100 protein-coding genes and 1 pseudogene (1 of these 101 only partly in view) are annotated in these 113,895 nt (G+C 65.7%); 57 read left to right on the top strand and 44 right to left on the bottom strand.

Annotated elements, in window-relative coordinates:
• Positions 1–806, bottom strand: partial view of an MJ0042-type zinc finger domain-containing protein gene (locus ACP69Z_RS03265; RefSeq protein WP_426266118.1) — the 5' portion only. Its footprint begins 196 nt before the window's first position; 806 of the gene's 1,002 nt are visible here — the first part of the coding sequence; its start codon is at positions 804–806; its stop codon lies off the left edge, out of view.
• 114 nt (positions 807–920) lie between these two features.
• Here ACP69Z_RS03265 and ftsE point away from each other — a divergent pair, with 114 nt between their 5' ends.
• The 4 genes from ftsE to ACP69Z_RS03245 are packed head-to-tail and all read left to right on the top strand — an operon-like array spanning position 921 to position 3,719.
• Complete coding sequence (gene ftsE, locus ACP69Z_RS03260) at positions 921–1,640, top strand: cell division ATP-binding protein FtsE (protein ID WP_426268034.1); 720 nt, start codon at positions 921–923, stop codon at positions 1,638–1,640.
• Positions 1,637–2,500: a cell division protein FtsX gene (locus ACP69Z_RS03255; RefSeq protein WP_426266117.1), complete on the top strand. Its 864-nt coding sequence runs from the start codon at positions 1,637–1,639 to the stop codon at positions 2,498–2,500. The genes ftsE and ACP69Z_RS03255 overlap by 4 nt, the downstream gene beginning before the upstream one ends.
• On the top strand, positions 2,497–3,027 hold the full coding sequence (locus tag ACP69Z_RS03250) for a YdcF family protein (protein ID WP_426266116.1): 531 nt from the start codon (positions 2,497–2,499) through the stop codon (positions 3,025–3,027). Before ACP69Z_RS03255 ends, ACP69Z_RS03250 begins: the two co-directional genes overlap by 4 nt.
• Positions 3,028–3,035: 8 nt before the next feature.
• A complete protein-coding gene (locus tag ACP69Z_RS03245; RefSeq protein WP_426266115.1) occupies positions 3,036–3,719 on the top strand; it encodes a lysophospholipid acyltransferase family protein in 684 nt (227 codons plus the stop codon).
• Here ACP69Z_RS03245 and pheT read toward each other — a convergent pair.
• From pheT to ACP69Z_RS03230, 3 genes are read right to left on the bottom strand one after another with little or no spacing between them, the layout of a single operon-like run.
• On the bottom strand, positions 3,716–6,076 hold the full coding sequence (pheT, locus tag ACP69Z_RS03240) for a phenylalanine--tRNA ligase subunit beta (protein ID WP_426266114.1): 2,361 nt from the start codon (positions 6,074–6,076) through the stop codon (positions 3,716–3,718). The two genes, ACP69Z_RS03245 and pheT, sit on opposite strands and share 4 nt — an antisense overlap.
• On the bottom strand, positions 6,073–7,140 hold the full coding sequence (pheS, locus tag ACP69Z_RS03235; RefSeq protein WP_426266113.1) for a phenylalanine--tRNA ligase subunit alpha: 1,068 nt from the start codon (positions 7,138–7,140) through the stop codon (positions 6,073–6,075). The genes pheT and pheS overlap by 4 nt, the downstream gene beginning before the upstream one ends.
• 39 nt (positions 7,141–7,179) lie before the next feature.
• Positions 7,180–8,583 carry a helix-turn-helix domain-containing protein gene (locus ACP69Z_RS03230; protein ID WP_426266112.1) on the bottom strand — a complete coding sequence of 468 codons (1,404 nt, stop codon included), beginning with the start codon at positions 8,581–8,583 and terminating at the stop codon, positions 7,180–7,182.
• A 125-nt stretch (positions 8,584–8,708) separates the two neighbouring features.
• Here ACP69Z_RS03230 and ACP69Z_RS03225 point away from each other — a divergent pair, with 125 nt between their 5' ends.
• The 4 genes and pseudogenes from ACP69Z_RS03225 to ACP69Z_RS03210 all read left to right on the top strand — a co-directional run bounded on the left by ACP69Z_RS03225 (position 8,709) and on the right by ACP69Z_RS03210 (position 13,617).
• Entirely contained in the window at positions 8,709–8,912 is a 204-nt protein-coding gene (locus ACP69Z_RS03225) for a DUF4170 domain-containing protein (RefSeq protein ID WP_426266111.1), read from the top strand.
• 61 nt (positions 8,913–8,973) lie between these two features.
• Positions 8,974–10,569, top strand: coding sequence for an isocitrate lyase (locus tag ACP69Z_RS03220; RefSeq protein ID WP_426266110.1), 1,596 nt, complete (start codon positions 8,974–8,976; stop codon positions 10,567–10,569).
• Positions 10,570–10,653: 84 nt separating this feature from the next.
• The gene (locus ACP69Z_RS03215) at positions 10,654–12,717 is read left to right on the top strand and encodes a malate synthase G (RefSeq protein ID WP_426266109.1); all 2,064 of its coding nucleotides are present in this window, start codon (positions 10,654–10,656) and stop codon (positions 12,715–12,717) included.
• Positions 12,714–13,617 (top strand): annotated as a pseudogene (locus ACP69Z_RS03210) (DUF5996 family protein). The gene ACP69Z_RS03215 and the pseudogene ACP69Z_RS03210 overlap by 4 nt, the downstream one beginning before the upstream one ends.
• 63 nt (positions 13,618–13,680) lie before the next feature.
• Here ACP69Z_RS03210 and rplT read toward each other — a convergent pair.
• The 3 genes from rplT to ACP69Z_RS03195 form a co-directional block, all read right to left on the bottom strand.
• Complete coding sequence (rplT, locus tag ACP69Z_RS03205; RefSeq protein WP_426266108.1) at positions 13,681–14,067, bottom strand: 50S ribosomal protein L20; 387 nt, start codon at positions 14,065–14,067, stop codon at positions 13,681–13,683.
• A gap of 13 nt (positions 14,068–14,080) precedes the next feature.
• Positions 14,081–14,284, bottom strand: a complete 204-nt coding sequence (gene rpmI / locus ACP69Z_RS03200) for a 50S ribosomal protein L35 (RefSeq protein WP_426266107.1) — start codon at positions 14,282–14,284, stop codon at positions 14,081–14,083.
• 140 nt (positions 14,285–14,424) lie between these two features.
• Positions 14,425–15,075 carry an SDR family oxidoreductase gene (locus ACP69Z_RS03195; RefSeq protein WP_426266106.1) on the bottom strand — a complete coding sequence of 217 codons (651 nt, stop codon included), beginning with the start codon at positions 15,073–15,075 and terminating at the stop codon, positions 14,425–14,427.
• Between the two features lie 159 nt (positions 15,076–15,234).
• Here ACP69Z_RS03195 and ACP69Z_RS03190 point away from each other — a divergent pair, with 159 nt between their 5' ends.
• Both ACP69Z_RS03190 and ACP69Z_RS03185 read left to right on the top strand, forming a co-directional pair.
• Complete coding sequence (locus ACP69Z_RS03190; protein ID WP_426266105.1) at positions 15,235–15,381, top strand: hypothetical protein; 147 nt, start codon at positions 15,235–15,237, stop codon at positions 15,379–15,381.
• Entirely contained in the window at positions 15,354–15,788 is a 435-nt protein-coding gene (locus tag ACP69Z_RS03185) for a DUF1810 domain-containing protein (RefSeq protein WP_426266104.1), read from the top strand. Before ACP69Z_RS03190 ends, ACP69Z_RS03185 begins: the two co-directional genes overlap by 28 nt.
• Before the next feature lie 10 nt (positions 15,789–15,798).
• On the opposite strand, the gene ACP69Z_RS03180 is transcribed toward ACP69Z_RS03185, so the two are convergent.
• Positions 15,799–16,092, bottom strand: coding sequence for an SWIB/MDM2 domain-containing protein (locus ACP69Z_RS03180; protein ID WP_426266103.1), 294 nt, complete (start codon positions 16,090–16,092; stop codon positions 15,799–15,801).
• Positions 16,093–16,282: 190 nt separating this feature from the next.
• Here ACP69Z_RS03180 and ACP69Z_RS03175 point away from each other — a divergent pair, with 190 nt between their 5' ends.
• The 5 genes from ACP69Z_RS03175 (at position 16,283) to ACP69Z_RS03155 (ending at position 19,508) form a co-directional block, all read left to right on the top strand.
• Complete coding sequence (locus tag ACP69Z_RS03175; RefSeq protein WP_426266102.1) at positions 16,283–16,810, top strand: 1-acyl-sn-glycerol-3-phosphate acyltransferase; 528 nt, start codon at positions 16,283–16,285, stop codon at positions 16,808–16,810.
• A gap of 41 nt (positions 16,811–16,851) precedes the next feature.
• A complete protein-coding gene (locus tag ACP69Z_RS03170; RefSeq protein WP_426266101.1) occupies positions 16,852–17,379 on the top strand; it encodes a peroxiredoxin in 528 nt (175 codons plus the stop codon).
• Between the two features lie 74 nt (positions 17,380–17,453).
• Positions 17,454–18,896: a S41 family peptidase gene (locus tag ACP69Z_RS03165; RefSeq protein ID WP_426266100.1), complete on the top strand. Its 1,443-nt coding sequence runs from the start codon at positions 17,454–17,456 to the stop codon at positions 18,894–18,896.
• On the top strand, positions 18,896–19,066 hold the full coding sequence (locus ACP69Z_RS03160; RefSeq protein ID WP_426266099.1) for a hypothetical protein: 171 nt from the start codon (positions 18,896–18,898) through the stop codon (positions 19,064–19,066). The genes ACP69Z_RS03165 and ACP69Z_RS03160 overlap by 1 nt, the downstream gene beginning before the upstream one ends.
• A 97-nt stretch (positions 19,067–19,163) precedes the next feature.
• Positions 19,164–19,508: a PilZ domain-containing protein gene (locus ACP69Z_RS03155; protein WP_426266098.1), complete on the top strand. Its 345-nt coding sequence runs from the start codon at positions 19,164–19,166 to the stop codon at positions 19,506–19,508.
• 89 nt (positions 19,509–19,597) lie between these two features.
• Here ACP69Z_RS03155 and ACP69Z_RS03150 read toward each other — a convergent pair whose 3' ends face one another.
• Positions 19,598–19,858 carry a hypothetical protein gene (locus tag ACP69Z_RS03150; RefSeq protein ID WP_426266097.1) on the bottom strand — a complete coding sequence of 87 codons (261 nt, stop codon included), beginning with the start codon at positions 19,856–19,858 and terminating at the stop codon, positions 19,598–19,600.
• 43 nt (positions 19,859–19,901) lie between these two features.
• Between ACP69Z_RS03150 and ACP69Z_RS03145 the strand changes: the two genes are divergently transcribed.
• On the top strand, positions 19,902–20,534 hold the full coding sequence (locus ACP69Z_RS03145) for a YdeI/OmpD-associated family protein (protein ID WP_426266096.1): 633 nt from the start codon (positions 19,902–19,904) through the stop codon (positions 20,532–20,534).
• Between the two features lie 135 nt (positions 20,535–20,669).
• On the opposite strand, the gene ACP69Z_RS03140 is transcribed toward ACP69Z_RS03145, so the two are convergent.
• Both ACP69Z_RS03140 and thiC read right to left on the bottom strand, forming a co-directional pair.
• The gene (locus ACP69Z_RS03140; protein ID WP_426266095.1) at positions 20,670–21,926 is read right to left on the bottom strand and encodes an AAA family ATPase; all 1,257 of its coding nucleotides are present in this window, start codon (positions 21,924–21,926) and stop codon (positions 20,670–20,672) included.
• A 113-nt stretch (positions 21,927–22,039) separates the two neighbouring features.
• Positions 22,040–23,899 (bottom strand): phosphomethylpyrimidine synthase ThiC, encoded by a 1,860-nt coding sequence (gene thiC, locus ACP69Z_RS03135; protein ID WP_426266094.1) that lies wholly within the window; start codon positions 23,897–23,899, stop codon positions 22,040–22,042.
• A gap of 162 nt (positions 23,900–24,061) precedes the next feature.
• Here thiC and cysD point away from each other — a divergent pair, with 162 nt between their 5' ends.
• The 4 genes from cysD (at position 24,062) to ACP69Z_RS03115 (ending at position 28,061) form a co-directional block, all read left to right on the top strand.
• Positions 24,062–24,952 (top strand): sulfate adenylyltransferase subunit CysD, encoded by an 891-nt coding sequence (gene cysD, locus ACP69Z_RS03130; RefSeq protein WP_426266093.1) that lies wholly within the window; start codon positions 24,062–24,064, stop codon positions 24,950–24,952.
• A gap of 4 nt (positions 24,953–24,956) precedes the next feature.
• The gene (cysC, locus tag ACP69Z_RS03125; protein WP_426266092.1) at positions 24,957–26,753 is read left to right on the top strand and encodes an adenylyl-sulfate kinase; all 1,797 of its coding nucleotides are present in this window, start codon (positions 24,957–24,959) and stop codon (positions 26,751–26,753) included.
• Positions 26,754–26,843: 90 nt separating this feature from the next.
• Positions 26,844–27,122, top strand: coding sequence for a hypothetical protein (locus tag ACP69Z_RS03120; protein ID WP_426266091.1), 279 nt, complete (start codon positions 26,844–26,846; stop codon positions 27,120–27,122).
• 153 nt (positions 27,123–27,275) lie between these two features.
• Positions 27,276–28,061 carry a MipA/OmpV family protein gene (locus tag ACP69Z_RS03115; RefSeq protein WP_426266090.1) on the top strand — a complete coding sequence of 262 codons (786 nt, stop codon included), beginning with the start codon at positions 27,276–27,278 and terminating at the stop codon, positions 28,059–28,061.
• Between the two features lie 6 nt (positions 28,062–28,067).
• Here ACP69Z_RS03115 and fdxA read toward each other — a convergent pair whose 3' ends face one another.
• The 3 genes from fdxA to ACP69Z_RS03100 are packed head-to-tail and all read right to left on the bottom strand — an operon-like array spanning position 28,068 to position 31,258.
• The gene (gene fdxA, locus ACP69Z_RS03110) at positions 28,068–28,406 is read right to left on the bottom strand and encodes a ferredoxin FdxA (RefSeq protein WP_426266089.1); all 339 of its coding nucleotides are present in this window, start codon (positions 28,404–28,406) and stop codon (positions 28,068–28,070) included.
• Positions 28,407–28,438: 32 nt separating this feature from the next.
• Entirely contained in the window at positions 28,439–28,711 is a 273-nt protein-coding gene (locus ACP69Z_RS03105) for an RNA-binding S4 domain-containing protein (RefSeq protein WP_426266088.1), read from the bottom strand.
• The gene (locus tag ACP69Z_RS03100) at positions 28,712–31,258 is read right to left on the bottom strand and encodes a helicase-related protein (protein WP_426266087.1); all 2,547 of its coding nucleotides are present in this window, start codon (positions 31,256–31,258) and stop codon (positions 28,712–28,714) included.
• A gap of 95 nt (positions 31,259–31,353) precedes the next feature.
• Here ACP69Z_RS03100 and ACP69Z_RS03095 point away from each other — a divergent pair, with 95 nt between their 5' ends.
• The 3 genes from ACP69Z_RS03095 (at position 31,354) to ACP69Z_RS03085 (ending at position 33,996) form a co-directional block, all read left to right on the top strand.
• Positions 31,354–32,772, top strand: a complete 1,419-nt coding sequence (locus ACP69Z_RS03095) for a M23 family metallopeptidase (RefSeq protein WP_426266086.1) — start codon at positions 31,354–31,356, stop codon at positions 32,770–32,772.
• A gap of 75 nt (positions 32,773–32,847) precedes the next feature.
• Complete coding sequence (locus tag ACP69Z_RS03090; protein ID WP_426266085.1) at positions 32,848–33,546, top strand: LytR/AlgR family response regulator transcription factor; 699 nt, start codon at positions 32,848–32,850, stop codon at positions 33,544–33,546.
• 51 nt (positions 33,547–33,597) lie between these two features.
• Positions 33,598–33,996: a UrcA family protein gene (locus ACP69Z_RS03085; RefSeq protein ID WP_426266084.1), complete on the top strand. Its 399-nt coding sequence runs from the start codon at positions 33,598–33,600 to the stop codon at positions 33,994–33,996.
• Positions 33,997–34,053: 57 nt separating this feature from the next.
• Here the strand turns inward: ACP69Z_RS03085 and ACP69Z_RS03080 are convergent, their stop codons facing one another.
• From ACP69Z_RS03080 to ACP69Z_RS03070, 3 genes are all read right to left on the bottom strand, one after another.
• Entirely contained in the window at positions 34,054–35,739 is a 1,686-nt protein-coding gene (locus ACP69Z_RS03080; RefSeq protein WP_426266083.1) for an ATP-binding protein, read from the bottom strand.
• A gap of 66 nt (positions 35,740–35,805) precedes the next feature.
• Entirely contained in the window at positions 35,806–36,522 is a 717-nt protein-coding gene (locus ACP69Z_RS03075) for a TIGR02186 family protein (protein ID WP_426268033.1), read from the bottom strand.
• A 41-nt stretch (positions 36,523–36,563) separates the two neighbouring features.
• Complete coding sequence (locus tag ACP69Z_RS03070) at positions 36,564–37,475, bottom strand: sulfite exporter TauE/SafE family protein (RefSeq protein ID WP_426266082.1); 912 nt, start codon at positions 37,473–37,475, stop codon at positions 36,564–36,566.
• Between the two features lie 106 nt (positions 37,476–37,581).
• On the opposite strand from ACP69Z_RS03070, the gene ACP69Z_RS03065 reads away from it, so the two are divergent.
• Positions 37,582–39,306 carry a gamma-glutamyltransferase family protein gene (locus ACP69Z_RS03065; RefSeq protein WP_426266081.1) on the top strand — a complete coding sequence of 575 codons (1,725 nt, stop codon included), beginning with the start codon at positions 37,582–37,584 and terminating at the stop codon, positions 39,304–39,306.
• Here ACP69Z_RS03065 and ACP69Z_RS03060 read toward each other — a convergent pair.
• Positions 39,296–40,336 carry a quinone-dependent dihydroorotate dehydrogenase gene (locus ACP69Z_RS03060; RefSeq protein WP_426266080.1) on the bottom strand — a complete coding sequence of 347 codons (1,041 nt, stop codon included), beginning with the start codon at positions 40,334–40,336 and terminating at the stop codon, positions 39,296–39,298. The two genes, ACP69Z_RS03065 and ACP69Z_RS03060, sit on opposite strands and share 11 nt — an antisense overlap.
• A 71-nt stretch (positions 40,337–40,407) precedes the next feature.
• Between ACP69Z_RS03060 and ACP69Z_RS03055 the strand changes: the two genes are divergently transcribed.
• Genes ACP69Z_RS03055 through thrS form a run of 12 tightly spaced genes read left to right on the top strand, consistent with a single transcriptional unit; the run spans position 40,408 to position 50,949 of the window.
• A complete protein-coding gene (locus tag ACP69Z_RS03055) occupies positions 40,408–42,273 on the top strand; it encodes a DUF885 domain-containing protein (protein ID WP_426266079.1) in 1,866 nt (621 codons plus the stop codon).
• A 58-nt stretch (positions 42,274–42,331) separates the two neighbouring features.
• Positions 42,332–42,757: an SUF system Fe-S cluster assembly regulator gene (locus ACP69Z_RS03050; RefSeq protein ID WP_426266078.1), complete on the top strand. Its 426-nt coding sequence runs from the start codon at positions 42,332–42,334 to the stop codon at positions 42,755–42,757.
• Positions 42,754–44,235, top strand: a complete 1,482-nt coding sequence (sufB, locus tag ACP69Z_RS03045; protein WP_426266077.1) for a Fe-S cluster assembly protein SufB — start codon at positions 42,754–42,756, stop codon at positions 44,233–44,235. Before ACP69Z_RS03050 ends, sufB begins: the two co-directional genes overlap by 4 nt.
• On the top strand, positions 44,232–44,627 hold the full coding sequence (locus tag ACP69Z_RS03040; protein ID WP_426266076.1) for a hypothetical protein: 396 nt from the start codon (positions 44,232–44,234) through the stop codon (positions 44,625–44,627). Before sufB ends, ACP69Z_RS03040 begins: the two co-directional genes overlap by 4 nt.
• Entirely contained in the window at positions 44,627–45,367 is a 741-nt protein-coding gene (gene sufC, locus ACP69Z_RS03035; RefSeq protein WP_426266075.1) for a Fe-S cluster assembly ATPase SufC, read from the top strand. Before ACP69Z_RS03040 ends, sufC begins: the two co-directional genes overlap by 1 nt.
• Entirely contained in the window at positions 45,364–46,113 is a 750-nt protein-coding gene (locus ACP69Z_RS03030; protein WP_426266074.1) for a SufD family Fe-S cluster assembly protein, read from the top strand. Before sufC ends, ACP69Z_RS03030 begins: the two co-directional genes overlap by 4 nt.
• Positions 46,110–47,300: an aminotransferase class V-fold PLP-dependent enzyme gene (locus ACP69Z_RS03025; protein ID WP_426266073.1), complete on the top strand. Its 1,191-nt coding sequence runs from the start codon at positions 46,110–46,112 to the stop codon at positions 47,298–47,300. Before ACP69Z_RS03030 ends, ACP69Z_RS03025 begins: the two co-directional genes overlap by 4 nt.
• Positions 47,297–47,767 (top strand): SUF system Fe-S cluster assembly protein, encoded by a 471-nt coding sequence (locus ACP69Z_RS03020; protein ID WP_426266072.1) that lies wholly within the window; start codon positions 47,297–47,299, stop codon positions 47,765–47,767. Before ACP69Z_RS03025 ends, ACP69Z_RS03020 begins: the two co-directional genes overlap by 4 nt.
• The gene (locus ACP69Z_RS03015) at positions 47,767–48,135 is read left to right on the top strand and encodes a HesB/IscA family protein (RefSeq protein ID WP_426266071.1); all 369 of its coding nucleotides are present in this window, start codon (positions 47,767–47,769) and stop codon (positions 48,133–48,135) included. The genes ACP69Z_RS03020 and ACP69Z_RS03015 overlap by 1 nt, the downstream gene beginning before the upstream one ends.
• A 39-nt stretch (positions 48,136–48,174) precedes the next feature.
• Complete coding sequence (locus ACP69Z_RS03010; RefSeq protein WP_426266070.1) at positions 48,175–48,447, top strand: hypothetical protein; 273 nt, start codon at positions 48,175–48,177, stop codon at positions 48,445–48,447.
• A complete protein-coding gene (locus ACP69Z_RS03005) occupies positions 48,444–48,887 on the top strand; it encodes a GNAT family N-acetyltransferase (RefSeq protein WP_426266069.1) in 444 nt (147 codons plus the stop codon). The genes ACP69Z_RS03010 and ACP69Z_RS03005 overlap by 4 nt, the downstream gene beginning before the upstream one ends.
• Positions 48,888–48,930: 43 nt before the next feature.
• A complete protein-coding gene (gene thrS, locus ACP69Z_RS03000) occupies positions 48,931–50,949 on the top strand; it encodes a threonine--tRNA ligase (RefSeq protein WP_426266068.1) in 2,019 nt (672 codons plus the stop codon).
• Here thrS and ACP69Z_RS02995 read toward each other — a convergent pair.
• Positions 50,946–51,461, bottom strand: a complete 516-nt coding sequence (locus ACP69Z_RS02995; RefSeq protein ID WP_426266067.1) for a hypothetical protein — start codon at positions 51,459–51,461, stop codon at positions 50,946–50,948. The genes thrS and ACP69Z_RS02995 overlap by 4 nt on opposite strands.
• Before the next feature lie 190 nt (positions 51,462–51,651).
• On the opposite strand from ACP69Z_RS02995, the gene infC reads away from it, so the two are divergent.
• A complete protein-coding gene (infC, locus tag ACP69Z_RS02990) occupies positions 51,652–52,182 on the top strand; it encodes a translation initiation factor IF-3 (RefSeq protein WP_426266066.1) in 531 nt (176 codons plus the stop codon).
• A gap of 226 nt (positions 52,183–52,408) precedes the next feature.
• Complete coding sequence (locus ACP69Z_RS02985; protein ID WP_426266065.1) at positions 52,409–55,306, top strand: TonB-dependent receptor; 2,898 nt, start codon at positions 52,409–52,411, stop codon at positions 55,304–55,306.
• A gap of 61 nt (positions 55,307–55,367) precedes the next feature.
• On the opposite strand, the gene ACP69Z_RS02980 is transcribed toward ACP69Z_RS02985, so the two are convergent.
• Both ACP69Z_RS02980 and mutS read right to left on the bottom strand, forming a co-directional pair.
• Complete coding sequence (locus tag ACP69Z_RS02980; protein ID WP_426266064.1) at positions 55,368–57,992, bottom strand: [protein-PII] uridylyltransferase; 2,625 nt, start codon at positions 57,990–57,992, stop codon at positions 55,368–55,370.
• On the bottom strand, positions 57,985–60,567 hold the full coding sequence (mutS, locus tag ACP69Z_RS02975) for a DNA mismatch repair protein MutS (protein ID WP_426266063.1): 2,583 nt from the start codon (positions 60,565–60,567) through the stop codon (positions 57,985–57,987). The genes ACP69Z_RS02980 and mutS overlap by 8 nt, the downstream gene beginning before the upstream one ends.
• A 55-nt stretch (positions 60,568–60,622) precedes the next feature.
• Between mutS and ACP69Z_RS02970 the strand changes: the two genes are divergently transcribed.
• Positions 60,623–62,899 carry an NADP-dependent malic enzyme gene (locus tag ACP69Z_RS02970; protein ID WP_426266062.1) on the top strand — a complete coding sequence of 759 codons (2,277 nt, stop codon included), beginning with the start codon at positions 60,623–60,625 and terminating at the stop codon, positions 62,897–62,899.
• Here ACP69Z_RS02970 and ACP69Z_RS02965 read toward each other — a convergent pair.
• Positions 62,896–64,986, bottom strand: a complete 2,091-nt coding sequence (locus ACP69Z_RS02965; protein WP_426266061.1) for a RelA/SpoT family protein — start codon at positions 64,984–64,986, stop codon at positions 62,896–62,898. The genes ACP69Z_RS02970 and ACP69Z_RS02965 overlap by 4 nt on opposite strands.
• A gap of 172 nt (positions 64,987–65,158) precedes the next feature.
• Between ACP69Z_RS02965 and ACP69Z_RS02960 the strand changes: the two genes are divergently transcribed.
• Complete coding sequence (locus ACP69Z_RS02960) at positions 65,159–65,650, top strand: winged helix-turn-helix transcriptional regulator (RefSeq protein WP_426266060.1); 492 nt, start codon at positions 65,159–65,161, stop codon at positions 65,648–65,650.
• Positions 65,651–65,705: 55 nt separating this feature from the next.
• On the opposite strand, the gene rpoZ is transcribed toward ACP69Z_RS02960, so the two are convergent.
• Positions 65,706–66,047 carry a DNA-directed RNA polymerase subunit omega gene (rpoZ, locus tag ACP69Z_RS02955; RefSeq protein WP_426266059.1) on the bottom strand — a complete coding sequence of 114 codons (342 nt, stop codon included), beginning with the start codon at positions 66,045–66,047 and terminating at the stop codon, positions 65,706–65,708.
• Between the two features lie 121 nt (positions 66,048–66,168).
• On the opposite strand from rpoZ, the gene ACP69Z_RS02950 reads away from it, so the two are divergent.
• Positions 66,169–67,386: a phospholipase D-like domain-containing protein gene (locus ACP69Z_RS02950; protein WP_426266058.1), complete on the top strand. Its 1,218-nt coding sequence runs from the start codon at positions 66,169–66,171 to the stop codon at positions 67,384–67,386.
• Positions 67,387–67,389: 3 nt separating this feature from the next.
• Here ACP69Z_RS02950 and ACP69Z_RS02945 read toward each other — a convergent pair whose 3' ends face one another.
• Positions 67,390–68,019 carry a class I SAM-dependent methyltransferase gene (locus ACP69Z_RS02945; RefSeq protein ID WP_426266057.1) on the bottom strand — a complete coding sequence of 210 codons (630 nt, stop codon included), beginning with the start codon at positions 68,017–68,019 and terminating at the stop codon, positions 67,390–67,392.
• A 98-nt stretch (positions 68,020–68,117) separates the two neighbouring features.
• On the opposite strand from ACP69Z_RS02945, the gene ACP69Z_RS02940 reads away from it, so the two are divergent.
• Positions 68,118–69,413, top strand: coding sequence for an MFS transporter (locus ACP69Z_RS02940; protein WP_426266056.1), 1,296 nt, complete (start codon positions 68,118–68,120; stop codon positions 69,411–69,413).
• On the opposite strand, the gene ACP69Z_RS02935 is transcribed toward ACP69Z_RS02940, so the two are convergent.
• Together ACP69Z_RS02935 and ACP69Z_RS02930 are read right to left on the bottom strand one after the other, a co-directional pair.
• Positions 69,410–71,713 (bottom strand): CDC48 family AAA ATPase, encoded by a 2,304-nt coding sequence (locus ACP69Z_RS02935; RefSeq protein ID WP_426266055.1) that lies wholly within the window; start codon positions 71,711–71,713, stop codon positions 69,410–69,412. The genes ACP69Z_RS02940 and ACP69Z_RS02935 overlap by 4 nt on opposite strands.
• An 83-nt stretch (positions 71,714–71,796) precedes the next feature.
• Positions 71,797–72,558, bottom strand: a complete 762-nt coding sequence (locus ACP69Z_RS02930; RefSeq protein WP_426266054.1) for an SDR family NAD(P)-dependent oxidoreductase — start codon at positions 72,556–72,558, stop codon at positions 71,797–71,799.
• 76 nt (positions 72,559–72,634) lie between these two features.
• Between ACP69Z_RS02930 and ACP69Z_RS02925 the strand changes: the two genes are divergently transcribed.
• Positions 72,635–73,885, top strand: a complete 1,251-nt coding sequence (locus ACP69Z_RS02925) for a DUF418 domain-containing protein (protein WP_426266053.1) — start codon at positions 72,635–72,637, stop codon at positions 73,883–73,885.
• Here the strand turns inward: ACP69Z_RS02925 and ACP69Z_RS02920 are convergent.
• On the bottom strand, positions 73,882–74,340 hold the full coding sequence (locus tag ACP69Z_RS02920) for a peptidylprolyl isomerase (protein ID WP_426266052.1): 459 nt from the start codon (positions 74,338–74,340) through the stop codon (positions 73,882–73,884). The genes ACP69Z_RS02925 and ACP69Z_RS02920 overlap by 4 nt on opposite strands.
• A 137-nt stretch (positions 74,341–74,477) precedes the next feature.
• Here ACP69Z_RS02920 and mgtE point away from each other — a divergent pair, with 137 nt between their 5' ends.
• Complete coding sequence (gene mgtE, locus ACP69Z_RS02915; RefSeq protein ID WP_426266051.1) at positions 74,478–75,902, top strand: magnesium transporter; 1,425 nt, start codon at positions 74,478–74,480, stop codon at positions 75,900–75,902.
• 38 nt (positions 75,903–75,940) lie between these two features.
• On the top strand, positions 75,941–76,345 hold the full coding sequence (locus tag ACP69Z_RS02910; protein ID WP_426266050.1) for a DUF1489 family protein: 405 nt from the start codon (positions 75,941–75,943) through the stop codon (positions 76,343–76,345).
• On the opposite strand, the gene ACP69Z_RS02905 is transcribed toward ACP69Z_RS02910, so the two are convergent.
• The 4 genes from ACP69Z_RS02905 to dinB form a co-directional block, all read right to left on the bottom strand.
• On the bottom strand, positions 76,342–77,025 hold the full coding sequence (locus ACP69Z_RS02905) for a GIN domain-containing protein (RefSeq protein ID WP_426266049.1): 684 nt from the start codon (positions 77,023–77,025) through the stop codon (positions 76,342–76,344). The genes ACP69Z_RS02910 and ACP69Z_RS02905 overlap by 4 nt on opposite strands.
• Before the next feature lie 46 nt (positions 77,026–77,071).
• Positions 77,072–77,800, bottom strand: a complete 729-nt coding sequence (locus ACP69Z_RS02900; RefSeq protein ID WP_426266048.1) for a head GIN domain-containing protein — start codon at positions 77,798–77,800, stop codon at positions 77,072–77,074.
• 119 nt (positions 77,801–77,919) lie between these two features.
• Entirely contained in the window at positions 77,920–78,456 is a 537-nt protein-coding gene (locus tag ACP69Z_RS02895) for a CarD family transcriptional regulator (protein WP_426266047.1), read from the bottom strand.
• A 189-nt stretch (positions 78,457–78,645) separates the two neighbouring features.
• Positions 78,646–79,758, bottom strand: coding sequence for a DNA polymerase IV (dinB, locus tag ACP69Z_RS02890; protein ID WP_426266046.1), 1,113 nt, complete (start codon positions 79,756–79,758; stop codon positions 78,646–78,648).
• 38 nt (positions 79,759–79,796) lie between these two features.
• On the opposite strand from dinB, the gene sucC reads away from it, so the two are divergent.
• The 4 genes from sucC to ACP69Z_RS02870 all read left to right on the top strand — a co-directional run bounded on the left by sucC (position 79,797) and on the right by ACP69Z_RS02870 (position 83,711).
• The gene (gene sucC, locus ACP69Z_RS02885; protein WP_426266045.1) at positions 79,797–80,996 is read left to right on the top strand and encodes an ADP-forming succinate--CoA ligase subunit beta; all 1,200 of its coding nucleotides are present in this window, start codon (positions 79,797–79,799) and stop codon (positions 80,994–80,996) included.
• 72 nt (positions 80,997–81,068) lie between these two features.
• Positions 81,069–81,818: an electron transfer flavoprotein subunit beta/FixA family protein gene (locus tag ACP69Z_RS02880; RefSeq protein WP_426266044.1), complete on the top strand. Its 750-nt coding sequence runs from the start codon at positions 81,069–81,071 to the stop codon at positions 81,816–81,818.
• Positions 81,815–82,747 carry an electron transfer flavoprotein subunit alpha/FixB family protein gene (locus tag ACP69Z_RS02875; RefSeq protein ID WP_426266043.1) on the top strand — a complete coding sequence of 311 codons (933 nt, stop codon included), beginning with the start codon at positions 81,815–81,817 and terminating at the stop codon, positions 82,745–82,747. Before ACP69Z_RS02880 ends, ACP69Z_RS02875 begins: the two co-directional genes overlap by 4 nt.
• Before the next feature lie 64 nt (positions 82,748–82,811).
• Entirely contained in the window at positions 82,812–83,711 is a 900-nt protein-coding gene (locus ACP69Z_RS02870; protein WP_426266042.1) for a hypothetical protein, read from the top strand.
• 6 nt (positions 83,712–83,717) lie between these two features.
• On the opposite strand, the gene lysA is transcribed toward ACP69Z_RS02870, so the two are convergent.
• From lysA to ACP69Z_RS02840, 6 genes are all read right to left on the bottom strand, one after another.
• Positions 83,718–84,980, bottom strand: coding sequence for a diaminopimelate decarboxylase (gene lysA, locus ACP69Z_RS02865; RefSeq protein WP_426266041.1), 1,263 nt, complete (start codon positions 84,978–84,980; stop codon positions 83,718–83,720).
• A gap of 10 nt (positions 84,981–84,990) precedes the next feature.
• The gene (locus tag ACP69Z_RS02860; RefSeq protein WP_426266040.1) at positions 84,991–85,974 is read right to left on the bottom strand and encodes a histone deacetylase family protein; all 984 of its coding nucleotides are present in this window, start codon (positions 85,972–85,974) and stop codon (positions 84,991–84,993) included.
• Positions 85,974–87,272 carry a hypothetical protein gene (locus ACP69Z_RS02855; protein WP_426266039.1) on the bottom strand — a complete coding sequence of 433 codons (1,299 nt, stop codon included), beginning with the start codon at positions 87,270–87,272 and terminating at the stop codon, positions 85,974–85,976. The genes ACP69Z_RS02860 and ACP69Z_RS02855 overlap by 1 nt, the downstream gene beginning before the upstream one ends.
• Positions 87,239–88,456, bottom strand: a complete 1,218-nt coding sequence (nhaA, locus tag ACP69Z_RS02850) for a Na+/H+ antiporter NhaA (RefSeq protein WP_426266038.1) — start codon at positions 88,454–88,456, stop codon at positions 87,239–87,241. The genes ACP69Z_RS02855 and nhaA overlap by 34 nt, the downstream gene beginning before the upstream one ends.
• Before the next feature lie 44 nt (positions 88,457–88,500).
• Positions 88,501–88,926: an OsmC family protein gene (locus ACP69Z_RS02845; RefSeq protein WP_426266037.1), complete on the bottom strand. Its 426-nt coding sequence runs from the start codon at positions 88,924–88,926 to the stop codon at positions 88,501–88,503.
• Between the two features lie 68 nt (positions 88,927–88,994).
• Positions 88,995–91,829: a M16 family metallopeptidase gene (locus ACP69Z_RS02840; protein ID WP_426266036.1), complete on the bottom strand. Its 2,835-nt coding sequence runs from the start codon at positions 91,827–91,829 to the stop codon at positions 88,995–88,997.
• Between the two features lie 144 nt (positions 91,830–91,973).
• Between ACP69Z_RS02840 and ACP69Z_RS02835 the strand changes: the two genes are divergently transcribed.
• The 4 genes from ACP69Z_RS02835 to ACP69Z_RS02820 all read left to right on the top strand — a co-directional run bounded on the left by ACP69Z_RS02835 (position 91,974) and on the right by ACP69Z_RS02820 (position 96,966).
• Positions 91,974–92,993, top strand: a complete 1,020-nt coding sequence (locus ACP69Z_RS02835) for a DHH family phosphoesterase (RefSeq protein WP_426266035.1) — start codon at positions 91,974–91,976, stop codon at positions 92,991–92,993.
• Positions 92,990–94,168 (top strand): UV DNA damage repair endonuclease UvsE, encoded by a 1,179-nt coding sequence (gene uvsE, locus ACP69Z_RS02830; RefSeq protein ID WP_426266034.1) that lies wholly within the window; start codon positions 92,990–92,992, stop codon positions 94,166–94,168. Before ACP69Z_RS02835 ends, uvsE begins: the two co-directional genes overlap by 4 nt.
• 150 nt (positions 94,169–94,318) lie before the next feature.
• Positions 94,319–95,626, top strand: a complete 1,308-nt coding sequence (locus tag ACP69Z_RS02825; RefSeq protein ID WP_426266033.1) for a calcium-binding protein — start codon at positions 94,319–94,321, stop codon at positions 95,624–95,626.
• 110 nt (positions 95,627–95,736) lie between these two features.
• On the top strand, positions 95,737–96,966 hold the full coding sequence (locus ACP69Z_RS02820; protein WP_426266032.1) for a calcium-binding protein: 1,230 nt from the start codon (positions 95,737–95,739) through the stop codon (positions 96,964–96,966).
• A 254-nt stretch (positions 96,967–97,220) separates the two neighbouring features.
• On the opposite strand, the gene ACP69Z_RS02815 is transcribed toward ACP69Z_RS02820, so the two are convergent.
• From ACP69Z_RS02815 to ACP69Z_RS02790, 6 genes are all read right to left on the bottom strand, one after another.
• The gene (locus ACP69Z_RS02815) at positions 97,221–97,928 is read right to left on the bottom strand and encodes a hypothetical protein (RefSeq protein WP_426266031.1); all 708 of its coding nucleotides are present in this window, start codon (positions 97,926–97,928) and stop codon (positions 97,221–97,223) included.
• Entirely contained in the window at positions 97,928–100,789 is a 2,862-nt protein-coding gene (locus tag ACP69Z_RS02810; RefSeq protein ID WP_426266030.1) for an HsdM family class I SAM-dependent methyltransferase, read from the bottom strand. Before ACP69Z_RS02810 ends, ACP69Z_RS02815 begins: the two co-directional genes overlap by 1 nt.
• A gap of 507 nt (positions 100,790–101,296) precedes the next feature.
• Positions 101,297–103,168: a hypothetical protein gene (locus tag ACP69Z_RS02805; protein ID WP_426266029.1), complete on the bottom strand. Its 1,872-nt coding sequence runs from the start codon at positions 103,166–103,168 to the stop codon at positions 101,297–101,299.
• Between the two features lie 3 nt (positions 103,169–103,171).
• Positions 103,172–104,131, bottom strand: a complete 960-nt coding sequence (locus tag ACP69Z_RS02800; protein WP_426266028.1) for a TniB family NTP-binding protein — start codon at positions 104,129–104,131, stop codon at positions 103,172–103,174.
• A gap of 11 nt (positions 104,132–104,142) precedes the next feature.
• On the bottom strand, positions 104,143–106,332 hold the full coding sequence (locus ACP69Z_RS02795) for a hypothetical protein (RefSeq protein WP_426266027.1): 2,190 nt from the start codon (positions 106,330–106,332) through the stop codon (positions 104,143–104,145).
• Positions 106,333–106,438: 106 nt separating this feature from the next.
• Positions 106,439–107,269, bottom strand: a complete 831-nt coding sequence (locus tag ACP69Z_RS02790) for a hypothetical protein (protein ID WP_426266026.1) — start codon at positions 107,267–107,269, stop codon at positions 106,439–106,441.
• Positions 107,270–107,541: 272 nt separating this feature from the next.
• On the opposite strand from ACP69Z_RS02790, the gene ACP69Z_RS02785 reads away from it, so the two are divergent.
• On the top strand, positions 107,542–108,843 hold the full coding sequence (locus ACP69Z_RS02785) for a hypothetical protein (protein ID WP_426266025.1): 1,302 nt from the start codon (positions 107,542–107,544) through the stop codon (positions 108,841–108,843).
• Here ACP69Z_RS02785 and ACP69Z_RS02780 read toward each other — a convergent pair.
• Entirely contained in the window at positions 108,763–109,785 is a 1,023-nt protein-coding gene (locus tag ACP69Z_RS02780) for a hypothetical protein (RefSeq protein WP_426266024.1), read from the bottom strand. The genes ACP69Z_RS02785 and ACP69Z_RS02780 overlap by 81 nt on opposite strands.
• A gap of 399 nt (positions 109,786–110,184) precedes the next feature.
• Here ACP69Z_RS02780 and ACP69Z_RS02775 point away from each other — a divergent pair, with 399 nt between their 5' ends.
• From ACP69Z_RS02775 to ACP69Z_RS02765, 3 genes are all read left to right on the top strand, one after another.
• Positions 110,185–112,554, top strand: a complete 2,370-nt coding sequence (locus ACP69Z_RS02775) for a heavy metal translocating P-type ATPase (protein ID WP_426266023.1) — start codon at positions 110,185–110,187, stop codon at positions 112,552–112,554.
• 106 nt (positions 112,555–112,660) lie between these two features.
• Entirely contained in the window at positions 112,661–113,071 is a 411-nt protein-coding gene (gene cueR, locus ACP69Z_RS02770; protein WP_426266022.1) for a Cu(I)-responsive transcriptional regulator, read from the top strand.
• A 495-nt stretch (positions 113,072–113,566) separates the two neighbouring features.
• Positions 113,567–113,836, top strand: a complete 270-nt coding sequence (locus ACP69Z_RS02765) for a hypothetical protein (protein ID WP_426266021.1) — start codon at positions 113,567–113,569, stop codon at positions 113,834–113,836.
• The last annotated feature ends 59 nt before the right edge of the window (positions 113,837–113,895 follow it).

The following is a 113,895-nucleotide window of genomic DNA, read 5'->3' as shown; positions in this document are numbered from 1 at the left end:
CGGGCGTTGAGCGGCGGCACCGGTACGGTGCGATCGGTCTCATTCCGGACGAACCCGCTGACTTCGAACAACTGGTTGCCGCTGGCGAGCTGCGTGCGGCCATTCTGCTGGATCTGGACCAGCAATTCCTCCGAGCTGCTCTGCGCCAGGCCAAGGCGGCCTTTCAGCTCGGCAGGCGCCAGGAAGTAAATACCGGCGGCCAGCGCCGCGATGACGATCATCAGGATGCCGACCACCATCGGCCACTTGCGCTTGGGCTCGTCGATGTCGTCGTCGCCGTGAGCGAACGGGCTGTAGAGATCCTCCGTCTCCATTCGCGCGGCCCGCATCGGGTGTGAGCTGCTAGCATCTTCGACCGTTTGTTCGTGCTCCGGAGCCTGCGGCACCTCGGTGTCGACCGGCACTGCGGCTTCCGGATAGGGCTCGGGAGCTGTTGCAGCTTCGGCGGGCATGGAGGCGGCCGTTTCCTGCTCGGCGAGGAGGCTGGCCGGCGGGGTCACTGAGGCACTAGGCAGCGGATCGTCGACGGCTTCGTCGGCAGGGACGCCGACGGCCGGATGCGCTGCGTCGCCAAGGGCGTTTTCGCGCTGCGTGCCACTCTCTTCACCGAGCGCGTGCCGCGTGTCCTCCGGGCTGGCGCTGTCGCCCGCTTCGAGCTGCTGCTCGAGCTCGCCTTCCGCCAAGGAGTCCGGCTCCTGATGCCAGCTATGCTTGCACTGGGCGCAGCGCACGGTGCGGCCAGCGGGGGGGATCGCACCGTCTTTCACCACGTAGCGCGTCCCGCACGAGGGGCAGGTCAGGATCATGGGCCGGGCGCTTTCTCTCGTGAAACCAGGTATTGAAACGATGCGTAACCTTTTCGTGAATCCATTGGCAAGCTAGACGCGGTTCTTGGGCATAAGAAGAAGGAGGGGGCGGTCCTGGCCGCACTGGTCGAGTTCGACGGCGTGGGCTTGCGATATGGGACCGGCGCAGAGGTGCTGGCCGGCCTCGACCTGCGCCTGGCGCCCGGCGGCTTCTACTTCCTGACCGGCCCATCCGGCGCCGGCAAGACGTCATTATTGAAGCTCCTTTATCTCGCTCAGCGCCCGACCCGCGGCCGCCTGCGGCTGTTTGGCGAGGATGTCGGCGAAGCCCCGCGTGAGGCGCTGCCCGCCTTTCGCCGGCGGATCGGCGTGGTGTTCCAGGACTTCCGGCTGGTGCGGCACCTTTCGGCCTTCGACAATGTCGCCTTGCCATTGCGGATCGCCGGCCACGACGACCGCGAGATCGAAGGCCCGGTGCGCGAGATGCTGGCCTGGGTCGGGCTTGCCGACCGGGCGAGCGCGCGGCCGCCGACGCTGTCCGGTGGGGAGCAGCAGCGCGTCGCCATCGCCCGGGCCGTCATCGCCCGGCCTGAATTGCTGGTCGCGGACGAGCCGACCGGCAACGTCGACGCTGCGATGGCCGACCGCCTGATCCACCTGTTCGAAGCGCTGAACCGGCTCGGCACCACCGTGGTGGTTGCAACCCACGACCTGTCGCTGATCGGAGCGGTAAAAGGCGCACGGATGATGCGGCTGGAGAATGGGCAATTGTCCGATCCCACCGGCGAACTGCGCAATCCGCCGACCCGCCCGCCCGAGGGTGGCCAGCTATGAAGGCCACGCTGTTCCCGCCGGCGTCGATGCGCCGGCTGTTGCCCGAGCAAAAGCGCCGTGCGGCGCCATGGATCGTCGGGCTGATGACCTTTGTCAGCCTGGTGGTGGGGGTGGCTGGCCTTGCCGTACTCGGCGCGGTGTCGGACTTATCGTCCTCCGCGGCGGGACGCTGGTCGCTGCAGGTCACGGGCACGCCGGCCGACGCCGCCCGGGCCGAAGCGATGCTGCGCAGCACGCCGGGCGTGACGGAGGTCAACCGCGTGCCCGACGCGGAGCTCCGCCGTACGCTCCAGGCGTGGCTCGGACCCGCCGCGCAGCAACTCGATCTGCCCTTGCCGGTACTGGCCGAAGTCAGCGTGGTGGGTGGTGGTGATGCGCTTGCGACTGAGCTTGCGCGGCGGGTGCCGACTGCACGACTGACGCCCTATTCGGCTGAGCTTGCACCGCTGCTGCAGACCTTGCGCGGGCTGGCGGTGCTGGTGGCGGGTTTGCTGGTGGTGCTTGCCGCGGCCCTGGCAGGGGCGGTGACACTGGCGGCGCGGGCGATGCTCGACACCAATCGCAGCACCCTCGATGTGCTCCACGGCATTGGCGCCACCGACGCACAGCTCCTGTCGCTAGTGCAGCGGCGGATCGCGTTCGACGTGCTCGCCGGAAGCGCGGCCGGCGCCTTGGCGGCGGTCGCGGTGCTGGTGGCGGCGCTGATCCCCGCGCGTGGCTTGCTCGGCGGAGCGGCGGGCGCGCCCGCACTGGCCGCTGGCGGGCTCGCCTTGCTTGCCCTCCTGCCGCTGGTGCAAGCTGTGCTTGCGACCGTGGTTGCCAGGCGAGCGCTTCAACAGGCATTGGCGCAGGGCTTATGACCCTTCGCCTGACCGCCCTTGTTGGTCTCCTCTACGCGCTCGGCTTCGCACTGTTCAGCGTGTCGCTGGCCCAGCCAGCGGAGGGTGCGCGCACCGAAGCGGTGGTCGTGCTGACCGGCGGCAAGGGCCGGATCGAGCGCGGCATGGCGGTCATGAAGCGCGGAGAGGCGACCCGGATGCTGATCTCCGGCGCGGATCCCAGCGTCACCCGCGCCGACCTTGCGCGGCGGTTGGGACCGGGAACGCTGAAAACCCTGCGCTGCTGTGTCGATCTCGGCTCGGAAGCGGTCGATACCCGCAGCAACGCGGAAGAAGCGCGGCGGTGGATGATCAAGCGCGGCTATACATCGCTGCGGCTGGTCACCAGTGACTATCACATGCGCCGCGCCGCTTACGAGTTCGCGAACGATCTGCCGGACACCAAGATCATCGAGGACGCGGTGCAGACCCGGCCGAGCCTCCTTCTCCTGTTCAAGGAATATAACTTCTATCTGCTGCGCCGGGCGGCGTTCTGGCTGGACATGTAGGTGACCTGATGGCTGCGTTGCGTTCGATCCTTTATTTCCTGATCTTCTACCCGGGTACGATCCTATACTGCGTCGCGACCCTGATCGCCGCACGGTTCGGCAGCGGGCCGGTGCGCCGCGTGATCCGCGGCTGGGCGTCGTTCCACCATTTCCTGGTCACCCGCCTGCTCGGCATCCGGTTCGAGATGGAAGGCGAGATTCCTGATGGTCCCTATCTTGTCGCCTTCAAGCATCAGGCGATGGTGGAGACGATCGAGACGCTGCTGCGGGTGAAGACGCCGGTGGTGGTGATGAAGCAGGAATATGTGAATACGCCGCTGCTCGGGCCGACGATGAAGAGCTTTGGCGTGATCGGCGTTGATCGAGAGGCAGGGGCAAGCGCGCTGCGGGAGATGATGCAGCGCGGCAAGCAGGCGATCGCCGAGGGACGCCCGGTGGTGATCTTCCCCGAAGGCACGCGTGTGCCGGTCGGGCAGAAGCCCGCGCTTCGCCCGGGCTTTGCGGGGCTTTATCGCGCGCTCGGCTTACCGGTGGTGCCGGTGGCGCATGATAGCGGCAAGGTCTGGCCCAAGGGGCTGGTCAAATATCCGGGCGTGATCCGTCTCAAGGTCGGAGAGACCATTCCCGCCGGGCTGAAACGCGGCGAGATCGAGGAGCGGGTCCACCGCGCGATCAACGCGCTGGAAGTCTAGCTCCGGAGGATCGCCCCGACCTTTGCCGCTGCCGCCACCACCTTCTCCGACAGCGCGAGCAGGTCCGCTTCGGTCAGCGTTTTGTCGGTCGGCTGAAGCGCAACTTCGAGCGCGAGGCTGAGATCGCCTTCTGCCGGCTGATAGCGGTCGAACACCCGCACATCGGTGATCAGCGCCTTGTCGGCACCGCGAACGGCGCGGACCAGGTCGCCAGCCGCCAGGCCTTCCGGAACCACGAACGCGAAATCGCGGGTCACTGGCTGCAGGGCAGGCGGGGTGAAGGCGGGACGCGCACGGCCCTTATCCCGAGCGGCGGGTAGGGCATCGAGATAGAGGTCGGCGGCTTGCGTGCCCGGCGGCAGGTCGAGTGCTTTCGCGAGCGCCGGATGCAGCTCGCCGAAGCGCGCCAGTTCCGCCTTGCCGAGCCGCAGCGTTGCCGAGCGGCCAGGGTGGAAGGCGTCGCCTGCGCCTTGCGAGAGCTGGAGATTGGCGACCGGCGCACCTGCCTCAGCCAGCAGCGCAAGCGCTGCCGCCTTGACGTCATAAGCGTCAAATCCACGAGCCTTGCCCGACTGCCAGGAGCGCGGGTCCGCGTCGCCGGCCATCAGAAGCGACAGGGTCGGGCGTTCGGCATCGGCGAGGTAGCGGCGGCCGAGCTCGAACAAGCGGACGCTGGTGGCGCCGCGCGACAGGTTGCGGGCGGCGGCACGGGCCAGACCGGGAAGGAGCGAGGGCCGCATGACCTTCATCTCCTCGCTGATCGGATTGGCGAGGACGTGCGCCCCCCCGCCGAACAACGTCGAATCGGCTTCGGAGATGAAGCTCCAGGTAATCGCCTCATTGAAACCGCGCGCGGCGGCGGCGCGGCGGACCCGGCGCTCGAGCCGCTGGGAGGGCAGGGCCACCGCCTTGGCGACACCAGCCTCACGCGGCAGCGGGGTCGAGGGCAGAAGGTCGAGCCCGGCGACGCGGGCGACTTCCTCGACGAGGTCGGCTTCGCCATCGATATCGGGCCGCCAGCCGGGGACGGTCCAGCCGTTCGCTCCAGCCACGAAGCCGAGCGCCGTCAGGATGCGGTTCTGCTCCTCGGGCGGCAGGCTGAGCCCGGCAAGGGTTTCGACCCTCTCGGGACGCAGCGGAACGCTGCGCGGCGCGGTGACTTCGCTCCAGCGGGCAGTGGTGGCCATGCTGCGCGCGGTAGGTGATCCGCCGCACAGTTCGACGATCATCGCTGCCGCGGCGTCGGTCATCTCCTGCAGCGTCAACGGATCGACCCCGCGTTCGAAGCGGGCACGGGCATCGGTGTGGACCTGATGGCGCTGGCCGGTGCGGGCGATGGCGAGGGGATCGAACCAGGCGCATTCGAGCAGCACGTCGGAGGTGCCTTCGGTGACTCCGGTCGACACGCCGCCAACCACGCCGCCGAGACCCAGCACGCCCTTGTCGTCGGCGATGACGCAATCTTCGGCCGTCGCCTCGTAAGCCTTGTCGTTCAGCGCATCGAAGCGCTCTTGCCTCCCGCGGCGAACGGCAATTCCGCCGTTGAGCAGCGCCGCGTCATAGACATGCAGCGGCCGGGCCTGGTCGATCGAGAAGAAGTTGGTGACGTCGACCAGCGCAGAGATCGGACGCAGGCCGACCGCGCGGAGCCGGGCTTGCAGCCAGTCGGGCGACGGGCCGTTCGTGACGCCGCGGATCAGGCGCGCGGCAAAGGCTTCGCAGCCGCTGCCTTCCTCGACGGTGATCGAGACCGGATTGGCGCCGTCTTCTGCCAGCGGACGAACGGGCTGCGCGCGCAAGGTGCCGAGACCGGCAGCGGCCAGGTCGCGGGCGATGCCGCGGACGCCGAAGCAATCGGGGCGGTTTGGCGTCACGGCAATGTCGAACACCGGGTCTTCAAGCCCGGCATAAGCCGCATAGCTCTGGCCGACCGGGGCGTCGCCCGGCAGCTCGATGATGCCGTCATGCCCGGTGCCGAGCTCCAGCTCACGCTCGGAGCACATCATGCCGTTGCTTTCGACGCCCCGGATGGCGGCGACCTTGAGGGTGAAGTCACTACCCGGAACATAAGCGCCCGGCGGACCGAACACGCCTTTCATGCCGGCGCGTGCGTTGGGCGCGCCGCACACCACCTGCATCGGGCCATTGCCGGCGTCGACCTGCAGCACCTGCAACTTGTCGGCCTGGGGATGACGCTCGGCGCTCAGCACCTCGGCGACCACGAAGGGGGCAAGCTTCTCGGCCGGGTTGTCGATGCCTTCGACCTCGAGGCCGAGGGCGGTCAATTTGTCGGCGATCTCGGCCACCGAGGCGGTGGTTTCGAGGTGATCGCGAAGCCAAGACAGCGTGAACTTCATGCGCCCACTCCCGCGCTGAGGGTGGGTACGGCAAGCGCGCTAAAGCCATAGTGCTTAAGCCAGCGCAGGTCGCCGTCGAAGAACTGGCGGAGGTCGTTCATGCCATACTTCAGCATGGCGAGGCGATCGATGCCGGTGCCGAACGCGAAGCCCTGCCATTCGTCGGGGTCGAGCCCGGCGGCGGCGATCACACGTGGGTGGACCATGCCGCTGCCCAGCACCTCCATCCAGCCTTCGGATCCGCCGACCACGCGGCGGCCGTTCTCCATCGACCAACCGACATCGACCTCGGCCGATGGCTCGGTGAAGGGGAAATAGGATGGACGCAGGCGGATCGCGATGTCGTCACGCTCGAAGAACGCCTTGAGAAAGGTCTCGAGCGTCCACTTGAGGTGGCCCATGGTGATGTCGCGGTCGATGACGAGGCCTTCGACCTGATGGAACATCGGGGTGTGGGTGGCATCGCTGTCTGAACGATAGACCCGGCCCGGCGCAATCACGCGAAGCGGCGCGCCGTGTTTCTGCATCGCGCGGATCTGCACTGGCGAGGTGTGGGTGCGCAGGACAAAGGTGCCTTCGGCGCCCTCGCGCGGCTCGACATAGAAGGTGTCGTGCATGGCCCGCGCCGGGTGCGTCTCGGGCATGTTGAGCGCGGTGAAGTTATACCAGTCGCTCTCGACCTCGGGTCCTTCGGCCACCGCAAAGCCGAGATCGGCGAAGATCTCCGCGAGCTCGTCCATCACCTGACTGACCGGGTGAACGCTGCCCTGCGGCTGCTCGGCGGCGGGGAGGGAGAGGTCGAGCCGTTCGGTCGCGAGCTTGCGGTCGAGCTCGGCGGTTTCGAGCGCCGCCTTGCGCGCCTCGATCGCGGCGGCGATTTCCGCACGCTGGCCCTGGATGGCGGGACCCTGCGTTTGGCGCTCCTCGGGGCTCATCTGCCCCAAGGTCTTGAGGAGGGCCGTGACCCAGCCGCTTTTGCCCAGCGCCGCCACCCGCTCGGCATCGAGCGAAGGGAGGTCAGTGGCGGCGGCGATGCGCTGGAGGGTGGAAGCGAGATCCGACATGGCGGCGGCGTTTAGCGATTGCCGCCGGAGACGCAAAGCTCAGCCGACGAAGGGGTAAGGCGAGATCGTCTTGCGATGTTCGTGGACAGCAAGCTGCGCGCCCGCCGGCGGGGTGGCGCGGAACGCGCAGTCGAGGCGCGGGCAGAGCGAGCAGGCCGGACCGACCGGGGTCACGGGAGCGCGCTCGAGATCGATGCCCTCGGCGCAGTGGAGCCGATGCGCATGTTCGATGCTGCAGCCAAGGCCGATCGCGAGCAGGCCGCCGGATACTTCGCTCCGGATCGGCCGTTCGATGGTGCGGGCGACCGTGAAATAGCGGTGTCCGTCGGGCGTCTCGATCAGCTGCGTCACCGCCTGGCCCGCCGACTGGAAGGCGACGTGGAGGTTCCAGCGCGGGCAGGTGCCGCCGAAGCGGGAAAAAGGAAAGCGCTCGCCCGCATAGCGCTTGGAGACGTTCCCGGCGGGATCGATCCGAAGCATGAAGAAGGGGATGCCCCGCGCGCCCTGCCGGCCAAGCGTGGTGAAACGGTGCGACACTTGTTCGACATTGGCGCCGAATTCCGCGGTCAGGCGGTCGATCGAGTAGCGGTAGCGCTCGGCCGCCGCCAGAAAGGTTCCGTAGGGCATCATGATCGCGCCCGCGGCATAGTTGGCGAAGCTCATGTGCAGCAGGTGACGCGTTCCCGCGTCCGGCGGCCGGGCGACGTCGAGCAGCCTGGCAATGATCGGATGGAATTCGAGCAGCGAAAGCTGGTACGCGATCCCGAACGTCTTGTTCTCGGGCCGCAGCAGCGACGACAGCATCAGCAGCCGGCGTTCGGCATCATAAACCTGGCTGGCGCCCTGCAATTCTTCGGGTCCGACGACGGTGACCGACACGCCATATGCTTCCTTCAGGCGGCGGCGAAGCGGTTCGGCGACCGACAGCGGATCGCCCAAAGCGCCGCCAAGCGTTTCGGCGCCTTCCTCCAGTTCGGGGAAGTGGTTGGCGCGTGACTGGATGTAGTCGCGGACCCACGTCTCGGGCGTGAACAGGGATCGTTCATCGGCTTCGGTGCCGATCGCAGCGGGGGCGAGGCGGCGTTCGCGCAAGGCGGTGTAGAGCCGGGTGACGCCTTCTGCGATCCCCGGGCTGTTGTCGCTCAGCTCGATGATCTCCTGCCGGCCGATCTGAAGGTCGGAAAACATCGGGTCGGCGAACACTTCGGACAATTGTTCGGCCGAGCCCTGCTCTCCGCCATCGCTGGCGAAGCTGCGAATATCGACTTCGAAATGCTGGGCGAGACGGAGCAGGATGGCGGCAGTGACGGGCCGCTGATTACGCTCCAGGTGATTGAGATAGCTTGGGGAAATACCAAGCTGCCCGGCCATGGCGGTTTGCTGAAGACCGCGATCGCGGCGGAGGCGCTTCAGCCGCGCGCCAAGGAAGAGCTTCTTCGCCATGCTTGTACATTGTCGAACCTCGCACAAAGCTACAAGTCACATCGTGACACATGTGCCCTTTTCGCCGCGCCCGACTCGGCCGGCGAATGTTTCATGCCTCCAAGACATTCCAACAGGAGGCCAACATGGGTCAGCGTTTCTGGGTCATCGGCGGCGAGTATCGTGACTGCGCCTTCAGCGAAATCGAGCCCGGTACGGAGCGGGTGAGTGGTCCGTTCGGCGACGAACTCAAGGCCCGCATGGAATGGCAGCGCCTGACCTTCCGCGATCATTGCGGCGCGACCGAGCGCTACGTCATCGCCACCGAACCGGGCGTCACGCGCGCCTGACAATCTTTGACAGATCACCGGCGCCGCATGGTGTGTCGCGCCCATGCAAAGGGGTAAGTGCTTGTCCTATCAGTCCGAAATAACTTCTGCCGCGCAGCTTATCGGCGGCAATGGCGATCCCTGGAAGGGGATCGACGCCGAAGCGGTAGCCCGGATGCGGCTGCAGAACCGCTTTGCGTGCGGATTGGACATTGCTCGCTACACCGCCGGCATCATGCGGCGCGACATGGCGGCCTATGATGCCGACCCCGCCGCCTACACCCAGTCCCTCGGCTGCTGGCACGGCTTCATCGCACAGCAGAAAATGATTGCGGTGAAGAAGCATTTCGGCACGACCAAGGGTCGGTACCTGTATCTTTCCGGCTGGATGATCGCGGCCCTTCGCTCCGAATTCGGGCCGCTGCCCGACCAGTCGATGCATGAGAAGACTTCGGTCCCGGCGCTGATCGAGGAGATCTATACCTTCCTCCGCCAGGCCGATTCACGCGAGCTGAGCCTCCTGTTCCGCGATCTCGACAAGGCGCGCGAGGCGGGCAACGAACTCGAGGAGCAGCGCCTCCTTAACGCCATCGACGCGCACGAGACCCATGTCGTGCCGATCGTCGCCGACATCGACGCTGGCTTCGGCAATGCCGAGGCGACCTATCTCCTCGCCAAGAAGATGATCGAGGCGGGCGCGTGCGCGATCCAGATCGAGAACCAGGTTTCGGACGAAAAACAGTGCGGACACCAGGACGGCAAGGTCACGGTGCCGCACGAGGACTTCATCGCGAAGCTGCGCGCCGTGCGCTACGCCTTCCTCGAACTCGGCGTCGACGATGGAATCATCGTCGCCCGCACCGATTCGCTGGGCGCTGGCCTCACCAAGCAGTTCGCCGTCAGCAAGAAACCGGGCGACATCGGTGACCAGTACAACTCCTTCCTCGATTGCGAGGAGATCGACGACGTTGCGCAGGCGAATGGCGACGTTCTGATCAATCGCGGCGGCAAGCTGATGCGGCCCAGGCGGCTGGCATCGGGACTGTTCCAGTTCAAGTCGGGAACCGGCGAGGATCGCTGCGTCCTCGACTGCATCACCTCGCTGCAGAATGGCGCCGACCTGATCTGGATCGAGACGGAGAAGCCGCACATCGAGCAGATCGCAGGCATGATGGATCGCATCCGCGAGGTCGTCCCGAACGCCAAGCTCGCCTATAACAACTCGCCCTCGTTCAATTGGACGCTGAACTTCCGCCAGCAGGTGTATGACGCGTGGGCTGCCGAAGGGCGCGACGTCTCCGGCTACGACCGCGCCAAGCTGATGAGCGCGGAGTATGACGGCACGGAGCTTGGCGCCGAGGCGGACGAGCGTATTCGCACCTTTCAGCGCGATGCGGCGGCGCGGGCGGGCATCTTCCACCATCTCATCACGCTGCCGACCTATCACACGGCGGCCCTGTCGACCGACAACCTCGCGCGCGAGTACTTCGGCGACGCCGGCATGCTCGGCTACGTCAAGAACGTGCAGCGTGAGGAGATCCGCCAGGGCATCGCCTGCGTGAAGCACCAGAACATGTCGGGCTCCGACATCGGCGACGACCACAAGGAGTATTTCGCCGGTGAGGCTGCATTGAAGGCCGGCGGCGCCAACAATACGATGAACCAGTTCGCCGCTTGAGCGATCCGGTCTGAAGTCTCAGCGCGGCGGTCCGAGGATCTCGGGCCGCCCTTACGCGTCCGCGCAAAAGAAAGTCGTGTGTTCATGAATGCTCCTGCCACCGCCGCCACCATCGCGGTCGATCCGGTCCTCTCCCGCTTCATCGAAGAGGAAGTACTGCCGGATCTAAGCATCGAACCGGGTGAGTTCTGGAGCGGTGTGGAAAGGATCTTCAGTGCCTTTGCACCGCGCAACGCGGCCCTGCTGGCAAAGCGTGACGAGTTGCAGGCGCAGATCGACGGCTGGCACCGCGACCAACGCGGCAAGCCGCACGACCCCGCCGCCTACGAAAACTTTCTCCGCGAAATCGGCTATCTGGTCGACGAGCCGGCGCCGTTCACCATCGGCACTGGCAATCTCGACCCCGAGATCGCCACGTTGGCCGGGCCGCAGCTCGTCGTGCCGATCCTCAATGCGCGCTTCCTCCTCAATGCGGCCAATGCGCGGTGGGGAAGCCTGTATGACGCACTGTATGGCACTGACGCGATGGGAAGCGCTCCGCCATCCGGCTCTTACGAGAAGGCGCGCGGGGCCGAAGTAGTAGCGACCGCTCGTGGCTTCCTCGACGGGGCAATTCCGGGCTGGCAGAAGGCGCTTGTTGGTGGCGACCATCCTGCGATCGTCGCACGCTCTGACAGCGCAGTGTTATTCAGGCACAATGGACTTCACATCGAGGTGTTGATCGATGCCTCACACCTCATCGGACAAGACGATCCGGATCACATCGCAGACATCGTGCTGGAAAGCGCGCTGAGCACCATTTGCGATCTCGAAGACAGCGTCGCGGCGGTCGATGCTGAGGACAAGGTGGCGGCTTACCGCAACTGGCTCGGGCTCATGCGGGGCGATTTGACGGCGAGCTTCGACAAGGGGGGCCGCACGCTTGAGCGGACCATGAACCCTGATCGGCAGGTCGGAGAGATAACGCTTCCCGGGCGCAGCCTGCTCTTGGTCCGCAACGTCGGCCACCTGATGACCAATCCCGCAGTGCGGCTGGCGGACGGCGGCGAGGCGCCCGAAGGCATTCTCGATGCGATCGTCACCAGCCTGATCGCGCTTTACGACCTGCGCGGGCTCGGGCGCCATCGCAACAGCCGCGCTGGGTCGATCTATATCGTCAAACCCAAGATGCACGGTCCGGAGGAAGCGGCCTTTACCAACGACCTGTTCGATACGGTGGAGGATCTGCTCGGACTCGAGCGCAATACGATCAAGGTTGGGGTGATGGACGAGGAGCGGCGCACGTCGGCCAACCTCGCCGCGACGATCCACGCCGTGCGTGATCGGATTTTCTTCATCAACACCGGCTTTCTCGATCGCACCGGGGACGAGATGCATACGTCGATGCAGGGTGGGCCGATGGTCCGCAAGGCGGCGATGAAGGAGAGCGCCTGGATCAAGGCGTACGAGGCGCGCAACGTCGCAATCGGGCTTGCGTGCGGCTTCAGCGGCAAGGCGCAGATCGGCAAGGGCATGTGGGCCGCGCCCGACCGGATGGCCGACATGCTGGAGCAGAAGATCGGTCATCCGAAGACCGGCGCCAATACGGCCTGGGTGCCGAGCCCGACGGCGGCGACGCTGCACGCCATGCACTATCACCAAGTTGATGTGTTCGAGCGGCAGGAGGAGCTCGCCGGTTCGGCCACGCCGCCGCTGCGTGACCTTCTCACCATCCCGCTTGCTGCCGGGACCAACTGGTCGGAGGAAGAAATCGCCGAAGAGCTCGACAACAATTGCCAGGGCATCCTCGGCTATGTCGTGCGGTGGATCGACCAGGGCGTCGGCTGTTCCAAGGTCCCCGACATTCACGACGTCGGCCTGATGGAAGATCGCGCGACGCTTCGGATCAGCTCGCAGCACCTCGCCAACTGGCTGCTGCACGGCGTCAGTACGGCCGAGCAGATCGAGCAATCGCTGCGGCGGATGGCGGCCAAGGTCGATGCGCAGAATGCGGGCGACCCGCTCTACCGGCCGATGGCGCCTGATCCTGAGGCAAGCCTCGCCTTCCAGGCGGCGCGGGCGCTGGTGTTCGAGGGGCTGGAGCAGCCCAACGGCTATACAGAGCCGCTGCTTCACGCTTATCGTCGCCGGGTGAAGGAACGAGGGTGAACTGGCCTGAACTCGATCCCGCCAGCGATGCGGGCACGTGGACAGTGCTGCACCTCGCCAGCCAGATGCTCGGCAAAGTGCGGGTGGCGCACAGCGACTGGGTCAATCATGGCTGGCATGTAGCGTTGCAGCCAGCCGCCAACGGGCTCGCGACCTTGCCGATCGCGGCGGAAGGTGGGCGCTTCACGCTCTCGCTCGACCTCTGCGACCACCGCATCCACCTCCTCGTCAGCGACGGACGGAGTGACTGTGTCGCGCTCGCCCAACCCAGCATCGCTGCGCTTCATGCCGAACTGGTCGCCATGCTCGACCGCAACGGCCTGCCCAGCCGCTTCAACGGCATGCCCAACGAGCTGCCGGATGCCGTGCCCTTCGCCAAGGATGAGCGCCCGACCGACTATCGCGAGGACAGCGCGGTGCGCATGCGCGAGGTGCTGCGGGTCGTCGTGCCGGTGTTCGAGACCTTTCGCGCGCTTCTCCGGCAAGGTCAGCCCCGTACATTTCTGGTGGGGCAGCTTCGATCTTGCGGTGACTCGCTTCTCCGGCCGCCCGGCGCCGGATCATCCGGGCGGCGTGCCTGGCCTTCCCGATCGCATCACCCGCGAAGCCTACAGCCACGAGGTGTCGAGCGCAGGCTTTTGGCCGGGCGGAGCGTTCGGCGCCGACCCGATCTTCTACAGCTACGCATATCCCTCGCCTGACGGCTTCGCGGAGGCTGCCGTCACGCACGGACGCTTCGACGCGACGCTCGGCGAGTTCGTGCTTCCGTACAGCGAGGTGCGTTCGGCGGCCGACCCTGCGGCCACCCTGCTCGGCTTCCTCCAGGAAACCTACACCGCTGCCGCCGATCTCGCGCAGTGGGATCGCTCCGCGCTGGAGCGCGAGCCGGTCGCGCCCTGAGCCAAACGAAAAGGGCGCCCCGGTTACCCGAGGCGCCCTTGTCTGATCACCGAAGCGAAGCGCTTACGCGGCCTGGGCCGAGCGATCGCCGCCGTTCGGGAGCGCATTCTTGGCCTGCGCGATCAGCGCGCTGAACGCGGCGCCTTCGTGCATGGCCATGTCGGCCAGGACCTTGCGGTCGAGGTCGATGCCCGAAAGCTTCAGCGCGTGCATGAACTGACCATAGGTCAGGTTCTCGGCGCGAACCGCAGCGTTGATGCGCTGGATCCACAGGGCGCGGAAGCTCCGCTTCTTCACCTTGCGGTCGCGGTAGGCGTACTGGCCGGCCTTTTCGACCGCCTGACGAGCGATTCGGATCGTGTTCTTGCGACGGCCATAATAGCCCTTCGCTTGTTCCAGGATCCGCTTGTGCTTGGCGCGGGTGGTTACACCCCTTTTGACGCGTGCCATCTGTCAGAACTCCTTAGCGAAGACCGTAGGGGGCCCAGAGCTTCACGCGGGCCGTATCGGCCTCGGCGAGAACTTCGGTGCCGCGGTTCTGGCGGATGTACTTGGCGTTGTGGCTGATCAGGCGGTGGCGCTTGCCAGCGACTCCGTGCTTCACCTTGCCGGTGGCGGTGAGCTTGAAGCGCTTCTTGACGCCGCTCTTGGTCTTGAGCTTGGGCATTTCGTCTCCTGTGCTGCCCGACATGCGGGCGACGTTTCTCACCTGACACGGCAGCCCTCACTGGCCGGCCGGGTGGTTTTTCCAACGATCTGGAAAGCGCGCCCCCTAGCCGGCAAGGGCGCGATTGGCAAGTCCGGCGCTCACCAGGGAACGGTGTTGCCTTCGTAATCGAGGAAGGCACCCGAGTCCTTCGGTGCCAAGCCGTCGATCACCTTGCGCATGCCGGCGATGCTCTGCTCGGGCGTTACCGGCGCGCTCTGCCCGCCCATCCGCGTCTGCACCCAGCCGGGGTGCAGCATGACGCAGACAAGATCGGGATTGGCCAGCGCCAGCGTCTTCCACGCCATGTTGAGCGCGGTCTTGCTGGAGCGATACGCAAGAAAGCCGCCCGAGCTATTGTCTTCGAGCGAGCCCATGCGGGTGCTGACGACAACCAGCTTGCCGCCCGCTGCCCTGACCTCCGGAAGCAAGGCCTTGGCCAGGAGGTAGGGCGCAATCGTGTTGACCGCGAAGGTGTCGAGCCATTCCCCAGCGCTCTCCGCGTCTTCGGCATCGCGGGGCCCGTAGGTGCCGGCGTTGGCGATCAACAGGTCGAGCGGTCGGCCCGCCCGGACCGCGCTCACCGCCGCCGCATCGCTCATGTCGAGCGTGCGCACTTCCGCGCCCAGCGACTCGAGTTCGGGCGAGCTTTCACGCACGGTCGCGATGACGTCCCAGCCGGCCTCGCGATACTGGCGGACGAATTCAAGGCCGAGCCCGCGGTTGGCGCCGGTGACGAGGAGAGTGGGCATGGGAGTTATCGCTTTCTCATCTGTGCTGCTGCTGTGGCAGCGACAACGCACAAGGCGGCCGAAGCTCCTGCCCTTTGTGCCGTGCGGGGCCCGCTGGCTCGGTTCGCGAGTTTAAGGTACACAGGAAGCTTCTTCGTTTTGCCACGGAGGGAGGCCGACATGAGTGCGGACGAGCGTCACTACAGCGCAGAGCAGGTGACCGGGGCACGACAGGAAGGGGTTGTGCGTTGGGTACTCATCATCTCGCTGCTGCTCATCATCCTGGCCATGTCGGCGATGTGGATCGTGCCAGCCCTTACCGGCTGAGCCTCGCCCGCTTCGTCGCCGCCCAGAGCGGCGTCTATGACCTCGCCCTTGCCGAGCTTCGCGCCGGCGCCAAGCGGACCCACTGGATGTGGTTCGTCCTGCCGCAGCTGCGCGGGCTCGGATACAGCATGATGGCCGATCGCTATGGCCTCGAAGAACTCGACGAAGCGCGCGCCTATCTCGGCCATCCGGTTCTAGGAACGCGGCTGCGCGAATGCGTGGCGACCCTGCTCACCCACGCCGGCACACGAAGTGCGGCGGAGGTGATGGGGGTGGTGGACGCGATCAAGCTTCATAGCTCGCTCACCCTGTTCGAAGCGGCGGGCGGCGGTCCGTTGTTCGCCCGGGCGCTCGACGCTTTTTATGGCGGCGAGCGGGACCGGCGAACCCTGGCAATGGTGCGCTGACGCGCGGCTTCTAACGATCGGCTTGTTCCGGCGCGCGAATATGCGCGTTCACCTTGGCGGTCATTTCGAACATCGTCAGCTTGCCCTTGCCGACCACAGCGGCGAGCATCTCGTCCGGTTCGATGTCACGGCCGTCGGCGTCTGACTGAAGGTCGCCCTTCTTGATATGATCCCAGATCTTGCTGGTGACTTCGCCCCGCGCCATCGGCCCTTCGCCGGTGATCTTCGCGAGTTCAGGCGAGACGTCCACCTGCTGGTGCACGGCATCAGGATTGGTGTCGTCGATCTCGACATGCTTGGCCACGTCCATTCTCCTTGGCTGATCCCTGCGACCAACCGGGCGAGGAGGGGCCGGTTCCCCTTGCCTTGAAGCCCGTATCGCGGTTGATACGGGTCCGTGCCGATCGAGCCGCCACTCCTTTCGCCGCTTGCCGCCTGGGTGAAGCGCCGCTTCGTGCGCTGGGTATCGGCGCGGCGGCTGGACCTGCGAGGGCGTGCTTCCACTACCGGCCAAGGCCGTGGTCATGGGCGGACTGCACACCAGCAACTGGGACTTTCTGGTGTTCGTCGGCGCGATGGAGACGCTCGGCGTCGCGGCGAGCTATATCGGCATGGCGAGCCTGTTCCGCAGGGGACCGATGGCCCGCTTCATGAAAGGGCTGGGCGGACACCCGGTCGAGCGCACAACGCGTAACGACCTCGTGTCGCAAGTCTCGCAGCGGCTGCGCGAAGCCGACCGCATGCTCCTGGTCATCGCGCCCGAAGGCACCCGCGAGCCGGCCACCGAATGGCGCATCGGCTTTTACCGAATCGCGCTCGCCACCGGCGTGCCCATCGTGCCGGCCGGGCCCGACTATGGCCGCAAGGTCGCGATCTTCGCCCAGCCGATCATGCCGACCGGTGATCCGGAGGCCGATCTCGCGCCCGCCTTCGACTTCTTCCGGACGCTGGTGCCACGCTTTCCCGACCAGGTCCTTTTCCCGCATGGCAGCGGCATGGACGGGCCGCGCACAGGGTCCTAGGCTCCGTGCCAAGCTTTTCCGCGACCTGAAGGAACCTGCCGATGCGCCGTTTTGTCCTTGCTGCCCTGCTGGCGATCACCACCGCCGCCGCCCCGCTTCATGCCGCGTTGCCGGTGGGGGCCAAGGCGCCCGACTTCACCACCACAGGTGCGCTCAACGGCAAGCCATTCACGCTGCACCTCAAGGATCAGCTCAAGCACGGGCCGGTGGTGCTTTACTTCTACCCCAAGGCCTTCACCGAGGGCTGCACGCTTGAGGCCAAGGCGTTCAGCGATGCCGTGCCGGCGTTCCGAAAGGCCGGTGCCCGCGTGGTTGGGCTCAGCGCCGACGGGCTCGACACGCTGAAGAAGTTCAGTGTCGAAGCCTGCCGCGGCCAGTTCCCGGTCGCCACGGCCAGTCCCGCTCTCATCAAGGCCTATGACGTGAAGCTGCCGGTCGCGCCGATCAGCAATCGCACGTCCTACGTCATCGGCCGCGACGGGCAGGTGGTGTATGTCCATTCCGACCTGAGCTGGAAGGAGCATGTGGCGAAGACGCTTGCGGCGGTGCAGGCGCTGAAGCGGAAATAGGGCCAGCAAGGTTGACGAAAGCTTGGTTGGCAAAATCTATCGACAACCGCGCGTTGTTGAGGCAAGTAACTGAAATGCGACAAAATTCCCGCTTGCGGCAGGTCTCCTCCCTCCTCTGCATCTCCGTCCTGCTGAGCAGCTGTGGCGGCGGTGGCGGGTCAAGCGATTCGGGCACTGCGCCGCCGCCTGTGGTGGTGACCCCGCCGGTCACCACGCCGCCGGTCTCGAGCGCCTGTTCGCTCAGCGCTCGCCTCGACTGGGTAACGCAGCGCTTGCGTGAGGATTACCTCAACCCCGACCTGCTCGCGACGGTGAACCCGGCGGGCTACACCGACATTCAGGAATATATCAACGCGCTGACCGCGCCGGCCCGCGCGGCAGGCAAGGACAAGCTCAACTTCTCTTACGTGACCTCAATCGCGGAAGAGAATGCACTTACCAACAGCGGCTCGTCGGCCGGTCTCGGCATCCGCCTCTACACCGAAAGTACGCGGCTGTTCGTCAGCGAAGCCTTTGAAGGCGCGCCCGGCCTGGCTGCCGGCCTAGACCGCGGCGTAGAGATCCTTGCTGTCGGTACCAGCGCCAACAACCTCCAGAACGTCTCCGATCTCATCACCAATGGCGGGCTCAGCGCCGCGCTGGGTCCGAATGAGCCCGGCGTCGCGCGCACCTTCCGCATTCGCAGCGTCGCGGGCGTCGAAAGCGTGATCACCGCCACCAAGACCGACTATGCGCTCGACCCGGTGTCCGATCGCTATGGCAGCAAGATCCTGAACGACGGCGGCAAGAAGGTCGGCTACGTCAATCTGCGCACCTTTATCGTTGCTGATGCCGACCAGCAGCTCCGCACCGTCTTCGCCGACTTCAAGGCGCAGGGCATCACCGAGGTGATCGTCGACCTGCGCTACAACGGCGGCGGTCTCGTCAGCCTGGCGGAAACGCTGACCAACCTGCTGGGCGCCAACCGCACCAGCAGCGATGTCCAGAGCAAGACGGTGTTCAACGCGCGGTTGTCGTCAAACAACCGCACCACCTTCTTCGCGCCGCAGCCGCAGTCGATCGCACCGAGCAAGATCGCCTTCATCGGCGGCCCGGCGACGGCGTCCGCGAGCGAGCTCGTGATGAACGCGCTTATTCCTTATTACGGTGCCAACGTCGCGCTGATCGGCGCGAACACCTACGGCAAGCCGGTCGGCCAGATTGCGCGTGACCGACCCGAGTGCGACGACCGGCTGCGCGTGATCGCCTTCCAGACCGTCAATCGCGACAACAATGGCGATTACTTCAACGGGCTTGCGAACAGCTTCCAGCGCACCTGCCGCGCCACCGACGACCTGACCAAGCAGCTTGGCGACCCAACCGAGGCGAGCATCAAGACGGCGCTCGACTTTCTCGCCGGACGGTCGTGCACCCCCATCACCGGCGGGGTCAGCGCGCTGTCGTTCGGCACGAGCCGCGGCCTGCTTGAATCGCCGAAACCGTCGTCGGCGCAGCGCGAGGTTCCGGGCCTGTTCTGATGCGGAGCCTGCTGCTCGCTTCGGTGGCCATGATGGCGGGGCCGACGGTCCCGCCCAAGGCGCCGCCGCCAGCAGACAAGCCGCCCTGCGCTGACCAGGGCAAGGCGCCGCAGCCGCTGCGGCCGGACAAGCCGTCGGACGCGCAGCGCTTCAATCCCGGCCTGTTCTAGGCGTCGACATCGCTCCGAAGCGGAGCGGGTGACGGCGCGAGCCTTTACCTGTTGGAAGGAAGGGCAGCGTTACAGCGTTCCTCGCCATGGACCGCCGATGACCGCCTTGAAAGCTCCCGCCGGACCCGATCCGTTCGTCGACCAACGGCAGCATCCGCGCGTCAGCGTCGCCATGCCGGCGTTCCTGATCTTGGGCGGGCGGCGTTATCCGGTGCAGATCGTCGACTTGTCAGCCGGCGGTGCCAAGGTGGATTGCGGCACGGCGCTGGTAGTGGCCGGCGCGGTGGTGACCCTGAATTGGGGCGGCGCGGGTGCGCAGGCGAGCGTGCGCTGGCGCGAAGGGCGTTTGGCCGGGCTCGCGTTTGCGGCCGAACTCGACCCGCGCGATGTCGCCGACCTCGCCCGCCGCGGGCAGGCGCTGGGCGCGCGGTTGCGGAGCTAGGAAGCGGCAACGAAGGCCACCGCCTGACAGGGTCGGCGCGTGATCCTGGCCGAGCTCGTCGCAGGAGAAGAAAAGCGCCTGTCCGCAGGTCACAGCAAAGTTCTCACGCTGTGACCCAGCGCGCGGCGGTGACCCCAGTCGATCCGGAACGGGCGCGCCATGATGTCGTCCCACATCAGCGCGAACAGCCCCTGCGGATCGCGGGCGCGAAGGCGATAAGCGCTTTCCCGGCTGAGCCCGGCCTTGCCCGCCGCTTCGCTCGCCGAGCGGGTGCGTTCCAGCCAGTGGAGGAAGATGCGCTGGCGCTCGGGCGTCCAGCTGGGGCGGGGAGAAGGGGCCGACTCGGGCATCGAACAGGATAGAGCAGGCGAAATCCTATTAGGGAAGCCGCCCTTGCCGGAGCCGGGCGGCAGGCGCACCATCGCCCGCATGGGCCACGAGACGATCCGCGGCGGGCTGCCGATCCTGCACTTCGCCGATGCGGCCGCACTGGAGCGCTGGCTGGAGGCGCAGGCGGCCGGCGAGGCGCCGGATCAAAAGGGCATCTGGCTCAAGATTGCCAAGAAGGACCGTGGGGTTTCGTCGGTCTCCGTGTCGGAGGCGATCGACGTTGGCCTGTGCTTCGGCTGGATCGATGGGCTGATCAACCGTCTCGACGAGGACTTCTACCTCGTCCGCTACACCCCGCGGCGGCCGCGATCGAAGTGGAGCCAGATCAACGTCGAGCGCGCCGAGGCGCTGCTGGCGGCGGGCAAGGTGCGGCCCGGCGGGCTCAGGCAGATCGAAGCGGCCAAGGCGGACGGCCGGTGGGAAGCGGCCTACCCCCCGGCGAGCCGGATGGAGGTGCCGGCGGACCTAGCTGCGGCGCTGGAGGAGAGTGCAGAGGCCAAGGCGGCGTTCGAGGCGCTGAAGGCGAGCGAGCGCTATTCGGTGCTCTACCGGCTGCACCAGGTGCATGGAGCGGAGAAGCGGAAGGTGGCAACTGCCAAGCTCGTCTGTCAATTAGCGGTCACTAGCGCCCATTAGCAGTCACTAGCACCCATTAGCAGTCACTAGCACCCATTAGCGCCCATTAGCAGTCACTAGCACCCATTAGCGCCCATTGACGGTCACTGGCACCCATTAGCAGTCACTAGCACCCACAAGTGCCCACTCACTTCACTAGAGGCCTCTAATGCGCGGCTCAGCACTCACCGCTTCATTAGGGTCAACCGATCTTAAAGCATTGATCCATGCTGCGAACGATTTCGTGGGCAAGCGATAAAATCCCTGGCGGCTCTCATCCACCAGAATGATGTTCTTTTGCTTTAAGGATTGCAGAGCATTGTTAATAGTCGACTCCTTCAGACGAGTGTCATGAATGAGCTGCTTACGAGATACCCAGCTGTCGCTATATCTCGCCATTGAATTTAAGACCTTCCGGTAATCGTCTGAGTTAATCTTACCAAAGTACGCCTCAGAAAAGTACTTTTTTCCTAATTGCTCAATCGCACCGTTCTCTTCGTAAGCCCCAGTTTTAACGTCGTCCTCGTCTAACACATCATCAGTGCTTACCTCGAACGCTGAGTATGAAAATTGCTGAACGAAATGCGGATAGCCTTCAGACAATTCGGCAAGTGACGCTAGAGCTCCTTCGGTGATAGTGACCTTCTGCTCATTCTTCTCGTTTGCGACCTCGATGCCGATCCTGATTGCCTGCTTACGCTCTTCAACTTCAAGAGGAGCCAGATGAAGGATCGTAAACATGCGTGGCGATGACTCATGCGATTCACGCATCTTCGGGATGGCGATTGGTAATCCTGCTAAGCCGAAGGCGACTTTGTCACAGCCGCGGCGAACGAGTCTCTCTGAAACGGTTTTCAGGAATTCTCCCAAGCCCGCGTCAGACGATGGGGCGTCTGCCTCATCCAGTAGGATGATGACTCCATCATAACCGAGTGATTGATCGTCGGCGACCTCGACAAGTTGATCAACAAGTAAGTCCTTCGCCTCATCGGGATCGAAAGCCTCTTTGTCCTTGTGATATCTTACCCCTAGAATTTCCCAGTCAGTAAGAAAGTTGAAGACGCCCTTCAGAGACTCTTTCACGGCTTGTGATTTGGCAAGAACGCTCTTGAGCTCACGAGCGATCGCACGAACTAGATCGGTTTGCTTTGATACTCCGCCAGCATCTGCCGCGATAAGGAGAAAGTTGAAGCGATGACCGTCTGGTATTGCTATGCGGCCTTTCGCAATGAGGCTGACATAGTGCAGAAGTGAAGACTTCCCAATACCTCGTTCGCCCTCGATAAAGAAATTCTGGGGATTACCAAGCTTCGCCTGATATAGGTATCGCTCGATTTTGAGAATTTCATCTAGGCGGCCAACGAACATCCCAGGATTCACGATCTTATTGGGCTGAAAGGGATTGAATCGCACGTTGCAGGCCTTTCAAGTGTTGCACGACTAGGTTGTCGAAATTCATTCTGCTGCGTCTATGCGATGCGGCCCCTGGCTAGAGGGCATTACGATGTGCCCTCATCTTCTTGACCTTAATCCCGCTCGCGCCCACCAGCGCCGATGTACAACTCGTTGCCGCCCGCACGATATCGCTCGCTCATCTCGGCCATCCCCTTTTCCGCTTCCTCGACGGCGATGCTGTTTTCGAGCGGGGCGTTCTGCTTGGCGGCGAAGTCGCGGACTTCTTGCGTGATCTTCATCGAGCAGAACTTCGGCCCGCACATGGAGCAGAAATGCGCGGTCTTGGCGCCTTCCGCGGGCAGCGTCTGGTCGTGATATTCCTCGGCCGTGTCGGGGTCGAGGCTGAGGTTGAACTGGTCGCGCCAGCGGAATTCGAAGCGGGCGCGGGAGAGCGCGTCGTCGCGGACCTTGGCGGCGGGGTGGCCCTTGGCAAGGTCGGCGGCGTGGGCGGCGAGCTTGTAGGTGACGACGCCGACCTTGACGTCGTCGCGGTCGGGGAGGCCGAGATGCTCCTTGGGCGTGACGTAGCAGAGCATGGCGGTGCCGAACCAGCCGATCATCGCCGCGCCGATGCCGCTGGTGATGTGGTCGTAGCCGGGCGCGATGTCGGTGGTGAGCGGCCCGAGCGTATAGAAAGGCGCTTCGCCGCAGACGGCGAGCTGCTTGTCCATATTCTCCTTGATCTTGTGCATCGGCACGTGGCCGGGGCCCTCGATCATGACCTGGCAGTCATGCTCCCACGCCTTCTTGGTCAGTTCGCCAAGGGTGTAGAGCTCGGCGAACTGCGCTTCGTCGTTGGCGTCGGCGATCGAGCCGGGGCGCAGGCCGTCGCCGAGGCTGAAGGACACGTCATAGGCCTTCATGATCTCGCAGATCTCGTCGAACCGCTCGTAGAGGAAGCTCTCGCGGTGATGGGCGAGGCACCATTTGGCCATGATCGACCCACCGCGTGATACGATGCCGGTGACGCGCTTGGCGGTGAGCGGCACGTAGGGCAGGCGGACGCCCGCATGGATGGTGAAGTAGTCGACGCCTTGCTCGGCCTGCTCGATCAGCGTGTCGCGGAAGATGTCCCAGGTCAGGTCCTCGGCGATGCCGCCGACTTTTTCCAGCGCCTGGTAGATGGGCACGGTGCCGATCGGGACGGGCGAGTTGCGGAGGATCCATTCGCGGGTGTCGTGGATGTTGCGGCCGGTGGAGAGGTCCATCACCGTGTCCGCGCCCCAGCGGATCGCCCACACCATCTTGTCGACCTCGGCCGCGACGTCGGAGGCGACCGCCGAATTGCCGATGTTGGCATTGATCTTCACCAGGAAATTGCGGCCGATCGCCATTGGCTCGGCTTCGGGATGGTTGATGTTGGCGGGGATGATTGCGCGGCCGCGAGCGATCTCGTCGCGGACGAATTCGGGCGTCACGAAATCGGGAATGGCGGCGCCGAAGCTCTCGCCGTCGCGGGCCTGGTTCAGCGCGGCTTCGCGGCCGAGGTTCTCGCGGATCGCGACATATTCCATCTCGGGCGTGATGATGCCGCGGCGGGCGTAGTGCATCTGGGTGACATTCGCGCCGGGCGAGGCGCGCAGCACCTTCTTGCGGACGTTGGGGAAGGGCGCGACGCCGCCCGAGCGGTCGGGGCCGAGCTGGCCATTGTCTTCAGGGCGGACTTCGCGCTGGGTGACTTCCTCGACGTCGCCGCGGCCGCGGATCCAGTCGCGGCGAAGCTCGGGCAGGCCGGCCATGATGTCGATGCGGGCGGCGTCGTCGGTGTAAGGACCGGACGGGTCATAGACCGTGACCGGCGCCTCGCCCGCCGAGGGCTCGAGGTGGATCTGCCGCATCGCCACCTTGAGCGGGCCGACGTGGATTTTCTTGGAGCCGCGAATGGGACCGGTGGTCACCTTCAGCTCAGTGCGTGCGGGAATGTCTGCCATGTCTAAAGTTCCTCTTCCTCCGCCGGGGTCAGCCGGATCAGGTTCTCGGGTCGAGCGGGGCCAGCCGCTCCTCTCAGCTCAGGCGAGCTCCCCGGGGACACCCCGTCTTAGAAGCGGTCGCGCCATTGCGCCAGCACGCTTCGCTGTTCATGAGGACGGCCGATGGCACTGACCCACCTCGACCGGCTGGAAGCGGAAAGCATCGCGATCCTGCGCGAAACGGTTGCGGTGTGCCGGCGCCCGGTGATGCTCTACTCGGTCGGCAAGGACTCCAGCGTCATGCTGGCGCTCGCCCGAAAGGCCTTTGCGCCGGGACCGCTGCCCTTTCCGCTGCTGCACATCGCCACCGGCTGGGACTTCCGCGCCGTGATCGCGCATCGCGATGCGATGGTGGCGCAGCACGGGGCCGAGCTGATCGTCCGCGGCGGGGCGGAGCGGCTGAACCCTTTCACCACGCCGCTGGCAACCTACAGCCGGGCGATGCTCACCGATCCGCTGCGCGCGGCGTTGGTGGAAGGCGGCTATGACGCGGCGTTCGGCGGCGGGCGGCGCGACGAGGAGAAGGCCCGCGCCAAGGAGCGCATCTTCTCCTTTCGCGCCCGCGGCGGCGGCTGGGACCCGCGCTATCAACGGCCCGAGCCGTGGGGCATGCTGAACGGGCACCTCCACGAAGGCGAGTCGCTTCGGGTCTTCCCGCTGAGCAATTGGACCGAGCGCGATGTGTGGGACTATGCCGCCCGCGAAGCGGTGCCGCTGGTACCGCTCTATTTTGCGGACGTCCGACCGACCGTCGAGCGGGGCGGCATGCTGCTGATGGTCGACGATCCCGCCGAGATCACGTTGCGCCCCGGCGAGAAGATCGTGGAACGGCGGGTGCGGTTCCGGACCATGGGGTGCTGGCCGCTGACCGGCGCGCACGCCAGCGATGCCGAAAGCATCGAACAGGTCATCGCCGAAGTCGCCGCTTCACGCAGCAGCGAGCGGGCGGGCCGTGCGGTTGACGGCGAAGCAAGCGCGTCGATGGAAGCCAAGAAGAAGGAAGGCTATTTCTAACCTCGTGGATCTGCTTTGTTTCATCACCTGCGGGAGCGTCGACGACGGCAAGTCCACCCTGATCGGGCGGCTGCTGCACGATTGTGCGGCGCTGACCGACGAGCAGCAGGCGGCGCTTGGGAGCGAGCCCGACTTCGCCGAGCTGCTCGACGGCCTCAGCGACGAGCGCGAGCAGGGCATCACCATCGACGTCGCCTGGCGCTATTTCGGGACGCCGCGGCGGCGCTTCATCATCGGCGATACGCCGGGGCATGAGCAATATACGCGCAACATGGTGACCGGCGCCTCGGTCGCTGATGCGGCGGTGCTGCTGGTCGACGCGCGCAAGGGGCTGCTGTCCCAGACCCGGCGCCACGCCGCGATCCTTGCGCTGCTGGGCGTGCGCGCGCTGGTGCTGGCGGTGAACAAGATGGACCTCGTCGGCTTCGCGGCCGAGCGGTTCGAGGAGATTGCGGGCGACTTCGCGGCCGTGGCGACGCGGCTGGGATTGCCGGAGCCGGTCGCCATTCCCGTGGTGGCGCTTAGCGGCGCCAACGTGGTCGATCGCAGCGGAGACACCAGCTGGTATGGTGGACCCACGCTGATCGAGGCGCTTGAGGCCATCCCACCCGCGGACGACCTCGGTGCCGATCGGCCGCTGCGGCTGCCGGTGCAGACGGTGCTTCGCGATCGTGAGGGCAAGCGGCTGGTTGCTGGCACCGTTGCCGCCGGCCGGATTGCGCGCGGTGACCCGGTGGTGGTGCTGCCCGGCGGCATCGAGACCAAGGTCGCAGGCTTGTGGATCGGCGAGGAGGAGGTCGCCTCGGCAGAGGCTGGCCGCGCCCTTTCGCTCTCCCTTGCCGATGAGGTCGATTGCGGACGCGGCGCGGTGATCGCCGCCGCCGACGCGGCGCCGGCCAGTGCCGACCGCTTCGAGGCCAATCTCGTCTGGCTTGGCGACGAGCCGCTGCTCGCCGGCCGCGGTTACTGGCTGCAGCTCGGCACCCAGAGCGTCACCGCCTTTGTCCAGCGGCCCAAATATGAGCTGGGGATCGAGACGGGCGAGCGGCTTGCGGCCAAGACGCTGGGGCCGAACGCCATCGGTGTCGCCGAGCTTGCGACCGATCGTCCGCTGGTGTTCGAGCCGTACGAGGACAGCCGGACGCTCGGCGGGTTCATCCTCGTCGACAAGGAGACCAACGCCACGGTCGCGTGCGGCATGATCCGTTTCGCGCTGCGCAGGACGGCCAATCTCCATTGGCAAGAACTGTCGGTCGATCGCGAGGCGCGGGCGCGAATCAAGGGGCAGACGCCGCGTGTGGTGTGGCTGACAGGTCTTTCGGGCGCGGGTAAATCGACCATCGCCAACCTTCTCGAAAAGAAGCTTCATGCAGCCGGGCGGCACAGCTTCCTCCTCGACGGCGACAACGTCCGGCACGGCCTCAACCGCGACCTCGGCTTTGCCGACGCCGACCGGGTCGAAAATATCCGTCGGGTCGGCGAAGTGGCGAGGCTGATGGCGGACGCCGGCCTGATCGTTATCACCGCGTTCATTTCCCCGTTCAGGGCCGAGCGGGAGATGGTCCGCGACATGCTGCCGCCGGGCGAGTTCCTCGAAGTGTTCGTCGACACCACGCTCGAAGAAGCCGAACGCCGTGATCCCAAGGGCCTTTACGCCAAGGCGCGGTCGGGCGAACTCAGCAACTTCACCGGCATCGATAGCCCTTACGAGCCGCCACTTGCCCCCGACCTTCGCATCGACACGCAGGCGCTCAGCGCGGAGCAAGCGGCAGAGAGAATCGCCGACTTGTTACGCACCTGACACGATGGCAAGATGCGGCGAGTCGATGGTTCAAACGGACCCAAGCGCCTCGTGCCGCGTTGCCCGCCCGATAACCTAGGGAGAAAAAACGTGCGTGCTCTGATCCTGGTCGCTGGTGCGGCCCTTACTCTTTCGGCTTGTGGCGGCAATAGCGACGAAGCCATGAACTCCGACGCCAACCTGATGGTCGCCGACAACATGGCCACCATGGACGCCAACATGATGGGCACCGATGCCAACATGATGATGGACGGCAACATGGGCAGCATGGACGCCAACATGGCCACCAACGGTGCCACCGAATTCAACATGATGGCGCAGGACATGAACACCAACGCGCCTGACACGAACCTCGCCAACGGCATGTAAGCCGCAGGCTTTTCAGGCGGCGCTTACGCATTCGCGCTGCCTGACTCCGGGGAAGCGCTCGCTCTGTGCCAGAGCGGGCGCTTCTTCGCATTTTTCGGGTCTCCGCAGCGGCGCCGTGCAACCATCTCGCAGACGGGTCGTTGCGCCGGTGTCATGAAGAACTTCCGCACCGCCGCCGCTTTTATCCTCATTACTGCTGCGGCAACGCCTGCGCTGGCACAGGAGGAGCAAAAGGACCTGCGGGTCCGCGTCGGGCTGGGTGCGCAGGTAAAGCCCGCCTATCCCGGTGCCAAGGATGCCGACTTGCGGCCCTTGTTCGACTTCGATCTTGCCAAGGGGATCGAGGAATTCCGCATCGAGACGCCTGACGACCGCTTTGGCGTGCGCCTGATCTCGGCCGGGCGGTTCAGCGCCGGTGCGGCGGCCGCCTATCAGGGCAGTCGCAAGGACAAGGATGTCGGCGCGCCGGTCGGCAAAGTCGACGCAACGATCGAGCTTGGCGGTTATGCCGACTATCTCATCAACGACAGCCTGCGCGTTCGCGGCGAGCTGGTGAAGGGCGTCAACGGCCACAAGGGGCTCGTCGGGCAGGCTGGCGTGGATCACTTCTGGCGCGATGGCGACAAATATGCGGTGACGCTCGGGCCGCGCGTGCTGTTCTCCGATGCCCGCTACCAGCGCGCCTATTTTGGCGTCAGCCCGGCTGCTGCCGCGGCGACGGGCTTGCCCGTTTATCGTCCTGGCGGCGGTATCCACGCCGTCGCGCTGGCGAGCGGGGTGCAGACCCAGTTCGGTCCGCGCTGGGGCCTGTTCGGTTATGCCAGGGCTGAGCGGCTGGTCGGCGATGCGGCCAAGTCGCCGCTGGTCCGCACCTATGGCTCACGCAACCAGTTCTCGGCTGGCGCGGGCATCAGCTACGCCTTCACCGTCCGGCGTTAACGCCGGTCAGTCGCCTTCGCCGGGTTCGGGCGAGAAGTATTCGTCATACTTGCCGTCCTTGCCCTTGAAGTCGTCGGCGTCGGCCGGACTGTCCTTCTTGCGGGTGATGTTCGGCCACTGGCTCGAGAAGGTGGAGTTCAATTCCAGCCACTTCTCGTTGCCGCTCTCGGTGTCGGGCAGGATCGCTTCGGCCGGGCATTCGGGTTCGCACACGCCGCAGTCGATGCATTCGTTGGGGTTGATGACGAGCATGTTCTCGCCCTCGTAGAAGCAGTCAACCGGACACACCTCGACGCAGTCCATGTATTTGCAGCGGATGCAGGCGTCGGTGACGACGTAGGTCATGGCGGTCTTGAGCTCCCTTGTTGGGTAGAGCGCTATGCCGCTCCGTCCTGATCGTCAACGCCCAGCTCTTCGTAGCAGGCCCGTGCTTCGGGCGAGGGGCCGCGGCGAACGGGGAGGGAGAGGACGCGGATCACCCGCACGGCCCCGCGCAAGGGCAAGGTGATAGTGGCGCCGACGCGCACCGTTTCGGAGGTCTTCTCCACCCGGCGGCCATCAATCCGGGTGCGGCCTTCTTCCAGCAACGCCTGCGCCTGGGTGCGGGATTTGAGCAGGCGGATGAAGAACAGGAAGCGGTCGAGCCGCATCTAGCGCTTGAGTCCTGCCAAGGCGGCAAAGGCATTGCCCGGCCGAGTGGGTTGCGGGCGTGAACGGCTGCGCTGGTGGGTGCCGCGCCAGGCCCAGGCGCCCGATTGCTCGCGGAAACCGACTTCGGCCATCAGCCGGGACAGCGCCTGATCGGTCAGGCCGAGCGAGGTCGCAAGGCTGCGGTCGATGGGATCGAACGGCGTCTCCGAGCCGGCCTGGTAGCCCGCCCGTGCCTGGTGAGCGAAGGCGGCGAGACGGTCGGCAAGATCGACCCGCAGCCACAGGTCTCCGAACTGGCGGTAGGCGAGGCTGGCGCCGAGGCGGTCGGCGTCGGCGGTGAGGACCGAAGCGCCTGGGCGCGGGAGCGCGGGCATCGGTTGGCCCGAGCGCACCGCGATCAGCGCCGCCCGCCAGCGCTGCGCTTCGGGCTTCATGAGGCTGGGCGCATAGACGTCGAGGGCGCCGAGGCGGACCTTCAGCTTGTGCAGCGCCGCGCGCATCGGGCGGTCGAGCTGTCCGATCGGCTCCGCAAGCGCCTTGCGGGGCAACAGGCCGCCGGCATCTGCCAGCATGGCGGTGAGCGCGCGAACCGGCGGGCCGTAGTGGCGGTCGCTGGAGGCGGCGGTCAGCCGGGCAAGGTCGCCGACGTGGCGCTTCACTTGCCGTTCCAACCACGTTTCCATGTGGGCGCGAAGCTCGGTCCGGGCGGGGGCGGAGAGACGGTCGAGTGCGCGCACGGTGCGCAGCGCCGGTTCGGTCAGGCTGCGGCCGGGGGCAAGGCGGGCGAGGAGATGGCCGTCCGCCGCAATGCCGATGTCGCCACCGGCGGGCGCGAAGAGGGTGAAGCGCCCATCCTCGCCGGCGCACAGTTCGCGCGCGCGGCGGTCGAGCTCGTCACCCAGGCGGCGCTCGGCAGCGGCGAGCAGCAGGCGTTTGTCGGCAAGGCGGGCGGTCGGATCGACCTTGAAGTCGAAGCCGGTGAGATGGCCGATCGGCTCGGGCCCGACGCTGACTTCGCCATCGGCAGCGACGGTGACGGGCAAAGCGTCGGCCCCGCGCGCGCCGATGTCGCGAACCAGGACGGCAGTGCGGCGATCGACGAAGCGCTGCGTCAGCGCGGCGTGGAGCGCGTCGGACAAGCGCGATTCGACGTAGCGGGTGCGCTCGGCCCATTTGGCGGGCTCGGCCAGCCAGTCGGCGCGGTGGGCGATATAGGCCCAGCTGCGCACGCCCGCGAGGCGGTCGGCCAGCGCTTCGATATCGCCCGACACATTGTCGAGGCGGCTGACTTCGGCGGCGAACCAGTCCTGGCTGACGTGGCCGCCATCGGCAATCGAGTTGAAGATGCGGCGCACCATCCGCGCGTGGTGCATCGGTCCGACCTTGCGGAAGTCTGGGAGACCGCACGCCGCCCACAGCCGCCGCGCGACGACCCCGCGGCGGTCAGCGACGGCGGGATCTTCGGCGAGCGCCTTGAGGACGGCCAAGTCGATGCCCGGCGGGGCGGGGCGGAGCAGCGGATCGTCGCTGCGGGCTTCAAGGCTGTGGATAAGCGCGGTGACGTCGGTGAAGTCGAGGTCGGCTGAACGCCAGTAGAGATGGTCGAGCGGGCGGAAGCGATGCTCCTCGATCGCGTTGATCTCCTCGTCGGTGAAGGCGGGGCCATTCTCTCCGCCAAGGCCCAGCGTGCCGAAGGTGCCGTCGCGCTGGTGACGTCCGGCGCGCCCCGCGATCTGCGCCATCTCAGGGATGGTCAGGCGGCGTTCGCGGCGGCCGTCGAACTTGTCGAGCCCGGCAAAGGCGACGTGGGCGACGTCCATGTTGAGGCCCATGCCGACCGCGTCGGTGGCGACAAGATAATCGACCTCGCCGCGCATGAACATGTCGACCTGTGCGTTGCGGGTCGCGGGGCTGAGTGCGCCCATCACCACTGCCGCCCCGCCCTTGAAGCGGCGCAGCATTTCGGCGAGCGCGTAGACCTGCTCGGCCGAGAAGGCGACGATGGCGGAGCGCGGGGGAAGCCGCGACAGCTTGACCGAACCGCCATAGCGCAGGGTCGAGAAGCGCGGGCGGCTGACGATCTCGGCCTCAGGGATCAGCTGGCGAACGAGGGGCTTGAGGCTGGCCGAGCCGAGGATCAGCGTTTCCTCGCGGCCCCGGGCGCGCAGCATGCGGTCGGTGAAGACGTGCCCGCGCTCGGGATCGGTGCCAAGCTGCGCTTCGTCGATCGCGCAGAAAGCGAAATCCTTCTTGTCGTCGGTCCCGCCGGGCACCCGCGACGGCGAGGGCACCGGCATGCTTTCGGCCGTGCATAGCCAGTAGCGCGCGGTTGGCGGGGCGATCCGCTCCTCCCCGGTCAGCAGCGCGACCTGGCTCTCGCCCTTGAGCTTGACCACGCGATCGTAGACTTCGCGGGCGAGCAGGCGCAGCGGGAAGCCGATGACGCCCGACGAATGGGCGCACATCCGCTCGATCGCCAAGTGGGTCTTGCCGGTGTTGGTGGGCCCAAGGACAGCCCTGACAATGCCGTCGGAACGCCCGGCCATGTGGGTCATGTTGGCAGGAACGGTGCTGGGCGCAAGAGGATGCGTGCGCGCAGGGCTTAGCACCGCGTTAACCTTGCCGCGCGACAAGGGCGGTCATGTTCCACTCGCCCCGCCCATTGGTCGCCGCTGCCGCCGTGCCGATCGCCTTTGGCCGGGCCGGCGTGCTGCGTCGTCCGCAACCTCGCTTCAATCTGGTGGTGGACCTGACGCAACAGCCGTTCAGCAAGCGCTGGTGGCGCGGGCTGGCGACGCTGACCGCGCTGGTTGCCGGGGTATCGCAGCTGGCTCCGCCGCTTGGTGCCTTGCCGGCGGGAACGCCGGTGGCCGAAGGGTCCGACCAGGCGCGGCAGGAAGCCGCGCTGGCGGTGGGCGCTCTGAGCCAGGGATCGGCAACAGGCCTGACCATGAGCGAAGGACCGCTGGCCCGGCCGATCGTCAGCGCCCCGGCGCGGCAATCGCGCTCGCTTAGCCTGATCGTCTCGCCCGGGGACGATCTTGCGCGATTGCTCGGGCGCAACGGAGTCCGCGTCGCCGACGCCCTGCAGGCGGCCGCGCTGGTGCGAGCGGAGAAAGCCCTGCCGGCGCCCGGCACCACGCTGTCACTGCGGCTCGGCGCTCCCGATGGCGCAGGACAGCGCCCGATCGAACATCTCCAGTATCGCGCCCGGCTCGACCTTGAACTGGTGATCAGCGGGAGCGACGCTGGCCTCACCGTCGAGCGGCGCCAACTCGGCCTCGACCGCACGCCCTTGCGTATCCGCGGCAGTGTCGGCGGCGGCCTTTACTGGGCGCTGCGTTCGGCCGGTGCGTCGCCAACCCAGGCGGCCGATTATCTGCAGGCGATCGGCGGCAGTCTCGACGTCGGGAGCGAGGTGATGCCGGGCGATCGCTTCGAATTGGTGGTGGCGCAGGCCAAGTCCGCCGACGGCCGCACCCTGTCGGGCGGGCTGCTGTACGCCGGGCTCGAGCGGTCGGGCGGCAGCGACCTCAGCCTGGTGCGGGTGCCGCTCGGGGGCAAGCTGCAATGGATCAGCGAAACCGCGTCGCCCGAACCGGTGCGCAGCGGGCTGCTGACCCCAGTGGCGGGACCGATCACATCGGGCTTCGGCGGGCGGATGCACCCGATCCTTCGCTTCATCCGCATGCACAAGGGCGTCGATTATGGCGCAGGCTGGGGCGCGCCGATCGTCGCTGCGGCGGACGGTCAGGTGATCCGCGCGGGCTGGACGGGGGGTTATGGCCGGCAGGTCCGGATCGCGCATGAAGGCGGTTTGGTGACGAGCTATAGCCACATGAGCCGGATCGTTGCCGAAGGCGGCTTCGTGCGGCGCGGCGAACTGATCGGCTATGTCGGGTCGAGCGGCCTGTCGACCGGTCCGCACCTTCATTACGAAGTGTTGAAGGACGGCGTGCCGGTCAATCCGCTAGGCGTCACGATGGTCAGCCGCCCACTCGTCGACAACCGCCTGATGGCGGCGGTCAGGGCTCGTGCAAAGGCTCTTCGCGGCCTCTGAAAGCGCTCGCACACTATTGCTGGATCATTAACTTAGGCGTAAATATCGCAGCCGCTCCGAGGGGGAGCCGTGCCAATGACACAGCTTGTCGTCATTGCATGCCTTGCTTTTGACCACCGGGCACCGGTCGAGGAATTGCAAAGGTTCAAGGCATGCCTTCTCCAATGCCCGCAGGTGGAGCAGGCGATGGAAGTCTGCGGCACCTTTGACCTGATCATCCAGGGCAGCTGTTCGGATGTGGCGGAATATACCGAGGGTATGGAGCGGCTGCGCGAGCCGCTGGCGCGCTTCACGACTCGGGCCGAAACGAGCTTTGTCGCGCGAACCATGAACCGACCTACGGCGAGCACCGTTCGTTCGGGCGCGATGTGGCTGCCGTGCAAGGACGGGCGCCGCCGCGTGGAGCATCACCGGATCGACAAGATCGTCGCCGAGGGCGATTACATGCGGGTCCATGTCGGCGACTGGAGTTGCCTCGTCCACGACACCCTCGCCCATCTCGCCGCCGAGCTTGCGGGTGCGGGCTTTGTGCAGCTCCACCGCAGCTGGCTGGTGCGGATTACCTTTATCGAACGACTTCTTCACGACGGCCGGCGCTGGACCGCCCGGCTGAACGACGGCAGCAAGGTCAGCGTCGCCAAAAGTCACACCCAGGATGTGCTTCGGATCATGGCGGGTGAGTCGTCGACGGATCAGGCCCATTCACCGACGCCTACGCGCGTCACCGAAGAGGCGGCCAAGGTAAACGAAAACATCATGAAGCTGACAAGCTGAAGAGCGACACACCCCTGTCGGCGCAATGCAGCGCCCGAGCAGGAGGCAATAATGGAACGCCGCAAACTCGCATGTCTGTCCGCCGCCATTGCCATGGGGCTGAGCCTGGTTGGCATTGCCGGCGCTGCCGCTGCCGCCCGCCCGCTGCAGGATGTGGTCGTGGTGAAGGGCGAGCGGATTGATCCGGAGCTTCAGCGCCGGGTGTCCTATGCCGATCTCAACCTCGCCTTCCGTCCGGGGCAGAAGATCCTTGCGTCGCGGATCCGCAGCACCGCCAACGGCCTCTGCTGGGATCTCAACGGGCCGTTCAACGACAATCGGTGCACGGTTGACGCGATCGACAGCACCAAGGGGCAGGTGGCGGCCGCGGTTGCTCGCGCCAAGCGTCAGATGGCCGGGCTTCCGGTCGGGCCGGCGGTGGCGATCAGCATGGTGATCAGCGCCCGTTGACCGCTTGGCGAAGGACGAAAAAGGGGACGGTCACGGCCGTCCCCTTTTTGTTGACGCTTACCGCCCGTGACCGCGCCAGCGCTTTACGGTGCGGCTGATGATCTCGGCTTCACCGCCGGTTTCGCGCCACAGCGAGGCGAAACTCGGATCGCTGGAGGCCGGGCGCTTTTCGGGTTCGAGGTCGTCAAAGCGGACTCGGATGGGAATGGCGACACCTTCGCCGCAGACGATGCACTCACGGTTGCGAAGCGCGGGAATCGCATCGAGGAAGCCGCGCGCGCCCTCGGGCATGGCTGCGCGGACGCAGGCCTGGTCGCGGTCGTTGTTGAGACGCATGGAAATGATCGTGCCGCACTGCGACAACACGCCTTCCGCCAAGTCGGACGGACGCTGGGTGATAAGGCCGAGCGAAACGCCATACTTACGGCCTTCCTTGGCGATCCGCTCGAGGATCTTGCGGACCGCCTGGACGCCGTTGTTCTCGTCCTTCGGCACGTAACGGTGCGCTTCCTCGCAGACGAGGAGGATCGGCCGCTGCGCTTCGGTGCGTGACCAGATGGCATAGTCGAACACCATGCGGGCCAGCACCGACACGACGACGCTGGTGATGTCGGACGGCACGCCCGACACGTCGACGATGCTGATCGGCTTGCCGTTGGCAGGCAGGCGGAACAGGCGGCTGATGAAGCTACCCATGCTGTCGGTGATGTTCATGCCCGAGAACATGAAGGTGTAGCGGGGATCGGCCTTGAGCTCGTCGAGCTTGGTCTTGAGCCGCTGATAAGGCGTGGTGTCGCCCGCGCGGTCGAGCTTGCCCATTTCGGCGACCAGGATCGAGTTCAGATCGGTCAGCAGGTACGGAATCGGGGAATCCACCGTCACCTTGCCGAACTGTTCGGAGAACTTGTTCTTGGTGCGCGCGGCGAGCAGGCACTTGGCAAGGATGTCGGCATCGCGGTTACGCTCGGCCCCGTCGGTGGTGAGCAGCACCTCGCAATGCTCCTCGAAGTTGAGGAGCCAGTAGGGGAGCTGGAGATTGTCGACGTTGAACAGCTCGCCGCAACCCTTGAACGCGGCCGAATATTCGCCGTGCGGATCGATCATCACGATGTGACCCTCCGGCGAATAGTTGGAAATGCGGTGCAGGATCAGGGCGACCGAGGTCGACTTGCCGGTACCGGTCGAGCCGAGGATCGCGAAGTGCTTGCTCAGCATCGGATCGATGTACAGCGCTCCGCGGATGTCGTCGGTCGGATAGACGGTGCCGATTTCGACGTGGGCGCTGTCGGAGGCGGCGAACACCTGGCGAAGGTCGTCGGTGGTGACTGGATGCACCTCGGCGCCGGGAATCGGATAGCGCGTGACGCCGCGGCGGAAATTGCTCATCCCGCCATGCGCGTCGCGCGTGCCTTCGCCAAGGAAGTCGATCGCTGCGATGACCGAGCCGTCGTCGCCCTGCTTCATGGTGCGCACGTTGGCGATCAGCCAGTTCTTGCCGACCACCATCTTCACCTGGCTGCCGACCTGCCCGGACATGGCGACCGAGGGATCGCGATGCTCCGCCAGGACGAGGAGCCGGCCGGGATCGAGCCGGGCCTGCGAACCCGAACCCGCGATATCCATCACCGCACCGATCGGCTCGAACTTCTCGCGCACGAGCGGCACGCGGCTGCCAACCTGCTCTTCTTCCGAATGGCTGGTCAGTTCGTCGATCAGCTGCTTGAGACTGACGTTTTCATCCATGATTTGGCCTGAGGCTCCCACATTCTCGTTGCGGGACAGTTAGCCAAAACGCGGTTAAGATTTCCTCTAGGACGAGCGGCCGAACAGGGCAGCGGCCCCCCAACCTAGGCCGAGGCTGAGGATCACTGCGGCAAGACCGTAAAGAAAACCGTGGCGTCGGGCCGCGGTGGCGATGAAGCGCTCGAACCCCGTCTTGCGCACCTCCACTTCCTTTGTTGCGGCGGCGATCACCTTGCCGCGATCGATCAGGAAGGTCTCGGTCTCATAGGTGCCGATCGGAACCTGGCTCGGAATGGCGATGCGGGCGCGGTAGAGCACGCCGTCGCTGATCTCCACGCCGTTGCTGTTCTCGGCATAGAGACCCTGGCGGGTGCGAAGGTCGAGCAGGCCATTCTCAAAACGTTGCGCTTTCTCCACCTGCGCGCCGCCGCCCGGCGACAGCTGCAGGTTGCCCAGGCCGAGCTCGTAGACCGCGGCGGTGCGCTCGCCCACAATCTGCGCCAGCGGGCGGTTGGAGGCGACGGCATAATAGCTTGGCGCCGAGACGAAGCGGTGGCTGTCGGCATTCATCCAGATGCCGGCGATCTTCTGTTTTTCGCGCACGATCATGGGTTGGACCGGGCCTTTCAGCACCACCACCACGTCGAGCGGGCGGGTCGGCGTGCGGCCTCCGGGATAGAGGATGGCGCCGAACAGCAGCAGCTGGGCGCCGGTGAAGCTGTAGCGGATTTCGATCGAGCGGGCGGAGATGTCCGGCACCAGGCGCGGGCCGGCCTGCCCCATCAACAGCGGCGCGAGTACCAGGGCAAGGAGCAGTCGCAGCTTCACAGATATTCGATCGAAAAGATTTCCTCGGGCCGATAGGTCAGGCCGAGCCCCATGCGGAGCGCCACGAGGAGGATGATGACCGCCAGGCTGAAGCGGAGGAGGTCGGGCTTCAATCGGGTGGTGAGCCGCGCGCCATATTGCGCGCCGAGCACGCCGCCGACCAGCAGCAGAGCGGCAAGCACGATATCGACCGACTGGGTGGTCAGCGCATGGATCATGGTGGTCGCAGCGCTGACCGCGAGGATCATGACCAGGCTGGTCCCCACCACCACCCGCGGCGCCATGCCGAGGATGTAGATCATCGCCGGGACCAGTACGAAACCGCCGCCGATGCCGAGCAGGACGGTGAGGATGCCGGCAACAAAGCCCAGGGCCAGCGGCGCCAGCGGCGAGAGGTAGAGCCCGCTTGCGTAGAAGCGCCAGCGGAAGGGCAGGGAGGCGACCAGCCGGTGATGGCGTTTGCGCGGCGCTTCCGTTTCGCTCTTCTTCCACCAACCGAGCGCGGTCATTGCGTCCTTCAGCATCAGGGAGCCGATCGAGCCCAGCAGCAGGACGTAGAGAAGTCCGATCACCACATCGATCTGGCCGCTCGCCTGCGCCAGGCGGAACAGGCCGGCGCCCGCCAGGCTGCCGACGAGGCCGCCGGCGATCATCACCAGCCCCATGCGCAGGTCGACCCCGCCGCGCTTCATGTGCGCGAAGACGCCCGAAACGGAAGCGCCGGTGATCTGGGTGGTGGCGGATGCGACCGCGACGCTTGGCGGAATCCCGTAGAAGATGAGCAAGGGGGTTGTCAGAAACCCACCGCCGACCCCGAACAGGCCGGACAGCACGCCCACCAGCCCGCCAAGCGCCACGATGAGCAGCGCGTTGACGCTCATGTTGGCGATGGGAAGGTAGATGTCCATGAGCGCTGGGGGCAGCGATAGCCGAAGCGGCTGGGCAGGCAAAGGCGCTGCTGGGCCCACTGGCGCGCTCTTGGCGTTAAGCACTCGGATCATTACCCGGAGCCCCATGAGCCTTCGCATCGCCTTCGCGCCGCTTGCCGCCCTTCTCGCCGCCGGCTGCGCCACCGTTCCCGAGCGGCCTGCCACAACGCCCGTCCGCCCCGGCTTCGTGATCGCCGCCAACCCGCTCGCCGCCAAAGCCGGGATGGACGTCCTCCAGCGCGGTGGAAGCGCTGCCGATGCGGCGGTGGCGGTGCAGGCGGCGCTAAGTCTCGTCGAGCCGCAGTCGAGCGGGATCGGTGGGGGCGCTTTCATGACCTATTACGATGCGCGCAGCGGCAAGGTCATGGTCTATGACGGCCGCGAGACGGCACCGGCCGGCGCCACCCCGACCATGTTCATTGGCCCTGACGGCAAACCGCTGCCCTTCGCCACCGCGGTGCTGAGCGGACGGGCGACCGGTATTCCCGGCGCTGTGCGGATGCTCGAAACGGCGCAGCGCGCGCATGGGCGCCTGCGCTGGTCCGAGCTGTTCGAAGGCACGGCGGTGTTGGCGGAGCAGGGCTTCGCCATCAGCCCGCGGCTCGGCCGCATGCTCGGTGGCAAGTATCCGCAACTGACCGCGCCCGATGTGGTCAAATATTTCAGCAAGCCTGACGGCACCCGTCTCAAGGTCGGCGACACGCTGCAGAACCCTGTCTACGCCCGCTTTCTGCGCCGGCTGGCGAGCGGCGGCGCGGATGTCCTCTACAAGGGCGAGACTGCCGCCCGAATCGTCGAGCGGGTGCGGCAAGGCCCGTTCGAATCCTCGATGACGATGGCCGATTTCGCGCGCTATCGCCCGTTGAAGCGGGAGGCGCTGTGCCGTGAATGGCAGAGCTACACCGCCTGCGTCCCCCCACCGCCGTCGAGCGGGGTATCGACGTTGCAACTACTCCAGATGCTCGGCCGCACTGATATCGCGTCGCGAGGGCCGAACGATGCGCAGGCTTGGTACCTGTTCGCCGAAGCGTCGCGGCTGATGTACGCCGATCGTGATCGCTACGTGGCCGATCCGGCGTTCGTGAAGGTGCCGGTCGAGGGTCTGCTCGACCCCGCCTACGTCGCGAGCCGGGCGGCGCTGATCGGTCCCTCGGCGGGTCCACCGCCGGTTGCCGGAACGCCGCCGGGCGCGGCGCCGGTGGGTGCCGACCGGACGCTGGAGCCGGCCGGAACCAGCCATTTCATTGTCGGCGATAGCGCTGGCAATGTCGTGAGCATGACCACCACGGTCGAAAGCATCTTCGGCTCAGGCAGGATGGTCGACGGCTTTTTCCTCAACAACCAGATGACCGATTTCAGTTTCTCGCCAGTGGAAGAGGACGGCCGTCCCGCCGCCAATGCCGTGGCTGGAGGCAAGCGACCGCGGTCTTCGATGACGCCGCTGATCCTGATCGATGGTCAGGGCCGCTTTGCCGGTGCGTTCGGAAGCCCGGGCGGAAGCGCCATCCTCGCTTATGTCGGCAAGACCATGGTCGGCGCCGTTTATTGGAAGCTGCCGGTGCAGGAGGCGATCGATCTGCCCAATCTCGTCGCACGTGGGCCTAGCTTCGGCGGTGAGGTGGACAAGTTCCCCGCTGGCGTGGTCGCCGGCCTCGCCGCCAAAGGCGTAGCGCTGAAGCCGGGCCAGGGCGAGGACAGCGGCGTTCATGCGGTGATGATCCGGCCCGACGGCAGCATTGACGGCGGCTACGACAAGCGCCGGGAGGGCGTGGTGCTGGTGGACGAGCGCCGGACTCCGGTCAGGCGCTAGAGCCGACCGCTTCGGCGATGCTGGAGAAGCGAGTGGCGGCGAGCTTGTTCTTCAGCACCGATGCCATCTCGCGGGCAATGCCCGGTCCCTTGTAGACCATTGCCGAATAGAGCTGCACGAGATTGGCTCCGGCGCAAATTCGCCACCATGCGTCATGCCCATCGCTGATCCCGCCGGCCGAGATCAGCGGCACCTGGCCGCCGGTGACCGCGTAGAACGCCTTGAGCTGATGCATCGCCAAACTGGCAAGCGGTGCGCCTGAAAGCCCGCCGGTCTCGTCACGATGGCGCGAAGATAAGGGCGGACGGCTGACCGTAGTGTTGGACACGATGATCCCGTCGATGCCGTGATCGGCGACGGCCCGGACGATGCGGATCGGGTCGCCGTCTTCGAGGTCCGGCGCGACCTTGAGGAAGACGGGCGGATTTTTGAAGGCGACCTGCCGCGCCTCCCGCACTGCGGCCAGCAGCTCGCCAAGCTCCCCCCCAGCCTGAAGATTGCGCAGCCCCGGCGTGTTGGGTGAGGAGATGTTGATCGTCAGATAATCGGCGACCGGCGCCATCCGCCGCACGCCCTCGGCATAGTCGCGGATGCGGTTGGGGCTGTCCTTGTTGGCGCCGATGTTGACTCCGACGATCCCGCCGCCGCGACGTGCCTTTAGGCGCGCGAGCGCCGCTTCCTGCCCGCCATTGTTGAAGCCCAGCCGGTTGATGACGGCGGCATCCTCGACCAGCCGGAACATGCGCGGCTTGGGATTGCCGGGCTGAGCCAAAGGGGTCAGCGTGCCGACCTCGACGAAGCCGAAGCCCTGCCCCAGCATGGCGTCGAACACCTCGGCATTCTTGTCGTAGCCGGCCGCCAGCCCAACCGGGGAGGGAAAGCGCAGACCTGCGACCTCGCTTGCCAGCGCCGGGTCGAACGCTGGGGCCTTGCGCGTCGGCAGCACCTTCAGCGCGGCGATGCTGAGGCCGTGCGCGCGCTCGGCATCGAGGCTGAAGAAGAGCGGGCGCACGAGGGGGTAGAGGCTCATGGGCTTGCGTCTACCGCCGAACGCCGCCAGCGTCTCGCCTGCCTTTCACGGCTCTCAATCGAGGACCCTCCATGCGCCGTTCGCTTTTGCTCGTTTCCGTCTTGCTGGCTGGTTGCGCCACCACCACCCCCGACCCGCTGATCGCGCCGCCGTCCGACACTGCCCCGCCGCCGGAAGCCGCGGCCGCCGCTCCGGCGCCGATCCCTGCGCGCAACGCCCAGCTTGCCGCCTTCTTCGAGGAATATGACAAGGCGAGCCTCGAGCTGTCGCCGCTGTCCAAGGCCTATCGCGGGATCAAGGACGCCGATTACGGCAAGTGGGACGAGTTCACCGACGCAGCCGACGAGCGCGATCGTGCCCTCGAGCAGCGCTATCTCGCCGACCTCCGGACCCGCTTCCCGCGTGCGTCGCTCAGCCCCGAGGATCAACTGAGCTTCGACCTGTTCGAATATCGCATCGCGCGCAGCGAAGCGGTGCGGCCGTATCGCAAGAACGGTCTAGTCTTCGACCAGATGAACGGCGCGCAGAGCGACGGGCCGGCGTTCCTGATCAACATCCACAAGGTCGACAGCGTCGGCGATGCCGAAGCCTATGTCAGCCGCATCACCGCCATCGCCACCTTCCTCGACCAGGCGCTGGCCGAGGCCAAAGCGCGCGAGGCGAACGGCGTGCTCGCGCCGCGCTGGGTCTACCCTTACGTCATCGCCGACAGCCGTAACCTCATCCGCGGTGCGCCGTTCGACAGCGGCAAGGACAATGACCTGTGGGCCGATTTCAAGACCAAGGTCGGCAAGCTGCAGGCCGACCAGGCCACCAAGACCCGCCTGCTAGAGGCCGGGCGCACCGCCATGGTCCGCGACATGAAGCCTGCCTACAGCCGCGTGATCACCGCGATGCAGGCGCAGCAAGCCAAGGCCAAGTCCGACGATGGTATTTGGCGCTTCGCCAATGGCGCGGCGGAATATCAGGCCCGCACCAAATTCTACACCACGACCGACCTGACCCCGGACCAGATCCACGACCTCGGCCTTGCCCAGGTTGCGCGCATCCATGCCGAGATGACCGCGCTCAAGGACCAGACCGGGTTCAATGGCTCGTTGCAGGACTTCTTCAAGTTCATGCGCGAGGACAAGCGCTTCTATTATCCGAACACTGCCGCGGGTAAGCAGATGTACCTCGACGAGAGCCTGAAGGCGCAGGCGGCGGTACAGGCTGCATTGCCGCGCTATTTCGGGCGGCTGCCCAAGGCGCCGCTGCTGGTGAAACCGGTGGAGGCGTTCCGCGAGAAGAGCGCGGGCAAGGCCTTCTACCAGGACCCGCCGCCCGATGGCTCGCGTCCCGGCACCTATTACGTCAATCTCTACAACATGAACGACATGCCTTCGACCGAGGTCGAGGCGTTGTTCTGTCACGAGGGTATTCCCGGCCACCATTTGCAGGGCGCGCTGCTGAGCGAGCTCGGCAAGGGCGAAGTGCCGCCGTTCCGCCAGTTCAGCGGCTATACCGCGACCGACGAAGGCTGGGGCCTCTACGCCGAGAAGCTGTGCAAGGAGATGGGCCTCTACCAGGACCCGTATCGCGATTTCGGGCGCCTACAGCTCGAGCTTCACCGCGCAATCCGGCTGGTGGTCGACAGCGGCATCCACCACAAGCGCTGGACCCGCGCGCAGGCGATCAAGTACGTCGAGGACAATAGCGCCGACGCCAAGGGCGGGATCGTCAAGGCGATCGAGCGCTACATCGTCTATCCGGGCCAGGCGACCGCCTACATGATCGGCAAGCTCAAGATCGAGGAGCTGCGCGCCAAGGCGAAGACTCAGCTTGGCGCCCGCTACGATGACCGCCAGTTCCACGACACCATCCTGCTCGCAGGATCGATGCCGCTCAGCATGCTGGAAACCCGCGTCGACGAATGGATCGCCCGGACCAAAGCCTAGCCGCAGCGCGGTTGTAGAATGGGGTGTTTCGGCCTAAATAGGACCGGAACACTCCACTATGCGACTGACTCACCTTGCCGACTATGCGGTCGTCATCCTGACCGCTGCCGCCGCCCGCTCGGGTGACGAGCGGCTGAGTGCGTCCGAACTGGCGGCCGAGACTGGCCTGCCGTTGCCGACAACGCAGAAGGTGCTGGGCAAGCTTGGAAGCGCCGGGCTGCTGAGCGCGACGCGCGGGATCGGCGGCGGGTTCGCTTTCGCGCGTGCGCCCGGCGCCATCACGCTCGCCGACATCATCGAAGCGGTCGAAGGACCGATCGCGATGACCCAGTGCAGCGGATCGGACGAGGTCAGCGACTGTGCCCTCGACAGCCGCTGCAAGCTGAAGCCGCACATGAATATCGTCAGCCGGACCGTGCGCGACGCGCTGTCCGGCGTGACCCTTGAGCATTTGGCGTCCGAGCGCCGCATGGAAGACGCATGAACGAAGCGACCACCTTCAAGAATCAGGAAGCCCACGAGGCGGCGGAGAAGCTCGCCACTTACGAATGGGGCTTCGTCAGCGACATCGAGTCCGACTTCGCGCCCAAGGGGCTGAACGAGGACACCGTCCGCTTTATCAGCGCGAAGAAGGGCGAGCCCGAGTGGCTGCTCGAATGGCGCCTCAAGGCCTATCGCGCCTGGCTGGAGATGGAGGAGGTCGACTGGGCCAAGCTCGACATTCCCGCGATCGATTACCAGGACGCGTATTATTATGCCGAGCCCAAGCAGCGGCCGACGATCGCGTCGCTGGACGAGCTCGATCCGGAGATCCGCCGCACCTACGAGAAGCTCGGAATCCCGATCGAGGAGCAGAAGGTGCTCGCCGGGGTCGAGGGCGCGCGCAAGGTCGCGGTGGACGCGGTGTTCGACAGCGTCTCGGTGGCGACCACTTTCCGCGAGGAGCTGGACCGCGCGGGCGTCATCTTCCGCTCGATCAGCGAGGCGGTGAAGGAATTCCCCAACCTCGTCCGCAAATATCTTGGCAGCGTGGTCCCGCAGCGCGACAACTTTTTCGCCTGCCTCAACAGCGCGGTCTTCTCCGACGGGACGTTCGTCTACATCCCCGAGGGCGTCCGCTGTCCGATGGAGCTGTCGACCTATTTCCGCATCAACGCCGAGAATACCGGCCAGTTCGAACGCACCCTGATCGTCGCCGACAAGGGGTCGTACGTTTCTTATCTGGAGGGCTGCACCGCGCCGATGCGCGACGAGAACCAGCTTCACGCGGCAGTGGTCGAGATCTTCGCGCACGAGGATGCGGAGGTGAAATACTCCACCGTCCAGAACTGGTACCCTGGCAATGCCGAGGGCGTTGGCGGCATCTACAATTTCGTGACCAAGCGGGCGATGTGCTCGGGCGCGCGGTCGAAGGTGTCGTGGACGCAGGTCGAGACCGGCAGCGCCATCACCTGGAAGTATCCGAGCTGCATCCTCAAGGGCGACGGCAGCGTCGGTGAATTCTATTCGGTCGCGCTGACCAACAACCGCCAGCAGGCCGACACCGGCACCAAGATGGTGCACATCGGCAAGAACACCCGCTCGACCATCGTGTCCAAGGGCATCAGCGCAGGGCGCAGCGACAATACCTATCGCGGGCTGGTGCGGGTGCTGCCGGGTGCCGAGAACGTCCGCAACTTTACCCAGTGCGACAGCCTGCTGCTGGGCGATCAGTGCGGCGCGCACACCGTGCCCTACATCGAGGTCAAGAACCCGACCGCGACCATCGAGCATGAAGCGACCACGTCCAAGATCAGCGAGGACCAGCTGTTCTACGCCATGGCCCGCGGCCTCGACCAGGAAGCGGCGGTGGCGCTGATCGTCAACGGCTTCGCGCGTGAGGTGCTGAAGCAGTTGCCGATGGAATTTGCGGTCGAAGCGCAGAAGCTGCTCGGCATCAGCCTCGAGGGGAGCGTGGGGTGATCCTGGTTGCGATACTGCTTGCAACAACGCTTCAGGCTGCGGCGCCGGCACCGAACCTGGCAACCGCGGGCGAGGTCGTGGTGATGGGCGAGAAGCTCAAGAAATGGCGCGCCTCGGTCCGTGAGCGCAAAGGCAAGATGGTCTGCACGACGAAATCGTCGACCGGAGACCAAGAACTCGACGCCATAGGCTGCAACGCGATGGCGACTTGCCTGACGCAATTCAAGCCGCGGTTGAATGCTACTCTCGATAGGACGCTTGCGGCAGCGGAGCGCAAGTCACTCCGCGATGCGGCGGACCGGGACCTGTTCACATGCGTCACCACCAACCGAGATACGGCGGCCGCCGCTCTGGCCGAGCGCCGCTACCAAGAACGACAAGGCAATCGTTGATGCTTCAAATTACCGACCTCCATGCGACCGTTGCCGACAAGCCGATTCTGAACGGCCTCACCCTTTCCGTTCCGGCCGGCGAGGTGCATGCGATCATGGGGCCGAACGGCGCCGGCAAGTCGACGCTCGCCTACGTGCTCGGCGGGCGGCCGGGCTATGAGGTGACCGGCGGTTCGGTCACGCTCGATGGGCAGGATTTGCTGGCGCAGGAGCCGCACGAGCGCGCGGCGGCGGGGCTGTTCCTCGGTTTCCAATATCCGGTCGAGATACCGGGCGTTTCCTCGATGCAGTTCATTCGCGAGAGTCTGAACGCGCAGCGCCGGGCGCGGGGCGAGGCCGAGCTGTCGGCCGCCGAATTCATTCGCCTCGCCAAGGCCGAAGCGGGCGACCTGGGCATGGACGTCGACATGCTCAAGCGCCCGGTCAACGTCGGTTTCTCGGGCGGCGAGAAGAAGCGCGCCGAGATGGTGCAGATGGGCATCATGCGGCCCAAGTTCGCGGTGCTCGACGAGACCGATAGCGGCCTCGACATCGACGCGCTGCGTATCGTTGGCGCCGGCATCAATCGGATCATGCGCGCTCCGGACAAAGGCGTGCTGCTGATCACTCACTATCAGCGCCTGCTCGACTACGTGCAGCCCGACCGCGTCCACGTGCTGACCGCCGGCCAGATCACCCGCTCGGGCGGTCCGGAACTGGCGCATGAGCTGGAGCGCGGAGGCTACGCCGAGGTCGCATGAGCGTCGCCACTCTTCCCACCCGCAAGGACGAAGCCTGGCGGTACGCCGACTTCGCCGCGCTCGACCGAGTCTGGCACAAGCTCGCCGCGCCGCGTGAGATCGTGATTCCCGCGGGCGAACAGCACCGCCACGTGCTGGTCGCCGGGGCCGAGCCGGTCGAAATTCACCGCGCCGCCGTGATCATCGAACCCGGCGCGTCGCTGGCGCTGTTCGCCTTGAACGGCTGCACCGACTACGGCCGGATCGAGGTCGACGTGACGGTGCATCAGGGCGGACACTTCGCCCTTCACGCCGCCAATATCGCCGGCGGAAAGGCGACGCAGGAGATCGTCACGGTCGTCCGCCACATCGAGCCCGAAGGCACCTCGAACCAGGTCGTTCGCAGCGTGCTCGCCGGCACCTCCACTGGCTCCTACCTCGGCAAGGTCGCGGTCGCGCGCCATGCGCAGAAGGTCGATGGCGAGCAGTCGGTGAAAGCCATGCTGCTCGACCGCGGCGCCACCGCCAACTGCAAGCCCGAGCTCGAGATCTATGCCGACGACGTGAAGTGCGCGCATGGTGCGAGCGTTGGCGAGCTGGATCCCGACCAGCTCTTCTACGCCCTGTCGCGCGGGCTCGATCCGGCCAGCGCCAAGGCGCTGCTGCTTGAAGGATTCGTGCTGCAATTGTGGGACGACGCGCCCGAGGATCGCCGTGAGGAGCTGATTGCCGAGACGCGCGGCCTGCTCCGCGAGGTGGCGCGGTGAACGTCCAGGCGCCCATCGCCGCGCCGCTCGACGTCCGGGACCACTTCCCGGCGATTGCCGGCTGGCATTATCTCGACAGTGCCGTGTCCGCGCAGAAGCCACAGGCGGTGATCGACGCCATCGCAAACGCCTATGCGCGCGAGTATGCGTCGGTACACCGCGGCGTTTATCAGCGCAGCGCCGACATGACTCTGGCGTACGAGGCGGCGCGGGCGCGGGCGGCCAGCTTCATCGGCGGCGAAGCGGAAGAGGTTGTCTTCACCCGTGGCGCGACCGAGGCGATCAACCTCGTGGCGCAGGTGCTGCCCAAGGAAGGCCGCGGCCGCGTGCTGCTGTCGGCGCTCGAGCATCACAGCAACATCGTGCCGTGGCAGCTCGCCGGCTACGCCATCGACGTCGTGCCGCTGACCGGCGACGGTCGGATCGATCTCGACGCCGCGGCCACGATGATCAGCGATGAGCATCGCGTGGTCGCCTTAGCGCACGTCTCGAACGTGCTCGGCTCGATCCTCGATGTGGACCGCGCGGCGGAGATTGCGCATTCCACGGGCGCGCTGCTGCTGCTCGATGGCTGCCAGGCGGCGCCGCGGGTCGCGATCGACGTGGCCGCGAGTGGGGCCGACTTCTACACTTACTCCGGCCACAAGCTGTACGGGCCGACCGGGATCGGCGTGCTGTGGGGCCGCAAGGCGCTGCTGGACGCGATGCCGCCGTGGCAGGGCGGCGGGGCGATGATCGATCAGGTCACCTTCGAGCGCACCACCTTCATGCCGCCGCCGCAGCGGTTCGAGGCGGGCACGCCGCATATCGTCGGTGGGATCGGGCTGGCCGCCGCGATCGACTGGGTCGAGGGCATCGGCATCGAGCGGATCCACGCGCACGAAGAGGGCCTCGTTGCCGAATGCCGCGCGGCTTTGCGCGACCTTGGTTTCGTCCGGCTGTTCGGACCGGAGGAGAGCGCCGGCATCGTCAGTTTCGAGGTCGAGGGGGTGCATCCGCACGACGTCGGCACCATCTTGGACGACGAGGGCGTGGCGATCCGGGCGGGGCATCATTGCACCCAGCCGCTGATGCAGTTGCTTGGCGTGCCGGCGACCTGCCGGGCGAGTTTTGCGGCCCATAGCGACAGCAGCGATATCGCCGTGCTCGTCGAAGGCCTGAAGAAAGTGAAGCGGATCTTCGGATGAACGAACAACGCAAGATCGAGACCGAAGAAGTCGACGCGGTCACCCCGCCGCCCAAGGCGCGGGTCGAGGTGGAAACGCCTGCCGAAACCTTCGAACGCAAGCGCGATTACCTCGCCGGCTTCCTAAACCAGGAGCCCGAGGCCGCGCCTGCAGGCGGCGCTGGCGGCGACCTTCAGGCGGCGATCGTCGAAACGCTGAAGACCATCTACGATCCGGAAATCCCGGTCGACATCTACGAGCTTGGCCTGATCTACGATGTCAGCGTCACCGATGATGGCGATGCGACCGTGCTGATGACGCTCACCACGCCGCATTGCCCGGTTGCCGAATCGATGCCGGGCGAGGTCGAGATCCGCGTGCTGTCGGTGCCGGGCGTGCGCGATGCCGAGGTGAAGCTCGTCTGGGATCCGCCGTGGGACCCGTCCAAGATGAGCGATGAGGCGCGCCTCGAACTGGGAATGCTGTAATGGCCGAGACCACCACCACTGCCACCCGCCGCCCGCGCCCGGCCGCGATCACGCTTACGCCCGCTGCCGAGCAGCGTGTCGCCAACCTGATGGCGCAGGCGCCTGCGGATGCGATCGGGGTCAAGCTGTCGACCCCGCGCCGGGGCTGCTCGGGGCTTGCTTACTCGGTCGACTATGTGACGGCCGAGAACAGCTTCGACGAGAAGATCGAAACGCCAGGCGGGACCTTCTACGTCGATGGGGGCTCGATCCTGTATCTGATCGGCTCGGTGATGGACTGGCGCGAGGACGATTTCACCGCCGGTTTCGTGTTCGAGAACCCGAACGCCAAGGGCAACTGCGGTTGCGGGGAAAGCTTCACGGTCTGACGGCGATCATGGTATAAGCGCCTCTTGGAGGACTGCCCCATGCGTGCTTTCGCTATCCTCGCCGCGCTGCCGCTGCTCGGCGCGGCGCCAGCCACTCCGGTCCGCCCCGCGGCTCCGATGCCGGTGCAAAGCCCTTATGCCGACGACCGCTGTCCCGAGACGCCGATGAGCCTTGCCCGCAAGCAGGGTGAGCGGCTGGGCCTGCGCAAGCTTGGCGACCTGCCGCCCGCGCAGACCTTTATGGCAGTCGATCGCCGCGTCGACGGTTGCGCAGCGCCCATGCTGATGAGCGAGGCCCGCTCCGCCCGATGATCCGGGTCCGCCGGGCGGAGGAAGCCGATCATCCCGCCTGGGCGGCGCTGCTCGCCAAGCTCCACGACGATACCAGCGCTGCCGATTTCGAGGCGGAGATTGCCCGGTGGGTGCGCCTGCCCGAGCCCTATGTCGCCTTCCTCGCCGAGGACCAAGCCGGCATCGCCGTCGGCCTGATCGACGCCCGCGTCCGCAACTATGCCGAAGGCGCGCCACAGCTTCGCGCCGCTTACGTCGAGGATCTGTGGGTCGATCCCGATCACCGCGGCGCGGGCGTCGCGCGCTTGCTGCTCGGGGCCGTCGAGAACTGGGCCCGGGGCGAGAGCCTTGACTGGCTCGGCTCCGACACCTGGCCCCACAATGCCGCGAGCATCGCTTGGCACGGGGCCAACGGCTTTGCCGAAGTCGAGCGGCTGATCGTCTTCGGCAAGCCGCTCTAGGCGGGGGGTGCACATCGAGCGGCTCACCCGCTAAGGGGCGGGCATGTCCAAGATGTTCCGAATCTCGCTTCCCGACGGCACCGTGCGGGAGATGCCGGAAGGCTCGACCCCGGCCGACGTCGCCGCGGCCATCGGGCCGGGTCTCGCCAAGGCGGCGCTTGCCGCCCGCGTGAACGGTGAAGTGCGCGATATCATGCGCCCGTTCGAAGAAGATGCCGAGCTCGCGCTGATCACCGCGCGTGACGAGAAGGATGCGCTGGAGCTGGTCCGTCACGACTATGCCCACGTCCTCGCCGAAGCGGTGCAGAAGCTTTATCCGGGCACCCAGATAACCTTCGGTCCGGCGACCGACGACGGTTTCTATTACGACTTCGCCCCGGCGCCCGATCGTGGTCCCTTCACTGAGGAGGACCTTCCCGCGATCGAGGAAGCGATGCGCCGTGTCATCGCCGCCGACGAGCCGCTGATCCGCGAAGTGTGGAGCCGCGAGGACGTGCGCGACTTCTTCGCCCGCACCGGAGAGACCTTCAAGGCCGAGTGGGTGATGGAGCTTCCGGCCGACCAGACCATCACCATGTATCGCTCCGGCAAGGGCGAGGATGCGTGGATGGACCTCTGCCGTGGGCCGCACCTGGCCTCCACGGGCAAGCTCGATCCGCAGGCGTTCAAGCTGACCCGCGTGTCGGGCGCCTACTGGCGCGGCGACCCCAAGAACCCCATGTTGAGCCGCATCTACGGCACGGCCTGGCTCAACAAGAAGCAGTTGGCCGAGCATCTGACGCGGCTGGAGGAAGCCGCCAAGCGCGATCACCGGAAGCTTGGGGCAGCGATGGACCTGTTCCACCTTCAGGCCGAGGCGCACGGCAGCGTCTTCTGGCACCCCAAGGGCTTCCTCATCTGGCGGCAACTCGAGGCGTATATGCGCCGTAAGCTCGACGCCGCCGGCTATCTCGAGGTCAAGACGCCGCAGGTGATGGACGCCCGCCAGTGGGAGAAGTCCGGCCACTGGGGCAAGTATCGCGAGAACATGTTCGTCATCCCCGACGAGGTGCCCAACACCGAGGACGAGGGCCCGCTGGTCAGCGACGATGCCGAGTGGATGGCGCTGAAGCCGATGAACTGCCCGGCCCACGTGCTGATCTTCAAGCAAGGCATCACCAGCTACCGCGACCTCCCCTTACGCATGGCAGAATTCGGCTGCTGCCATCGCAACGAGCCGCACGGCGCGCTGCACGGCATTATGCGGGTGCGCCAGTTCACGCAGGACGATGCGCACATCTTCTGCCGCGAGGATCAGCTGGTGCAGGAGGTGCGCGACTTCTGCGACCTGCTGGACGGCATCTACCGCGACCTCGGGTTCGACAGATACGCGGTGAAGCTGGCGCTGCGCCCGGACAAGCGCTTCGGCAGCGAGGAAATGTGGGACCAGGCCGAGGCCGAGCTGCGCGAAGCGGTGGTCTCCAGCGGCCGCGCGACACCGGAATTCGGCTGGGAAGAGCTTCCGGGTGAGGGGGCCTTCTATGCGCCCAAGCTCGAATTCCATCTCACCGACGCGATCGGCCGGACCTGGCAGGTCGGCACCATCCAGTCCGACCGCGTGCTGCCCGAGCGGCTCGACGCCAGCTATGTCGGCGAGGATGGTGAGCGGCATCGCCCGGTCATGCTCCACCGGGCGATCCTCGGCACCTTCGAGCGCTTCATCGGCATCCTCATCGAGCATTTCGCGGGCAACCTGCCGCTATGGCTGACCCCGGTGCAGGCGGTGGTCGCGACCATCGTGTCGGACGCCGACGGCTATGCCAACGAAGTGGCGGCCAAGCTGCAGGCGGCGGGCTTCCGGGTCGAGGCCGACACGCGCAACGAGAAGATCAACTACAAGGTGCGCGAACACAGCCTTGCCAAGGTCCCGCTGCTGCTGGTCGTTGGCAAGCGCGAGGCGGAGGAGGGCACGGTGGCGGTGCGCCGGCTCGGCTCTGAGGAGCGCCAGCAGGTGATGAGCCTTGATGAGGCAATGGCGATGCTCCGGGCCGAAGCGACCCCGCCCGACCTTCGCCAGGCCTAGTTCTTCGCGGTCACCGCGTCGAAATAATGGTGCATGGTAGTGAGGCGGCCGTCGTCGCGGGCGCGGATGCGCTGACGCGTCGCTTCGGCCTCTTCACCGATCCGCACCAGCCGCTCCAGCGTCGGGGCTGCATAATCGCAGCGCTCGTTCGGACGCGCGGTGCGACAGCGCTCGAGACAGGTGTCGATGAGTTCCGGCACCCTTTTCTCGCAGCTGATCATCAGCTGAGCCTCGTCCGGGGTCAGCGCCGCGGACTGCCGCTCGGCAAGCAAGGCGGCGATCCGTTCGCGTGCCAGCCGGGCAGCCTCACGCTGGCGGCGATCGAGATGCGAGGACAAACGGGCCCAACGCGGATCGGGCAGACCGGCGAACCCTGACGTGCCCGGTGTGAAGCCCGCCATCAGCCCGCGCATCCCGCGCATGACCTTGCGGACCAGCCGCACGCCAAGCCAGACGACCATCAGCGTAAGGGCCAGAAAGAACAGCAGCACGCCGCCAAGTAGCTCAAGCATCGTAATCTCGTCTCCCGCATCCTACATAGGAAGTCGTGCCCCGGGCGACGAGTGGCTCGCCTGACGTCACGCCGCCACAGGGCGCCACAAAATGCACGGGTTGTCGCCCGCCCTCTTTTCACGTGAGGGCGAAGCGCCTAGCTGGCACCCTCGTCTAATTACTAATGGAGATTGCGTTATACGTCCGCCAATGAGGCGCCCTTTGGCGCCGCCCCAGCTTTCCGGTCCTCGCTACAACGAATTCATCCAGAGCCAGAAGGTGCGGGTGATCGACGAAAACGGCGAGAACCTCGGCGTGATGTATACGCGTGAAGCGATCGAGCAGGCTGCCGAAGTCGGCCTTGATCTGGTTGAGATCAGCCCCAATGCCGATCCGCCCGTCGCCAAGTTCCTCGACATCGGTCGCTTCAAGTATGAAGCGCAGAAAAAGGCCAACGAGCAGCGCAAGCGCCAGAAGACGCAGGAGATCAAGGAGATCAAGATGCGTCCCAACATCGACGATCACGACTATGAGACCAAGATGAAGAAGGTCGTCGAGTTCCTGGGCGACGGTGACAAGGTGAAGGTCACCATGCGCTTCCGCGGCCGCGAGATGGCGCATGGACAGCTCGGCATGGCCGTGCTCCAGCGGGTTGCCTCCGAAACCGCCGAAGTCGCCAAGGTCGAAGCGCATCCGCGCATGGAAGGCCGGCAGATGCTGATGGTGCTGTCGCCCAAGTAAAACTCCTTCCGGAAGTCAGCGACTTCTGCACTGGATAGTTTCAGCATAGAACAATCCGTCGTGAAATGTGTGCGGTGCAGCAAGAGATTTTGCTGCACCGCATGATGTTGCCGTCGAGTGACACCACCATTTCTTACGCTCGGTGACCCATCCCTCCCGCTTCCCAAGCGAGGCGTGGCTGCTCTACGCCGCTCCTCTGCAAGTTTTCTTTGGGAGGGGTTCCTTCATGCGCAAATCCATCTGGCTGCTTTCGGCTGGCCTGTTCGCCATTTCCACTCCGGCGTTCGCCCAGCAGGCGGACACTGACAAGGGCGGTGCGCAGCCCACCCAGGGCGCCACAGAGGGTGCGGCGGTCGACAACAACGACGTCCAGCCGCAGACTGCCGAGCAGGTCAATACCGCCGACGTCGGCGACATCGTGGTCACCGCTACCCGCCGCAACGAAGCCTTGTCGGACGTGCCGCTGGCGGTCAGCGCCATCACGGCCCAGACGCTGGAAAATTCGGGTATCGCCGACATCCGCCAGCTGAATCAGGTCAGCCCGTCGCTGCTGGTGTCCTCGACCTCGTCCGAAGCGGGCGCCAGCGTTGCCCGTATCCGCGGCGTCGGCACGGTTGGCGACAACCCGGGCCTGGAAAGCTCCGTCGCCCTGTTCATTGACGGCGTTTATCGCAGCCGCACCAGCGTCGGCCTGACCGAGCTCGGCCAGATTGACCGCATCGAGGTTCTTCGCGGTCCGCAGGGCACGCTGTTCGGCCGCAACGCGTCGGCGGGTCTCATCTCCGTCATCACCGCGCGGCCAAGCTTCAACACGGCTTTCAACGGCGAGCTGACGATCGGCAACTATGACCTTCGCCGCGTCGAGGTAGGTGCAACGGGCGGGCTCAGCAGCACCCTCGCAGTTCGGGCCGATGCCATCTACCTGAAGCGCGACGGGTTCCTCACGGACGTCGTCTCGGGTCGCAGCGTCAACGACCGCGATCGCTACCTCATTCGTTTGCAGGGCCTTTACAAGCCCAACGACGATTTCAGCTTCCGGCTCATCGGCGACTATACCAAGCGCGACGAGGAATGCTGCAGCGCGACCTTCCTGCCCGCCCGCGACTACGCGCGCGTTGGCGGCGCCACGGTGGAGCAGCCCTCCTCGATCGCTGCGCTCGAACGCGCGCTCGGCGGGATCATCAACGATGACACGTTCGCCCGGAAGATCTCCATCACTCCGGGCCGCGACCACAATGCCAACGTCAAGGATTATGGCGTTTCGGGCGAGGCCGTGTACGACTTCGGCGGCGCCGAACTGACTAGCATCTCGGCCTATCGCTACAACGATTATGTGCGCGGGCAGGACTCGGACTTCAACAACCTCGATCTGCTGTATCGCGCTTCCGACGGGAATTCGCGGACCCGCTTCAAGACCTTCAGCCAGGAACTGCGGCTGCAGGGATCTGCGCTCTCGGATCGGCTGGACTGGCTGGTCGGCGGCTACTTCGCGCGCGAACAGCTGCGGGTGAGCGACAACCTGGCTTACGGCGCCGACTTCAACCGTTATGCCAATTGCCTGCTGTTCAGTGCGCAGCCGGCGCTTGCACCCTTTCTTCAGACCAGCTCGCCGACCTGCGTCAATGCCGGCACCCTGACGGGTGCCTTTGGCCAGATCCAGGCTGGCATTGCCGGGCTGAGTGCGATCCCCGCCGCCAATCGGACGCCGGCGCAGGTGGCCCAACTCGCGGCTCTGCAGACCCAGGCCCAGTCGCTCGCGCCGCTGGTGGCAGACCCGGCGCGGCCCGGCTTCGGCTCGGTCGCCGCCGTGCTCGGGCTTCCCGGCTTCAACTTCGCCAATGTGCGCACGCTTGATGAATTCGATCAGAAGAGCACCAATTTCGCGCTGTTCACGCACAACATCTTCGACCTTACCGACTCGCTCAAGCTGACCCTGGGCGCGCGTTACACGAGGGAGCGGAAGACCCTCGACGCGACCCTCACGGACAACAACACCTTCTGCCGCGCGCTGACGGCGCTGAGCGGGACCGCCAGTCCGCTTGCCGGGCTGCAGCAGCTTCAGCAGCTGCCCTGCGTCATTCCAAGCGTGCCAGGCGGAAGCCTGACACTGCCGGGTAACAAGCGGACCGAATCCAAGCTCACCGGCACCGCCGTTCTCAGCTGGAAGCCGACGGACAACATCCTCACCTACCTGAGCTATTCGCGCGGCTACAAGGCGGGGGGCTTCAACCTCGACCGGGCGGTGTTGAACCGCTCGCTGTTCGCGCCGAGCGCCACCAGTGTCGGTACCGCAGGCGGCATTCTCCCCGGCGCCACCTCGGCACCGCTGGAGTTCCGGCCCGAGATCAACGATGCCTTTGAGTTCGGCGTCAAATACAACGGGCGCGGAATCGACATCAATTTCGCGGCGTTCAACCAGCTGTTCCGCGACTTCCAGCTGAACACCTTCAACGGCCTCAACTTCTTCGTCGAGAACATCAACAGCTGCAAGAACGACCTGCAGGGCGCCGACCTCGACAACATCGTCACCAACGGGGCCTGCGACAAGGACGACCTGCGTCCGGGCATGCGCAGCCGCGGCATCGAGGTGGAGGTGTTCGCCCGTCCCGTTCGCGACGTCACCGTCAACCTTGGAACGACGGTGGTGGGCACCAAGTATCGCAACGACCTGGTGGGTGCGGAAGGCCGTCCGCTGAGCCCGGCGCTGTTCCAGCTGCCCGGCCGGCGAATGTCCAACAGCTCGGCGCTGGCGGTCACCGCCGGACTGGGCTTCAATCCCCAGATCGCTGACAATGGCCTGCGTGCCCTGTTCTACGTCGACGCGCGGCACACGTCGGAATTCAACTCCGGCTCCGACCTCGACATCGAAAAGGTCCAGGAGGCGTTCACGGTGGTGAATGCCCGCATCGGTCTGCAGGGACCCAATGGTCGGTGGGGTGTCGAGCTGTGGGCGCAGAACCTGCTCAACGAAGATTTCCTGCAGGTCGCGTTCGACGCCACCCTGCAGGGCACCCTCAGCCGCCGTTTCGTCGATGCGGGTTTCACCCCGAGGTCGACCCAGCTGTTCGGCGCCTTCCTTGGCGAGCCGCGCACTTACGGCATCACGCTGCGCACCAAGATGTAGGAAAAGCAGGCTTCGGCCTGGAGAAAAGGGCCTCGCGGTTTACCGCGGGGCCTTTTTTTTCTCATTCGGCCGCGGATGCTCGGGACGGTTCGCCGCTAGCGGCGAGCAAAGCAGGACGCAATCGGGCGATCTCGTCGCTCGAGAGCTTTCGCCCCGTTGACCCGGCGAGATAGAAAACGTCCACCGCCCGCTCGCCGTAGGTGGCGATATGCGCCGAATGGATGGTGACATCAGCCTCGACGATCGCCCGGGCCAGGGCGGCCAGCAGCCCCGGCCGGTCGGCGGCCTGCACCTCGACCACGGTAAAGCGGCGCGACGCGCCATCTGCGGTGGTGACCGAGGGCGCGATCTCGAAGGCGGAGGAACTGGCTTGCGGCAGCTCGGGCGGCGGCCCCGCGCCAAGCGCTTGCTCTACCGCTCGGGCCAGCCGCTGCCGGCGCCGGCGATCCCCATAAGGACGGCCTTGGCGATCGTGGACGAGGAGATTGTCGAGCGCCATGCCGTCCTTGGTCGTGTGGATGCGCGCGTCGATGATCTCGGCGCCGGCGCCGGCAAGGGCGGCTGCGATGCGATAGAAGAGGCCGGGCCGGTCGGCGGTATAAACGCTGACCCGCGTCGCGGCTTCGGTGCCGGGTTCGACGCGGACCGAAGGCCGCGAGGGTCCGAGCGCGGCCTCCGCTTCGGCGATCTGCCGCGCATTGGCGAGCGCAAGGTCGGGCGGTTCGGCGAGCCAATAGCTATCCGGCAGACGCCGCGCATGAGCCCGCGCCGGCCCTGCCGCCCAGCCCAGGGCGCGCGTCAGTTGCCCCTGGCGAAGCGCAATTTCCTCAGCCCGCCCGCGCTGCTTGTGGCCAAGGCGCAGGCGCTCCTCGGCAAGATCATAGAGCGTGCGGATGAGCTTGCGCTTCCATTCGGTCCAGACGCCGGGACCGACCGCGCGAATGTCGACAACTGTGAGGATCAACAGCAGGCGCAGCCGCTCGGGGCTTTGCACCTGCGCGACGAAATCATCGATGGTCTTGGGATCGGCCGGATCGCGCTTGAACGCCGTGTGGCTGAGCAGCAGGTGATGGCGGACGAGCCAGGCCACGGTGTCGGTTTCACCCGGATCGAGGCCGAAGCGCGGACATAGCTCGCGCGCAACCGCTTCGCCGAGAATCGAATGATCGCCCTTGCGGCCCTTGGCGATGTCGTGAAGCAGCACCGCCACATAGAGCACGCGGCGCGAACCGATCTGCCGGAACAGCGCAGTGGCGAGCGGGTGGTCCTCGCCAAGCTCGCCGCGTTCGATCGACGCGAGCAGGCCGACGGCGCGGATCGTGTGCTCGTCCACCGTGTAGTGATGATACATGTCGAATTGCATCTGCGCGACGACCCGGCGGAAGTCCGGCACGAAGCGGCCGAACACATTGGCCTCGTTCATCCACCGCAGCACCAGTTCGGGATGCTCGCGCGTGGTCAGTACCTCGAGGAATAGGGCGTTGGCTTCCGGGTCGTCGCGGACCTGCTCGACCAGCCGCGCATCGCGGGTCGCAGCGCGCATCGCGCTGGGGTGGATTTCGAGCTTTTCCCGAGCGGCCAGCGCGAACAGGGCAAGCAAACGGCGCGGATCTTCGCGGAGGAAATAGTCGTGCGGCAGCGCCAGCCGGCCACGGCTGATGACGAACCCGCCCAATCGGCGCGGGCGGCGGAGGAACGTCGGCAGCGCGAAGCGGCGGCCCTGGTCACCGAGTTGCTCGTCGAGCTGGGCGAGGAACTGGCCCGTCAGGTCGCCGACGCTCCGGGCCTGGAGGAAATACATGTGCATGAATCGCTCGACCGAGCTCTTGCCCGGCCGGTCGGCATAGTTGAGCGCGGCGGCGAGCTCGCGCTGATGGGCAAAGCTCATCCGTTCCTCGGCGCGCCCCGCGGCGAGGTGAAGTAGGAAGCGGACCGACCAGTAGAAGCGCTCGGCGCGGTCGAAGCGCGCGAATTCGGCGGGGGTCAGCAGCCCCGCATCGACCAGTTCAGCGGGGCTTCGGACATCGCGGACATAGCGGCCCACCCACATTAGCGTCTGAAGATCGCGCAGCGCGCCCTTGCCATTCTTGACATTGGGCTCGACCAGATAGCGGCTGTCACCGAATTTTTCGTGCCGGGCATCGCGCTCGGCAAGTTTGGCGGATACGAATTCGGCCGCGGTGCCAGCCACGATCTCATCGCGAAAGCGCGTGCGGGCTTCGTCGAACAGGGCGGCGTCGCCGTCGACGAGGCGCGATTCGAGCATGGCGGTGCGCACCGTCATGTCCTCGCGCGCGAGGTGGAGGAGTTCGGGGATGGTGCGGATCGCCTGCCCGACCTTCAGCTTGGCGTCCCACAGGGCGTAAAGCGTCGCCTCGATCACCTGCTCGCACCAGGGCGCGCGCGGAGCCGGAGTCAGGAACATGAGGTCCACGTCGCTGAACGGCGCCATTTCGCCGCGTCCGTAGCCGCCGAGTGCAACCAGGCTGACCCGCTCGGCGGCGGACGGATTGGGGTTGGGGTAAGCCTCGCGTGCCTCGGCAAAGGCGCGGCGAATAAGGCTGTCGGTGAAGCCGCTCACGAACGCCGCATGCTCGCGTCCGCAGGTCGGGTCGGCGGCGACGCGCTCGGCAAGGTCGGCGCGAAAGGCTGCCACCTGTTCGCCGAGGGTCAGCGCCTCACTCATCCCGCGCGAGCGACTTCAGCCGGTAGAGCGCGTCCAGCGCTTCGCGCGGAGTCAGGGCATCGGGATCGATCGCATCCAGAGCCTCCGCCAGCGGATCGGCCGCCGGCTCGCTCGCCGCGGCCGCCGCGAACAGGGGGAGGTCGTCGAGACCCGCTGCGATCCCGCCGGTGGCATCGCGGCCGGCCTCGAGCTTCGCCAGCACCGACTTCGCCCGCGCCACGACCGTCGGTGGCAGCCCCGCCAGCCGCGCCACGGCGATGCCGTAGCTGCGGTCCGCCGCGCCTTCCGCGACTTCGTGCAGCAGGACGAGATCGCCCTTCCACTCACGGGCGCGGACGTTGTGCAGGGAGAGGCAGGGCAGCCGCCCGGCCAGGCGGGTGAGTTCGTGATAATGGGTCGCGAACAGGGTGCGAGACTTCGCCTCGTCGTGCATCGCCTCGACCACTGCCCAGGCAATGGCGAGCCCGTCGTAGGTCGAGGTGCCGCGCCCGATCTCGTCCAAGATGACGAGGCTGCGCTCCGTCGCTTGGGCGAGGATGGCGGCGGTTTCGACCATCTCGACCATGAAGGTTGAACGGCCGCGCGCGAGATTGTCGGAAGCGCCGACCCGGCTGAACAGGCGATCGACCAGCCCGACCTTGGCGCGAGATGCGGGGACGAAGCTGCCGGCCTGCGCCAGCAAGGCGATCAGCGCGACCTGGCGGAGGAAGGTCGATTTACCGCCCATGTTCGGGCCGGTGATGAGCCACAGGCGGTCGGAGGGCCCAAGGCAGCAATCATTGGCGACGAAGCGATCACCGGACCGGGCCAGCGCACGCTCCACCACCGGGTGTCGGCCGCCCTCGATCTCGAGACAGGGCGTGTCGTCGAGCGCGGGACGAACCCAGCCGCCCTCACTCGCCCGCTCGGCCAACGCCGCAGCGACGTCGATTCTGGCGAGTGCGTCGGCGGTCGCGCTGATCGGCGCGGCTTCGGCTACGGCAGCGGCGGTGAGGCGCGCGAGATGCGCTTGCTCCAGCGTCAGCGCGTGGCCGCCTGCTTCGAGCACGCGGCTGGCTTCCTCGTGCAGCGCCGGGCTGTTGAAGCGCACCGCGCCCGCCATCGTCTGGCGATGGGTGAAGCCGCTGTCGGGAGCGAGCAGTTTGTCGGCGTGCTTGGCCGGCACCTCGACGTGATAGCCGAGGACGGCATTATGCCGGATCTTGAGCGCGGCGACGCCGGTCGCTTCGCGATAGCGGCCTTCGAGTTCGGCGATCGCACGGCGGCCATCGCTGGAGGCGGAGCGGAGCGCGTCGAGTTCGAGGTCGAAGCCTTCGGCAATGAAGCCACCCTTCGCAGGGTCAAGCGGCGGGCTGGCGACCAGCGCCCGGCCGAGCGCTGCGGTCAGTGCTTCGTGACCGCTGAGCTCCGGCAGCAAGCTGTCCAGCAGCCGCGGACGCAACGCCTGCCCCCCCAGCCCGCCGGCAAGCTCCGCTGCACCATCAAGCCCGTCGCGCAAGGCCGCAAGGTCGCGCGGCCCGCCCCGGCCTGCGACTAGCCTTCCGAGGGCGCGGCCGAGATCGGGCAGGCTGCGCAGCGCCATCCGCAAGCGGTCGCGGCGGATCGGCTCTTCGGAGAACCAGGCGACGAGGTCGAGCCGGTCCTCGATGGCCGCGCGGTCGGTCAGCGGCGCGGCGAGGTCGCTGCCGAGCAGCCGGCGACCTGCGGCGGTAACGCAGCGATCGACTTCGCCAAGCAGCGAGCCGGCAATCGCGCCCTCGGCGGTGCGGCAAATCTCGAGGCTGGTGCGGGTCGCGGCATCGATTGCCATGTGCGCCGAGCGCTGGACCCGGCGCGGCAAGCCGAGAAATGCCGTCGCCTCGCGCTGAGTCGCGTCGAGGTAAGCGAGGAGGCCGCCCGCCGCCGCCAGCTCGGCGCGTCCCGGACTGCCAAGCCCATCAAGGTCGCCGAGCCCAAACCGTCGCTTCAGCGCACGTTCGCCGGCTCCTGCGTCGAACCCCTCATAGCCCCAGCGCGCCTCGACGCCCGCGAGCGGCTCGGCCCCAATCACTTCGGCAGGTCCCAGCCGCGCCAGTTCGGCCGCCAGCTCGTGCCCGGCACAGGCGACCAGCTCAAAACGTCCCGTCGAGATGTCGCAGGCGGCAATTGCGCAGTCGTCGCCCACACGCCCGACCGTCGCCAGCCAGTTGGCCGAGCCGCTGTCGAGCAACGTGTCCTCGGTCAGTGTGCCCGGCGTCACCAACCGGACGATCGCCCGATCAACCAAGGCCTTGGACCCGCGCGCCTTGCGGGCTTCGGCCGGGCTCTCGGTCTGCTCGGCGATGGCGACTCGGTGGCCGGCGCGGATCAGGCGCGCGAGGTAGCTTTCAGCCGAATGGCAGGGAACGCCGCACATCGGCACGCCATCGCCGCGCTTGGTCAGCGCGATGTCGAGGCAGGCGGCGGCGATCCTGGCGTCCTCGAAGAACAGCTCGAAAAAATCGCCCATGCGGTAGAACAGCAGGGCATCTCCCGCCTCGTCCTTGAGGCGGTGATATTGCTTCATCATCGGGGTGTCGGCGTCGGCCCGGGCCATGGAACCCGGGTTAGCGGCTCGCAAAGACGGAGGCGAGGGTCTAAAGGCTTCGGCCATGTCCGAAAGCAATGTGAAGTTCTCCGAAGCCGAAGCCCTGCATTTCCACTCGCGCGGCCGGCCCGGAAAAATCGAGATCGTCGCCTCGAAACCGATGGCGACCCAGCGCGACCTTAGCCTGGCTTATTCGCCCGGCGTCGCGGTGCCGGTGCGCGCCATCGCCGAGAACCCGGCCTGCGCCTACGATTACACCGCCAAGGGCAACCTCGTCGCGGTGATCTCCAATGGCACTGCCATCCTCGGCCTCGGCAATCTCGGCGCGCTGGCGTCGAAGCCCGTGATGGAAGGCAAGGCGGTGCTGTTCAAGCGGTTCGCCGACGTCGATTCGATCGACATCGAGCTCGACACCGAAGATCCCGAGGCCTTCATCAACGCGGTGGCGCTGATGGGGCCGAGCTTCGGCGGCATCAACCTCGAGGATATTGCCGCGCCTGACTGCTTCGTGATCGAGCAGACGCTGCGCGAGCGGATGAACATTCCGGTGTTCCACGACGACCAGCACGGCACCGCGATCATCACCGCCGCCGGGCTGATCAACGCCTGCCTGCTGACCGGGCGTGAGCTCAAGGACGTCAAGGTGGTGGTGAATGGCGCCGGCGCTGCGGCTATCGCCTGCACCGAGCTCATCAAGGCGATGGGGGTGCGCGGCGACAACGTCATCATGTGCGACCGCACCGGGGTCATCCACAAGGGCCGAAGCGATCTCGACCAGTGGAAGAGCGCGCATGCGGTGGTGACGGAAAAGCGCAGCCTCGCCGACGCGCTGGTCGGTGCCGACGTCTTCCTCGGCCTGTCGGCGGCCAAGGCACTGAAGCCCGAGTGGGTGACCGAGATGGCGCCGCAGCCGATCATCTTCGCGATGGCCAATCCCGATCCGGAGATCACCCCGCCTGAAGCCAAGGCCGCGCGCCCCGACGCGATCGTCGCCACCGGCCGGTCGGATTACCCCAACCAGGTCAACAATGTGCTTGGCTTCCCCTTCATCTTCCGCGGCGCACTCGACGTGCGGGCCACCGCGATCAATGACGAGATGAAGATCGCCGCCGCCAACGCGCTTGCGCAGCTGGCGCGCGAAGCGGTGCCGGAGGAAGTCGCGGCGGCCTATGGCGGCAAGAGCCAGCGGTTCGGGGCCGACTACATTATCCCGGCGCCGTTCGACCCGCGGCTGATGGAAATCGTGCCCGCAGCCGTCGCTGAAGCGGCGATGCGCTCGGGCGTGGCGCAGCGCCCGATCGAGAACTTCGCGGCCTACCGCCAGTCACTCCGCGCGCGGCTCAATCCGACCGTCAGCGTGCTCAGCCTCGCGTACGAAGCAGCCAAGACCAATCCCAAGCGCGTGCTGTTCGCGGAGGGCGAGGAACAGGTCGTGCTGCGCGCGGCGATCGCCTTCAAGGATGCCGGCTATGGCACGCCCGTTCTGGTCGGGCGCGAGGACGTCCACGACCGCCTGCGCGAACTCGGCGTCGACGATCCGTCGGGCTTCGAGGTGCTGAACAGCCGCAACTCGCCGCTGGTTGGCCGTGCGGTGGATCATCTCTACAGCCGCTTGCAACGCCGCGGTTTCCTCCGCCGGGAGATCGAGCGGATGGTCAACCAGGACCGCAACTACTTCGCCGCAGCCATGCTCTCGCTGGGCGAGGCGGACGCGATGATCACCGGTGTCACCCGGCCCTTCAGCCAATCGCTGCGCCAGGTCGGCATGGTGATCGACCAGGAGGAAGACGCGCCGCCGTTCGGGATCAACATCGTCGTTGGACAGAACCAGACGGTGCTGATCGCCGATACTGCCGTGACCGAGCGCCCGAGTGCCGAGGACCTCGCCTCCATCGCCGTCCGCTCGGCCCAGTTCGCGCGCCGGATGGGTCAGGAGCCGCGCGTTGCTTTCACCAGCTACACGACCTTCGGCAATCCGCCGGGCGCCTATGTCGGCAACCTGCGCGAAGCGGTGCAGCTGCTCGACGGGCGCAAGGTCGACTTCGAATATGAGGGCGAGATGTCACCGGAGCTCGCGCTCAATCATGACATGCAGCGGAAATATTATCCGTTCAGCCGCCTGTCGGGGCCGGCCAATATCCTGATCATGCCGGGCCTCCAGTCGGCCAGCCTGTCGGCCAAGCTGCTGCGCGCGCTGGGCGGCGAGAATGTGCTGGGGCCGTTCCTGATCGGGATGAAGCTCCCGGTGCAGATCGCGCCCATGACGGCGGGAGCAAGCGACCTCGTGACCCTGGCGGTGCTCGCCGCCGGTGCGGTCGAGCGGGCGCGCGGGCGGGATTAGACCCGCTCCACGCTGCTGACCGCATCGGCCGCCCGAAGCGCGGCCATGATCGTGTGCAGGTGCGCCAGATCGTGCACTTCGACGTCGACGTGGAACGTGTGGAACGACCCGTCGCGGTGAACCTGCGCCAGGTTGATGATGTTCGCGCCCTTGGCCCCAAGCGTCGTCGCCATGGTGCCGAGCGCGCCCGCCACGTCGCGCAGGATGATGCACAGCCGCGCCGTCGCCCCGTCCGAATCGTCGCTCCAGCTAAGGTCGAGCCAGTCCGCGTCGATCCCGCTGGCAAGGAGATCGCAACCGATGGCGTGAACCTCGATCTCCTCGTCCTCGCGGCGAAGGCCGACGATGCGATCGCCGGGAATCGGATGGCAGCAGGGGGCGAGGTGGAAGGCGACGCCGGGCGTGAGCCCACGGATCGAGATCGCGCGGCGCTGGGACGAGGGGCGGGGCGCGACGTCGCCGCCGGTCGAGCCGGGCATCAGCGCTTCCATCAGCGCCTCGTCGCCGACCCGCTTGCGCGCGATCGCGATCATCAGCGCGTCCTCGTCCTCGATCTTGAGCTTCTTCAGCGCCCGCGGCAGCGCTTCCTTGGGCAGCGGCACGGGTAACCGGGCGACGATCTCGTCGTAGATCTTGGCGCCCAGTTCAACCGTCTCGTCGCGCTCCTTGTGGCGGACGAAGCGCCGCACGGCCGAACGCGCCTTGCCGGTCGCGACGAAGCGCAGCCACGAGGGCTGAGGCGTTTGCGCGTCGCTGGTCAGGATCGACACCTGGTCGCCATTGTCGAGCAGGGTACGAAGCGGCACCACCCGGCCATTGACCTTGGCCCCCACCGTCTTGTCGCCAAGGCGGGTGTGGACGGCGTAGGCGAAGTCGACCGGCGTTGCGCCCTTGGGCAGCTGGATCAGTTCGCCCTTCGGGGTGAAGGCGAAGATCCGGTCCTGATACATCGCCATCCGGGTGTGCTCGAGCAGCTCCTCGGGGCTGTCGGCATGGTCCAGGATCTCGACGAGGTCGTCGATCCAGGGAACATGGATGTCGGCGGCGGGCTTGCCTTCCTTGTAAGCCCAGTGGGCAGCGAGGCCCTTTTCGGCCTGCAAATGCATCTCGCGAGTGCGGATCTGCACTTCGATCCGCATCTTGCTGTCGTGGATGACCGACGTGTGGACGCTGCGATAGCCGTTGCGCTTGGGCGTCGAGATGAAGTCCTTGAACCGCCCCGGGACCATCGGCCAACGGCGCTGGATCAGGCCAAGCGCGCGGTAACATTGATCGACGTCGTCGACGATCACGCGGAAAGCCATGACGTCCGACAATTGCTCAAAGCTGATGTGGCGCTCGGCCATCTTGCGCCAGATCGAATAAGGATGCTTCTCGCGCCCGGTGACCTCGGCTTCCAGGCCGTTGTCGGCGAGGTGCAGCTGAAGCCCGAGCCCGATCCGGCTGACGATATCGCCGCCTTCGGCGTGGAGTTGCGCCAGCCGCCGCGTGATCGAGGCGTAGGCGTCCGGCTCCAATTGCCGGAAGGCCAGCGTCTGCATCTCGTTCATGATCTCGTACATGCCGATCCGCTCGGCGAGCGGGGCATAGATATCCATCGTTTCCCGCGCGATGCGGCGACGCTTGTCCTCGTTCTTGATGTGATGAAGCGTGCGCATGTTGTGCAGCCGGTCGGCCAACTTCACCAGCAGCACGCGAATGTCGTCGGACAAAGCGAGCAGGAACTTGCGAAGGTTCTCCGCCGCCCGCTCGTTCTCGGACTGCGCCTCGATCTTGCTGAGCTTGGTAACCCCATCGACCAGCCGCGCGACGTTGGTGCCGAACAACCGCTCCACCTCGTCGGGCGTCGCTACCGTATCCTCGATGGTGTCGTGGAGGATGCCGGTGACGATGGTCTCGTCGTCGAGCTTCAGGTCGGTCAGGATTCCGGCCACCTCGATCGGATGGCTGAAATAAGGATCGCCCGAGGCACGGGTTTGCGACCCGTGCGCCTTCATCGAAAAGACGTAGGCGCGGTTGATCAGCCCCTCGTCGGCATCGGGATCATAGGAGCGCACGCGCTCCACCAGCTCATATTGTCGCAGCACCGTCTCTAGATGGGACCAGCGGCCGCCATGTTGCAAGCGCGAAGTGGTGCGACTTTGGAGCAACAGGGATGCGGCTGTGTCGCAGCAAGCTGGTTTGCGCCAAAAATCTATGCTTCTTTCCGGACGGCTCAACCGCAGGGGAAGTCGAGTGGCAGGGCGTGACGTGGGTTTGGTGCAAGCGTTTCAGGCCTCCTCGGATGCCTGCCCGATTCCCGAAGCGGTGGCGATCATCGGCGAACGCTGGACCTGCCTGATCATCCGCGCCTCGATGCTCGGCCTTCGTCATTTCGAGGAATTCCAGGCCTGCCTCGGCATCGCCCGCAACATCCTGTCCGATCGGTTGGGGCGGCTGGTAACGGCCGGGATACTCGCCCGCACCCCTGACCCAGAGGATGGCCGCAAGGTGATCTACGGCCTGACTGAGCGAGGTGCTGCGCTGGTGCCGGTCATGGTGGCGCTACGCCAGTGGGCGCTCGATGCAGGGCTCGGCAAGGAAGGGCATCCGGAACTCGCCGACCGCCGCGACCGGAAGCCCGTGGCCCGGGTGTCGGTGCATGCTCACGATGGCCGCAAGCTCGAGATCGAGGATCTGGTCTGGCTCGGCCCCGACGGCATGGAAGTACAGATGCCGACCCCGCCACGCGTGAGGCAGGTCGCGGCCTAAGGAGCTGCTGCCGGTAGCGAAGCGCCGCGGCTCATCACCGCGGCGCCACTAGCTCTTACTCGTAGTCGCCGCCCGACGGGGTCGGACGCGGCGGAGCGGCGGCGGTGAGGCGCAGCGCCTCGGCCGATTCGCTGAGCGAGGCCAGCTCGTCCGTCGCATCCTCTTCATCGATCTGGACCCGCTGCAGGCTCGACACCAAAGCCTCGTTCAGATCCTTCGGACGAACGGTTTCCTCGGCGATTTCACGTAGGGCGACGACCGGGTTCTTGTCGCGGTCGCGATCGATAGTGAGGTCGGCGCCGCCCGAGATCTGCCGCGCGCGCTGGGCGGCAAGCAGGACGAGATCGAAACGGTTCGAAACCTTGTCGATGCAATCTTCGACGGTGACGCGTGCCATCAGGCGTGGCCTTCCATGAGGAGCAAAGCTGAAAAGAGAAGGGTGCGCACCTAGGTCCTCACCCCCGCAAAGTCAAGGAAAGCGGCTTGCGGCTGCATGCTGCGGACGGCGACCGCACGACATGCTTGCGCTGTGCGCGTGGCTCTCTACCGGTGGGCGCATGCACGACCTCGCCGAGCCGCCGGTCGCCACTGCCGCCTCCCCCATCCAGGCGGTGGTGGCAGGAACACGCCTCACCGTGATCGAAGCCGGGTCGGAACGGCTGAAGCTGCTGCTCAGGATGATCGACGAAGCGCGGGTCTCGGTCCGGATGCTCTTCTACATGATGGACGGAGATGCGGCGGGCGAAGCGGTGCGCGACGCACTGGTCCGTGCGGCGGAGCGGGGCTGCGCGGTCAGCGTCATCCTTGACGGGTTCGGCTCGGATATCCCGTCAGACTTCTTTGCGCCGCTCAAGCAGGCCGGCGGATCGAGCTGCCTGTTCAATCCGCGGCTTGGCGTTCGCTACCTGCTGCGCAACCACCAGAAGCTGGTGGTGATCGACGACAGGGAGGCGATCACCGGCGGCGCGAACATCACCGTCGATTACATGAGCGACCACGGCGAGGAGCGCTGGCGCGACCTGTGGCTGCACATCGAGGGCCCCGCCGTGCGGCCGGCGGCGCGTTATTATGATGCGCTTCATGACTGGACCACCCGCAAGGGCCCCAAGCTGCGCGCGCTGCGCCGGCTGCTGCACCGGCACACGCAGCGCAAGGGCGCGCTGCAGTGGCAATATTCGGGCCCCGTGCGCCGCGGCCACCCGTGGACGGTGGAGGTCGCGCGCGAGCTGCATGCGGCGGGCCGGCTCGACATGATCTCGGCCTATTTCTCGCCGCCCTTTGCGATGCTGAGGCGGCTGCGCCGGCTTGGAATTCGCGGGCAGGTGCGGATCATCACCGCCGCGCGTTCGGACAACAATGCCACCATCGCGGCGGCGCGGCATACCTACAACAGCCTGCTCCGGCACCGCGTTCGGATGTTCGAATATCAGCCCGAAAAGCTGCACACCAAGCTGCTGATACTCGACGGCGTGGTCCACATTGGGTCCGCCAATTTCGATTTCCGCAGCCTGTATCTCAATCTCGAGATGATGCTGCGGATCGAGGATGCTGGCTTTGCCGCCCAGATGCGCGGCTATTTCGAGCAGGAACTGGAGAAGTGCCAGGAGATCACCCCGGCGCTGCATCGCAAGCGGGCACATTGGTGGCGCCGGCTGAAGTGGGCGCTATCGAACTTCCTGGTGACCGCGGTGGATTACACCGTCACGCGGCGATTGAACTTCGGACCCGAAGGCTGAGGCTCAGGCCTCGTTGCGCCAAGCCCAGAACAGGGTTGCGGGGGGCACGTTCACCCATTCGAAGCCGCGGTCGAGGCGGTCGAATACCGGCGCGATGAAGTCGCGCACCTTGGGGCTGAACTGATACACAAGAAACGCGCCGCCAGGCCGGATCGCGCGCGCAGTAGCGGCGCCGATCGCATCGCCGACGCCTGGCGGCAGGGTCGAGAAGGGGAGGCCCGACAGAATGTAATCGGCGTGACCGAGGCCGCGCTCTTCCAGCACCTTTTCGACGTCGGCCGCACTGGCGGTCACCGCGATCAGCCGCGGGTCGTCGATGCTCTCCTTGAGGAAAGCGGTGAATTCGGGGTTGGTGTCGATCGTCACCAGCCGCGCATCTTCCGGCAGGCGATCGAGGATGATGCGGGTGAAGGTGCCGACGCCCGGGCCATATTCGACGAACAGCTTGGTGTTCTGCCAATCGACCGGACCAAGCATCTTGTCGATCAGACGGCGGCTCGACGGAATGACGGAGCCGACCATCACCGGATTCTTGAAGAAGCCGCGCAGGAAGGCGAGCCGTTCGGAGCCACCGCGGCGGCGGCGATCATGACGGCGCCGTTCCTTGAGCGCGCGGGCGGACGTGGCTTGCATGGGGGCTCCGGCTAAAGCGTCCGCGGACGGCTGGCAATGGCCACAAGCAAATGCCTGCCGCCTTGGCAAGTTCCGCAAGCCCGCTAGGAGCGCTTCTTATGCAAGGCGCGACACCCAAGCGACAGAAGGTCGGCGGATCGGCGCTGACCAACCTTCATTTCCTGTTGCTCTATGCCGCGATGCTGGTCGCGGCGGCGGGCAATACGGCATTGCAATCGGTCATGCCGGCAATCGGCCGCGCCATCGGCATCGCCGACTTCTGGGTCGCCATCGCCTATACGTGGAGCGCGGTGCTGTGGGTGTGGCTGGCCCCGACCTGGGCGGAAAAGAGCGACACCCACGGGCGCAAGGCGCTGACGCTGCTGGGGCTCGGCGGGTTCATCGTGTCGATGACGTTGTGCGGGCTGGTGCTGATCGCGGGATTGCACGGCTGGACTGGCGCGGCCTTCACCTTCCTGCTCTTCGGGCTGTTCCGGGCCATCTACGGCGCGCTCGGCTGCGCGACGCCGAGCGCGACACAGGCCTATCTCGCGGCACGAACACGGCGCTCCGCGCGCACGGCACAGCTGTCGGCGCTGTCCTCGTCGTTCGGGCTTGGTACCATCGTCGGCCCGGCGTTGGCGCCGCTGTTCGTGCTGCCCTTCATCGGGCTGCCCGGGCCGCTGTTTGCCTTTGCCCTGATTGCCATCGCGGTGGCCGTCGCCATCTACCTCTGGCTTCCCGACGATCGCGGCCAGCGCCTGGAGGGTCGCGGCGCGGCGATGAGCTATCCGAGCCTTGCCTCCATGATCACCGGCGCCAGCGTGCGCGCGGCGACCGCGCCCAATCGCCAGAAGCGGCTGTCGTGGCGCGACGGTCGAATCAAGCAATGGATCCTTGCCGGCGTGATCGCCGGACACGCCCAGGCGGCAACGCTGACCTGCATCGGCTTCTTCATCATCGACGTGCTGGAAGTACCGGCGGCGAGCGCCGCGCAGCCGATCGCGATCGTGATGATGGCGGGCGCCGGCGGCACGCTGGCGGCGCAATGGGGGCTGATCCCCAAGCTTGGCCTGTCCCCGCGCGCGCTGATCGTCTGGGGCTCGGTGATCGCCGCGCTGGGGCTCGGCGTTACGGCGGTTGCGAGTGATCTCTACGGACTGGTCCTGGGCTTCGGCCTCACCTCGATCGGCTTCGGATTCACCCGGCCCGGCTTCACCGCGGGAGCAAGCCTTGCGGTTCCGACGTCGGAGCAAGGCGCAGTGGCGGGCGTGATCACCTCCGCGAACGGCATCAGCTATATCGCCGCGCCGGCGGCGGGCATGCTGCTATATGCGGTGAACCAGCACCTGCCTTTCTGGCTGTCCGTCGGGGTGGTGCTGGTCCTCGCCTGGTGGGGTCGTTCGCTCCGCTAGAACTCCTTGCCGCCCGGCCGCGGCGTCAGCATGCCGGGCGAAATAAAGCCGATCCCGCCGCGATCCGGACGCACCGCATCGCTCTTCAGCGTGTCCTGGATGCGCTCATATTCGGCCAGCATCTCCGGCGTTACCGACGCGCGGGTTTCGGCCAGCGCGGCTTCGAAATCGGCCATGCTGACCTCCGCATTGGCAAGGTCGCGGCGGAGCGCCGTGAGGCCGGCACGGCGGGTCAGATCCTCGAGATCGGCGCCGGTGAACCGCTCGGTTCGGCGGGCCAGCGATTCGAGGTCGACGTCGGCCGCCAGCGGCATGTTCTTGGCATGGATCGCAAGGATCCGGCGGCGACCGGCGACGTCGGGCGGACCGACATAGACCAGCTCGTCGAGCCGACCCGGCCGCAGCAGGGCGGGGTCGATCAGGTTCGGTCGGTTGGTGGCGCCGATCAGCACGACGCCTTGCAACTCCTCGAGGCCGTCCATCTCGGCGAGGATCGTGTTCACCACCCGCTCGGTCACCTGCGGCTCGCCCATGCCCCCGCCGCGTGCGGGGACCAGGCTGTCCAGTTCGTCGATGAAGATGACGGTCGGGGCGACCTGCCGGGCGCGCTGGAACAGGCGGGCGATCTGCTGCTCGCTCTCGCCATACCATTTGCTGAGGAGGTCGGACGACTTGATGGCAATGAAATTGGCCTGGCTCTCACGCGCCGCCGCTTTCGCCAGCAGGGTCTTGCCAGTGCCGGGAGGGCCATAAAGCAGGAAGCCTTTGGCCGGGCGGATGCCGAGCCGTTTGAAGGCTTCGGCATGCTTCAAGGGCAGCTCCACGCCTTCCTTGAGCTTGGCCGCCGCCTTGTCGAGCCCGCCGACATCGTCCCAGCCGACGTTCGGCACCTGCACCATCACTTCGCGCATGGCCGAGGGCTGGACGCGCTTCAGGGCATTGTCGAAATCGGTGGTGAGGACACTCAGCTTGTCGAGCACTTCGGTCGGGATGCTGTCGTCGGCGAGGTTCAGTTCGGGCATGATCCGGCGCACGGCTTCGAGCGCCGCCTCGCGGGTCAGCGCGGCAAGGTCGGCGCCGACGAACCCGTAGGTGCGGCGGGCGAGGCCATCGAGGTCGACGCCATCCTCCAGCGGCATGCCGCGGGTGTGGATGCCGAGGATCTCGCGCCGACCGGCCTCGTCGGGCACACCGACCACGATCTCGCGGTCGAAGCGGCCTGGACGACGGAGCGCTTCGTCGATCGCTTCGGGTCGGTTGGTGGCGGCGATGACGACGAGGTTCTGGCGCGGTTCGAGGCCGTCCATCAGGGTCAGCAACTGCGCGACAAGGCGCTTCTCCGCTTCGCCGGATACCTTGTCGCGCTTGGGTGCGATCGAATCGATCTCGTCAATGAAGATGATGGAAGGGGCAGCCTGGCTCGCTTCCTCGAACAGCTCGCGCAGCTTCTTTTCGGATTCACCATAGGCCGAGCCCATGATCTCGGGGCCGGCGATATGGAAGAATTGCGCGTCGCTTTCGTTGGCGACGGCACGCGCCAGCCGGGTCTTGCCGGTGCCGGGAGGGCCGTGCAGCAGAACACCCTTGGGCGGATCGACGCCCAGGCGCTGGAACAGTTCTGGGTGGCGCAGCGGCAGCTCCACCATCTCGCGCAGCGCGTCGATCGTGTCGCGCATGCCGCCAAGGTCGTCATAAGTGACGTCGGCGCGGCGCTCGCCATGCTGCTCGGTATATTCGGGCAGCAGCTCGACCACCGTGTTGCCGTCGATGTGGACGATCCCTCGCGGGGTGGTCGAAACGACGGCGAGGCGGATCTCCTGCATCGCGAACGCTGGCGCGTTCAGCAGCTGGCGGACATGATCGGGCATGTCGGCATTGACCCGCTGGTGCCCGGCAGTCGCAACCGTGTCGCCGGCGGTGAGCGGACGTCCGGCGAAGCTGCGCTTCAGCGCTTCGGAGGAGCCGTGCAGGCGGACGTTGTTCTGGGCGGGTGCGAAGACCACGCGGGTCGCCGCCTTTGCCGCGGCGCGGCGCACCTCGACGAAGTCGCCCGAACCGACGCCCGCGTTGGCGCGCTGCAGGCCATCGAGCCGGATGATGTCGAGCCCCTCGTCGTCCCCGTAAGGCCGAACCGCAATCGCCGGCGTGGCGCGTTTGCCGACGATCTCGATCACGTCTCCGTCGGTCAGCCCGAGCTGGTCCATGATCGTCTTGGGCACACGGGCGATCCCGCGTCCGCTGTCGGCGGGTGGCAGGTTGGCCACCTGCAGGCGGCGGATATCGGTTTCAACGTCGGCCATTCAGCACTCCTCAGCTCCGCCCAACGGCGAAGAGCATGCACGGTTCAATGTGGCGTTGGCGGCGCTGTTGAAAAGAGCCGAACTTATTTCAGCACGCCCGCCATCCGCCGCATCACCGCACGCGGCAGGAAGCGCGATCCTTGCGCGCCGAGCTTGTTCATCGTGCCTGGAATGACGATCGCCTTGTTGGCGGCCAGACCCTCAAGGCCCGCCGCCACCACCGGACCGGGCTGTTCGCTGAGCGTCTTGAACGTCTCTTGCAGGCTGGGCTTGAACCCCGCAACGGCAGCGAACTCGGTGTTGGTGGGGCCCGGGCAAAGCGCCGTCACGTGGACGCCGCTGTGACGCACTTCCTCGTGCAGTGCTTCGGTGAAGCTCAGCACAAACGCCTTGGTCGCGAAATAGACCGCCATGCCGGGCCCAGGCTGAAAGGCGGCGGTGGAGGCGACGTTGAGGATGCCGCCGCGGCCTCGCTCGATCATCGCGGGCAGCACGCCGCGGGCAAGCTCAGTCAGGACCCCGCAATTGAGGTCGATCATCTGCCGCAGGCGCGCCGCCTCCTGGCCTGCAACCCGCCCGCGCAGGCCGAAGCCGGCATTGTTGATCAGGCAATCGACATGCTCCCCGTGCGACGCGACGTCCTTCAACAGGCGGTCCGCAGCGCCCGCTTCTGACAGGTCAAGCGCGACCGCCCGCGCATGGCCGAGCTCGGCGGCGAGGGCCTCGATCCGCTCCTTGCGGCGAGCGACCAGCACCAGCCGGGCGCCGGTGGCCGAAAGCTGGCGGGCGAAGTGCACGCCAAGCCCGGCCGAGGCGCCGGTGATGAGAACGATGGGTGACGTCAAGGCGGCGGCTCCTCTGGTGCTCGGCGGTCGGCTGTGAGACATTGGCGTTCGCTAAACGACAAGGGGGCCCAAGTCGATGAACGCGAAGCCGATGGCGCCGACCGAAACGTCCGAGCGCCACCACATCCTCGATGCCTTGCGCGGCTGGGCGCTGGCCGGTGTGCTGATGGCCAACATGGTTATGTTCATCGGCTTCGGCCTGTCGACGCCCGAGCAACGCAGCGCGGCGCTTGGCAGTGGGCTCGACGATATCTCCGAGCTGCTGATCGAATGGCTGGTGGTGGGCAAGTTCTACTCGCTCTTCTCGCTCCTGTTCGGAATTGGCTTCGCGCTGCAGCTCCAACGGCTTCAGCAGCGCGGGGAGGGCGCGGGGCGCTACCTTCGGCGGCTCGGCGTGTTGCTGCTGTTCGGCCTGGCCCACCTTTACCTCATGTGGCTCGGCGACATCCTTGCGCTTTATGCCGTGATGGGGGCGGTGCTGCTGCTGTTCCGCGGGGCTGCGGATCGGACGCTGCTACGCTGGGCCATTTCGTTATGGCTCCTGCCGATTGGGTGGAGCGCGCTGATCCACTTCGGCGGCATCAACCTTGCCCAGCCGCTCTACGGCCTTGGCGTGCAGGGACTGGTCGCGGCGGGAATCGACCTCAATGTCGGCCCCAATGCTTACTATCGGACGACCGGCTTTGTAGCGCGGCTTGCGACGCACCCGTCCGAAGTGTGGTTCCGGCTCGGCGATCTCACCTATCAGCTTCGCCCGGCCAAGGTGCTGGGCATGTTCCTGACCGGCCTGTGGGTCGGTCGCCGCCTGCTTCCGGCAGGACTGGATGCAGCCGGGCCCTTGCTACGCCGGGTTGCGCGCTGGGGCATCGGCCTTGGATTGCCGCTCAGCCTCGCAAAGGCGCTTGCCGGCATGTTGGGCCAAGACCGGCCGGTGTGGGCGTTCGCTGAGGAAGCGCTCTATTGCCTTGGCACCCCGCTCCTCGCGCTTGGCTATGCGGCGGCGTTCGCACTTTTGTGGCGGGCCGGGCGAAGCCGCTGGGCAGGCTGGTCGGCGCCGGCCGGGCGGATGGCGCTCACTAATTATCTCGCTCAGACAGTGCTGCAGAGCCTGATCTTCTACGGCTGGGGCTTGGGGCTGGTCGGCCGCTTCGGGCTGGTGTTCGTGTTCCCGTTCACCGCCGCCATCTTCGCCTTGCAGGTGGCGTTCAGTGCCTGGTGGCTCTGCCGCTTCCGCTTCGGCCCGTGCGAATGGCTGTGGCGAAGCGCGACCTATGGCCGGGCACAACCGATGCGGCTGGCCCGGCGCGGAGGAGTGGCGGCCGCTTAGGCGACGGTCGCCTTGACGATGGTGCCGGGCGTGCGCGGCGGCTCGCCGACGGGGAGCGCATCGACATGCTCCATGCCGCTCTCGACATTGCCCCACACCGTGTACTGCTTGTCGAGGAAGCGCGCGTCGTCGAAGCAGATAAAGAACTGGCTGTTGGCGGTGTTGGGCTGGTTGGTGCGCGCCATCGAGCAGGTGCCGCGAACATGCGGCTCGGCGTTGAACTCGGCCTTGAGGTCGGGAAGCTCGCTGCCGCCCATGCCGGTGCCGGTCGGGTCGCCGCCCTGCGCCATGAAGCCGGGGATCACGCGGTGGAATTTGACGCCGTCATAGAAACCTTCGCCGGCGAGCTTGGCGATCCGTTCGACATGGCCCGGCGCGAGGTCGGGACGGAGCTTGATCACGACATCGCCGCCGCTCGAAAGGGTAAGGGTAAGGGTCTGGGGCGCGTCGGCCATGTGGATACTCTCCGGTTGAAAGGGTTGGCGCGCATTTAGGGGGTGGGGCCCGTCAGCGCCAGCCCGAGGGGTGACAAGTCGGGCCAGCCGTGACAGGAGCCTTGCCCAAGCAACATCAGGCAGGGCGGGAGGACAGCATGAGCGAGCGCGAACCGCTTGACGCCGATCTGCTGACCGTCGCTGCCGACGAGCCCGATGGCGAGGTGATGGACGCCGAGGACCGGCTCCGCCCCGACTTCGTCGAAAAGGTGCTCGACGCCGTCCACGACGGCGATGCCGAGACCGCCCGTGCGCTGGTCGAGCCGCTTCACCCCGCCGACGTCGCCGATCTCATCGAACTTGCCCGCGCCGACGAGCGGGAAGGGCTGGTCGCCGCGCTCGCCGAGCTGGTCGATGCCGAGGTGCTGGCCGAGCTGAACGAGCACGTCCGCGAAATCCTGGTCAGCGAGATGGCGCCGGAGCGGGTGGCCGAGCTCGCCGGCGAGCTCGACACCGACGATGCGGTCGCGATTATCGAGGATCTCGAGGAAGACGACCAGCGCGCCGTCCTCCGGGCGATGGAGCCCGATGACCGCGCCGCGATCGAGGAAGCGCTCACCTACGGCGAGGAGACCGCCGGGCGCCTGATGCAGCGGGACCTGATCGCGGTGCCGGAGCATTGGAACGTCGGTCAGGTGATCGACTATCTTCGCTCGGACGCGGAGCTGGCGAACGACTTCTGGGAAGTGTTCGTCGTCTCGCCCAGTCACCATCCGGTCGGCACCTGCAAGCTGTCGGTCATCCTCCGCTCGCCCCGTGCGACGAGTGTCGCCGACATCATGGCGCTGGAGCAGACGCTGATCCCGGTCGACATGGACCAGGAAGACGTGGCGCTGCGCTTCCAGAAATATGCGCTGGTGTCCGCTGCGGTGATCGATTCGAGCGGGCGACTGGTCGGCATGATCACCGTCGACGACATCGTGCACATTATCCAGGCCGAAGCGAGCGAGGACGTGCTGCTCCTCTCCGGCGCGGGCGAGGGCGACATCAACGAGCCCGTGCTCGACAGCTACAAGGCGCGGGTGCGCTGGCTGATCGCCAACCTGCTGACCGCGCTGCTCGCTTCCACCATCATCCGTGCCTTCGAAGGCTCGATCGAGCGGCTCGCGATCCTGGCCGCGCTGATGCCGATCGTCGCCGGCGTCGGTGGCAATGCGGGGACGCAGACGCTGGCGGTGACGGTTCGGGCGCTCGCCACCAATCAGCTGACCGGCTCCAACCGCTGGCGGGCGGTGGGGCGCGAGATGCGGGTGGCCCTGATGAATGGCCTGACTGTGGCGAGCCTGGTCGGGATCGCGGTGACGCTGATCCTCGGCTCGGGCCAGCTCGGCGCGGTGATCGCGGCGGCGATGCTGTTCAACGTGCTGATCGCGGGCTTCGCAGGCGTCCTGGTCCCGCTGACGCTGGAGCGGTGGGGTGCTGATCCGGCGGTGGCGAGCTCCATCTTTGTCACCATGGTGACCGACTCGATGGGTTTCCTGCTGTTCCTAGGGCTGGCGACGGCGGTTGGCCTAACCGGTTGACCTTGGCGCAAGCCATTCGATTTGCTACATAATCGCTCGTGCCGTTACACCTGACCAAGGTGGCCGTTGGCTGCCGCACCCTGGAATCGCTGGAAAAGCGTTTCGCCACCCGCGCGAGCGAGGGCGAGGTGCGGGTGGTGACCCGGATGCGGCCCAAGCGGCTGGCCGAAATCCTCGACGGCGGCGCGCTCTATTGGATCGTTCAGCACCGGCTGGTCGCCTGTTCAAGCATCTTGCGGGTCGACGAGCGGCCCGACGGGCGAATCGATTTCGTGTGCAGCGAACGGCTGCAGGCGATCCCCTCCATGCCCAAGCGCGCGCACCAGGGCTGGCGCTACCTCACGCACGAGGATGCGCCCAAACCCGGCGACAATGACGACAGCGGGATGAGCTTGTTACCGCCCTCGCTCTACGGCCGCTTGTCGGCGCTGGCGTTGCTCTAGCGGCAGCCGCTGACGGTCGCCGCGCCGGTGATCTTCTGGATGCAGGCGACCGGCCCCTGAAGAGTCACGGTGGAAGCGCCGCTGGCGGTGACGGTGACGTTGCGTCGGGCGGTTGCGCGCAGTTCGCTGCTGCCGGTGGCGACCAGCACGAGTTCCTCGGCTGCGAGCCCGGCGGCATCGAGTACGACCGAGCCTTCGCTGGAGACGTTGCCGGCCTTGACCGCACCCGCCAGCACGACGCTGCCGCTTCCCCCAGCGACGAGGTTGAGGCGGTCGGCGCGCAGGTCGGCGACCTTGAGCAGTCCGGGCCCAGCCAGCGCAAGACTGACGGAAAGACCCCGCATGCGATCGATTTGCAGTCGCCCACTGCCGATCAGGGTGGCGGCGTTCAGCTCCGGCGTGCCGATGGTGAGCCGAATGGGACTGCCTTTGCCTTCCCCATTCCAGCCGCTCCGCTGACGTACGATCAGGGTGCGGCCCTCGACCTTCAGATCTACCGTATCGAGCGATGCGACCGCCCCTTCGGCCTTGGCGGTGGGCGATTTGTTGGTCGACAGCGTGATGTCGAACGGCGCCTCCATCCGGATGCGGTCGAAACTCTGGATGGAGAAGCGGCGCTCCGCAGCATGCGACGGGGTCGCCGCAATGGCGAGCAGCAAAAGGGCGAGGAAACGGGTCATGATCCGATCCTCGCCGCTTTTGGTTAACGGACCTTCAAGGCGCCGCTCACGAACAGCGAATGTTGCCGCTGCCGTTCTTGGACGTCTGGCAGCGCGCGCCGCCAGTGACGGCAATATCGCCCGAGCCGGAAATCTTGGCCTGGGCAGTCCCCGTCGCCTGCGCCTTGATGTCGCCGCTGCCGGCGATCGAGGCCGCTGCGTCGACGGTCCTGACCCCCGACGCGTCGAGGTCGCCCGAACCAGCAATGGTATAGCTGGCGCGCTGCGCCTGGCCGGCAGCCGTGATTTCGCCCGATCCGGCAATCGACAGACCGAGTTCCTGCACCGCGACGGCCGCCAGGCGGAGATTGCCCGAGCCCGCGATCGAGCCCTTGAACTGGTGCCCGGTGACCCGATCGACATCGATGTCGCCCGAACCCCGGACCGCGGCCTGCTCAAGCGAAGGCACGGTGATGGTAAAGGTGGAGGGCTCCCTCGAGCCCCAGCTCATGCCGCCGAACCAGTTCTTTTTCTTCGGGCCGATGGTCAGCTTGCCGTCCTTGACCACGACTTCTGTCTCGTCGAGCAGCTTCTGCGGGCCGGTGGCGGAGACGGACACCGCCTTGCCGGTCGCGACCTTGACGTCGAACGGGCCTGCGACTTCAAGCCCGGTGAAAGCGCCGACGTCGTAGTTGCGGCTGACCGACGGCCCGGCCGATTCGGCGCGTCCGACCGAGCAGGCGGGCAAGGCCAGGGCCGAAAGGGCGGCGGTGGCGAGAAGAAGCTGCTGGCGCATGTGACAATCCCCTGCTGTGTTGTGCAAGCAATACACCAGCACGTCGGGCTCCGCAAGCAACAAAAAAGGCGCCGCCCGGTGGGGCAGCGCCTCTTTGTTTTTGCCTTGGAAGGAGCCGCTTATTCGGCGTCTTCCTTGGTCTTGTGATGGATCACGGCGGCTTCGTTCAGTATCTGGTGGATCTTGGCGAGCGCCGCCTTTTCGTCGGTCTGCTCCATGGCGCCGAGTTCGCGCGCCAGGCGCGAGGCGGCGGCTTCGAAGATCTGCCGTTCCGAATAGCTCTGCTCGGGCGCATCGTCCGGGCGGAACAGGTCGCGGGTCACCTCGGCGATCGACGACAGGTCGCCCGAGTTGATCTTGGCTTCATATTCCTGCGCACGGCGCGACCACATGGTGCGTTTGACCTTGGGCTTGCCCTTCAGGATTTCGAGCGCGGCGACCATGGTCTTGTCGCTCGACAGCTTGCGCATCCCGACCGAGTCCGCCTTGTTGACGGGCACGCGGAGGGTCATCTTCTCTTTTTCGAAACGAAGCACGTACAGCTGGAGGCTGGTACCGGCAATTTCGGTGCTTTGCAGTTCGACGACGCGTCCAACGCCGTGCTTGGGGTAAACCACATAATCGCCAACGTCGAAGCTAAGGGCCTTCGCTGCCATTCTTCACCTTTCCAGATACGAGATGCGTCGGCCGAACGGTGATGGCGCCCCCAAGTCGCCCCGTAGCATTGGCATCTCTGATGACGGTCTTTCAGATCGGCGACCGCCGAGAGGGTGGTTGCGAACGAGGCCGCAGCGCATTGATCATGCGTACGGCCCCGGTGTCACAAGTATATAACACAAAGTTGCCTAGATCGCCAGCCCCAGTTGCTTGGGCTGTGCACCGTTTCGTTCGACCAGGTTGGACAGGCCGAGGCCGAGCAGGCGCACGCCAAGCGGCACCGGAAGCAGTGCGTCAAGCAGGTGGTGGCCGGCAGCGGTGAAGGTCGTCGGATCGCCGACGGGATCGACGAAGGAGTGGGCGCGGCTGATCAGCCGGAAATCGGAGAACTTTACCTTCAGGGTGACGGTTCGGCCTGCCGCCTGGCTGCGCGCGATCCGCTCCCAGGCGAGGCCCGCCACCCGGTCCAGTTCGCGGTGGAGGTCTTCCGGTGTCCGGTAATCCTCGTTGAAGGTCCGCTCGGCACTGACCGATTTGGCGATCCGGCTGCTCCGCACCGGCCGCTCGTCGATTCCGCGGCAGATCCGCCAATACCATTCGCCAGAGCTTCCGAAGCGGCCGGTCAATTCCTCCAGGGTCAGCGACTGGAGGTCGGCGCCGGTGTGAATGCCGAGCTTTTCGAGCCGCTCCGCCGTCTTGGGCCCGATGCCGTGGAAGCGCCCGACCGGCAGCGACGCGATGTAGCGCTGGGCCTGTTCCGGGCGGATGACACACAGGCCATCCGGCTTGTTCTGGTCGCTGGCGAGCTTGGCGACGAACTTGCAGTAGGAGACGCCAGCCGACGCGGTGAGCCTGGTCTCGGCCTTGATCCGGGCGCGGATCGCTTCGGCGATGGCCTTTGCCGAGCCGAGATTGTGGCGATCCTCGCTGACGTCGAGATAGGCTTCGTCGAGGCTTAAGGGCTCGATGGCGTCGGTATAGTCGGCGAAGATGGCACGGATCTGGTGGCTGACCTCGCGATACGCTTCGAATCGCGGTTTCACGAACATGAGGTCGGGACAGCGCCGCTTGGCCGTCACGCTGGGCATGGCCGACCGCACCCCGAACACCCGTGCTTCGTAGCTTGCCGCCGCGACCACCCCGCGATGCCCGCCGCCGACCGCCACCGGCTTGCCCCTGAGGCTCGGATCGTCGCGCTGCTCGACGCTCGCGAAGAAGGCGTCCATGTCGATGTGGATGATCTTCCGGGCTGGCGGCGCGTTCACGCCCCGTTCCCTACCTTGGCTTGGCGGCAGAGTCATGCTTTAGGGCCCGCAAACCGCTTCACACGGGAAGATCCATGAACATCCACGAATATCAGGCCAAGGAATTGCTCGCGAAGTACGGCGTGCCGGTGCCTGCCGGACATGCCGCGATGAGCGTCGAGGAAGCGGTGGAAGCCGCCGGCAAGCTCCCCGGACCGTTGTGGGTGGTCAAGGCGCAGATCCACGCGGGTGGCCGCGGCAAGGGCAAGTTCACCGAGCTCGGCCCCGACGCCAAGGGCGGCGTCCGCCTGGCCAAGAGCATCGAGGAAGTCCGCGCCCACGCCGAAGAAATGCTCGGCAAGACGCTGGTCACGATCCAGACCGGGGACGCCGGCAAGGAAGTGCAGCGCCTGTACATCACCGACGGCGTCGACATCGCCAAGGAATTCTACCTCGCGCTGCTGGTCGACCGTGAGACCGGCCGGATCGCGGTGGTCGCCTCGACCGAAGGCGGGATGAACATCGAGGACGTCGCCCACGACTCCCCCGAGAAGATCCACACCATCACCATCGACCCCGCTACCGGCCTGATGCCGCATCACGGGCGTGCGGTCGCAGCGGCGCTCGGCCTCACCGGCGATCTCGCCAAACAGGCGACCAAGGTGCTCGCCGGCCTCTATGCCGCCTTCATCGGCAGCGATGCGGAGCAGATCGAGATCAATCCGCTCGCGATCACCGACGATGGCAAGCTGATGGTGCTCGACGCCAAGGTCGGCTTCGACGGCAATGCCATGTTCCGCCACAAGGACATTGCCGAGCTGCGTGACCTCACCGAAGAAGACCCGATGGAAGTCGAGGCGTCCAAATACGACCTCGCCTACATCAAGCTCGACGGCGACATCGGCTGCATGGTGAACGGCGCGGGCCTTGCCATGGCGACGATGGACATCATCAAGCTGAACGGCGCCTTCCCGGCCAACTTCCTCGACGTCGGCGGCGGCGCCAACAAGGAAAAGGTCACCGCGGCGTTCAAGATCATCCTCGCCGACCCGGCGGTGAAGGGCATCCTGGTCAACATCTTCGGCGGCATCATGAAGTGCGACATCATCGCCGACGGCATCGTCGCCGCCGCGCGCGAAGTCGACCTCAAGGTGCCATTGGTGGTCCGTCTCGAAGGCACCAACGTCCAGCAGGGCAAGGACATCCTCGCCAATTCGGGCCTGCCGATCGTCGCCGCCAACGATCTTGGCGATGCGGCGGCCAAGATCGTCGCGGAAGTGAGAAAGGCGGCCTGAACCACAGGCCAGCTTGGAAAGGTTCATCTCACCTGAGATCCCGGCCGCAGCCGGGATGACGGAGGAAACGGAATGAAGGTACTCGTCGCGGTCAAGCGCGTGATCGATTATAACGTGAAGCCCCGGGTGAAGATGGACGGCACCGGCGTCGATCTTGCCAACGTCAAGATGAGCATGAACCCCTTCGACGAAATCGCCGTCGAGGAGGCCATCCGCCTCAAGGACAAGGCCGGCGCGACCGAGATCGTGGTGGTGTCCGTGGGCCCGCAAAAGGCGCAGGAAACCATCCGCACCGCGCTCGCGATGGGCGCTGACCGCGGCATCCTGGTCCAGACCGACGACGAGGTCGAACCGCTCGGCGTCGCCAAGATCCTCGCCAAGATCGTCGAGGAAGAGCAGCCGCAGGTGATCCTGGTCGGCAAGCAGGCGATCGACGACGATAGCTCGCAGGTCGGCCAGATGCTCGGCGCGCTGACCGGCTACGGCCAGGGTACGTTCGCCTCGAAGGTCGAGATCAGCGGCGACACCGCCAACGTCACCCGCGAGGTCGACGGCGGTCTCGAGACGGTGGCGATCAAGCTGCCGGCGATCGTCACCACCGACCTTCGCCTCAACGATCCGCGCTATCCTTCTCTGCCCAATATCATGAAGGCAAAGTCGAAGCCGATGGCGACCAAGACGCCGGCCGACTTCGGCGTGGATGTCTCGCCGCGTCTCGAAACCCTGAAGGTCGAGGAACCTGCCAAGCGCCAGGGCGGCGCCAAGGTCGGCAGCGTCGATGAACTGGTCACCAAGCTCAAGTCCCTGGGAGTTGTCGCATGAAGATCCTCGTTCTCGGCGAGCACGCCAACGGCAAGGTCAAGGACTCGACCCTCGCCACCCTCGGCGCCGCGGCCAAGCTCGGCGGCGAAGCGCATCTGCTGCTGATCGGCTCGGACGCCGCAGCGGCGGCGGAAGACGCCAAGACCATCGCCGGCGTCGGCAAGGTTCATGTCGCGGCCGACGCTGCACTCGATCATGAATTGGCCGAAAGCGTCGCGCCGCTGGTTGCGAAGCTGATGGACAGCCACGACGTGCTGCTCGCCTCCTCGACCACCACCGGCCGCAACATCGCGCCGCGGGTCGCGGCGATGCTCGATGTCATGCAGATCAGCGACATCATCGCGGTCGAGGGTCCGGACACGTTCCAGCGCCCGATCTACGCCGGCAACGCGATCGCCACCGTACGGTCCAAGGACGCCAAGAAGGTGATCACCGTGCGCGGCACCGCCTTCACCAAGGCCGAGCGTGGCAGCGGCAATGCCGAGGTCGAGACGGTCGACGCCGGCGTGTCGAACGCGGTGTCCAGCTTCGTGTCGATGGAAGCGAGCGAGTCCGAGCGGCCGGAGCTGACCAGTGCCAAGATCATCGTCTCGGGCGGCCGTGCGCTGGGTTCGAGCGAGCAGTTCCACGCCCTGATCGACCCGCTCGCCGACAAGCTCGGCGCGGCGGTCGGCGCCAGCCGCGCGGCGGTCGACGCAGGTTATGCACCCAACGACTATCAGGTCGGCCAAACCGGCAAGATCGTCGCGCCGGAACTCTATGTCGCGGTCGGCATCTCGGGCGCGATCCAGCACCTTGCCGGCATGAAGGACAGCAAGGTCATCGTCGCCATCAACAAGGACGAGGAAGCCCCGATCTTCCAGATTGCGGACGTCGGCCTGGTCGGCGATCTGTTCAAGCTGGTGCCGGAGCTGACCGAGAAGCTCTGACGCTTGCATGACGCCGGCATTGCGATAGCCTCGCCCGTCTTCGGATTGGCGAGGTGTCTGCCCTGTGCGTCTGTTTCTCTCCCTGTGCTCTGCCGCCGCCCTGGCCTTCGCGTCCGCCGCCAGCGCCCGCGAACCGCTGGTGCTTGCCCCGGTGAAGCCGTGGAACCTCCACTATTCGGAGAATAGCTGCCAGCTGTTCCGCTCCTTCGGTGACCCGGCCAACCCGACCAACATGGTGCTCGAAAGCCTCGGCCCCGACAGCGGCATGACCATGATGGTGTTCGGCGGGGCGCTGACGTCCAAGTCGACGCAGGGCACCGGCAAGGTGAGCTTCCTCCCCGGTACCGGTCGAAGCTTCGACGGTGGCAAGATCAGCGCCACGACCAAGGGCAAGCAGACCGCCATCTACTGGAGCGGCGTCAGCCTTCTTCCGGAGAGCGAAGAGGATCCGAAGGAGGTCGTCGACCGCGCGCGTCAGAGAGCGCGGCAAATTGCCGATCGCGAGGTCGAGAAGCGCATGGCTGCAAGCGTCACGGCGGTGCAGGTGACCGAACCGCGCGAGCGGGTGGTGGTGCTTCAGACCGGGTCGCTTGGCAAGGTCATGGAGATGGTGCGCCAGTGCAATCGCGAGCAGATGGCGGGCTGGGGCCTCGATCCGGCGGTACAGGACAAGATCGTGCTCGGCGCCAAGGCCACCCGCAATCTCGCCTCGCTGTTCAGTGACAATGATTATCCCACTGAAGCGATCAGAAGCGGCGACATGTCGGTCGTAGCGGCGCGCCTGATCGTGGGAGCCGACGGCAAGGTCGCCCGCTGCACGCCGCTCACTCCGTTTTCGGGAGAGGGGTTCAAGGAAGTGGTTTGCGCGAGGCTGTCAAAGGCGGTGTTCGAACCTGCCGAACTGGCCGACGGGACCAAGGTGCCGACCTTCACGATCACGCGGATCGACTTCCGGATCCCCTAGCTTGCTCTAACGCCACTCCGCCTCTTCCACCCCCGCTAGCGAATCCGGATCGATGCGGCGGCGGATCAGCGCCCAGCGGTCGACATCGACCAGCACCTCGGCTGCCAGCGGACGGCTGTTGTAACCGCTGGAGAGCGTCGCGCCATAGGCACCTGCGGTGCGGAAGACGATGAGGTCGCCCGCTTCCACGCGGTCCATCTCGCGGCCCATAGTGAAGGTGTCGCCAGTCTCGCATACCGGTCCGACCACGTTGACCGTCTGCTGCACGCCTGACGGCCGCACCGCTTCGATCCGGTGATAGGCGTCATAGAGGGCGGGGCGCATGAGGTCGTTCATGCCCGCGTCGACGATCAGCCACGGCGCGCGAACGCCGGGCTTCACCCGTACCACGCGGGTCAGCAGCACGCCGGCGTTGCCGACGATGAGGCGCCCGGGCTCGAACAGCAGGCGCGTGTTCCAGTCGGCCGTGACGCGCTTGACCATCGCCCCATAGGCTTCGGGAGAAGGCGGCTCGGGCTGTCCGGGTCCGTGCGGCACGCCAAGCCCGCCGCCAAGATCGGCAATGCGGATATCGCGGCCATCCTCGCGCAGGGCAGCGATCAGCTCGCCGAGGCGCCGGAACGCCTGCTCCAGCGGCTCAAGGCTGGTGAGCTGGCTGCCGATGTGCACCGTGACCCCGTGAACCGCGAGGCCGGGCAGACCCGCCGCTTCCCGCGTGAAGCCGAGCGCGTCGGCCGCCGCGATCCCGAACTTGTTGTCGGCGGTGCCAGTGGTGATCTTGGCGTGGGTGCCCGCGCTGACGTCGGGGTTGATGCGGAAGCCCATCGGCGCCTTGCGGCCCTGCGCGTCGGCCACCGCCGACAGGGTGCGCGCTTCCTCCATGCTCTCGACATTGAATTGCAGCAGCCCGCCCGCCAGCGCCTCGGCCATCTCCTCGGCAGTCTTGCCGACGCCCGAGAAGACGATCTTGTCCGCCGCGATCCCGGCAGCGCGGGCGCGGCGATATTCGCCGATGGAGACGACGTCGGCACCGAGGCCAGCGCAGCCTAGCCGGGCGAGGACATGCGCGTTGGGGTTGGCCTTGACCGCATAAGCTACCAGCGGCTCGCCAACGCCAGCGCCTGCCACCGCGGCCTGCATCACTTCGGCGTGGCGTTCCATCGTCGCGGCCGAATAAACGTAGGTCGGGGTGCCGACGGCTGCCGCAATGGCTTCCAGCGGCACGCCTTCGCAATGCAGCGCACCGTCCTGAAGGTGGAAATGGTCCATGCTTCGCCGCCTAGAAGCCGGACAGGAACGCGGCAACATTGTCGCCGAGCGCGTCCACCGCATAACCACCTTCGAGGACGATCAGCGTCGGCACCCCGAGCGCCGCCGCCCGCGCCCCAAGCCGGGCATAATCGCCGGTCTGGATGGCGAAGTGGCTGATCGGATCACCCTCGTATGTATCGGCGCCGAAGCTCACCACCAGCAGCTCGGGTCCATCCTCCGCCAGCCACTCGCCGGCGCGGGCAAGCGCCGCGTCATAAGCCGCGAAGGCGGTCCCGCGGGGCAGGGGCAGGTTGAGCACGTTGCCGCCACTCTCCTCCGCGCTGCCCCAGAAGAAGGGATAGTCGGTCGCCGGATCGGCGTGCAGCGAGGCGAAACGGATGCCCTCGCGCCCGGTGACAATATCCTGCGTGCCGTTGCCGTGATGATAGTCGAGGTCGAGGATGGCGGTGCGCTTGCCGCTCGCCAGCGCCGCGATGGCGGCCCAGTTCAGATACGAATAGCCGCCCATGTAATCGGGCCCGGCATGATGGCCCGGCGGGCGGGTCAGCGCAAAGGCATGGCTACCCGCCACCGCGACGTCCAGCGCGGCAAGGAGCACGCCCGTCCCCGCCAGAAGCGCGCTCCAGGTGCCGCCCATGATCGGCGCGCAGGTGTCGTAGGCATGGGCGCCAAGCCGGGCATCGATGCGGCTGAGCGTGCGCGGGCGGCGGTGCACGGGGAAGGCGTAAGGCAGGACGTCGCCGCTTCGCCCGGCTGCCACCCACTCGCCATGCGCGGTGGCGAGGAGGTCGAGATAGTCGGCCGAGTGCGCCCGCCCGGCGGCGGCCAGCAGCTCAGATTCGCTCCTTGGCGGCGGTGCCTCGACCGGCCCGATCGCGGCCAGCACCGAATCCACCCGCTCCACCACATCCGCCGCGGGGTGCAGGGCGCCGTTGAAGAATTCGCTGGCCGGCGCGTGAGCCCGCTGCGCGTCGTCCCAAAAGCAACGCATCAGCGCTGAAGGTCGCTCGGCAGCGTCGGCTCGCTCAACAGCTGCTCCATCCGCGCCCACCGCGCCTTGGTGTCGGGCAGTCGCTCGATATCGCGCGCCACCATGTCGCGGCCGATGGTGTAGTTGATGACGTAGGAGCGATATTGCCTGGTGAAAGCGACGCTCTGCTTTGCCCGCGCTTGGCTGACGAGGCCGTAGCGCTGGGTTAGCCGAACCGCCTGCGCTTCGTCGATCTGGCCGTCGAGCAGTTGCTGGCTGATCGTGTTGCGGGAGCCCGCGAGGTCCTGGATCAGCTTGCCGAGCTGTTCGTAGCGGCCGACTTCCCCCGCCTGCAACGCGGCCAGCGGCGCCAGCACCGCCGCTTCGTAGCGCGCCTTGCGCTCGCCCGGGAAAGCGAGGTCGATGCCGTAATTGGCCGAGCCCTCCGCCAAGAGCGACTGCGGCGAATAAAGCGGGTAGACGCTGAACTCGGTCCAGCCCTTGGCCTTGACCAGCCGCTCCTCCAGCAGCGCGTTCAGCACATGGTGACCGGGATAGCCTTCGTGGCAGCCGAGATCGATCGCGCGGCTGAGGCGGATCGGCAGGTCGGTGTTGACCTCGATCCGGCTTTTGTAGTCGCCGAGATAATAATTGTAGCCCGACCAGCTCTTGCCGGTGACGAAAGCGAGGTCGAACCGCTCGCTCGGCGGCAGCGCGATATGCTCGGTGGACGCGGCGCGGCAGGCGGCGATGGCGGTGCGGAAGACGGTGTCGAGCTTGTCGCGCGGGATGGTGAAGCGGTTCTGATAGGCTTCCACCCGGTCGGCCAGCGCGCCGTCACCGGGCACCAGTGCTTCGATCCTGGCGAGGATGGGATCGTAGCTGGCAAGCGGCTTCAGCTCCGGGCGGACGCCGAACAGGCCTTGTGCTTCCTCGGTGAAAGGCAGCTTCTCACCCCGCAGCATCCGCAGGCGGGTGGCGGCGGCGGTCAGTTGGGCGGAGAGGAAAGCGGCGCGGCGCGGCTCCTCGACGCTGGCGCGGGTGACCCGCCCCTGCAGCGCGACCACGCGGGCGGCAAGCGCGGCGAGATCGCTTCTCGCGGCCAGTGCCTTGCCCTCGGCCCTGAGTGCGGGATCGCCGTAGAAGGCATCGATATAACCTTCTTCCTTGTCGCCGATCGCCAGCTGCAGCACGACATAATCACGCGCCGCGGCCGACAGACCGTCGCGAGCGACAGGGGCGGTGGCGCAGGCGGCGAGGCTCAGCGCGGCGGCGCCTACGAAGGTTAGCGGGACGGCGGCGCGTAGGGGTCGTTGCATACGGTGGGATCCTCGTCCGCATCTTCGCCGAAGATCTCGGCAGCTTCGTCACGATCGCGCTCAGATGAGCCGATCGGCCTGGCCAGCGCAAGCAGCAGCGTTCCGGCGATGCCCGACAGGACCGAGCCGAGCAGGGTGCCAATCTTGGCTTCGTCGATCAGCAGGCGGTCGGCAAAGGCGAGTTCGCCGATGAACAGGCTCATGGTGAAGCCGACCCCGCACAGCAGCGCCGCGCCATAGAGGTGCGTCCAGCGCAAGACATCGGGCTTGCGGGCAAGCCCCGTGAAATCGGCGACCCAGATCGCACCGAACACGCCCACCTGCTTGCCGATAAACAGGCCGGCGGCCACCGCCAGCGGGACGGGCTGGGCAAGCTCGTCGAGCCCGCCGATCGTCACGCCTGCGCTGGCAAGGCCGAACAGCGGCACGATCCCGAACATCACCAGCGGATGCAGCTTGTGTTCGAGCTTCTTCAATGGCGACACCGCTTCGCCGCGCCCGAGCGGGATCGTGAGGGCGGCAAGCACCCCGGCGATGGTGGCGTGGATGCCCGACTGGAACACCGCCAGCCACAGGGCGGGGAACAGCAGCAAATATGGCCACAGCCGCCGCACCCCGAACAGGTTGAGCCCCGCCATGGCCCCGACCAGCAGCGCGCTGATCCCCAGTGCCGTGACATCGAGATCGGCGGTGTAGAACAGCGCGATGATCGCGACCGCGCCGATGTCGTCGATGATCGCGATGGCAACCAGCAGCACCTTGATGCTGGCCGGAACGCGGGGCCCGAGCAGGGCCAGCAGGCCTAGCGCAAAGGCGATGTCAGTGGCGGCGGGGATCGCCCAGCCGGACGACAGCGCCGAATCGAACCCGGTGGTCGCTTTGTAAACCAGCGCCGGCACCGCCATCCCGAACGCGGCGGCGATCATCGGCAACCGCCGCGCCTCGCTGGTCGCGAGCTGCCCGTCATACCATTCGCGCTTCACTTCCAACCCGACGAGCAGGAAGAAGATCGCCATCAGCGCGTCGGCGATCCAGTAATGAACCGTGAGAGGGCCGACGTAGGTGCCGAGCAGCGCATGATAGTCATGCGCCAGCGGGCTGTTGGCGATCAGCAGCGCCAAGGCCGCCGCGCCCATCAGCAGCAGGCCGGCCGTTCGCTCGTGATTATGTGCAGGCCCCGCCATCAAGCGAAGCCATGCACAGCTACTTCAACTCACGCAACGTGGCGTTAGCTGACGGTCACGTTGAGCGTCATTTCGGCGTTCAGTAGCTTGGAGATGGGGCAATTCTGCTTGGCTTCTTCGGCCAGGCGGCGAAGCTCGGCTTCCTCAATGCCCGGCACGCTGGCGGTGAGGCGGAGATCCGACCGGCTGACTTTGAACCCGGCGCCGTCCTGATCGAGCTTCACCTTGGCCTCGGTCTCGAGATTGCCCTCGTTGTGCCCCGCACCGGCCAACGCGAAGCTCAGCGCCATGGTGAAACAGCTGGCGTGGGCGGCGGCGATCAGCTCTTCGGGGTTGGTCCCGGGCTCACCCTCGAAGCGAGTGTTGAAGCCGTAGCGGCTGTCCTGGAGCACGCCTGACTGGGTGGAGATCCACCCCTTGCCGGTCTTGCCCATGCCTTCGTAGCGCGCAGTGGCGGTGCGGGTGATCATGCGTTTTTCCGTCCTTCGATGAAACTCGCCTAACCAACCCCGCACCGCCGCGCGGGTTGCACCGGCGCTTAGCGCAGCCCCGGCTTGTCGAGCGACAGCTGCGGCAAGGGAATCACCGTCACCTCGCCGAACCGCTTGGCAAGCGCGTCCGCGAACAGCTTGGCATCACCGACGATGACCGTGGTGGTGCCCGCCGGTGCCAGCAGGCTGCGGGCCGCTTCTCCGGCCTGGGCCGGCGTAACCGCCCGGACGCTGGTCATGTACCGCCCGATCTCGGCCGGATCGACGCCGCTCTGGACATAGCCCGCGACGATATCGCCGAGGCCTTCCACCGTTTCGAGCTGGCGGCCGAACCCGCCGGTGATGAACGCCTGCCGGGTGCCCATTTCGGCGGCCGGGATCGGCTCCGCGCCCAGCCGCTTCATTTCGTCGAGGATCAGGCCAAGCACCTCGGGCGCCGAAGCGTTCTTGGTCTGCACCGCCGCGACCACTGCGCCCGCCTTGCGCCCGGCGGAGAGGCCGCTGTTCGCACCGTAGGACAGGCCGCGCTTGATCCGAATCTCGCGATTGAGCCGCGCGCTGTAGCCGCCGCCGAGCACCGCATTGGCGATCATCGCCTGATAATAGCGCGGGTCGGCGCGGGTCAGCGTCTCCTTTGCGACTGCGACCGCGGCCTGGCTCGAGCCCGGCATGTCGATCACGATCACCTTGCCCTTGAGCGGCGCTTCGCCCGCGGCGGGGCGGTCGGCCGTCGCTGCAAGCGGGGTTGCCGCGCGCCACGACCCGAACGCCTGCGCCGCGAGATTCTGGGCCTGCGCGGGTGAGATGTCGCCGCTCAGCACCAGGACGCTGGTGTCGGGGCGGAGCGAGCGGCCGGCAGCGGCGACCACATCAGGGCGGCCGATCGCCGCGAGCGTGGTCGGCGTGCCGCCAGCGGGCGAGCCATAAGCACCATTGCCGAACACGGCGCGCGCGGCGGCGATGCGCGACAGGGCGCCGGGGTTCTGCAGCGCCAGCGTCGAGTCGTCGACCGCCTGGCCCCTCGCCCGCTCGACCTCGTCGGGCGCAAAGGCGGCGTTGGCCGCGACATCGGCCATGATCCCGAGCGCCGGCGCCAAGTTGGGGGTGCGAACGGTAAGATCGAGAGTCATCCCCTCGTTCCCCGCAGCCGCGGCGAGCTGCCCGCCGAGCGCTTCCACCGCGGCCGCAATCTGGTCCGCACTGCGGGTCGCCGTGCCCTTGGTCAGGAGGTTGGCGGTCAGGCGATTGAGGCCGGCCTTGCCCTCCGGATCGGCAGTGCTGCCGCCGAGCGACACCAGGCTTGCGCTGACCAGCGGCAGGTTGGTGCGCGGCACGGTGATGACGGTGAGGCCATTGGCAAGCTTGGCCGTGACCGGTTGCGGCACGTTCACAGCGACCGCAGTCGCTGGCTCAGGCGGGCGCACGCGCTCTGCCTCGCTGGCGGGCTGAACCACGGTAATCCCGGCGGGCGCGGCGAGGGGGGTGGTGACCACGCTCGACGCCAGCGCAATCTTGTCGCCGCTGCTGGCCGTGACGCCGCTCGCCGCGGGCAGGTAGCGGATGGTGACCGCACTATTCAGGTTGAGATACTTCTTCGCCACGCGTTGCACGTCGGCCGGAGTTACCCGCGCCAGTGCGGCAAGGCGCTTGTCGGCGGCGCGCGGATCGCCTTCGATGATTACTCCGGTCGCCAGCAGGTCGCCCTTGCCCTCGACCGTCTCGCGTTCCTTGAGCGCGCTGGTCAGCAGTTCGTTGCGCGCTTCGGTCAGCTCGGCTTGCGTCACCGGCTCCGTCGCGAGGCGGGTCAGCTCACGGCGGAGCACCGCTTCGACCTCGGGCACGGTCTTGCCACCGGCGAGGATGGCGTAAGGCGCCATCAGCCCGGTGCCCTGCTTGTCGTCGATGTAGACCGAGGCGTCGCTGGCGAGGCGGGTGCGGATCAGCGCCTGGTTGAAGCGGCTGCTGTCGCCGCTCGCCATCACCGCCTGCAACATTTCCAGCGCGGGCATGTCCGGCGACTTGGCCGGCGGCAGGAGGAAGCTCATCACCAGCGCGGGGAGCGGGGTGTTGGGTTCGGTCACGGTGTAGCTGCGCGCGGCGGTCCGGGCAGGTTCGGCCATCGTTACCCGCGGGATTGCGCCGGCCGGGCGCTTGATCGGCGCGAAATATTGATCGACCCAGCGGTTGAGGTCGGCGGGGTCGAAGTTGCCGCTGACCACCAGCACCGCATTGTCGGGGCGATAGTAGGTTGCGTGGAAGGCGCGCACGTCGTCGATGGTCGCCGCGTCCAGCTCCTCGATGCTGCCGATGCCCGGCCGCGCGTACGGGTGACGCTGATAGCTCACCATCGGCAGATAATGCGAGAACAGCCGCCCGTAGGGGCGCGCGAGGCCGGTGCGGAGTTCTTCCTTCACCACATCGCGCTCGGGCTTGAAGTTCAAATCGTCGACGACGAGGCTGCCCATCCGGTCGGCTTCCGCCCACAGCAGGCGCTGGAGATGGTTGGCCGGCACCGTCTCGTAATAGTTGGTGTAATCGTCCGCCGTGCTGGCATTGTTGAACCCGCCAACGTCCTCGGTCATGCGGTCCATCTGTTCGGGCACCATGTTGCGGGTGGCCTTGAACATCAGATGCTCGAACAGGTGCGCGAAGCCCGAGCGGCCGCGCGGATCGTCCTTGGAGCCGACGTCGTACCAGACCTGCACCGAGACATTCGGGCTCGACGTGTCGCGCAGGGCATAGACCCGCAGGCCATTCGCGAGCTTGCGCTCGGTGTAGTTGAGCTGCGGCACGGACGTGGCGGTCTGCGCTGCGGCGGGAAGAGCGTGGACGGCGGTACCGGCAAGCAGAAGGGCGGCAAGCAGGCGGCTGGGATTACGCAAGGACGGGTCTCCGGATCTGAGTTGCCTGAACGGTGCGGCGACGGCTGAACGGCGTCAAGCAACGCTTCGACGAGCGGACGCGGCAAGGATACGGCCAAGGGTCCAGCGGCGGGAGCCGAGAGCGGTGCGGCTCGTTCCCCTCGCATGACGCAAGGCCCTCAGCCAACCCGTGAGTGCTTTCAGCAATGGCTGGCGAGCGTGTCCGGCCCGCCGCTGATCCTCGGCCATTTCGATGCCGATGGACTGGCGGCGGTGGCGATCCTCGCTCGCTCCATTCCAGGCGCCCAGGTGCGGCTGGTCGGCAAGGGCGAAACCCCGTGGACCGACGCCGTGCGCGCCGAACTCGAACAACGCCGCCCGGCCGCGATCATCGCCACCGACCTTGGTGTTCGCAAAGGCGACATCCTGCCCGGCACCCCTGCCTGCCTGATCGACCACCACGTCCCGACCGGCACGCCGGGCGAGGCGCTGGTGCTGAGCGGCAACGGCGACAATCCCGAGCCGACCTCGGCCCTGCTCGCGTTCTGGGCCTGCGGCAGCCCCGACGAGCTGCTTTGGCTCGCCGCGATGGGGCTGATCGGCGACATGGCCGAAGACAAGGGCTTCGCCGAGATGGAAGCGGCGCAGAAACGCTATGGAAAGACGGCGCTGCGCAATGCCGTCAGCCTGGTCAACGCGCCGCGCCGCACTGCTGCGGCCGACGCGTCGCCCGCCCTCGCGCTGTTGATGAGATGCGACAGCCCCAAGGAACTGCTGTCCGGCACCCACCCCGAAACCGCCGTGCTGCTCGCCGCCAAGGAAGAGGTGAAGGCCGCGATGGAAGTCGCCCGCCGCGTCGCGCCCAAGGTGCGGGGCGACGTCGCGCTGATCCCGCTCGATTCGCCCTGCCAGGTCCACCCGTTGATTGCCCAGCAATGGCGGACCCGCCTCAAAAACAAGGTCGTGATCGCCGCCAACAAGGCTTATCGCCCCGGTTGGGTCCACTTCGCCGCGCGCACCGGCGCCGGCCACGACCTCATCCGATTCTTCGCCGAGCGCCGCCCGGACGGTGTCGGCACCGAATATGGCAGCGGCCACAAGGCGGCATCCGGCGGCGCGCTGAAGATCCCCGACTGGAACCGCTTCGTCGCGGACCTGGGCTTCCCCGAGGAGCAGATTGCATGAGCACCGACCCCACCCGTCCCCTGCGCCTCGGCTTTCCGGTCAAGGTGATGGGCGTGCCCGGCCTCAAGTCCGGCGACACCCGCCGCTGGCAGAAGGACCCGCACCTCAAGTGCAGCCTGGAGCATCTCGATAAGGTCCTCGACTATCTGAAGAAGGTCGAGATCGACATGTACCGGCTGTCCTCGGACATCGCGCCCTATGCGACCCATCCCGACATGCCGCAGTTCCACAAGATGGTGGAGGAAAGCGACGCCGAGCTCGCCGCGTTCGGCAAGAAGGCGCGCGAGCTCGATATCCGCTTGTCCTTCCACCCGTCCCAATATGTGCTGCTGAACAGCCCTAATCCCGAGCTTACCCGCAAGAGCATCTGGGACCTGTCGTCACAGGCCGAGATGCTCGACCGCATGGGCTGCGGGCCGGAGGCGGTGCTGGTAACCCATGTCGGCGGGGTCTACGACGACCGTGAGGCGGCGCGGGCGCGGTGGCTGGAAGGCTATGCCCAATGTCCCGAGCATGTGCAGCGCCGGCTGGTGCTGGAGAATGACGACATCCGCTTCTCCGCCGCGGACGTGCTGTGGATCACCGAGCGCTGTGGCGTGCGCTGCGTGTTCGATTACCAGCATTTCTGGTGCCTCAACCCCGAGCGGCTCGACATGCGCGAGACGTTCGAGAAATTCCTCGCCACCTGGCCCGAGGGCGTCAGGCCCAAGATGCACTTTTCCTCACCCCGCACCGAGCTGCGCGAAGTGAAGCGCAAGATCACGCCCAAGCAGCGCGAGGCCGCGATGGCGGGCAAGGGCCGCAAGTCGAAGGAGCTGACCAAGACCCCGGTCAAGGCCACCGCGCGGATCAAGACCGTGCTGCTGCCGCCGATCTGGACCGGGCACAGCGATTTCACCAATCCGTTCGAATTCGCGACCTTCATGCGCACCATGGAAGGGCTCGAGTTCGACGTGATGATGGAGGGCAAGGCCAAGGACGTCTCGATCATCAAGCTGCGTCCCGACCTCCTCCGCTTCGCCCCAGATGTCGCGGCGCGATTCGGTATCTATCCCGACGATGCGGAGGAGATGGCCGCCGCCGAAAAGGCGCTGGAAGCAGGCGTCAGCGCGGAAGAGGAGCCGGACGTGGACGAGGGCGGGCTGGTCGCCGCGCCGGAGGAAGAACTGGCCTGAAAGCGCCCTGACTTCTGCTGTTGCGGCAAAGCCTCCCTCCGCCGCCAATCGCGCGAGAAACGGAATTCAGCTCCAGAACCATGACCTTAAGCACTCGATAACCTTTGCCGATCAAGTATGGTTAACGAGAGCAAAAGGGAATCCAGCAACATGGCGCGTTTGATCCTCACCGAAGCCGGTGAAGACGTTGATGTGGGTGGCGATGTCACGGTGATCGGGACTTCGTCGGGCGGTGAGGTGATCACCGTCTTACGCGGCAATATCGTGCTTGATCCCTCGTTCAACGCCGGCGGCGACACGGTTCGCCTGCCCGACCTCGCCTCGGCCTTCACGGTGCGCCTCCTTGGCTCCACCGCGATCCTGACCGGCGCCAACGTCACCATCACCATTCCCGTCGGCACCACCGGTCTCCAGGTCGTGTTCGACGATGTGGCGCGCACTCTCCTGTTCGACACCGCCAGCAACAGCGCCAAGCTTGGCGCCCAGGTCATCACCGCGAGCGAAACCGGAGTCATCCCGGTCGGCGCCACCGGTCAGATCCTCGGCACCGACGGCGCCGATACCATCAACGGAACGTCCGGCGGCGATGTCATCGATAGCCTTGGCGGCAACGACACGATCAACGGGCTGGGCGGCGACGACTTCATTCGTGGCGGCGCGGGCGACGACATCATCAATGGCGGTGCGGGCGATGATGAAATCATCGGCGGCGCGGGCAACGACCAGATCACCGACAACGAGGGCACCTTCTCGGTGATCGACGGCGGGATCGGCAACGACACGATCACCGTCAACAATGCGGTGGCCAATTCCCTGACCCTCAGCGGCGGCGGCGACGACGACCTGATCCGCGTCACCATGGGTCCGACCGGTATCGCCTTTATCGATGCCGGCAACGGTGCTGACCGGGTTGAAGTAATCACCGCGGGCGCCGACGTCAGCGTCACGCTTGGCAGCGGCCGTGATCTGCTTGTGCTGCCGACGGGAGCGCTTGGCACCGGTGACTTCGGGCTGGTCGTCGTGCGCGACTTCGAAGCCGGTGCAAATGGCGACACGGTTGACCTTGGCAGCGCGCTTGCGGGCTACCTCCAGAACTACACCGCCGGAAGCAATCCTTTCGCCAGCGGTCACCTCCGGCTGATCGACTTCTTCGGCAACGCCTACCTTCAGGTCGATCGCGACGGAACGGGCGGCTCGGCCACCTTTGAAGATCTCATCAACTTCGCGGGTGTCAGCAAGGATGCCCTGACCGCCGCAAACTTCGGCGGGTTCGATCCCAAGGCGGGAGCTACCTCGGTCGCTCATGTGGCGGCGATGGCAGTGGCCCAGGAAGTGCAGCCCACCGCTGACATCGCCGCATCCGCGCCGACGGTGGCGCTGTTCGACGACGTCTCCTACGAAGGGCTGCAACCGATGGCGTTCCACGTCGATTACGGAAGCTACCTCCTTGCTTTCTAAGCAGGCGACCTGAAATCAGGAGCGCTGCGCATGCGGGAATTGCGCAGCGCCGCCTTTCTGCATAAGCTCGTCCCTGCCGATCTGAGTGTCCATGAAAGGAGCACTCCGGTTTGGCGCGTGTCACCCTTACCCAGCCTGGCGAAGACGTCGATGTCGGCGGCGACATGACGGTGATCGGCACGCGCACGGCAGGCGAGGTCATCACTGCCCTGCGCGGCACGATCATCCTCGATCCCTCGTTCAACGCCGGCGGCGACATCGTGCGGTTGCCGGACGACGCGGCCTATTTCGCCGTGCGGATGGTCGGATCGTCGGCGATCCTGACCGGTCTCGGACTCAGCATCACCATCCCGGTCGGCGAAGCGGGGATCGAGCTCCGCTTCAACGATGTCACCCGCACCCTGCTCTTTGATACGGCAAGCTCCAGCGTGAAGCTCGGCGACCAGACGGTGACCTCGACCCTCTCCAAGGTCGCCCCGGCCGGCGGCGTTCCGAATATGGTCGGAAGCGAAGGGCCCGACGTCATCACCGGCACCGAAGGCGACGATACGATCGACGGTCTCGGCGGGGCGGACCGGATCAACGGCGGGGCCGGAAACGACGTGATCCGCGGCGGGGCCGGGGGCGACGATCTCGACGGATCGTTCGGCAACGACCAGTTGTTCGGCGGGCCGGGCGACGACCGCATCTACGACAACGAAGGCGCCTCTGCTTTTCTCGATGGCGGCAGCGGCAACGATTGGCTCAGCATCGCCAACCAGAGTGGGACGAGCTTCCAGTTGATCGGCGGCGACGGCGACGATTTCATCGAAGTCGAAGTGGGCGCCAGCGGCACTTGCGCCGTCGATGCGGGCGCCGGTCAGGATCGCGTGGTGCTCGATTCGAATGGCATGACGATCTCCGTCACCCTTGGCAGCGATCGAGACCAGCTGGTCCTCGCCGATCTCGCGCTCGCCAGCCCCAAGTTCGGCCCCATCGTCGTCACGGACTTCCAGGCGGGGCGGTTCGGCGACACGGTGGAGTTCCTGCGTGCGTTGTCGAATTCGGCGATCGACTGGAGCCAGGGCAGCAACCCCTTCAGCTCGGGCTATTGCCGCCTGATCGAGCGCGACGGTTCGGTGGTGCTGCAATTCGACCGCGACGGCGCTGGCTCGACCCTGTTCGGCTTTCGCGACGCCATCGTGCTGACCGGCCTCAAGCTGAGCGCCCTCGACGCCGCGAACTTCGAAGGCTTCGATCCGACCCCGGCGGCATCGCAGATGCCGTACGAGGGAGAGGTCGCGGCTCTAGCGCTACACCCGCCGCTGTTGATGTTCGCGGACCATCTGGCGTTTGCCTGACGTCTGAAGGGGGAGGTGTGACCCTGCAGCGAAGTCGCGCCTGAGCTAGATAGGTTGCACAGTTTGCAAGAAGGATCACTTGCATAGAAGTGCGCCTACGTAAGGGGTGCGCTTGCACAAGATTGCTCCGAGGTCGGCTACCGAAACGGACAGGGAATGCCCTTGAGTCTTGCGTGACCTAGCGTCTGTTGAACCCACGCGGTGCCACCTTGCCCTACTAGATCGGGAAGAGGAGCGTCGCTTCGGGATGCGCCCTACATCTCCACCCAGAGGTGCTGCAGAGTGATCGAGTCAAGCCCGTCGCGAGGATGGGACGAGCACGATCGAGCTGTTCGAGCGGATACGTCATGCATATGATCGTGCAGCGTCTCGGAACATGACCAGTTGTCAATGCCAGCTTGGGTGAGAGCGCCAATCCACTGATTGATCGTGGTGAACCAATGCGGAGCGCTTCCGACCTGAATGTAGGCGATGATGGCACCCACTTTGCTGGTACTACCATGTAGACCAGCCCGAAAGCGCTGAACGCCGCCCTTCTTTCCGTGCTGCGTGTGAAGGTATTCCTGCTCCTCGCGCTTTGCGCCGCGCGGCGTGGGTAATCTCTTGCATTCGATTGGAATAAGAGGGTCGTAGTATGTGTATCGCTGACCGCCGACCCAGATAGTGCATCCGCATGGCACGGGTACAAGGTCGAGGGTTCGATTATTTACTTCCGGATCCGGCACCTCCGTTTGGAACACGATGCTGTCCAGATGAGACCCTCGAGCGGCGGCGTTCAGGAATTGGCATAGCTGGGACGTCAGCTTGTCCTCTGGAGCTAGTGCCTTGCGCTCCGGGTCGTCTCGCCACCTTGGCAGTTGCTGGTAGATCAGGTCGATAATGACGCCGATCCATTCGGCCGGGCGATGCAAGGTTGGCGTCAGCCTTCCAACGGATGGGGTAACACCGTCATCGGCAAGCATCAGAAGCCTTGCGCTCGAAGGTCGGCCAGCGTCTCGTCGCTGTCCCGCAGAGCGATGGACCGCAGCCAGTAACGCAGGCGGGCTGGCTTCAACAGGTAGATGGCGTCGCCGTCATAGATCCGGGCGATGCGGGTCATGGACAAGGACGTGCCGCGATGTTCCCGAAGCAGTGTGTCGAGCCGCCCCTTCAGCGGCTCGGTCCCTGACCAATCAATCTGACCCTCGCCGAAGACGAACCCCGCACACAGAGTTCCCCCGAAATCAGCGTGGCCAGCGGATTTGAGAGGCTTGCGAGGGTAGAAGGCGCCAATTTGATCGGCGAAGACCCGCGCGAACCGGTCGAGTTCCGCCCGACCGTCCGCACGCGCCAGGCCGGATGTGCTGCCCATCCTGGCGAACTCGAAATAATGGTTGATAATGTCGCTGGCGACAATCTGTTCGTTAAAGCTCAGGCTCAGCCCATCAGCCCGGCTGTCGAACGGCAGGTCGTAGATGTCACGGCACGATAGTGTTGTGGCCTTCTGGTTCAGCATGCGCAGACTGATGGTGGCCGCAAACGCCCGAAGTCCGACCGTCTCGCTGGTCAGCCACCGCTCAACGGGCTCAAGTTCTTTGGCCTCGCGAGCTGCAAAGCCGACAATCTTGTTCTTGTAGGTCACGCCGCCCTCACGCCAAAGAACGTGAGGCAGATCAGCGTGTTCGCGGATCAGCAACATCGGTGCCGTGAAACGGGCCGCCGTTCGCGGGCCTTCGATTGGCTTTTTGTCGACCACGGTGATCCGGCTGACATCTACGCCCGAAGTGGTCAGTGCGTCGGACGGCAGGAGCGGCCGTCCATAAAGGTGATCGGCCTTGCCTTGCTTGCCTTTCTGACCCTCGATGAAACCCTCGCCGAAGTCCCAACCCTGATGAGTGGCGTGGTCCTGGAGAGTTGGCATCTCACGCAAGCGCTTGACAAAGGCGTATGTGCGAGCGCCGCCAAGCAGATTGGAACGCCATAGGTCCGGCGAACTGTCTTCCGATATCGTGGTCATCGGGACACGGTGCAGGTCGTAATAATCGACATCGAAGCGCTGGTTGGCCTCGGCGCGGGCGGTACGGCGAAAGACTGCATGAAGGATCGAGCCGTCCGGGCTAGGGGCTTCCGCAAGCGCCACCACGGTTAGTACTTTGGTGTCTTTGCTGAACAAGCCCCGTACTGAGACGAAGTCGAGGATTTCCCTGACGTTCCAGCGCGTCAGGAAGGAGCGACGGAAATCAGGCTTTTCGTTATAGAGAAGGTTGTACTGCTGGAGCATGCCGAGCACCCCGCCAGCCCTAAGGAGATGCATGCCTTCGTGCAGGAAAAGGTAGGCGATCTGCAGGTCGGGGAGCCTGCCGTGAGCCTTCACATAGCGTCGATATGCCCGCTGAGCGCCCTCAGTGTCGAGCCTAGACTTGAACGGCGGGTTGCCAAGGACAACGGCAATTTTTGTCGACAAGCGATTTTGTTCGTTAGCCAGGAAGAAGCAGGATTGAATTAAGCCCTGGTCCCGAAGCTTGGGGAACAGTTCCGGTGTGGCCCGGATCTGCTCTGGAGTGAGTGCGTCGCACATCGCCAGGCAAAGGCTGAAGGTGGCGAGTTCGACCGCCCCTGCCTCGATATCTACGCCGTGAACCCGCTTGAGCAGCGTTCGCAGGGTGGGGACATCCGGCTGCACCCAGCTGTTCCGACTGCGCCAGCGCAGAATTATCCGTTTGTATGCTTCAACGAGGAAAATGCCTGATCCGCAGGCCGGGTCGATCACGACTTCCTGGTCATCGATGATGCGATCGATCCGTTCGTCACTAAGGGTCTCGTCAAGGATGAGACGAACCAGGGCGGGCGGCGTGTAGACGCTTACGGCCGGGTCGGTAACGAACAGCTCGTAGATGTTGCTGATGACCTCGACCGGAAGGTCGCGGAACGAATACAAGGCCCAGAAGCTCATCTGACCTGAAGCATCCTCCCGGGCTTCGATCAGCCGGCTCAGGTGGACAAGGTCAGGACTTGCCGCGATCTCGCTAAGCTCATCATCGGCAAGGGCAAAGACATCGCCGTTGAAGAGGACTGCCAGCTCCTTGAGCATCTCGAGCAGGGCTTCGCCATCGGCCAATATCGGCGGAAGCGCTTCAGCCCCTGTCATGAACCTGCCGAAGAAGCCGTCGGGAAGCGCACCGCGCTGGTCGAGGTAGGCGATCAGGAGCGAGAGGATGAGGAGTCTGCGGCGGAGTCCCGGACTCAGCAGATTGCTCTCGTTCAGGCGGGCGTAGAGCGCCTTGATCGCCGCGACTAGGCTCTGATGGGCAGCTTCATCGCCCGACAGCAGCTTTCCGGCGATGACCGGATCGTCCCAAAGTGTGCCGTTGCGGATTCTATCCGCATCCCACCATGCTTCCGTCGCGCTGATTTCAGTAGCGACATGTAGGGTGTCGAAGGGTTTGTAGACGACCTTTCCATCCCTAACAAAGTCGGGGCGGTGGGCACAGCGGAACAGCTGGACCAGCCCGGGTGATCGACGGTACACCAGGGGCACTCCGCCCCAGCTCCACAGCCGCTGGTGGAGCTCCGCAAAATCTTGATCGCTATCGGAGCCGTCACTCACGAACACGAAAGCTTGGGCGACGCCTTGCACGCCGGGAGCCTCGCCTTCGAACAGCACCGAGTGAGCGCCGTAGCGGGCTGCCTTTTCCATGACGGCAACTTCAGCCGCAGGCCGCCCGACCCGCGTGTAGCCGGCAACTCGCACCAGCCCCTCCCGTCCGACCGCCAGGGCGTCGCCGTCGACCAGCCAAGCGAGCGCATCATGCCGTGCCGGTTCTGTTTTCGTCCCACCATTCATCGCGAGCGACCGCGCTCTTGCTTGCTGAGCTCAAAACCTTCCTTGAGGAGATCCAGCATCGTGATACCCTGCTGGGCAGCGTAGACCTTGAAGGCGCGCTTGAATGAGTCTGGCACCTTGAAGTTCAGCGTCTGGAGCTCAGCTGCCTCGGGCCCGCGCCGTCCTCTTCCCGTCTGTTTGCGCGCTTCTGGCACCTGACACTCCGATCACCTCACTCAATGGTAGCACGACTTTTGGGATTGCAACACTGAAATCAGTGGAACGGGCTTACCTGAAAACCGGACTTCCGTGTCTGCGTATTTCTGTGTTTCTGTTTCAATCTTTGCTGGGCTGGCACCGGTATGGAACGTAGCCTGCAGGTTCTATGTCGCGCCACATGCCGCCGCTTTGGCGCTCATTCGAGAGCCATAGCGGCTTGCTCTTCCGCCGGGCGAACAATCACGTTCAATCCTCCCGCATGGAAAAGCTTGTCACCCTGGCTGTCGGCTTCCACTAGTGGCCTGCCGCTTAAGTGAGGCCTAAGCGAGTTTCGCACGTTGCGCGGCACCAGCCGGCCGGGCCGAGGAGCGGAACATCTTCCTCTTGAGCGATGGCGATAGCAGCTTTCGATGTGGTTCCGAGACGGAGCGCCATCTCCCGCGTGCTGATGTGCACGCGGCTGATGCGCTCAACTTCCGATACGCTCACGGACTTATCTTCGCAGTCCGCCGGCGCAATGGCCTGCAGCACCTCGGTGTAGACTCTCGGAGTGAGGTTTAGGACTTCGCCTGCATCCTTGCGAGACATAGTGCTACTGAACCGGGCGTGCGGGTAGTCACTATGGTTGAAGCGTAATGAACGCAGAAAGCGGTACGAGCTATGGTCGACCAAAATCTGCTCCGTAAGCGCAGGGCGTGAAGCGTTAAGAATGAAAGGCAACGATCCTTGTAGAAGGCTTTCGAATATCGGGCCCCAAGGTTTCAAGCGGCCGCCGATAGAACTCACGGCTACCCGCAATGTCACGGGGTCGCTGGCAAGCGCGCTCCTTGAAGCTTGATGGAAGCGGCTGAGGAATTCGTCGAACTTCTGACGGGTGGTCTGGACGGAGCCGTAGCGATGGAGGCAGAACCGGTCGCCCGTGGTTTCGAGAAGCTGCATCGCAAACAGCTGCTCAACCCCGTGGTATGAGACACCCAGCCTCCAAGCCACGTGTTCGGGCGGCACTCGGGCAGCGATCACGTTGGCTAAGGTGTTGATCTCTGCAGCATCGTAGCGAGGGGCAGCCCTATGCGCATGCACTACGAAGATGGTATTGAGCGCCCCTAGCCTGCGAAGGTAGCCGACGCCCCGCGTAGAACGGCTAAGTCTTGCAGCAGCTTCGGCGCTACTGAAAGTACGCTCGTGGAGTAAAGCGGAATTAGGTCCATCAAGATCAACCGCCCGACGAAACTTCTCGATTGTCTCGCGCACCTCGCCTGACATACCGTCGTTGGCTGCGAGACGGAGGAAGCGCATGGTGCTTCCATTGTTACCATCCCCGTGGCGTTTCGGCGCGGCTCTGAGCCGGTCGGCCATGAGGTTCTCGAGCGAACTTGGCCAGCCGAGCAGCACATGCCATGCGCTTGCAATGGCGTCAGCTACCACCGGGCCTGGCTGGTTCCAGCGGGCGCTGGTGCCGAACCTCGCAGGTGTAAGGCGGGGCTCAACGACGAGGGCCACCCTGACAAGCAGCTCGTAGACGTCCGCAGCGCGTAGGTGCTGCAACTCGGGGGGGAGCGCAGCGACGCTTTGCTGCTTGCGAGATGGATCGTAGTGGACGAGGCCCAAAGCCTTAGTGAGGGTCGAGCGAAGCGCGAACGGCACTTCATCGGCTTGGGCTGCGCTAAGATCCTCGACGCATCGATCACAGCGGGCGACGCCATTGGTATGGTGCCAGCGCTGGATCGCTCCGCAGCGCGGACAACGCTCTACGAGATACTGCCAAGTGTCGGCACAGAACGGGAATGCGCGGAGCTGCCACAGGGCGCGATGGTGAGGTGAGGTCGACAGGGCGGCCGGTGCGAAGCGCCTGACGGAAAGGTCGAGGTCATTGCGCTCGATTGGTGCACCGTAGAAGGTGCGCCGGCCTTCTGCATCGGTTGGGTATGAGCGATGCTGGAGCTCGTCGAGATCGACTTGCAGGCAGTCAGCCAGGATGGGAAGGCCATCCCAGCCGGAGGTGGAGAGGGTCGGCTTGTGGCCGTACACGACGCCAGCCAGGCTGGTGATCGTGAGAGCATTCTCGATCCAGTTGGCTGCAGCGACACGGGCGATGAGTCCATCGAGGGATTCACCCTCGATGGGTGCGAGCGGTGCCTCAACTCGCCACGGTGCCCGGGCATGTGCGTTGGTCGCCGTCATGACCTACTTCTCCCGGAAGGGATTGTAGGAGATGCAGTGGTTGGCGATGGACCAATCTTCCACCGCGTCTGCCAGATCGTCGATCCCGATCGCCGGATCATCGCGGCGAACCACCGCTGCGAGCGCCGTCTCGATAATCCGGCAGAGCTGGCGGATGTTGCCGTTCGACGCTTCGCACAGCGTCTGGGCGGTCTTGGGTATCGCGAAGCCAGACGAAGTTCGCAGGATCCGCAGTTCAACGAGTTGATCATCAAGACCGGACACGAAGCTCTCGAAGAGATCGCGGTCTTCTTCGACGAGCCAGTCGAGCGGATCCATCGTGACAGGAGCATCCAGTCGTCCCGCGAGATCCGGGCTGCGCCGGAAAACGTCACGGGCCTCCTCGGTTGCGAGAAAGGCCATAGGTACGATTCCACGATCCATGACGTCGCGAAGGGCTGTGGCAATTGCCGAGCTCATGGTCGGCCGGCGAGCAGCACGATTGAACTCGTCAATGATGAGCAGCTGCGTCTCATGGCGCTCGAGCGCGTCGAAGGCCCGCATCCACAGGACTGGCTCAGCCCCATGTTCGGGTCTCGGCACACCCATCGCCTTCAGTATGCTCGCGGGGATGGAGCGCGTGGTGCCCGAGCCATCAACAGTGGCGATGACGACCGGCTGGGAGCCTGGCGTGTGCTCACCAGCAGCCTCGACATAGGCCTTGAACCGCTCGGCACCCACGGTCTTGCCAGAGCCGGTATCGGCAATCAGCCGAACGCCGCCCTGCGTCTGGCCTTTGGAGAGCTGGCCTGTCAATCGGAGCTCGTCGAGGGCCGCGACCAGTTCGTCCTGCCGAGGGTAGGGAAGGCGGATGGCGCGAAACTTCGCGCGGGCCTCTGCCACCCGTCTAGAGCGGTCGGAGGGGCGCTCAGAGCGCCCCTCCTGCGTGATAGCTTCAATGCGGACCGAATCCTGCTGTGCCATGCTTTCGGCCCTCACTCGTAGCTGCCGCTGACGCGGCGCGTGCGGGTGGAGCGACGGGCAGGCTGCTGGCCTTCGTTGTGCTCATGGCGGTGACCTGCATCGCGACGGTCACGCGGCTTCTTGCCCTTGCGAGACTGATCGATCGGCAGCCGGGGCGCCAGGATCTCGTTGTCCAGCATGGTGGGCGCGGCGAGGTCGTGCGCGATGAACTTGCTGACCTCGATGGCTTCCGGTTCGTCCGTGTGCAGGTGAACGACGTTGCCGGTCACCTGCCGGACGCGTGGGATCTCGTACAGCCGGGCTACGAGCTGCCGCTCCCGGTGCTTCGCTTCGGGTGAGATGTTCCGGATTGCCTTGATGCGCCGTGCACGAACCGCAAGCCGCTCCTGCTCGGTGTTGAACCCGTTCGCCTCGGCCTCAGCGCTTTCCAGCAGCTGGTTATGGAACCACAGCGGCATGCCGTTCGCGTATGTTTCGTCCGAGCAACGCAGAGTCACATACTTTTTCTGGACGCGGTTCCAGACGTGGACGACCGAGATGTCCTGCGGGTCGAACTTGACCTTCACCGTCGCGGTGGGGTCGCCTTTGGCCTTCCGGCGTGGCTCGACAGGGACGAGGTCGTCGAGCAGGGCAGGCACTGTGCGTGCGCAATGATACCGAAGATTGAAGAGCCGCACGCCAGACTTGGACAGTTGGACGCCTAGGCGAACGTCCATGATCTCCCGCTGGAAGCCCGCGACATCGTGGATGACATCGATGCCATGCTTGTTGACGCTCTTCTCGAACATCAAGGCGGGTTGGCGATTTTGAAGGCCGGCGTGCGTCTCGATGTGGTATTCGGCGATCGCGTAGTTGGCGATGGCTTCGAGCTCACTGACGGTGACGCAGGCGTGCTCCTCAGGATTGTAACCGAGCTTGCGGGCAAGGGCGATCGGCCGAGTTGCGCCTGGGATCAGCTTTGTGATCTTGGACTGAAGCGTGGGGAAGATGCGCTCGCCGATCGCGCGGTAGCGTGGCTTTTTGATCGGACAATGCCGCACCGCGAAGCCTGAGCCCTTAGCGGCATCTTCAAGAGCCTTGCTGCGAAACTCCGAGGCATTGTCGACGATGACCTCGGCCGCCTTGCCGCAGATCCGCCGCAGAATGGGATACCGTTTCTCCAGCATCGGCGGCGGCCGCTTCGGGAGGCTCGCCCGCTTCAGGATCTCGCCGACGGTCCAGACCGACGGTGGCAGGTACGTGATGACGTGAGAGAGGATCACCTCGGTTGCCACGTCGATCTTGACCGTCAGGTGAGGAAGACCGACCACCATCTCGCGGTCGAGATCGAGCACGAAGTAGCCGTTGAGGGGAGTGTGGTCGATGATGGCGAGTTGAAGGGCCCGCGAGGCTGTCAGAGGCCGCCCTGAGCCTCGCCAACCAGCTTCGACCCCCGCCTTGCCGTCGCGGGCTTCCTCGGTCGCGGATTGCTTCAGCTTGATGCAGGCGCGCCAGACCGTAGCGTAGGAAGGAACCGGGTAGGGCTTGTCGGGCTTCGGATAATCCGGCGAGCGGCCCTCGTTGATGTCTTCGACCTCAGCCGCGACCTCAGCATGCGCGTCCTGATAGCTGGTCTGGCCGGTCCAGTACCGGAGAGCGGCCTTCTGCTTCACCTCTTCGATCACATCGTCGAAGTAAGGGGCACGCGGAACTCGGCCCGTCATGCGCACCATGTCGCGCATGGTGCGATGGCCGGGAACGCCGCGATCGGAGCGCCAGCGCTTGATGCTGTGAACATTGCTGTGTTCACCGAACTGCTCACGCAGCTCGGGAGTCCAATGATCCGTAAGTGCCCCGGTGATCGCCTTCACGCCGTTCGGAACACCCAGATCATCCAGCAGCTGACACTGAACGAACATCTTGCGGGCATTGGGGTCGAGCTCTTCGCAATCGGCCGTATCCCAATCAGCCTCCGCCGCGATCTTGCGTGCCAAGGCTTGGCGCACCGGCTCTTTCACTACGAGGCGGCCTGCGAGCAGGAGTTCATCGTAGGCTTCGTGTGAGAACGGTCCGAGTTCGCCGTCGGAGCCGCGATGGAGATACATCATGCCGGTCTTGCAGTGCATCAGGTGCAAGTAACCGGGGATCGTCTCTCCGACGTACTTGTAAGGAGCGTCATCGATCTCGATCACGGCGCCGCGCGGGTAGTTGTAATGTGCCATGTTGTTTCCCCTATTCGATGGTCAAAGCTTCCCCGTCCGCCGCGCTGGTGCGCGGCGGTGTGTCGGCGCTTGCTGGCGCCAGTTCATCTCCTCAGTCGTGGTGTTGCTAGGTGATCCGCACCGGCGTCTCGTGATAGAGCGGCTTGGTCAGATCCATGTGGATGCGGCGGCGCACCATGAGCGCCTGGAGCACGGCCATGCCGGCCGGCGGGAAAGTGGGTTCGAGCAGGGCTGCAAGGTCGCCGTAGGTGCTCTCGTGTCCATGGCGGAGGGCGAAACTCTCCAGTCGGCGCATGTGCTCAGGGCCGACGCGGGCGAAGCGCCGCGATTGGAAGAGCTCGACGTTCTCCTCGTGCTCCGGGGTTTCGAACACCTCACCCGCGAGAACGATGTTGAAGGACCAGCCGCAGCGGCGGCAAATCTCCGCCACCCCGCTCAGGGTCAGGCGGTAGTCTTCGTCATCTAGGTCCCGCTCGTCTCGCTTGAGCTCGATGATCTCTGTCGAGCCATCGACCTTCCGAACCTCGACGTCACAGGTGTAGCGGCGCATGCGGCCATCCAGCGGAAACTCGAAGCGGCGGTGTTCGCTCTGAGCCCACTCAACCTCCGGGTCGACTTCGCAGCGCATGAGGTACGACCGCTGCGTCATGCCTTCCCAGTATTGCAGACGCTGACGCTTGTATGATCCCCACCAGCCGTTTTCGTGGGTCAGATTGCCAGTGAACGTTCGTAAGGACCCGCCGTGCGCGGTCACATACATGTGCCCCATGGTTACGAGCTCGTCGCCAGCCTCGGGCAGATGCTTGAGGGGGCGGATGCGAGTCCGGTCTGGCGTAATCGCCGGATCGTAGAGCTGCCGAGCGATGGCATGTCGCGGGTCAACATGCGCAAGCAGCGGGCTGGCAATGACCTTCTCGACTTCCTCGGACTCGCTCATGCGCGGCGCGCCGGCTGACGGAGGGCGCGAACCCAAGGGCGGGCCTGCCGCCGCCGCCAGCTATGCCGCCGCAGTGCTTCGGTCTTTTGGATACGTTCGCACTCGGGACCGGCATCATCGTGGGGAACAGCCGGAAAGGCGGACAGGTCGAGCCCACGATGCGTGACAGGGCGCGCCTGGGAGGCTTCGAGCGCCGTCTGCCGGGGGTCCGCCGGGCTTTGCTCATCCATGTATCGTTTCCACTTATCTTGTCGGTGACAATTGGGTAGCTAGTGGCGAACTGCGCCGGGCGCAAGCTTGTTGCTGACAAAAAATGTGAAAGTGGTGATTGCCTGCTGAAGCAGGCACGCGTACGGCGAGGGGGTATGATGTCGTCAGCCGATCTCGAGCTAATCGCCAAACACTCGGGCGATGAAGCCACCTTCCGGGGCAATGAGGCAACGCTGCTGGCCCTCCCGGCTGCCACGCAGGCTGCCGTTGTTCAGAGGTTGCGCGTGCTGGATGAGTATCTGGCGTTGTCAGAGCGCACAGCGGCCGATGCGGCTCGGCTGGCACAAGCTCTCGGCATGTCGGAGCGGAACTTCTATCGGCTTGTGGGAAAGCTTCGCGACCACGGCCCTGTGGCAGGGCTGGCACCTAATTTTCGGTTACGGCAGCGGCCGTCGGCGGCGGTCGACGGTCTTGGCGACGTTGCTGAGCTAGCCTTGGAGAGGCTGCTTCAGGCGAATGAAGATGCTCGCTGGAAGGACGTTGTCGATGAGGTGCTCACGTCGTGCAGGCTGGCGGGCGTGGAGCCTCCGTCCCCGGCGACGATCAGGCGTAGGCTGCTCGCCCTGCGGGCCGAAGGTCGGCTCAGGGAGAAAGGCGAGCGGATCTTTGGAGAGACATGGCTCCTCGACCAGACGGCCATCACTCTAACCGTTCAGAGCGGGGAGGCGGTCCGTTATGTCGTGGCGACCCTTCTCATCGACCGCCAGACCAAGCTGATTGCAGGAGCGGGCTTGCTGTCGGAAAGTGACGCTGAGTCAGGTGTGGTGTCGGCGCTCATTGACGCCTGGTCGCGAGTACCAGAATTTGCAGTCGCCGCGTTGAACGTTGCATCCAAGCTGCGTGATTTTCACTGGGTTCTTCCGGAAGGTGTAAGCGGCTCTGGATTCATGCTCTCGCCAGGCCTGACGAGGACATCCGGCCTTGGCTCCCGCCGCCACGGCGAGGCCATCTTCAGGCTGCTGGGCAATCGTTTGGGTCCGTACACTCTTCTTATCAGGTCGACCGCAGACCCCGCCGATATCGATGATCAGCTGGCGACCGCCCCGGTCACGTTCAAGAAAGCTGAAGAGCTGGTGAGGCACGCGGTTGAGAAATGGAATGACGGCATCCTTCAGCAGGTCCCTGCAGTGAAGGCTGGACGAGGGCGTAACGCCCGACGGAGCCGCCTGATCGAACTCATGCAGAAGATGACGAATACCTTCCTTCCCACGCTTAGTGCTTCGTCAGCGTCGGTCCTCAAGGATGTTGAGCGCAACGTCTCGAACCCGCCGGGCGGATCGCGATCCAACCAAGCCTTGGAATGATCCTCGTTGCTCCGCCGCCGGCACCCGGGAGCGTCTAGCCAGGAGTTCGCCGATCACAGCTCGCGCGTGATGCAATGGAACCGAGAGTTCGGGGCGGGCAGCCGCGCGGCCGAGCGGCGCGAAGGGTATGCGGCCGATCTTACGCCCGACGGCGCTGGTAAGGGCGACACCAGGCCGGAGCCCCTCCGACCCGTCTTTGTCGACCTGCACTCGGGCTGCTGCGGCAAGCCGCTCAACGGCAGGTAGGCAAGGCCGAAGGGCCGCAGACATGATCAGCCGCAGGTGTCTGGACTGGGTGGCGCCTCCGTTTGCTGGATCGTCCAGAGCGTCCAGAAACGAAGCAGCCACGGCTGCATCGCTCACTTGGCCCGCACACAGGTGAAAACCCAGTACTGAGGCGGATTCCATGTGGATCAGAGCCGTGAGGACGGCGAGAGCAGCTTCCGAGTTGGTTCCCGAAACCGTGAGATCGAGCGGACACGCGTCCAGGACGAAGTCGGCGTCTTTCCGCAAGCGTCCCCTCAAGTCAGGGCTGAGCACCGGCTTACCCGTGCGTGTCCGGACTGCGTTCCACGACGGCGCTAGGAGTCCTTGTTCCTTGCAGCGTCGGTGGCTCTCGGCGAAGATCTCGCTGTCTCGCGCCCCAGGGCCGAGATCGGCGATCGTTGCGGCCAGAACGGCGCGGGTCGTCGAGGGCAGCGGGCTTTGCTGACCTTGACGTGACACCTTCGGCTCTCCGCCTGCGCGGAGATCACGAACCGCCGCAGCCAGGCGAAAGAAGCTGCGCTGCACCAGTTGTAGCTCGGCAGCGGAACGGTCAGCGTCTGCCGTGGTCGGCTTTTCGAGATCCAGATACCGATTTACCACCTCCATGCGACGGAGCGACTCAGCCCATAGGTGCGGGGGCAATGCGGCCAGCTGCCTGGTGATCTCGTCGCCCATTCTTTCCTCCGATAAATTGCATCGGAGTTCGAATTCTTGCTTCTACCTGTGCCTTGGCGCGCCGGAACTTTGGAACGCCGATGCTAGAGAGGTGTGTTTTTCTGCAATGGCACAAGCTTGGGCAGACACAGAGCCACCCGCAGCATCCTGCCGAAACTTGCAGGCTGTTGAGTTACTGACGGGACCCAGCCTACGATCGTTCGCGACAACCGGCTGCTTATGTCCGTACCAGACACTGCGCACATCAGCTCGACGGCTGCTCAGCCCCCATCTCGGTCGTTCGAGCAAACAGCTGGCCGTGCCGCAAGCCGACATTGCGAGCCCACCAAGGCGCGTCGTTCGTTCCAGATAAACCACTCTTGACCCTAACATGATGTCAGGGTGCATCTGGAGTCGGCCATGCAAAAACATTCTCACGCAACCGGCTCTGCCTGCGGCCACAATCATAGATCCAAAGCCTCTCACGAGCATGCGCCAGCAGAGAAGGTCATTGATCCCGTTTGCGGCATGACGGTCGATCCGGCGACCACCCCGCATCATGCTGAGCACGGCGGCCGAAAATATCATTTCTGCTCAGCAAAGTGCCGGGAGCGCTTCGAGCTCAGGCCGGAGCTTTATCACGATCCGGCGCAAGCAACCTCGGACTCGGCTTCGGCCGACGTCGAGTACACCTGCCCGATGCACCCAGAAATCGTGCAGATCGGACCTGGCACCTGCCCTATCTGCGGCATGGCCCTGGAGCCGAAGGCATTCAATCCAAACAAAGGGCCGTCGGAAGAGTATCTCGATATGCGCCGGCGCTTCGTCGTGTCGGCCGCTTTGTCCGCGCCATTGTTTGTCCTCGTCATGCTTCGGCACTTCTGGCCAACGACAATCGAGTTTATCGGCGGTCGCGCGCTGGATTGGGTCGAACTCATCATGGCGACCCCGGTCGTGCTGTGGGGTGGCTGGCCGTTCTTCGTACGCGGCTGGCAGAGCCTCAAGACTCTCCACCTCAATATGTTCACCCTGATCGCGATTGGGACCGGCATCGCCTGGGCTTACTCAATCGTGGGAGCCGTAGCCCCCCAACTCTTCCCACCTGCGTTCCGCACACACGATGGCGGCGTCGGCCTTTACTTTGAGGCAGCGGCAGTGATCGTGACCTTGGTGCTGCTCGGTCAGGTTCTGGAGCTGCGCGCCCGTGAACAGACCGGCTCAGCGATCCGAGCCTTGCTCGACCTTGCGCCTAAAACGGCGCACCTGATCCATGCTGGTAAGGAACGCGACGTTCCGCTCGATATGGTCAGGAGCGGCGACCAGCTTAGGGTGAAGCCTGGCGAAGCAATTCCTGTCGACGGGGAAGTGCTTGAAGGCGCGTCTTCCGTGGACGAGTCGATGTTAACCGGAGAGCCGCTGCCGATTGCCAAGGAGACCGGATCTGCGGTCACTGGCGGTTCGATCAACGGCGATGGCAGCTTTGTTATGCGCGCCGATCGGGTCGGATCAGAGACCATGCTCTCCCGCATCGTGCAGATGGTTGCCGAGGCGCAGCGCAGCCAGGCGCCGATTCAGCGTAAGGTCGATCAAGTCTCAGCGTGGTTTGTACCAGCCGTCATTGCCGTTGCAGTGATTGCGTTCGCAATCTGGTCCTTCGCCGCGCCCGAGCCCCGTCTTGCCTTCGCGCTAGTTGCTGCGGTCAGCGTCCTCATCATTGCATGTCCATGCGCTCTGGGACTGGCCACGCCCATGTCGATCATGGTTGGCGTCGGGAAGGGCGCGCAATCAGGCGTGCTCATCAAGAATGCCGAAGCTTTGGAGCGTTTTGCCAGCGTTGATACCCTGGTCGTCGACAAGACCGGCACGCTTACCGAAGGGAAGCCAGCTCTGGTGGCAGTTGAGCCTTCCACGACCTTGTCCCCGGAGGAGCTGCTGCGAATTGCGGCTTCGCTAGAGGCTTCCAGTGCTCATCCGCTTGCTCACGCAATCGTCAGGGGCGCTGAGGAGCGTGGCTTGTCCCCATCTCCGTTGACCGACTTCCAGTCGATCAGCGGCAAGGGGCTGGTCGGGACCATCGAGAACCGCAGGACAGCAATCGGTAATGGCGCGCTGATGCTGGCGGAAGGCGCAAATGCCCAGGAGCTAGAGGCCTCTGCCGGCAAGCACCGGGATGAAGGCGCGACCGTGATGTTTGTCGCGGTAGATGGGCAAGCCGCAGGGCTCATCGCAGTCGCCGATCCGGTCAAGCAAACCACCGAGGCGGCCATCGCCGGTCTTCATAGAGAGGGCCTGCGCATCATCATGCTGACCGGCGACAATCGCCGTACGGCTGAAGCAGTCGCTCGGAGGCTCGGAATCGACGAGGTAGTCGCCGACGTGCTGCCTGCCGACAAAGATGCAGCGATCGAGCGACTGAAGGAGCAGGGCCGAGTGGTCGCCATGGCCGGAGACGGGGTCAACGATGCTCCTGCTCTTGCCCGAGCCGATATCGGAATCGCGATGGGAACGGGCGCAGACGTTGCGGTTGAGAGTGCGGGCGTAACTCTGGTGAGGGGTGATCTGACCGGCCTTGTGCGCGCGCGGCGGCTCAGCCGAGCGGTGACAGCCAACATTCGCCAGAACCTCATGTTTGCCTTCGGCTACAATGCGCTTGGGGTGCCCATCGCCGCCGGCGTGTTGTATCCCGTCTTCGGTATTCTACTCTCTCCTATGATCGCCGCCTTGGCCATGAGCCTCTCCTCCGTATCAGTGATCGGCAACGCCCTGCGGCTCCGGAGTTTGCAGCTGTGAGAAGACTTGAAAATGCGGGCTGCACGAGGAGTGGTGACGGGACTTCTCTCTCTGCCCGGTCCTTGTCTGCTGGCTCCTCGAAGAGCGTCGGAGCGAGTCCATTCGCATGAAGATCGGTCAGATTTCATCAGCTAGTGGCGTCAGTCAGCGGATGATCCGACACTACGAGAAGATCGGCTTGATACCGCAGGCAGTCAGGCGCGAGTCCGGCTATCGCGATTACGACGAGCGTGACCTTCACACTCTTCACTTCATCGGCCGAGCGAGAGACCTCGGTTTCCCCATCGAAGACATCCGCCAGCTTCTCCAGCTCTGGCACGACCGTTCCCGTTCTAGCGCCGATGTGAAGGCACTGGCTCTCACCAGGGCAGAAGAACTCGGCCGTAAGGCCCGCCAGTTGGAGCAGATGCGCGCCACTCTGCAGGGCCTTGCCGACGCTTGTAGCGGTGATGATCGGCCTGATTGCCCCATCTTGGCAGGCCTTGAGTCCGAAGAGCGTACGCCAAAAGGCGCTTGACCCTGACACAGTGTCAAACCCTATATGGGTTATTCAGGATGGCTTTCGGCCCGGCAGGGAACGGAAGCGTCTAGAACGGATTGGGCCTACTAGCCGACAATATGCACCTGCTACGTCACATCACGAGCCTTCGAGGGCTTCTGCAAGCGCTTCTGGCGCTGGCCGTGCTTGTGGCCCCGGTGGCGGCGCACGCAATGGAGCAGCAGTCAGCTCCCACATCTTCGCACCACCAGCAGACGAGTGCATCCGCGCATTGCGATGGGGCATCTGATGAGGGCGCCAAGCCCGAGAAGGTGCCCGGCAAGACCTGCTGTGCATCGATGTGCATGGGTATTGCAGTGGCACCGACTGCTCCCGCTGCGGACCACATGGTTATCCATGCGGACGTCGCATCGTCGCCTTCAATCGTCCTGATTGGCTCACCGCGCGAGCTTGCTACACCTCCTCCACGATCTGCGTGAAATCGAACCAACGCTCGATTTCACGGAGACTCACATGAACAAGATTCTGACGGCTATCGCTCTGTCGATTGCTCTTCCGGCGGTTGCTCAGGCCCAGGTTGCTCCTGCGCCTGCTCCCAAGGCCACCTGCTGCGAGAAAATGGACAAGCCCTGCTGCAAGGACATGAAGTCCGACTGCTGCAAGGACATGGACCATTCCAAGACGGACCATTCCAAGATGGGCCATGACATGAAGGCTGGCACCGATCCGCACGCGGGCCACGACATGTCCAAGACTGCCGCACCCGGCGGTCACCAGCACTAAGCCGCTCTGGGGAAGCCGGCGGTGCGCCTTAGGGCCGCCGCCGGCCCCCTTCGCGCAAT

The sequence above is a fragment of the Sphingomonas sp. LHG3443-2 genome (assembly GCF_049896405.1).
Classification (GTDB): domain Bacteria; phylum Pseudomonadota; class Alphaproteobacteria; order Sphingomonadales; family Sphingomonadaceae; genus Sphingomicrobium.
This window is presented reverse-complemented; position numbering and strand designations above follow the sequence as displayed.

Coding starts and splice junctions, on each gene's coding strand:
- ACP69Z_RS03085 (WP_426266084.1), top strand. CDS start 33,598: ATGGAACGCCGCAAACTCGCATGTCTGTCCGCCGCCATTGCCATGGGG.
- ACP69Z_RS03060 (WP_426266080.1), bottom strand. CDS start 40,336: ATGAGCCTCTACCCCCTCGTGCGCCCGCTCTTCTTCAGCCTCGATGCC.
- ACP69Z_RS03050 (WP_426266078.1), top strand. CDS start 42,332: ATGCGACTGACTCACCTTGCCGACTATGCGGTCGTCATCCTGACCGCT.
- ACP69Z_RS03225 (WP_426266111.1), top strand. CDS start 8,709: ATGGGTCAGCGTTTCTGGGTCATCGGCGGCGAGTATCGTGACTGCGCC.
- pheT (WP_426266114.1), bottom strand. CDS start 6,076: ATGAAGTTCACGCTGTCTTGGCTTCGCGATCACCTCGAAACCACCGCC.
- mutS (WP_426266063.1), bottom strand. CDS start 60,567: ATGGCCCGGGCCGACGCCGACACCCCGATGATGAAGCAATATCACCGC.
- ACP69Z_RS02765 (WP_426266021.1), top strand. CDS start 113,567: ATGAACAAGATTCTGACGGCTATCGCTCTGTCGATTGCTCTTCCGGCG.
- ACP69Z_RS03015 (WP_426266071.1), top strand. CDS start 47,767: ATGGCCGAGACCACCACCACTGCCACCCGCCGCCCGCGCCCGGCCGCG.
- ACP69Z_RS03215 (WP_426266109.1), top strand. CDS start 10,654: ATGAATGCTCCTGCCACCGCCGCCACCATCGCGGTCGATCCGGTCCTC.
- ACP69Z_RS02935 (WP_426266055.1), bottom strand. CDS start 71,713: ATGGCCGACGTTGAAACCGATATCCGCCGCCTGCAGGTGGCCAACCTG.
- ACP69Z_RS02875 (WP_426266043.1), top strand. CDS start 81,815: ATGAAGATCCTCGTTCTCGGCGAGCACGCCAACGGCAAGGTCAAGGAC.
- nhaA (WP_426266038.1), bottom strand. CDS start 88,456: ATGGCGGGGCCTGCACATAATCACGAGCGAACGGCCGGCCTGCTGCTG.
- ACP69Z_RS02805 (WP_426266029.1), bottom strand. CDS start 103,168: ATGACGGCGACCAACGCACATGCCCGGGCACCGTGGCGAGTTGAGGCA.
- ACP69Z_RS02825 (WP_426266033.1), top strand. CDS start 94,319: ATGGCGCGTTTGATCCTCACCGAAGCCGGTGAAGACGTTGATGTGGGT.
- rpmI (WP_426266107.1), bottom strand. CDS start 14,284: ATGCCCAAGCTCAAGACCAAGAGCGGCGTCAAGAAGCGCTTCAAGCTC.
- ACP69Z_RS03090 (WP_426266085.1), top strand. CDS start 32,848: ATGACACAGCTTGTCGTCATTGCATGCCTTGCTTTTGACCACCGGGCA.
- rpoZ (WP_426266059.1), bottom strand. CDS start 66,047: ATGGCACGCGTCACCGTCGAAGATTGCATCGACAAGGTTTCGAACCGT.
- ACP69Z_RS02835 (WP_426266035.1), top strand. CDS start 91,974: ATGACGCAAGGCCCTCAGCCAACCCGTGAGTGCTTTCAGCAATGGCTG.
- ACP69Z_RS03230 (WP_426266112.1), bottom strand. CDS start 8,583: ATGGCGAAGAAGCTCTTCCTTGGCGCGCGGCTGAAGCGCCTCCGCCGC.
- ACP69Z_RS02780 (WP_426266024.1), bottom strand. CDS start 109,785: ATGGGCGACGAGATCACCAGGCAGCTGGCCGCATTGCCCCCGCACCTA.
- thrS (WP_426266068.1), top strand. CDS start 48,931: ATGTCCAAGATGTTCCGAATCTCGCTTCCCGACGGCACCGTGCGGGAG.
- ACP69Z_RS03105 (WP_426266088.1), bottom strand. CDS start 28,711: ATGCGGCTCGACCGCTTCCTGTTCTTCATCCGCCTGCTCAAATCCCGC.
- ACP69Z_RS02925 (WP_426266053.1), top strand. CDS start 72,635: ATGAACGCGAAGCCGATGGCGCCGACCGAAACGTCCGAGCGCCACCAC.
- ACP69Z_RS02945 (WP_426266057.1), bottom strand. CDS start 68,019: ATGCAAGCCACGTCCGCCCGCGCGCTCAAGGAACGGCGCCGTCATGAT.
- ACP69Z_RS03115 (WP_426266090.1), top strand. CDS start 27,276: ATGAAGAACTTCCGCACCGCCGCCGCTTTTATCCTCATTACTGCTGCG.
- ACP69Z_RS02950 (WP_426266058.1), top strand. CDS start 66,169: ATGCTTGCGCTGTGCGCGTGGCTCTCTACCGGTGGGCGCATGCACGAC.
- rplT (WP_426266108.1), bottom strand. CDS start 14,067: ATGGCACGCGTCAAAAGGGGTGTAACCACCCGCGCCAAGCACAAGCGG.
- ACP69Z_RS02815 (WP_426266031.1), bottom strand. CDS start 97,928: ATGCTTGCCGATGACGGTGTTACCCCATCCGTTGGAAGGCTGACGCCA.
- ACP69Z_RS02775 (WP_426266023.1), top strand. CDS start 110,185: ATGCAAAAACATTCTCACGCAACCGGCTCTGCCTGCGGCCACAATCAT.
- ACP69Z_RS02845 (WP_426266037.1), bottom strand. CDS start 88,926: ATGATCACCCGCACCGCCACTGCGCGCTACGAAGGCATGGGCAAGACC.
- sufB (WP_426266077.1), top strand. CDS start 42,754: ATGAACGAAGCGACCACCTTCAAGAATCAGGAAGCCCACGAGGCGGCG.
- ACP69Z_RS02790 (WP_426266026.1), bottom strand. CDS start 107,269: ATGAGCGAGTCCGAGGAAGTCGAGAAGGTCATTGCCAGCCCGCTGCTT.
- ACP69Z_RS03080 (WP_426266083.1), bottom strand. CDS start 35,739: ATGGATGAAAACGTCAGTCTCAAGCAGCTGATCGACGAACTGACCAGC.
- ACP69Z_RS03190 (WP_426266105.1), top strand. CDS start 15,235: ATGAGTGCGGACGAGCGTCACTACAGCGCAGAGCAGGTGACCGGGGCA.
- ACP69Z_RS02900 (WP_426266048.1), bottom strand. CDS start 77,800: ATGCGCCAGCAGCTTCTTCTCGCCACCGCCGCCCTTTCGGCCCTGGCC.
- ACP69Z_RS02810 (WP_426266030.1), bottom strand. CDS start 100,789: ATGAATGGTGGGACGAAAACAGAACCGGCACGGCATGATGCGCTCGCT.
- ACP69Z_RS03070 (WP_426266082.1), bottom strand. CDS start 37,475: ATGGACATCTACCTTCCCATCGCCAACATGAGCGTCAACGCGCTGCTC.
- ACP69Z_RS03155 (WP_426266098.1), top strand. CDS start 19,164: ATGACCGCCTTGAAAGCTCCCGCCGGACCCGATCCGTTCGTCGACCAA.
- sucC (WP_426266045.1), top strand. CDS start 79,797: ATGAACATCCACGAATATCAGGCCAAGGAATTGCTCGCGAAGTACGGC.
- ACP69Z_RS03160 (WP_426266099.1), top strand. CDS start 18,896: ATGCGGAGCCTGCTGCTCGCTTCGGTGGCCATGATGGCGGGGCCGACG.
- ACP69Z_RS03250 (WP_426266116.1), top strand. CDS start 2,497: ATGACCCTTCGCCTGACCGCCCTTGTTGGTCTCCTCTACGCGCTCGGC.
- cueR (WP_426266022.1), top strand. CDS start 112,661: ATGAAGATCGGTCAGATTTCATCAGCTAGTGGCGTCAGTCAGCGGATG.
- ACP69Z_RS02940 (WP_426266056.1), top strand. CDS start 68,118: ATGCAAGGCGCGACACCCAAGCGACAGAAGGTCGGCGGATCGGCGCTG.
- ACP69Z_RS03075 (WP_426268033.1), bottom strand. CDS start 36,522: ATGGGGCAGGCCGGCCCGCGCCTGGTGCCGGACATCTCCGCCCGCTCG.
- thiC (WP_426266094.1), bottom strand. CDS start 23,899: ATGGCAGACATTCCCGCACGCACTGAGCTGAAGGTGACCACCGGTCCC.
- ACP69Z_RS02860 (WP_426266040.1), bottom strand. CDS start 85,974: ATGCGTTGCTTTTGGGACGACGCGCAGCGGGCTCACGCGCCGGCCAGC.
- sufC (WP_426266075.1), top strand. CDS start 44,627: ATGCTTCAAATTACCGACCTCCATGCGACCGTTGCCGACAAGCCGATT.
- ACP69Z_RS02995 (WP_426266067.1), bottom strand. CDS start 51,461: ATGCTTGAGCTACTTGGCGGCGTGCTGCTGTTCTTTCTGGCCCTTACG.
- dinB (WP_426266046.1), bottom strand. CDS start 79,758: ATGACTCTGCCGCCAAGCCAAGGTAGGGAACGGGGCGTGAACGCGCCG.
- cysD (WP_426266093.1), top strand. CDS start 24,062: ATGGCACTGACCCACCTCGACCGGCTGGAAGCGGAAAGCATCGCGATC.
- ACP69Z_RS03020 (WP_426266072.1), top strand. CDS start 47,297: ATGAACGAACAACGCAAGATCGAGACCGAAGAAGTCGACGCGGTCACC.
- ACP69Z_RS02800 (WP_426266028.1), bottom strand. CDS start 104,131: ATGGCACAGCAGGATTCGGTCCGCATTGAAGCTATCACGCAGGAGGGG.
- ACP69Z_RS03065 (WP_426266081.1), top strand. CDS start 37,582: ATGAGCCTTCGCATCGCCTTCGCGCCGCTTGCCGCCCTTCTCGCCGCC.
- ACP69Z_RS03095 (WP_426266086.1), top strand. CDS start 31,354: ATGTTCCACTCGCCCCGCCCATTGGTCGCCGCTGCCGCCGTGCCGATC.
- pheS (WP_426266113.1), bottom strand. CDS start 7,140: ATGTCGGATCTCGCTTCCACCCTCCAGCGCATCGCCGCCGCCACTGAC.
- ACP69Z_RS03010 (WP_426266070.1), top strand. CDS start 48,175: ATGCGTGCTTTCGCTATCCTCGCCGCGCTGCCGCTGCTCGGCGCGGCG.
- ACP69Z_RS02795 (WP_426266027.1), bottom strand. CDS start 106,332: ATGGCACATTACAACTACCCGCGCGGCGCCGTGATCGAGATCGATGAC.
- ACP69Z_RS02980 (WP_426266064.1), bottom strand. CDS start 57,992: ATGAGTGAGGCGCTGACCCTCGGCGAACAGGTGGCAGCCTTTCGCGCC.
- uvsE (WP_426266034.1), top strand. CDS start 92,990: ATGAGCACCGACCCCACCCGTCCCCTGCGCCTCGGCTTTCCGGTCAAG.
- ACP69Z_RS02920 (WP_426266052.1), bottom strand. CDS start 74,340: ATGGCCGACGCGCCCCAGACCCTTACCCTTACCCTTTCGAGCGGCGGC.
- ACP69Z_RS03150 (WP_426266097.1), bottom strand. CDS start 19,858: ATGCCCGAGTCGGCCCCTTCTCCCCGCCCCAGCTGGACGCCCGAGCGC.
- ACP69Z_RS03030 (WP_426266074.1), top strand. CDS start 45,364: ATGAGCGTCGCCACTCTTCCCACCCGCAAGGACGAAGCCTGGCGGTAC.
- ACP69Z_RS03255 (WP_426266117.1), top strand. CDS start 1,637: ATGAAGGCCACGCTGTTCCCGCCGGCGTCGATGCGCCGGCTGTTGCCC.
- ACP69Z_RS03245 (WP_426266115.1), top strand. CDS start 3,036: ATGGCTGCGTTGCGTTCGATCCTTTATTTCCTGATCTTCTACCCGGGT.
- mgtE (WP_426266051.1), top strand. CDS start 74,478: ATGAGCGAGCGCGAACCGCTTGACGCCGATCTGCTGACCGTCGCTGCC.
- ACP69Z_RS02880 (WP_426266044.1), top strand. CDS start 81,069: ATGAAGGTACTCGTCGCGGTCAAGCGCGTGATCGATTATAACGTGAAG.
- ACP69Z_RS03005 (WP_426266069.1), top strand. CDS start 48,444: ATGATCCGGGTCCGCCGGGCGGAGGAAGCCGATCATCCCGCCTGGGCG.
- ACP69Z_RS02905 (WP_426266049.1), bottom strand. CDS start 77,025: ATGACCCGTTTCCTCGCCCTTTTGCTGCTCGCCATTGCGGCGACCCCG.
- ACP69Z_RS03100 (WP_426266087.1), bottom strand. CDS start 31,258: ATGGCCGGGCGTTCCGACGGCATTGTCAGGGCTGTCCTTGGGCCCACC.
- ACP69Z_RS03055 (WP_426266079.1), top strand. CDS start 40,408: ATGCGCCGTTCGCTTTTGCTCGTTTCCGTCTTGCTGGCTGGTTGCGCC.
- ACP69Z_RS03170 (WP_426266101.1), top strand. CDS start 16,852: ATGCGCCGTTTTGTCCTTGCTGCCCTGCTGGCGATCACCACCGCCGCC.
- fdxA (WP_426266089.1), bottom strand. CDS start 28,406: ATGACCTACGTCGTCACCGACGCCTGCATCCGCTGCAAATACATGGAC.
- infC (WP_426266066.1), top strand. CDS start 51,652: ATGAGGCGCCCTTTGGCGCCGCCCCAGCTTTCCGGTCCTCGCTACAAC.
- ACP69Z_RS02895 (WP_426266047.1), bottom strand. CDS start 78,456: ATGGCAGCGAAGGCCCTTAGCTTCGACGTTGGCGATTATGTGGTTTAC.
- ACP69Z_RS03165 (WP_426266100.1), top strand. CDS start 17,454: ATGCGACAAAATTCCCGCTTGCGGCAGGTCTCCTCCCTCCTCTGCATC.
- lysA (WP_426266041.1), bottom strand. CDS start 84,980: ATGGACCATTTCCACCTTCAGGACGGTGCGCTGCATTGCGAAGGCGTG.
- ACP69Z_RS02970 (WP_426266062.1), top strand. CDS start 60,623: ATGTCCGAAAGCAATGTGAAGTTCTCCGAAGCCGAAGCCCTGCATTTC.
- ACP69Z_RS02855 (WP_426266039.1), bottom strand. CDS start 87,272: ATGCAACGACCCCTACGCGCCGCCGTCCCGCTAACCTTCGTAGGCGCC.
- ACP69Z_RS03195 (WP_426266106.1), bottom strand. CDS start 15,075: ATGCCCACTCTCCTCGTCACCGGCGCCAACCGCGGGCTCGGCCTTGAA.
- ACP69Z_RS02985 (WP_426266065.1), top strand. CDS start 52,409: ATGCGCAAATCCATCTGGCTGCTTTCGGCTGGCCTGTTCGCCATTTCC.